Below are 115,343 nucleotides of genomic sequence, written 5' to 3'. Positions count from 1 at the left end.
TAATCATATGCCCCTGATCACGAGTGCGTGACTCGAGAAATTTCATAAACGGCTCACCCGAGATATAACTTTGTGGATCAGGGCTCTCCGGATTGAAGAATTGACTCTTGTACGCTTTGATTGCCGCCAGTTTCTGTTCCCAGTACGGAGTGATGTCAACCACAAAATCAGGAGTTAGGGAACGGTCCTGGATGAAGTAATAAACAAAATCGGGACGATGAGCTTCCTGTACCTCTCCTGTAAGTGGATCTATGGTCTGAATCTGACGTAGCCCACTGTAAAAACAGGCATCTGTCACCAGTTCGGCTGCACGGCCGTGATCGGGGTGTCGGTCTTCAACCGTGTTGGTTAGCACGATCGTCGGTTTATAATGCCGAATCCAGGCGATGAGCGTGCGTTGGTGCGCCTCATCGTTCTGGAAAAAGCCATCCCGGAATCCCATGTTCTGGCGGTCGGTCAACCGCATAATACGGGCGCCCTCAGCGGCTTCCTGCAACCTGATTTCCGGCGTTCCACGGGTACCCAGTTCACCCTGTGTCAGGTCAACCACGGCAACTGTTTTACCCTGATCAACCAACGATAACACAGTGCCGGCACTGGTCATTTCAACATCGTCCGGATGGGCCGCGATGCACAATACGTCAACTTGCATAGAAAAAGCAAGTTTCAAGTTTCAGGTTTCAGGTTTCAAGTGCGCTGCTTATCTGCCAACTCGTCAATAAGCAGCGCACTTGAAACCTGAAACCTGAAACTTGAAACCCATTTTATGGAAACTTAGGAAATTTGCTGAAATCGGGTTTGCGCTTTTCGAGGAAAGCATTCTTGCCTTCTTTAGCTTCATCCGACAGATAATAAAGCAGGGTGGCATCGCCGGCCAATTGCTGGATGCCTGCCTGTCCATCCAATTCGGCATTGAACGATGCTTTCAACATGCGCAGGGCAATCGGGCTCTTCTCCAGAATTTTTTTACACCAGGCTACGGTCGTTTCTTCCAGCTTGTCCAGTGGCACCACTTTATTGACCAGCCCCATATCCAGGGCCTCCTGCGCATCGTACTGATCGCAAAGGAACCAGATCTCACGGGCTTTTTTCTGACCCACTACCCGCGCCAGATAAGAGGCTCCGAAGCCACCATCGAACGAACCAACATTGGGACCGGTTTGCCCAAAGCGGGCATTCTCAGCGGCAATAGTCAGATCGCAAACTACGTGAAGCACGTGCCCACCACCAATAGCGTACCCGGCTACCATGGCCACAACCGGCTTCGAACTCCGGCGAATTTGCATTTGCAGATCGAGCACGTTCAGGCGCGGCACGGCATCTTCGCCAACATACCCCCCATGACCACGTACCGACTGATCGCCACCGCTGCAAAATGCGTCGGGGCCTTCACCCGTTAAAATGATAACACCAATGCTTTCTTCCTGACGGGCAATTTCCATCGCCTCCGACATTTCTTTCACGGTTAATGGCGTGAAGGCATTGCGTTTGTGGGGCCGGTTGATCGTTATCTTGGCGATTCCCTCAAAAAAATCAAACTTGATTTCGCGGTATTCGCGAATTGGTTGCCAGTTGTATGTGCTCATGTTATGAATGAGCGAATGCGCGAAAAAGAGACTAAGTGAATAAACTACAGTACTAATAGAATCGTAAGTATTGTAGTTTATCTATTCAGTCACTCAGCCACTCACTCGCTGTAGTGTACTTCGTGATAAGTAACGTCCCAGGTATGATCGGCGAGCATCCGAACGGTAGCCACGCAGCGTTCAAATGGAAACTTTCGGCCCCACTCATTGGGCGCGATCATAGAGAGAGCATCTGAACCGTTTTTGCGTAGGTAGAAGTAGTAGGTGTGGCCAATAACCGGCTCAAAACTCATCTGAGCGCTGTAAATTCGTTCCGACACTTCGACCCGGTTACGAATGGCGGTTGCCTGTTCGGCCAGCAATTGCATTTGCTTGTAGAGCTGCGCAATCTGCATATCGGTTTGCTCGCGCATGGCCGTAACAGCCCGGCCGGTGATTTTGCCTTTGTCTTCCGGACGAATGATGGCGCCGCCGGCCGTGTGGGCGTACTCAAGCAATCCGGGCCGATCCGTTACTTTATCGGGCGAGATCGGATTGACAATTTTGGCTTCTTCCATACTGTGTAGTAACTACCCGACTTTATGTATGTTTGGGACGATCGTCGAGGTAGTATTGCTGATAAAGTCAGACCGTTCAGATACGGTATTATGCCACAAAAGTACGTAGATTTGAGCTTCATACTGATGTCCAACTTATGGAAAATACACCCGACCTACCCCAGCCCAGCCCCATTACCCGTACCGATTTTATGCGCATAGTCGGCACCAGTATTGGCATGATTGCTTTCACCAACTGCATTGCAGCCTGTGGCAACGACGAAGCCGAAGTAGCCCCGGCAGCCACCGTCGATTTTACCATCAACTGGGCAAACAGCCCTTACAGCAATTTAAAGACCAAGGGTGGGTACGTAGTAGAACAGCGTGTAATTGTTGCACAGACGTTGACGGGTGATTTTATCGCGGTGTCGGCAGTTTGTAGTCATGATAACAATGCGCTAGTTTTTCAGGGAGCCAACAACCGGTTCTATTGCCCGGCTCATATGTCGATGTTCAGTACCGTTGGTGCCGTCATCAATGGCCCGGCGACAGCAGCACTGAAAACCTATGCGGTCACCGTGAACCAGTCGACCGGCGATATTCGGGTGAAAGGATAATTAATGAGTAGTGATTCATTCATAACTAACTGGCGTTCGGGTGTAGCCTCATTCACGTTGCATACGTCGGGATCAACCGGAACGCCTAAACCAATCCAGCTAACGCGGGCGCAGATGGAGGCATCGGCCCGGTTGACGGGACAAACCTTTGGATTGCAGCCTGGAGATAAAGCCCTGGTTTGCTTGAATACGAGGTACGTAGCCGGGGTTATGATGCTGGTCAGAGGTGAAGTACTTGGACTGGATCTAACCATCGTCGAACCCTCCGCCAATCCGTTGGGCACGTTCGATCCTGTCAGCACGCGCTTCGATTTTGCCGCTTTCGTCCCGCTGCAACTTCAAACCATGCTGGCTGATGTTGATTCCCTGGGCAAGCCTGTTTCGCTCCCGATCCTGAATGGTATGAAGGCCATTCTGGTAGGCGGCGCGGCAACAAGTCTGGCGCTGGAAACGGCCCTGCAAGTGATTCAGGCTCCGGTTTTCAGCACGTACGGAATGACCGAAACGGTATCGCATATTGCCATTCGGCAACTGAACGGACCGGAACGGACTGACTTGTTCCAGGTCTTACCGGGCGTTGAAGTGGGTACCGATGAGCGCAACTGTCTGCACATCACAGCCGCCGCCACAAATTTTGAGCGCATTCAAACCAACGACGTCGTAGACCTGATACGGCCTGATACGGCAAATGGTCAGGTACGTTTCCGACTACTCGGCCGGGCCGATTCGATCATCAACACCGGCGGCGTAAAAGTTCAGCCCGAGGGTATTGAGCGCATTATTGAAGCCCGCTTATCTCATTGGGGACTAACACCCCGGCTTTTCGTAGCGGGCATTCCCGACGAACGGCTCGGCCAACGGGTGGTCTTATTTCTGGAAAATACCGAACTGACCGCCTCGCAATGGGAAATCATTCAACAAGACATTCGCGCTCACGCAGGTACGTATGCAGTACCGAAAGCCTGGTACAACGTACCTGCCTTTCCAGAAACCGCCACCGGGAAAATTGACCGGAAGGGTGTGATTGGGGATTGGGTAGATAGGTGAATGCGATTACTGGTAATTAGTATCACTGGTTTGTTCCCGATGCAAGCAGACCTATAAGGTTTTCGAAACCTTATAGGTCTTGGTCTGGATTTCCTGCGATTAAATCCGTACTTTTGCGGGAAATTAAGGCACCGCAACATGGCTTCGTTTAATCCCGTCAAAATCTTTTCAGGCAGTCAATCCACGTACCTCGCGGAAAAAATTGCGCACTATTACGGAAAAGACCTGGGCGGGTACACCTGTCGTCGCTTTAGCGATGGCGAGATGTCGCCCAGCTTTGAAGAGTCCGTTCGGGGTTGCGATGTGTTCCTCATCCAGTCGACCCCACCGCCAGGCGACAATCTGATGGAACTGCTCCTGATGGTCGATGCCGCTCGTCGTGCTTCGGCTCACTACGTCACCGTGGTTATTCCCTACTTCGGCTACGCCCGTCAGGATCGGAAAGACAAACCCCGCGTAGCTATTGCTGCCAAACTGGTCGCGAACATGCTGGCCGCCGCCGGTGCCGACCGCCTGATGACCATCGATTTACACGCCGGTCAAATTCAGGGCTTCTTCGATTTCCCCGTCGATCATCTGGAAGGTACGTCGGTATTCGTACCTTACATTAAGAGCCTGGCCCTGGAAAACCTGATCATCGCCTCGCCCGACGTAGGTGGTGCCAACCGCGCCCGCACATTCGCCAAGCATTTCAATGCCGAAATCGTCTTGTGCGACAAGCACCGGAAACGCGCCAACGAAATTGCGTCGATGCAGGTAATCGGTGATGTTGAAGGTATGAACGTCGTGCTGGTCGATGACCTGATCGACACGGGCGGTACGCTGTGCAAAGCGGCACAGATTCTGCTCGACAAAGGCGCACAGTCGGTACGCGCCATTTGTACGCACCCGATTATGTCGGGCAAAGCGCACGAGAATATTGCCAATTCGGTGCTGGAAGAGTTAGTGATAGCGGATACGCTGCCACTGAGTCAGCCAAATCCAAAAATCAGGGTGCTGTCGGTAGCGGAGTTATTCGCTAAAGCCATCGGCCGCATCCGTGACCACGAATCTATTAGTTCACTTTTTATACGGTACTGATCAGAAACGGATCGGGCCACCCTAGGCTTTGGTCGGTATATGAATGTGTATCTATTTTCTTACCAGTAGCAAATACGGACTAAAGTCCGTGATACAAAATGAAAAAAATCGAGATTGTAGGGTATCAACGAGCGAATCTCGGCCGGACGGAATCACAAGCCATTCGTGCCGAGGGTAATGTACCCTGTGTGCTTTACGGAGGCGCCGAGCAGGTTCACTTCACCGTGCCTGCCATTCTATTCCGTCCGTTGGTGTTTACGCCCGATGTCTATGACGTCACGCTAAACATCGAAGGCACAGAGTACCGTGCCATTTTACAGGAAACTCAATTCCACCCGGTTAATGACTCGCTGATCCACGCCGACTTTTTGTTGGTGACTGATAAGCCAATCAAAGTAGCCATTCCCGTTCGTCTGAACGGTACGGCTCCAGGGGTACAGAAAGGGGGTAAACTGGTTACCCGTATGCGGAAACTCCGTGTTCGCGGACCAGTTGACAGCATTCCCGAATACATTGACGTCGACGTATCGAAACTGGATCTGGGCAAAGTTGTTCGGGTTGGTCAGATCGAATTGAACGGCATCGACATGCTGGAAGAAGCCGCCAACCCGGTAGCCAGCATCGAAATCCCACGTGCGCTGCGCGGCCAGGTTTCGGCGAAGTAAATAATCTGTTTGTGGTTTGTCGTTTGATGTTTGTGGTTGCTCCTAAGCAGCGCAACCACAAACATCAAACGACAAACCACAAACTGTTTTCCGCTAATAGATACACAAAAAGCCGATCCGTATGGGTCGGCTTTTTGTGTGTTTGGCCGTATGGATTTTTTATCGGTGGTTTGCGTAGCTAAACCTTTACTTCATCTATCATTCATACGCTATGCAAAACCTCGTTATTATTGGTCTGGGCAAAGTGGGCTCACTAGTTGGCCTGTTACTCCATAAGCAATTCACTGTCAGTGGTTTCGATCGTCAGGAACCCGCCCAAACGTTACCGTTCCCGGTGTATATCGGTAACGTCAGCGATACGGAGGCCCTACGCACTGCCCTTCAGAATGCCCACGGCGTGGTGTCCTGCCTCCCCTACAATTTGAACCTGCCCATTGCCCGTATGGCGCACGAATTGGGCATTCACTATTTCGACCTCACCGAAGACGTACCCACCACCGATGCAATTCGTGAGATGGCCATAACGGCAAAGGGCGTGATGGCACCACAGTGTGGCCTCGCCCCCGGCCTCATAGGCATCGTCGGCTCCGACCTGGCCAAACGATTCGACCGGCTACGCGATATTGAACTGCGTGTGGGCGCGTTACCCCGCTATCCGAATGGACTGTTGGGTTACTCATTCACCTGGTCGCCGGCGGGGGTAATCAACGAATACCTCAACGATTGCGAGGTGATTGCCAATGGGCAACGCAAAATGGTACCCGCGCTGGATGGCATTGAAGTGATCAACATCGAAGGGCAGGAATTTGAAGCCTTCAGCACCTCGGGCGGACTAGGTACGTTGTGTGAGACGTACGAAGGAAAAGTAGATACGTTGAATTACAAGACCATTCGCTACCCTGGCCACTGCAAGCTGATGCGGTTTCTGCTCTACGAATTGATTCTGAAAGATCAGCGCGAACTGACCGAGCAAATTCTGACCGAAGCCAAGCCTCCCGTTCAGGCCGATGTAGTTTACGTGTATGCCGTTGTGGAAGGCTGGCGCCACGGGCAACTGTCCCGTGAAGAATTTTACCGGGCTTACCACCCAAGAATCATCGACGGACAATCATGGCGGGCTATTTCCTGGACAACCGCCGGGTCAATTGCTGCCGTGGTAGAGCTAGTCGCTAATGGAGCATTACCACAGCAAGGTTTCCTGAAACAGGAAGATATTCCACTGGCAACGTACCTGGAAACCGTCAACGGAGCTTTTTTCAAAGAGTAATATAAGAAATTGCTACAGAGTTACGCGGAGGTAACACAGAGTAATTGTCTTAAATTCTAAACTCTGTGCATCTCCGTGTGACCTCCGCGTAACTCTGTGGCAATTTCTTATTCCAACTTATACGGCAGAAAAGCGTCTACCGATTGTCCGTAGCGGTGCAAATCCCGGATGATGCTTGAACTGATGGGTGCCAGGTGAGGCGACGTGATCAGAAATACGGTTTCAACTTCTTCGTAGACGTACCTGTTTACCTGCGAAATTCCGTTTTCGTACTCAAAATCGGTGGTGTTGCGCAAGCCACGAAGCAAAAAACGAGCGCCAAGCTGACGAGCCACGTTGGCCGTCAGATCATCGTAGCTTACCACGCGCACGGCGGGCTCGTCCCTGAACGTGCTTTCGATCCAGGCGGTCATTTGGTCCAGCGTAAAGTAACGCTGCTTATTGGCATTACGGCCAATACCGATAATGACTTCGTCGAAAATATGCAGGCCACGGCGTACAATGTCTTCGTGGCCTTTGGTGAACGGATCAAACGAGCCGGGGAATAACGCAATTCGGGACATATACAGGTATAACGTCTAACGAGTCAGGGGGCGAAGTCGGGCTGCCAAGGAGCACGCATGGTCAGGTTAGCCTGACTTTGGACGTTGAACCGTTAGACGTTGGACTTCTTTTACCCCAGCAAACATAAGCCCTGAAGGCCAAGATACCGATGTTCGGGTAGTTCTTCCAGTTCGGGGGAAGGGTTCAGGCCGGGTGGCAGTTGCCCGATACGGATGGTCGGAACAAAGCGCGACAGGGAGACGTAACTGTCGGCAAACGGCGTTATTTCTCCGTATACAAACGTGTTGACCGTCTCAGGATCAACACCCAGCTCGTCAAGTACATATAGCACATAATACGTCAGATCCTGTGCATTCTTATATCCAAACCGATTACAATAGCGGAGTTGTTTTTCGTCCCGAAAGAGCATACTCACATAGTCGTCTTCGAAATACAGAAATACGTTTTGCAACGTGGTGAGTTGCCGGTCAATGGCACGCGTGGCCTGAATGAGCGTTGTCAGCTGATGCACATAGGTGAAGGGCTGCATTGGGTACTGCTCACCCATAAACTCGGTCAGTTCCCGGTCGATGCCGAAAACCGATACGAACCCTTCTTTATGCTCGAAAGCATGGGCCAGTTCATTTGGAGGCTGCTGATGCCCCCTCATCAGGGTCAGGTAACTACTGGCATACTCTTTCCGATACAATGAAGCCGGAATAAGTGTAAAGGCGGGTGAAAGAACCGATACCCGTACATCCTGAAATTCATCGTATGTCAGCAGCGGATGTTCTTTAAACAGCGCCGGCAAATGGGTCAGTAACGATTGTTCGGTCAGCAACGACGGTTGGGCATATTCGTCGAGCCACACCATACGCCGCTGCGCATCGAGCAACGTAACCCGAAGCCGCTGCGGAGCCAGTTCAAGGCACAGGACAGAATTAGCAGCCTGCCCCGGCGTTAAGACCTCAGGCCGAATAGACAGCGTTGGCGCAAGTGTGGATACTGATACCATATCAAATTTGAGTTATATACCCAGTCAGAGCAAACACCTCATCGAGTGTTTCACAACGAGTGAATAAACCGTGAACATCTCCGGCTGGTAAGGATTTTATTTGCTCGAAGGTCATCATCTGAACATCGAGAATAAGCTGATCCTGCCCATTCATTTCCGGATCGGCTCCAACCTGTAACGCTCCTTCAGCCCGGTTAAGCTCAAAAAACAAGTCAACGGCATGAAGTGGACTATTTATAAATTCATAGACGAACAATAACCGTGTTACGTCAACTATCAGGCCGGTTTCTTCCAACATTTCGCGCTGGAGGGCCAACACGGCGGTCTCGCCAAAGTCGATACCACCACCCGGTGGAGCCCAGAACGTACCTGATTCGCCCAGTCCGCGATGCTTTACCATCAATAGCCGATCCCCTTCCCGGTATAACCCACAAACGCGAATTCGCAATCGGTGGCCATACAGTTCAGTTACCAGCGATTGCGAATTATGTGCTTGTTGAGACACGTGTAGCGTAGTTGGCTTAAAACAGGGGGGCAAATATACGCAAACCCGCTACACAAAGTCGACTAGTACGAGCTACCGGTAATATAACTCTCCAGTGAATTGATCCGGGCTTTCTGATCGTGAATAATGGTGTTCACCACGTCATTGATCGAGATAATTCCTACCAGTTTCTCACCGTCCATAACGGGCAAATGCCGGATGTGTTTATCAGCCATAATAACCATACACGATTCGAGCGACTGCTCGGGCGTGATCGTAATGACATTGGCCGTCATTACATCGCGAATCAGGGTATCTTTAGAGGCCCGGCCCTGCAGAATTCCTTTACGGGCATAGTCTCGTTCCGAGAAAATACCGACAAGATCGCCACCTTCCAGCACCAGTACGGCACCAATATTTTTGGCCGCCATCAGTTCCAGCGCGGCGTACACTGTTTCGGCCGGAGACACCGAATAAATGGTATTAATGGTTTTACCCTGAAGTACTTGCCGAATTGTCATAGAGTGAAGGAGTTTACGGAAAGGTGAATCTATGCATTTTTAGGCGACCACGCAATCACTTACTTTTTTTTCAGCAGCAGCGGCTTCATAACGTGTCTCCAGCCTTGGGTAAACTGAAAAATGAACGGCTGTTGGCCCCGCTCCTGCTCGCATATCGCTTACTTTCAGCTTCTCTTTTCAACCGAATTTTCGTATCTTAGACCTATGAACGAAACGCAGACGGCGACCCAGCTATTAGTAAAACGGTTTCCGTATAAGCCAACCGAAGGCCAACTTTCTTTCTTCGGAAAAATCGGCGAATTCATCACCCCCCAGGAGTTTGAGCACTACCGCGACTGCTTTTTACTACGCGGTTACGCCGGTACGGGGAAAACTACCCTTATCAGCACACTCATCAAGGTATTACCCCGTTTTGGCTTCAAATCGGTGTTGTTGGCCCCCACCGGCCGGGCTGCCAAGGTGATGTCGAATTACTCGAAAAAATCAGCCCAGACCATTCACCGCAAAATATACCGGCAGGTGGCCGAGCAGGGCTCAGCGACACTGGCTTTTCAGCGACAAAAAAATTACCACGAACAAACACTTTTTATCGTCGATGAGGCCTCTATGATTTCCGACGAAGCCGAGTTTGGTGGGAAAGGCCTACTCAGCGATTTGATTTCATTTGTTTTCGAAAACCCCGGCAACAAACTCATGCTCGTGGGCGACACCGCCCAGTTACCCCCCGTGGGTCGTGACGGTAGCCCGGCGCTGGATCGGGGGTTTCTGGCCCGTTCGTTCGATATGACGGTGTATGAGCAGGAACTGACCGAAGTAATGCGGCAGGATGTGGAGTCGGGAATTCTGTACAATGCAACCGAACTTCGCCAACTGCTGTCCGACGATATCCTGAATCCGTCGAACGAACCGGCTCCGGTTAATTTTGAGCGGTTAATGAGCGATTCGCAACCCACACCGGCGGCCACCCCGTCTATTCAAATTACCACGAAACCGTTTCAGGACCTGTTCAAAATGCCGCTGAACAAACTGGAAGACGGTATTCGGTATGCCTACAACAAGTATGGCCGCGAGAATACGGCTATTCTGTGTAGGTCTAATAAAATGGCGGTGCAGTATAATCAGTTTATCCGGCGAATGATCGACAATTGCGAGGAAGAGCTGGATGCAGGAGATATGCTGATGATTGCCCGCAACAACTACACAATTCTGGGTGATGATTCGCCCGCTGGTTTTTTGGCTAATGGCGAGTTTGCCGAGGTAATGAAGGTTCGTCGGCAGGAAGAAATGCACGGATTTCGCTTTGCAACGGTGACTCTCCATCTCATCGATTACGAAGATCATCCCGATTTCGAGGCCAAAATCATTCTGGATACGCTGCATACGTCTACGCCCTCACTCAGTCAGGAACAGAACAAGGTATTATACGAGAGCGTGTCGAAAGATTATCAGTACATCACTAACAAAAAAGAACGATCGGAGGCCATTCGTCGCGATCCGTATCTGAGCGCTTTGCAGGTAAAGTTTGCCTATGCGCTTACTACCCATAAAGCCCAGGGTGGGCAGTGGAATGCCGTGTTTATCGATCAGGGTTACTTGCCGGAAGGCCAAACCAACCAGGAATTCATTCGCTGGCTTTACACCGCCCTCACCCGCGCCACTGATGAAGCGTTTCTGATGAATTTCAACCCAGAATTCTTCGTATGACTGCCCGGGCTCGCACACCGTGAGAACGTACCTGACAACGAGCGCTACCTGGTCAATTATGGTTTAGACCAGAAGACGACTTGAAGTAAATACGCCTGCTTAATCTCATTTCAACTCCGTTTTACGTTACTATTCTAACAGGCCTCGGGAAGATCTAAGGCACGGTTTTTGAAATTTATCTTCTTTCTCCAGCGAGACTATCACCCATAATATACAACACTATGAAATACCTAATTGTCATTCTTTTCGCCGTGGCAGGCTTAGCCACTTCCTGCAAAAAAACAACAACCGTAGACATTGTAAACCCCAATGTTGATCGGCGCGACAGGATGGTAGGTACCTATGCCATTGGTTATAACGTCGTTATTCGGATCGGAGGCGGCGGTGCGGCAACTAATCCTGAATCGTATACAGGCACACTCGGGGTAACCAAATCAACGAATAACAATGAATTAATCCTTGATTTTGACGCGCCGGGGCTAAAAGAGAAATTAACCGCCTCGCTGGCAGATAGTACCTTCACCATTCTGGATAAGAAAACCGAACCGATCATTGTGAACGGTACTACGTTCGTTGGTCAGTTTACGGGAAGCGGGATGTTCGTGCGCGACGGTGGACAACAAAAAGTCACGTATTCAGGTGTTTCAGAAGATCCCACATTTAGAAAAATTACCATATTGACAGGGACGAAAAATTAATTGTCATCCCCTCACAATCCCGTATTTTTGACTCGTTGAGTAACGTACCTGAGCAGGTACGTCGATGAGTCAATTAACTACCTACATGAATTTAGTTGCAGGAAAAGTCGCCCTCATTACGGGTGCATCGCGTGGAATTGGACGAGCCATTGCCCTCCGTTTTGCGCAGGAAGGCGCTAATGTGGCCTTCACCTACCTATCGAGCATTGAAAAAGGGGAGGCACTCGAAGCCGAGCTGGCTCAATTCGGAATTGTGGCTAAAGGCTACCGTTCCGATGCCTCAGACCATAAAGCAGCCGATGAACTGGTGACGCAGGTAGTGGCCGACTTTGGTCGCCTCGATATTCTGATCAACAATGCCGGTATCACCCGCGACGGTTTACTGATGCGCATGACCGAGGAACAGTGGGATACGGTGATCAACATCAACCTGAAGTCGATCTTCAATCTCACCAAAGCAGCCATTAAACCCATGATGAAAGCCAAAGCAGGTTCAATCATCAACATGACGTCGGTAGTGGGTCTACGCGGCAATGCGGGTCAGGCAAACTATGCGGCCTCCAAAGCGGGTATCATTGGTTTTACTAAATCGGTGGCGCTTGAACTAGGCTCCCGCAATATCCGCTCGAATGCCATTGCGCCGGGCTTCATCGAAACAGAGATGACTGGTGAGCTTAACGCAAAATCGATTGACGAATGGAAACAGTCAATTCCGTTAAAACGGGGCGGTCAACCTGAAGAAGTAGCCGATGCCTGTCTGTTCCTCGCCTCCGATTTGTCGCGCTACATAACCGGTCAGGTGTTACAGGTTGATGGCGGGATGCTGACTTAAAGTCGAAAGTCGATAGTAAGCAGTCGATAGTCGCGCTGCAGTAGTATCATGTGCAAATGAAGCAGCGCGACTATCGACTGCTCACTATTGACTTCCGACTCTGATTTTATGTCTCTGATTTTCCAAAGTTCTCCCTGGTGGGTGGCCGTTTGTTTACTGGCCGGGGCCGTTTATGCGGTGGCTATGTATCAGCCCTTACCGGGAAACAGTATTCCGGGCGGCTGGGGAAAGCAATTAAACTGGGGACTAGCCCTGTTGCGTTTTGTGGTGGTGAGCCTGGTGGCATTTCTGCTGCTTAATCCACTGCTCAGAAGTTTCCAGACACGCACCGAAGCCCCCAAGGTTGTGGTGGCTATCGACAATTCGGAATCAGTAGCCGCGGCAGGCAGACCAGCCCTGAATCAGACATTAACATTCCTGAATACCCTGCGGCAGCAGTTAACGGATAAAGGCTATGAAGTTGCGGTTCGTACGCTTGCCGACACATCTGCCACAGATGATTTAACCCAGCTTTCGTTTCGGCAGCGCACCACCGATCTGGCATCCCTGCTCACGGGCATCCGCTCCGATTATGAAGGTCGCCATCTGACCGATGTAGTGCTGGTATCCGATGGCATTGCCAATCAGGGACTTTCGCCCACGTTTTCCTCGTTCCCTTTCGCCGTTCATACGGTTGGCCTTGGCGATACCATTCCTAAAAAAGATGTGTCGCTTAAAGGCGTTATTGCCAACCGGGTAGCGTACCTGAATAATGCGTTTCCTGTGCAGGCCGAAATTATCAGCAACGGCTTTCAGGGTCGCAGTGCTGTTGTGGTGCTTCGGCAGGGATCTCGCGAAGTGGGGCGACAAACGGTTCGCTTTGATCAGAAAAACACGTTTGCGCAGGTCAGTTTTCAGACATCGGCTACGCAGAAAGGTGTACAGCGCCTAACGGTGGAGGTACTACCTCAGGCGGGCGAATTCAGCACCGCCAATAATCGGCAGGATGTATATATCGAAGTCATTGACGGTCGTGAGAAAGTCCTTCTCCTGGGTTTGGCACCGCACCCGGATCTGAAAGCTATACGCGCTATTCTGGAAAAAAATCAGAACTACGAGGTCGATGTACGCATATTGACTGCCGCAGAGGGGTCGAGTATTCCGATCGATAAAACCTACGATTTGCTGATTCTTCATCAGCTTCCCGATCTTAGTAACATGGGCAATGCGGCCGTGGCCAGGCTGATGGCGCAGAATACGCCAACCCTTTTTGTGGTGGGTGCACAATCATCTACCGCGGCGCTCAACCCGATCAACCCTGTTATCAGTGTATTGGGCCCACCCAATCAGGTCGATAAAACGACAGCCTATTTCAATAGCAGTTTCAAGCAACTAAATTTTGACCCCGCCAAACTTGAACTCCTTGACAAACTGCCACCCCTAACAGCGCCCTACGGTGAATACAAGCTGCTACCCGGCAGCGAAACAGTACTCTGGCAACAGATTGGCACGGTGCGCACCACCAAGCCCATGCTGGCGCTAAACACAACTGGGACCCGGAAAGCAGCGGTTCTGCTCGGCGAAGGCATTTGGCAATGGAGGCTGGAGGAGTACGCCTTAACCGACAAACAGGAGGTTGTCGACGAGTTGATTCAGAAGGTGTTACAGCTCATCTCGGTAAAAGAAGACCGGCGCAAACTACGTGTTTATCCTATTCGGAATGAGTTCATCGCGGGCGAAACTGTTTCGTTTGAAACCGAACTCTATAACGACATCTACGAACGGCTATACGATACGCCCATTAAGCTAGAACTGATTGATGAGCGCGAAGTAACCCGCACCTTTACCTACACCCCCACAGAGGCCAACAGCCGTTTCGATGTCAGCCGCCTGCCCGATGGCGTATACCGTTACAAAGGCACGGCCACGCTCAACAACCGGGCAGAGCAATCGTCGGGGCAATTTATTGTTCGTGATGTGCAATTAGAAGCATTAAATACTACTGCTGACCATGGCTTATTACGTCAGTTAGCAACCCAAACCGGAGGTACGTTCCGCACAGGGTCCAGCACCGCCAGTTTGGTGAATGACCTGACCAAACAGGATAACCCGGCCCGACTGAGCAGTACAGAGACGCTGAACGAATTGATCAACTGGCGCTGGATTTTCTTCCTGATCCTCACCATCGCCAGCGTCGAGTGGGCACTGCGGAAGTATAATGGAGGGTACTAGAAACAGTTTGTGGTTTGTGGTTTGTGGTTTGTGGTTGCGCTGCTATATCACCATTCGGTAAATAGCAGCGCAACCACAAACCTCAAACCACAAACCGTTTCATTTCGGCTTTGCCTTCGACAGGGTTTGCTCAAAAAGAACCTCGATGGACGTACCTGAGGCGGTTGGATAACTCAGGTTCATGAAGGCGGCTTTTGTTTGCTTGGGCAAATACACAAACCCCCTTGCCGACTCACCGGGTTGTACGAGCATCCGTTTTAAAGCCAGTTCACGCCAACGGTATGCTTCAAACTGATAGCGCTGCATGCGATCGGCAAATACGCCATGATCGATTACCCGCTTGGCCTGGATTAGATTATAGGCCACGTTGTGGGTCGCTCTATTGCTAACCCAACTCCTGAAATCGCGGGTATTACGCGAGGTAGATGACGAAGCAATATCGCTCGCGACTACGGCTACCAACGCGATCGTATTGATAATTTTAGCTGTCTTTAACCGCTTTTCCTCCCGCTTAATCTTGTATTCGGAACGATTGAATTCATAGCCCGGATCGGCCGCTTGCCTCTTGTTCGTGGTGCCTGACAGTTGCAACGGCTGACGGTCGGCATCGAGCAATTCAATCTGAAAATCGGCAGGGTCAATGTCGATGGCGTGCGTCGTGTGGTTCTTTATCTCGATATCGAGAGCCATGTACTCCATGTCTTCCCGTTCATACGAAGCAACAATTTCTACGCTGTCAGCGCTTGCTTTTGTTACCAGCCGCCCGTCAACAGACGCCACCGGACCTGATATAGGCTGTAGTCGAATATATTGTTTCGGAGCACAACTACACAGCAACCCGGCTATAACGGGCACCAGGAATAACCGGCGAGAGATGTAAACGATTTGCTGCATAGACTAATAGTTGAAGGGTCAACGTCTACCGTTTAAAGTTGTGCTACCAAATTACTATATAGTTGATAGACAGTATAACGTTAGACGTTGAACTTTAAACTAATTTTTCTTAGTCTCTTTCGCCCAGGCATCTTTCAGCGTCACCGTGCGGTTGAACACCAGATGGCCGGGCGTAGAATCGGCGTCGACGCAAAAGTAGCCTTTGCGCATAAACTGAACGCGGCTCCCCACAGCCCGGTCAGCCAGATTAGGCTCAACCAGCGCCTTCATAACCACAAGCGAGGTTGGATTGAGCAACGACAAAAACGCATTGTCATCATCCGACTCCATTTCTTTCTCTTCAACCGCCGGGTTTTCAACGGCAAACAGTCGGTCGTATAAACGCACCTCGGCCGGCACGGCATGCGCCACAGACACCCAGTGAATGGTGCCTTTCACGTTGATTCCCGACGTATCCTGACCGCTTTTGCTTTCAGGAATGTAGGTGCAATGCAGCTCCGTTACCTCGCCCGACTCGTTTTTAATAACCTCATCGCAACGCACGATGTATGCTCCTTTCAAACGAACCAGTTGCCCCGGTGCCAGCCGGAAGTATTTTTTGGGTGGCACTTCCATGAAGTCGTCGCGCTCCACGTAGACTTCGCGGCCAAATGGCACCGCTCGCGTACCCGACGTTGTATCTTCCGGATTGTTCTCGATATGCAACGTTTCCTCCTGCCCTTCCGGGTAGTTGGTCAGCACCAGTTTAATCGGGTTGTTATCTACTACGGCCATCACGCGGTCGGTCGTGCGGTTCAATTCTTCCCGAATGCAGAATTCCAGCAAACCTACATCGATGAGGTTATCGCGTTTAGCTACACCGATGCGCTCGCAAAATTCGCGAAGGCTATCTGCTGTGTAGCCGCGCCGACGAATACCAGCCAGAGTCGGCATCCGCGGATCGTCCCAACCCGACACGAAACCACCTTCTACCAATTTTTTCAGCTTGCGCTTACTCATCACGGTATAGGTCAGGTTCAGCCGGGCAAACTCGTATTGCTTTGACGGGAAAATGCTCAACTTTTCGATGAACCAGTCGTAAAGCGGGCGGTGCGGAATGAACTCAAGCGTACAAACCGAATGCGTAACCTGCTCAATGGCATCAGACTGCCCATGCGCAAAATCATACATGGGGTAAATACACCAGGCATTTCCCGTGCGGTGGTGATGAGCGTGCTTGATGCGGTAGATAATGGGGTCGCGAAAATGCATATTCGGCGACGCCATGTCGATTTTGGCCCGCAGTACTTTAGCCCCATCCGGGAACGTACCTGCCCGCATTTCCCGAAACAAAGCAAGGTTTTCTTCCGCAGACCGGTCGCGGTACGGACTTGCTTGACCCGGCACGGTGGGCGAACCTTTCATAGCCGCAATTTCGGCCGCCGTCGATTCATCAACATAGGCCAGGCCTTGTGTAATCAACGCTTCCGCAAAGCCGTATAACTGCTCGAAATAATCAGAAGCATACCGTTCTTCGGCCCACTCGAACCCCAGCCAACGCACATCGGCCTTGATCGAGTCGACGTATTCGGTATCTTCGGTAACAGGATTGGTATCGTCGAAACGGAGATTTGTCTGTCCACCGTAGCGTTGAGCCAGACCAAAATTCAGGCAAATCGATTTGGCGTGCCCCAGGTGCAGGTAGCCATTAGGCTCGGGCGGAAAGCGCGTCAGTATACGGCCATCGTGCAGACCGGCCGAAATATCTTCTTCAATAATTTGCTCTATAAAGTTCAGCGACCTCTCTGTCGATGACTCATGGGCGGCTGGTGTCATAGTTAGTGCGCTCCGGTTGTATCCTCGTAAACTCTCAAAATTACAGTGATCAGGTGGGTTTGACAAGCAAAAACACCCTGTGATCTACAACGTACCTACTAGTCTGTCAGGTACGTTATGGTCTGGAGACGAGACACTAAAATGCCCCGTTCAGAAAAATGCTACCATCGAAACAGTAGAACCTTTTCCGTACGGGGCTGATTAGTAATTTATTAGAAGAGAACTCCTCAGACAATCAAACCTAGGTAAGTGCACTTACAAACGACGCAAATCACGCCGGAAACGTTGAATGAGTGCATGTTCCTTTTGCGACACATCGTCATGAGCGCTGGCAATGCGTTGCAGAATACCGACAAAATGTTTTTTAGTTGGCTCTGTGAGTTGGGCACGCTGATTAACAAAACGGCGCATGGCAAAGGCGTAGGCCTCTTCTACGGTTTCTTCATAATCTTCGCGAAGCATAAGTGCATACAGAGCCAGCGAACCATGCGGCTCATTCGCCAAAATTTCTTTGGCTGTTTGCATTTCCTCCAGTTGCATACGCCCATCGGCCTTAGCCATGGCGTAAATCATGCTACCGAGACCCAGGTAGAGATCAGGGCTATCCGATGTTTCAACGTCATTGTCAGTAGTGTTCATATGCTATCTTGTTTACCTGGACCAGAGCAGTCAGTTGACTGCCTGAACCAACTAATGTGCCACAAAGGTGCACTGACCACCTTAGGCCCCCATTAGCGCCCAATTAGAACGGCGTTAGAACTGCAATTGGACACTGAATATTGATCACTAGACGCTGAAGACTGGATTCAGACAACGGCTATGAGTCTCTGGCCCTGTCTTTTTGGTTTAAAGTCCAGCATCCAACATCTAAAAACCAGCGTCCATTATCCAATTCATTGCGGTAAGCTAAGCGTAAACAGGGTACCAAATCCTTCTTTCGATTCCACTTCGATCCGGCCTTTATGCAGCTGAACAATCCGGTGAGCGAGCGACAAACCCACGCCATGACCAGCAATTCCCTGTGCATTACTACCCCGCCAAAACGGGTCAAATAGCTGGGGTAACTCCTCGGTCCGGATCGGTTTGCCCTGATTGTGTACCCGGATAATAAACAAATTCAGGTGCTGACCCAGATGCACAACAACGCGATGGTCGGGCGAGAATTTTCCGCCATTCTCCAGTAAATTCAGCAATACAGTAGACAACAGTGATTCATTGCCAGTCAGTTGCCAGCTCAGCATTTTTCCAGGTACGTCGTCCAGCATCACCACCACCTGATGATCCGGGTGTAGCCGAAGTACTTCTGCCCTGACTTTCCAAAGTAATTCATCGAGCGCAAACGGGGCCATGCGCAGGGCCGAGGCATCAACGCCCACCTTGGCCAGCGACAGCAACCCATTGGTGAGCTTAGCCAGGCCCCGCACATCATCGAGTACAGACGTGATGGTTTCTTTCAGCTCTGCCGGGTCATCCTCAGTCATCAGCGACACTTCCAGTTGCCCGGAAATAGCCGTCAGCGGGGTACGTAATTCGTGCGAGGCGTGCGAGACAAAAGCTTGTTGCGTCTGAAACGCTTTCTGGAGCCGATCGAGCATTTGGTTGAACCGCGTCGATAGCTGGTCTATTTCATCTTCATCAGCACTGGTTGGCAGTCGCTGATCGAGGTTAGTAGCCGTGATGCCGTCGATCCGACCAATAACCCGGCGCAACGGGTAGAGGCTACGGCCGGCAAAAAACCAGCCCGCCGCCAGGGTGGCCAACGTGGCTACCAGCCAACCTATTTGCAAAATCCGTGTAAAGTTTCGCTGCTTGGTGAAGCCATATTTATCTACCCCCGACGAAAATACGACAAAGCGACTCTGCTGGTTGGCAAACAACGTACCTACAATTTCACGGTCGCCCTCGCGCCAGAATATTTCTTTTTCCCGTCTAACCCGGTCAAGCGTGGCCTTGTTAACGTCCAGATAATCGGTTCCGCTTTCGTACCGAATCTGGTCGGTATCGTCGTAAATAATTATCTCCTCGTCGTTGAGCACCGTCATGTGGTTCAGGTCAAGGAGTTTAAACAGTTCCAGGTTTATGGCCTGCCGTCCATAAAGCAGTTTCACCGATGTGAGCGCTTCTTCGCGAAGACGATCACGAAATTCGCGTTGTCTTAGCTCACCCGCCACCACATATAGCACCAGACAAAATACCAGTAACAGCACCGAAACAATACCCGTAAACCAAAGCGTCAGGCGAGAGCGTATAGTCATCAGAGTGAGTTATTTCTCTTTCAGGGTGTAGCCCATCCCAATTACCGTATGCAACAGTTTTGTTGGGTAGGGCTTATCAATCTTATTTCGTAAGTAATTGATATACACGTCTATTACGTTTGTCCCTGTGTCGAAATTAATATCCCAGACATGCTCAGCAATATCAATTCGGGAAAGCACCCGGCCGGCATTCCGCATGAGGTAATCGAGCAGGGCATATTCGCGGGCGGTCAGATCAATGGTTTGCCCCTGTCGGCGGGCCACTTTGGCTGATCGATCCAGTTCAAGATCGGCCAGCCGAAGCACCGGCTCAGCAATGTCGACCGTTGCCGACCGACGAAGCAGCGCCTTTACGCGGGCAAACAACTCCACAAATTCAAAAGGCTTGGCCAGATAATCGTCGGCACCAGCTTCAAAACCCAGTAGTTTGTCATTAGTAGAATCGAGGGCCGTCAGCATCAGAATTGGGATACGCTCGTGTTTGACGCGAGCATATTCGGCTAGGTCGAGCCCGCTCATCACCGGTAGGTTAACGTCCAGAATGAGCAAATCGTAGCGATTTTCACCAATTAGTCGTTTTCCCTCACGACCGTCGTGCGCGATGTCGACAAAATAACTTTGTGTCTCCAGGCCTCTTTTCAGGGCTGTAGCTACTTTAACCTCGTCTTCAACAACGAGCAGGTGGGGCTTATTTGGCATTTACTAAGTAGTTTCATGAAGGTATATTCCGATAACTCAATAGTCTGGTTATTGTTGGCTCCTGTTTCTATCGCCCGTCTGCCGGTATTTATTCGCCAGTAGAGTGGGTTCGTCGGAAAGCTATACCCAAAACCAGCAACAGCTTGTAGGTTTGTTTCCGGCATCACCCGGTAGACAGGGCAGTCGCATAACCTTCATTCAGTTCCATGACCCGCGAACAACTCCTACAACGAACAACCGGCACCAAACGTCTTCAACTGAGAGGACAAGACCTCAATCACTTCGATTTCAGCGGACTAGACCTCTCCAACGCCGATTTCAGGTTTGCCGACCTGCGCCGGGCTAATTTTGAAGGCACAACCCTGCGGGAGGCCGATCTCAGTTTCGCCAATCTACGCGGGGCCAACTTCGAGAATGCTGACCTCACCAACGCCAACCTTCGTTTTGGCGACGTCTCAAACGCAAACCTGAAGGGAGCTACCCTTACGGGAACGAAGCTAAATTTCATGGCCACCGACTGGACGGGCATACCGAGTGACTCAACAGAACCTGTCTCGCTGACTAAGCTACTTGCCAGGCCGTTTTGGGGACTGCTGATTGGTTCGGTGCTGAGTGCTCTGCTGTTCTACGGCGCAAGCGGCATCATATATTTTACGAACATCATTTTAACCACTAAAGACCCGCTCATTGCAGGGCTGAACCGGTTTATCGCCTGGCAAAACATAACGGAGGGCATAACCATTTTCATACTGGCCTGGCTGATGTCGGGGCGACTCGACAACTGGTTTCGGACCAATTGGATGAGGCACCTGGTTTTTAGTATCGCTACCATCCCTGTGTTTATGGTTGTAAGTCTGGGGAGTTACAGGCTGCTGGGAAGGCCCTTCGTTAAAGCCCTCGAGAAAGGCTCGGCTGACCCTCTCGACAACAGCACTGCCCCCTGGCAACTGTATATTTTAGCCAGTTTGGCCATTGGAAATCTGTTCCTGTATGCACTCAGGCAAGGCCGCAGCCTTACCCGAAAAATGACCGAGCAAGAGTATCAACTGCTTAATATGGAGAAGCTAAAGAATCGGGCTGAATTGGATGCGCTACAGGCAAAAATCAACCCGCACTTTCTGTACAATGCCCTCAACAGCATTGCCAGTCTGGTACACGAGGACCCCGACAAAGCCGAAACCATGACCTTACACCTGTCAAAACTGTTTCGCTATAGCACCGGCCGAGATGGATCGCACTTCAGCAGTCTGGCCGACGAAATCGACATGGTGAAGACGTACCTGCAGGTTGAAGCGGTTCGGTTTGGTGACCGGCTCACGTTCACCATTTCGCCCATCAGCGTTGCGATTAGTCAAACGCTGATTCCTCAGTTTTTACTACAGCCAATAGTGGAGAATGCCATTAAACACGGCATAGCCAAACGAGCCGACAATGGCCTTATCGACATACAAATAACCCTGGAAGATGGCTGGCTGACGCTTTGCGTACACGATAACGGCCCTGCTTTTCCGGAAACAATGGGGGGCGGTTATGGCCTTCGCAGTATTCAGGACAAGCTACGGCTACTTTACGGAGAGGCCGCAACCGTGACGCTACAGAATGAACCGCTGAAACAGGTGATCATTAAACTTAAAGCTGCATGAATTTTCCACTAAATACTATACTGATCGACGACGAACCATTAGCAATCAGCCGATTACGCCGACTTCTTAATACGCATACCGACACGTTTACTATCGTTGGTGAAGCCAGAAATGGCGCTGAGGGACTAGCCCTTGTGGAAGCCGAACGGCCCGATCTGATTTTTCTGGATATCGAAATGCCCCTGCTCAATGGTTTTGAGATGCTGGCCCGACTCACCTATATGCCGCTGGTCGTTTTCGCTACGGCATACGATCAGTACGCCATTCGTGCCTTTGAAGAAAACTCAGTTGATTACCTTTTGAAACCCGTTGAAACGGAGCGTCTCGAGCGTACCATCGCCAAAATCCGCCATCTGGCTGGCTCCCAATCCGTAGGCAGTCGGCCTGCGCTGGTTAACCCGTATGCCGACAATCTGATGAGGTTACTGGAGCAGATGAAACCCAAAAAAGAGTTGTACTCTATTTCGGTAAAAACCGGCGAAAAGATCATTCTGCTACCGCTATCAGACGTGGCTTATTTTGAAGCCGAAGAGAAGTACGTTTTCGTAGCCACCACCGACGGCCCAAAGTACCTCACCTCCTACACGCTTACCACCCTTTGCGAACGCCTGCCCGATACGTTTGTTAGGGTGAGTCGCTCGGCGGTGGTCAACAGTCACCGAATTCGGGAATGCCAGAAGCAGTTTGACGGAAAATTCGTGTTGACTTTGAACGACAAAAAAGCAACCCGACTCACAACGGGCAGCACCTACGCCGACGCTATCCGGCAATTGCTTAGTTTGTGAATAGCTCCTCTTCACTACTTGTTCCGGCGCATTTCGCTCTGTCGCATCGGCATAGAGTCAACGATTCGGAATAGTTCGGCGGCGGTAACGGGCTTTGAATAGCGCTGCTTCACCCCGCCATCTTTTCCGATCAGAAATGCCATGAACGCAACCGACGTACCCAGTTTTCGATCGCCAGCCCGCAGGTACGTCCGGTCGTCGGTTGAAAGGTTGGACTCCAGCACAACAAGTTCCGTAAAGTCACGCTCCGTAAGCCCGGCCTTGTTGTCGGCCAATAGCCGTTTCTGGGCTAGCAAATCGGCATTGTTTTCGTCGCGGGCATACACCAGAATCACCCGTTTTTTCCACAGGTTGGCTTTTACACGGCCCTCCAGAGACTCAGCGGGCTGCGCTCCAGCGTGGGTGAATGCAGTTAATAAACACATAGCAAAAGCGAGAGTACGAATCAACAGCATCCTAAAAATCAACTATTTTAACTATAATCCACTATACAACGTCCAACGTCTAAAAACCATTAATTAATCGAAAAGATCGTCTGACCGTTCGAGTAGCAAAATAGATGACTGAGGCACAATCACGTAGGCGATTCCTTCATAATCGAGCTCAATGGCATTCCGTTGCAGGTAAATGGCCAAATCGCCCTCCTGCGCCTGAAGCGGCATGTATTTAACCCGCTCCTCCGATTCTTTCCACGGCTCATCATCCGCCGAGTTCGGTATTGGGTAGCCCGGCCCAACCTTGACAACATACCCAGACTGCACTTGCTCTTTCTCCTGAACGGTAGGCGGCAGGTACAGACCAGTTGACGTACGGTCGCTGGGCGATTTAGGTTTAATCAATACTCGATCGCCTACAACAAGCAGGCGTGTAAGTTTATTGTCAGGTGTAATATTCAGCATACATGTTAGGGTTTGTGGTTTGTTGTGTGTGGTTTGTCGTTGCGCTGCTGAGTCACGAACTGGTGGCCTTGCAGCGCAACGACAAACCACACACAACAAACCACAAACAATTTTTAAGGTACCGGATCGTAGCCGTGGGTGCCCCAGGGGTGGCAACGGCCAATTCGTTTCAGGCCCAGCCAGCCGCCCCGCAGAGCACCGTATTTTTGCACAGCCTCTACCATGTATTGCGAACAGGTGGGCGTATGTCGGCAGGCGTTGGGCAAAAATGGCGAGATGGCTCCCTGGTAAAAACGAACCAGACCAATCAAAAGATATTTCATAATAGTGGTCAGTTCGACCAATTTGATAACACCCGTACGAAGCGTACCGCATCCGGGATTGAAATCTATCTATCTTTGTCGATAACAAAATAAAGCCCGTTAGATTCCTCACTTCTCGCACGAATGCTTTCTTATATCCTCTGGGATGCCGATCCAGTTCTTTTCGCTGTTGACGCGTTCACCCTTTTCGGTCTCAATTTCGGCCCGTTTGAAATACGCTGGTACGGTCTTCTTTTCGCCGCCGGTTTCCTGATCGGGATGCAGATCATGACCCACATCTTCCGTAAAGAGCGTAAGCCGCAGGAAGACCTCGACGCACTGCTGATTTTCATGGTTGTAGCCACCGTATTGGGTGCCCGCATTGGCCATTATCTGTTTTATGAGCCTGAAGTGCTGTTCCGCAATCCATTGGAGGTGATCCTGCCCCCCTACCGCGGATTGGCTAGTCATGGCGCCATCATCAGTATCATTACCGCGTTGTGGCTGTATTCTCGCCGAAAGTCAAGCGTGCTGACGGGGCAAACTTTTTTATGGACAGCCGACCGGATCGTTATTCTGGTCGCTTTGGCAGGGGCCTGTATTCGGTTTGGTAACCTGATGAACCACGAAATTGTGGGTTTACAGACCAACGTACCCTGGGCGTTTATCTTCAAATACAACAATGAATACCCGACCAACGTACCCCGCCACCCGGCACAACTGTACGAATCGATCTCTTGTCTGATTCTTTTCTTTGTATTATTCGGCATCTGGAATCGATACAAGGAAAAAACGCCACGCGGTCTGCTGATGGGCATTTTCATGATCACGGTATTTGGTTTACGGTTTTTCTACGAGTACCTCAAAGAAAATCAGGTAGCCTTTGAAAATACGCTACCCCTGAACATGGGGCAGATTCTGAGCATTCCGGCCGTACTGCTGGGTGTATTTCTGGTCATCAAAAGCCGTCGAAACTCGATTCCTTTGGTGTAAACAGGCAACACGAAATGTAACGATCTAAAAACGGGTCAGACCAAGTCTGGCCCGTTTTTTTGTGTGCCGTAACCAGTCGACATCGAAGAGAGGGTACGTTCCCTAAAACCTCTGACTAAAAATCAATCTGACAGTGTATATTGGCCAACTAACTGATTTACTGACTATCTAACTGAATCCATCGTGATTACACAGCGCATCACCACCCGTCTACCCCTTTTGGCAACACTTGCTTTTATGCTTTGCTGCACCGCTTGCGGTGGTAATGATGATGAAAAAACGAAGGACACAGACAATGATGAAGCCTCGGCATCGATCGAAGGCACCCTGAAAGCGGCGGAGGAGATGGCTAAACAAGTTGAGGAAAACCAAAAAAACGGCCCGGTAGAAACCGTCGACTTTCGCAAGCTTAAGGAACTCTTACCCGCCGAGGCCGACGGATTACCCCGCAAAAATGCTGAGGGTGAAAAGAACGGAATGGCTGGCTTTACCTTTTCAACAGCCACCGGCCGTTATGAAAACAGCGACGACACAGAAAACATAGACCTCTCTATCGTCGACACGGGCGGTTCGGGGGCCATGATGGGTATGGCCGCCTGGTCGATGGTGGATATGGATCGGGAAACCGAGGCGGGCTACGAAAAAACGACGACCATTGACGGGAATAAAGCTTACGAAAAATTCGATAACGCAGGTAAGTCGGGCGAGATAGCGATGCTGGTTAATAATCGATTCGTGATCAGCGCTAAGGGTCGCGGTGTGGATATGGCAAAGCTAAAGTCCGTACTCAACGATGTTGATCTGGATAAATTAAAAAGCTACTAGTTTCATTTCCAGGCCGGATGGGCAACCAGTGTCATCAATTGAGCGATCAGGGCAATTTTCGCGTTATTTTTGAAGCAACGTACCTGCTTCAGCACGTACTGCTGAGCCCACTATCGAATGCCTCATCCTCACGAATCCATTATTGCCGGCCGACTGTCTATTCCGGCCAAATCGGTTGCCAACACGCTCGACCTGCTCGGTGGCGGCGCAACGGTGCCCTTCATTGCCCGCTACCGGAAAGAAATGACAGGCGGCCTGGATGAAGTCCAGATTGCCAACATCCGCGATTTGGCCCAGAAACTGGCCGACCTCGACAAACGCCGGGAAGCCATCATCGGCTCCATTACCGAGCAGGGTAAGCTAACCCCCGAACTGCGTAAAAAGCTGGAAAACGCCGACTCTATCACCGAGTTGGAAGACCTGTACCTGCCCTACAAGCAGAAACGGAAAACGCGGGCCATGATGGCTATAGAACGCGGCCTGGAACCCCTGGCCGACCGGATCTTCAGCCTGCGAGACCCAAACCCGGAACAAACCGCCAGCCGCTACCTGTCTGATGCGGTGCCTACCATTGCCGATGCCCTGCAAGGTGCCCGCGATATCATTGCCGAACGCATCAGCGATGATGCCGATGCCCGTCAGCGCATTCGGATGCTGTTTGACCGGGAAGCCATTATCCGATCAACGGTAAAGAAGGGGAAAGACGTGGAAGGTGCGAAATACAAAGACTATTTCGACTTTGCCGAACCGCTGCGAAAAGTACCTTCACATCGGTTATTGGCCCTTAGAAGAGGCGAAACGGAGGGGTTTCTGAACGTCAGCATTGCCCCCGACGAAGAAACAGCCCTTGATCGCCTCGACCGGCAATTTGCGGGACGTACCTATGCCGGAAGCACCCGTGCCAGTCAGGAACAGATGGAACTGGCCATTAAAGACAGCTACAAGCGATTATTGCGCCCGGCCCTTGAAAACGAATTTGATAACCTCTCGAAAGAAAAAGCAGACCAGGAAGCCATTCGCATCTTCGCCGGTAATCTACGCCAGCTACTCCTCAGTCCACCGCTGGGGCAGAAACGCGTGATGGCGATCGATCCCGGCTACCGAACCGGTTGTAAAACCGTTTGCCTCGACGCACAGGGTAATCTTGTGGCCGACACCGTGCTGAATTTGTTTGCTTCCGACAATGAAAAGCAACGCGCCGCTCAAACTGTTCAGACGCTGATCGCCAAACACCAGATTGATGCCATTGCCATTGGTAACGGCACCGCCGGGCGAGAAACGGAGTCGTTTATACAATCGCTCGACCTTGGCAAACCAATTGTCATGGTCAGTGAACAGGGTGCGTCAATTTATTCCGCATCCGACGTGGCCCGGCAGGAGTTTCCGGACAAAGATGTCACTGTGCGGGGAGCGGTCAGCATCGGGCGGCGGTTGATGGATCCGCTGGCCGAACTGGTGAAAATTGATCCCAAATCCATCGGTGTCGGTCAGTACCAGCACGATGTAGATCCAAACGGGCTAAAAAAGAGTCTCGACGATGTGGTTGAAAGTTGCGTAAACTCAGTTGGCGTTTCGCTCAATACAGCCAGTGCCTACTTGCTTCAATACGTATCTGGCCTGGGGCCTCAACTGGCGCAGAATATTGTGGCCTACCGGGCGCAGAAGGGCGCTTTTCAATCACGCGACCAGTTGAAAAAAGTCGCCCGCCTTGGGCCAAAAGCGTTCGAACAGGCCGCCGGTTTTTTGCGCATTACCGACGCCACCGCTGACCCGAAAAAAAATCCGCTCGATAATTCAGCCGTTCACCCGGAACGCTACGAACTGGTTGGTCGCATGGCCGCTGATGTGGGTTGCACCGTGGCCGAACTGCTCAAAAAGCCCGATCTACGCAAACAGATAAACCCGGCCAGGTACGTATCGGCAAGCGTTGGCTTACCCACCCTGACCGATATTCTGGCTGAGCTCGATAAACCCGGCCGCGACCCGCGCGAAGCCCTGACGGTTTTTGCCTACGATGAGCGCGTTAAAACAATGACCGATCTGCACGAGGGAATGGTGCTGCCGGGGGTGGTTACCAACATTACCGCTTTTGGTGCTTTTGTCGATATCGGCGTGAAGCAGGACGGCCTTGTGCACGTTTCACAAATGGCCAACAAATACATCTCTGACCCCAACCAGATAGTGAAAGTCCATCAGCAAGTGACAGTGAGGGTGCTGGAAGTAGATACCACACGCAAACGAATTGCGTTATCCATGAAAATGGTATAGATTTAAGTTTCAGGTTTCAAGTTTCAGGTGCTTCGCTTGCTAACGGCAGGCTGATAAGCAACGCACCTGAAACCTGAAACTCCTCAACAGTCCTTTACATGACTCAGACGTTTTCACGACCTTCCGTTTCAACCCTCTGGGTATTGGCAGGCTTGCTGTTTGTTGCTTCCTCCTGCGCTTCTACTGGTCCGCTACTCTCCTCTTCATCGCGCCGCACAACAACGGCAAAACGGCCAACTACAACGCGCCCTGCAGCTTCCAAAGCGACCAAACCCGCGGTTGCGTTAAAAACGGTTGATTCAAAAACGTACGTGAGTCGCTATGCCCGGGAGGTAATTAGTCAGGCCCGCGCTTATACCGGAACCCCGTATCGATCGGGAGGCAACACACATGAAGGCATTGACTGTTCGGGGCTAATCTGCTCTGCTTTTTCGGCGGTTGGCCTTAAAATGCCCCGCATTTCATGGCAACAGTCAGAAGTAGGCCATGAAGTAGAAGTGGCTGAGATTAAACCGGGAGATCTGATCTTTTTTGTGCCTGACCACGGCAAATCCGGCTACGTCTCTCATGCCGCCATTGTGACTGAAGTTCGGGGTGAGAACGATATACGCTTCATTCATGCCTCCTCGTCGCGCGGCGTTCGCGAAGACAATCTGTACTCCAACTATTTCAAAGGTCGGTTTGTCAAGGCCCTAAGGCCATTTTAGGTAGTCTCTCTCGGTGAAACGGGCGTCGATTTTTATAGCGAGGCGTTAGAACAGTTCGTATTTTCTACTGAACTTCTTTCTACCTTAACTGCCTAAATTCCTGAACGATGAAACCCACTTTCACTTTGCTTATTGCCTGTCTGTGCTACTCAGTCAGTTGGGCGCAACCGGCTGTGCAAAAGCGCATTCAGACCCAGCTCATTACGGCCGATAATGGTAGCGTGATCAACCTAGACTCGGGTACGTTTACGTTCACGGGAAGCCTGTCGATGGAAGACAAAAAACGGATCGTTATCCGTGGGAAAGGTATCGACAAAACCGTTCTTAGTTTCAGAGGGCAGACTGATGGTGCCGAAGGGCTACGCGTATCGAATGCGGAAGAAATTGTCATTGAAGACATGACCATTCAGGATACGAAAGGCGATGCCATCAAGACGATGAACGTAAAGGGCATCACGTTCCGCAACGTCAAGGTGGAATGGACCGGGCCGCCTAGTCCGGAAAACGGTAGCTATGGCCTCTATCCGGTGCAGTGCGATAACGTGCTGATCGACAAGTGCATTGCCATTGAAGCGTCTGACGCGGGTATTTACGTGGGTCAATCACGGAAAATTGTGGTCAGGAACAGCATAGCCCACCATAATGTAGCCGGAATCGAAATCGAAAACTCGCGCGATGCCGATGTATTCGATAATGAAGCCTATGACAACACAGGCGGCGTGCTGGTATTCGACCTGCCCGATCTGGTGCAGAAACAGGGTGGTAACATACGGGTGTTCAACAACTACGTACACGATAATAACCTACCCAATTTTGCCCCGGCGGGAAATATCGTGGCGAGTGTGTCGGACGGAACGGGCTTGCTGATTCTGGCGACGAATAACGTAGAGGTGTTCAACAATCGCTTTATTCGCAACCAAACCATGGGTACGGGAATCATCAGCTATCTCATCACCGAGCGCCCCCTGACCGATAAAGGCTATTACCCGTTTCCGACCGCTATTTCCATTCACGACAATGTTTACGAGCGAAACCCCGGACCACCTAGCTCACGCGGGCGGTACAACAGCATTTTCAAGGCGGTGCTGAAAGAAGGTCAGGCGGTTCCGCATATTCTGTACGACGGCATTGTTGACCCAGGTACGTTAGACAAAGCAGGTAACCCCCTCCCTGACCGGCGAATCTGTATTCGTAATAACAAGAACCAGAGCGTAGTGAATCTCGATGCCGGACGTGGGTTCAAGAACGCCTCACTCAATGCGGTTCCCTTCGATTGCCAGTTAGCTCCCATCAAACCAACGGCTTCTAAATGACCGCCCATAGCGCTTACAAGTACCTGACTGTCGCCTCGTTGCTGGCCGCCATCTGGTTCGTGTCGGCCGGGTGGCGAACGGTAGCTATTTCTGAAAAGCTGAGCGACTATGGGTTTTTCGCCGGTAATCCTGCTAATCAGAAACCGGTGACCGGTGTAGTACCCTACGCGCTGAATACGCCGCTTTTTACCGATTACGCCGAGAAACTCCGATTTGTGAAACTGCCAGCCGGGAAGACGGTTACCTATAATGACTCGGCTGTACTGGCCTTTCCGGTGGGGACTACCCTGATTAAAACGTTTTATTACCCCGTCGATTTCCGAGATCCGGCTAAAGGTCGGCGACTGATCGAAACGCGGTTGCTGGTGCATCAGCCCGAGGGTTGGAAAGCGCTGGATTATGTCTGGAACGACGAGCAAACAGATGCTTTTCTGGAAGTAGCGGGCGACACAAAAATGGTGAGTTACATCGATAAAGCAGGCGCAAGTCGTCAGCATCCGTATGTCATTCCAAACCTGAACCAGTGTAAAGGATGCCATAACCGAAACGAAACCATGACGCCCATTGGCCCGTCGGTCCGACAATTGAACGGTAATCTGACCTATGCTTCCGGTCCCGAAAATCAGTTGACTCACTGGCAACAGCGTTCTATGCTGACGGAGATGCCTGCGCTGGAAAATTGCCCGAAAGCACCCATCTGGAATGATCCAACTACAGGTTCGCTCAATGACCGGGCCCGAATTTGGCTCGACATCAACTGCGCGCACTGCCACAATCCGAAGGGACCGGCCATGACCTCAGGGCTGAACCTCAGCATGTCGGAGAAAGACCCAACAGCTATCGGATTGATGAAAACGCCCGTAGCCGCCGGGCGCGGATCGGGGGGACGATCGTATGACATTGTTCCTGGCAAACCCGACGAATCAATCCTGATTTACCGCCTTCACTCAACCGACCCCGGTGTGATGATGCCCGAATTAGGCCGAAAAACAGTGCATACCGAAAGTCTTGCCCTACTGCGCGACTGGATCAGCACGTTGCCTTAACACGCTCCCCCCCCGGATACGGGACAAACGAACAGCATCCGGGGGATGTAAGCAACTAATCAGAAAATGAAATTGGTGCTCAGAAACACCGATTTATGGTCACCTACAATCTCGTTCAGGATTTCTTTATTCGTAGGCGTATCTTTTGTGGCCACCGCCGACCGGATCGAGAACGACCGAATTGCATCTTCGACCGACAGCGTACCCTCGGCTGAGTCTTTACGACCGGTGAAGGGGAACGTGTCCGGGCCACGCTGGCATTGGGCGTTGATATTTACACGACTCACCAGATTGACCAACGGATCGATGAGCGCCGCGATCGCCGACGTATCGGTGCCAAAAATGCTGGCCTGCATGCCATGATCATCGCTGATGAGGTACTCGATGAACTCGTTTACATCGTCATATGCCACCACAGGAACCACCGGTCCAAACTGCTCATCGCGGTATAATTTCATCCCTTCTTTAACCGGGTAAACTACCGCCGGCCGAAACAGCGACGCCTCGGTTTGTCCACCGCCTTCGTTCATCACTGAGGCTCCCTGCGCCTCTGCATCCTGAATATAGTCCGTCAGTTGCGCGGTTTTGGCTGCTTCGGGAAGAGGCGTGATCTGTGCTCCTTCCGCCCATGGCATACCGGGCTTTAGCGCACTCACTGCCGGACAGAATTTTTCCAGAAACTGATCGACAATACTACGGTGTGCCCAAATGATTTTGATGGCCGTGCAACGTTGCCCGTTAAAGGAAAGAGAGCCTAGCAAACATTCCTGAACAGCTACATCCAGGTCGGCATCGGGCAGAATAATGGCGGCGTTTTTAGCATCCAGGCTCATGACCGACCGCAAACGGTTCAGTTTCGGGTGTTGCCGCTGCAACTGATCGGCCACCCGACTCGACCCAATCAGCGTCAGTACATTCACCTTTCCCGACTGCATCACGGGCGGAATCACATCGGCTCCGCGTCCGTAAAGCGAATTCACCACCCCTTTGGGAAAACTGGTACGGAACGCTTCCAGCATCGGGTAATGCAGCAACGAACCGTGTTTAGGTGTTTTGAACAGGATGGTGTTCCCCATCAAAATGGCCGGAATCAGCGTAGTATACGTTTCGTTCAGCGGGTAGTTAAACGGCCCCATCGACAGCACCACGCCCAGCGGCGACCGGCGAATCTGGCCGATAATGCCTTCTTCGATCCGAAACCGCGATGAGTTACGATCCATCGTTTTCAACACATCAATGGTATCATAGATGTACTTCACCGTGCGGTCAAACTCTTTGGTCGAATCAGCGAGATTTTTACCGATTTCCCACATAATGAGGTTGATGACCAACGTGCGCTGCAACAGCATTTTCCCGATAAAGGCTTCCATGCAGGCAATACGGTCAGCTACGGCCATTTGGGGCCATTCACCCCGGCCGTTATCGTAGGCTGCTACAGCTGCCTCCAGTGCAGCCATCGCTTCGGCAGGCCCGGCAACGGGATATGAACCCAGCAGTTGCCGTTGCAACGTACCTGACTCGTCGGGCACACAAACAGGTGAATACACCTCAGAAACCGCACCTGTCCAGGGTTTCATGTCGCCATTGAGCAGGTATTCGCGCTGATGGATGGGCTCAATGCGGTACTGAGCCGGAATGTGAAGAGAATTTGGAGGAAAAAGAGCAGACAGATCAATGGTGGTCATCTTACGTTGACGTTTGTTCAGCCGCAAAATTGCCGATTATCCCGACATCAAAAGGGAATCATTAGTAAAGGGACAAAAAAACTTCATGGTACTATTCTTGCTATACAATATATGTTCATTTATAGGTACGTGCCAAACAGATTTAAATCTACTGAACGGTAGTTTGAGGCGTAAGAGCCGGGATTTTCGGCTAACCATTTAATATATAATGAAATGGATGACCTACCCCAACTGGCCAAATGTATTATTTTTACATAACCATCATATGATCATATAATTATTAATTTATTCTCAATCTGTACCTCAACGCTTGCTTGCCTGCTTACCAGTCTGTGAAAAAAAAAACGGTATCCAACCTGCCTGAAACTTCTTTAACCCTCGTTATCGTCAGCTCCTGCCCAGAAGTCTGGGGCGGCAGCGAAGAGCTTTGGGCACAGTCGGCAGTCAGGCTGTCCGGGGCAGGTCATCAGGTTCATGTTTATAAAACCAACGTCGATTCTTCCCATCCCCGTATTCAGGCCCTGCGGTTGGGCGGATGCACGGTTACCGACCTTCACCAGTTGCTCCCCTGGCCTGTTCGGCTTCGAAACAGACTGCTTCCCAACCGGTGGCGATATGCCGGGCACCGGGCCAGACAGGTACTACAACGGGCCCTATCAACGATTAGTCCCGACCTCACCATTGTGGCGCAGGGCAATAATTTCGACGGCACTGAATACGCCGACGCCTGTCGTCAGGGTGATTTTCCTTATGTACTAATCGCCCAGAAAGCCGTTCATTTTTTCTTTCCGCAAGATGTTGATCGGGCAAAAATTCAGGACGCGTATCGTGCGGCCCGTTACTGTTTTTTTGTTTCCCGCCACAATCAGGCGCTGACCCGACAGCAACTTTGCCTGCCACTGCTCAACTCGGCGGTGGTAAATAATCCGGTACATATATCGCTACAACAGGCAACATCACTTCCTCCGGCCCCTACTCACAACGGCGTGTTCAGGCTGGCTTGCGTGGCCCGGCTCGATGTGCTGGATAAGGGGCAGGATCTGCTACTCAACGTACTAAGCCTGCCTGCATGGCGGGCAAGGCCTATTCAAGTCACCTTTTTCGGAGACGGTCCTCATGCAGTGGCCTTGCAGGAACTGGTGGCGTTTCTGCATCTCGAAGATCAGGTACGTTTCGGTGGGCTAACGAATCCGGCGGCGATCTGGAAAACGCATCACGCCCTGGTTTTGGCCTCACGCAGTGAAGGATTGCCGCTTGCCATGGTAGAAGCCATGCTTTGTGGTCGACCGGTCATTGCCACCAACGCCGGGGGCATTGCTGAATTACTAACCGACAACATAACCGGTTTTCTAGCAGAAACACCTTCTGTAGCAGCCCTCAACGAAGCCCTCGAACGGGCCTGGAACCGGCGGGACGAGTGGGAAGACATGGGCGGTGCCGCTGCCCGGCACGTTCGGGAAGTGGTGCCCAAGGATGTCGTGGATTCATTTTGCCAGCAGCTTTTGCAAATAATTGAGCAACAACCAACTACTCAACGTTATGAACCAACCTCTAATTTCAATCATCATTCCAACCTATAACCGGGGGCATCTGATCGAGAAGGCTATACAAAGCGTGTTGGCCCAGACTTACCGCAACTGGCAACTAATCGTTTGCGACGACGGGTCTACCGACGATACGCACGCCCGGCTGGCAACCTATGATACGATCGAATATTATTACCAGTCAAACGGCGGTCAGGCATCGGCCCGGAATGGTGGTCTTCGGCATTGCCGGGGCGAGTACGTAGCATCACTGGATTCAGACGACGAATGGCATCCCAACTTCCTGACTGATGGGGTGGCCATGCTGGAAAAACATCAGCTCGATTTCGTGTTTATGAATTGGCAAACCAGTAAGGGAAGCGACGGATACTCCTCTTACTTTATGTTGCCTAAACAGCGGAAACGCTACTGTACGCTCGACGACGGTAAATGGTGGATTTTGAACGCGGCCCAAAACCGACGCCTGATGGTAGAGACCTGTCCATGCCCTTCTTCCTCGCTCATTATACGGCGGAGCTCCTTTCCGGTGGCCTGGAATGAGCAAATGCGCATTGCCGACGACTGGTGCATGGTGCTCGATATGGTGATCAACCGGGCCTGTCGGTCAGCTTTTTCGCCCAAGCCACACTGGACCAAGCATATTCACGATACCAACATCTGGGATTGCCAGGACCACACGGCTATTATTCCGGATTTGGGTTTTCATGACGAAAAAGTACTTGTCGACCGGTTTCAGCAGCAGCTCACTCCGGTTGAAAAGCGAGTATTCAGGCGGCGATTGGCCATGCATCACTTCAACTTCGCCTATTTTAGCTGGAAACAGTCGGTCAAATCGACCAGCATCGTACGCCATCTGGGCACTGCACTACGGTTAGCGCCCTTTGCCGTTGGCCTCACCCTGGCCATATGGGGGCAACAACACGTACGTAAACGGTTTTCGGTACCTCCATCCCCCGAAACATAAAATCGGTGATGGCCTAGCGCCCGGCCAGCTTCCTCACCATCAGCCTCACCACTGCTCCCAGGTCTCGCCAGGTTTGTGGACTGTGCGTACCAAACAGCAACAGATGAAGCAGCAGCAACACACCATCTGCCGGGTAGGTCAGTGTTTGGCCAATCAGAATCGAAAGAGGAAAAAGCAGGGTATAGTATTCGTTCAGGATAATTCGTTGGTTGGGGGCCAGTACCTCAGGCTTTAAACCCCACAAACGCCACCGACCAGCTTCAAGAAGTCCATAGAACAGGAGCGCCACTAGCGGAATGGGCTGATTCATCAAAAGAAGCAGCGCTGTGAACGTCAGGCCTTCGATCGGAAAAATAAGCAACCGACCTACTTGCCGGGCTTTTTGTTCGCCTAACCGGGTAACGTAGGTGTCGATACCAGCCTGCCGATCGGCGGCTACATCGCTGAGTTGATGCCAGAGAATATTACGCAGACCGCACGCTAGTGACCAGCCTCCTACGGCCAGCCACCACCCTACCGGAACCGTTTGCCGGGTGGCGTGGCTCAGAAAGGCAATAGTAAGCAGTTGCGGAAACAGATGTGCACCCGAAGCATCGGCAAGAACACCGGCAAAACCCCGGATTTTGAGTCGGGCAGGTGGAATAGAATAAAGTGAATAAGCCACCCATGCACCGAGATAACAAAAACTGATAACCGGATCAAGTGACCAGAAGTAATACCCAAACCCCAGGCCAATGCCTATACAGAGTGAGAGAGCAACCCCCACAAAACCAGCCGATTTGCCAGATAGCCGGTTCACTTTACCCGCTGCCCGATCAATGGCCCGATCAGTCCAGTCGTTCAGGATACTGACGTATACAGCGCCGATTGCCAATGCTAGTAGTAACAGCCCGAGGGTGGAAAGAAATGGCCACAGCGGCAAACGTGACAGACTAACTGTAGCGTAGGCCGTTGCCAGAATCGGTGACAGCTTATACCCCCACCACTCACCAGCCCGGCCCAGCGATTGTAGCCGATGACCAACCCTACGGATGGAAAAAGTAGATATCTGGTCGCTCATGGGTAGTCATTCAGTCGATAAAACATTCCGGTGTTGCGAAAAGACGGAAGAAATATAAAACTTGCAACATATGATGGAAACTATTTATAATGCTTCTTCACCGCTACAGACACCCCGCCGGTTTCTGACCGACATTCGAGCCGATCTGCGGGTTGTGCATCAGGTTGGCTGGCAGTTGTTCAGGCGCAATCTGAAAGTGCAGGTACGTCAGAATATGTTGGGCTATGCCTGGCTATTGCTTCCTTCGCTGGTAACGGGGTTAGTCTGGATCTATCTGGGCAAGACCAGGGTGTTGAACATGACCAGTTCGTCGGTGCCATACCCAGTATTTGTGTTATCGGGCCTGTTTTTCTGGCAAAGTTTTGTTGAAGCGCTAAACTGCCCGCTGCAACAGTTGCAAACGGCCCGGCACACCATTGCAAAAGTTCGGGTCCCGCACGAAGCGTTCATCGTGGCTGGCATTGGCACTATTCTGTTCAACAGCTTTATCCGCTTGCTTTTGCTTGGCGTTGTCTTGCTTTGGTTCGGCATATCATGGCATTTGCCCATGCTACTGGTACCGGTTGGGCTGGGTACGTTGATCGTATTTGGGCTGGGGCTGGGTTGCCTGCTGGCTCCAATCGGTATGCTTTACGCCGACATTTCGAGTGCCCTGCCTGTGGTACTCAACCTTTGGTTTCTGATTACACCGGTGGTATACACCCCGCCCGCTTCAGTGGCCCGCTTCATTAGCTGGAATCCGGTTGCACCACTGCTTACTACTACCCGAAACTGGCTATTAGCTGGCAATTGGCCATCAGCCCCGGCCTTTGGCCTCGTAGCAACTGGTGCCGTGATCCTGCTTATCGTTAGCTGGCTCATTTACCGACTCGCCAAGCCTCACCTGATTGTGAGGTTATAATCCTATAGTAAGTACCCAATCCACTCAACAAATACGTATGTCATCTATCTCTTCATTAACAAAAACAATTTTACGAACCTCCGCCCGGCGTGTTACCGGGCTGGTGCGGGCAATCAGACAACCCAGCGAACCGATTCTGTTTTTATACGGTGGCCGCACCAAACACTGGCCGGGAATGGGCCGGACATTGTATGAGCAGGAACCCGTTTTCAAGCAGACCGTGCAGACATGCTGCCAGTATTTTCTTGAATTTACGGGTGAGGATGTGCTTCCTAACTTTGAAGGGCCGCTTGATAATGACTTCTTTGCCGGTGGCAATCGAGTGGCCTTTAGCATTTTAACCATTCAGTTAGCCTTGACCGACCTCTGGGCAGCCAGGGGCATTCGTCCCGACGCTACGCTGGGAGTTAGTCTCGGCGAATTCGCGGCTGCCTATGCGTCGGGAGGCTTAACCCTGCGGGATGTTATCCGCATTTGTTCGGCTTGGAAAACGGCCAGCTATCTGGAAGACAAAGCCTATCTATCACTGTTTGTTGGCTGCCCGGCTGAACAGGCTACAACCCTGTGCCGAAACAGTCCGGTTAAACTATGGGTGGTTTACCAGACCAGCCAAGGCAGCGTCATTTTGCTTTGCCGGGAAGAAGACAAACTACAGGCTACTGCCTATCTGGACGCAAACGGGGTTGTGTGGCAACATCCATTTCCGGATACAACTCGTCCTTTTCATACGTCGCTGTTCAGAAATCATCACCAACTTGTTTGGAACCAGCTTAGTCAGATCGAGTTAAAGCCGCTACAACTCGATTTCTATTCCTCGACAAAAGGAAAAAAAATCCCCAGGCACACCGTCATCGACCCAACAATGTGGTACGAACTCCTTTGTTCGCCGGTGCTGTTTTATTCGGCTATAGATGACGCATTGAAAGACGGCTATACTGCCATGACCCACGTTGGGCCCCACCCTTTCGTTAGTGGGAGCGCCAGTAAAGCGGCCTTCAGTCTACCCGATCGAGTGAGACTACATGATTCGATGCGCAGCGGCACCGACGAACGTCAGCAGTTTCAGGCTACCTACCAACGGCTGAAAAGCCTGATTCCCATTAAGAGACGTTCCATGTTGGTCATTGGCCGCAACCGTGGGCACAAACCGGTTGATGTACTGGCTGACCTAAATTTACAGGCCCAGTCTACCATTGAAAATGCCCCGGCGGTGTACGACTATTTACAGGTGAACCATCGGGTCTGTTTTTTACCCTGGCATAAGGCATGGCTGGTGCTGCGACATGAAGATGTGAACTACGTGTTGCAGCAACCCAATCTCTTTTCGAATAGCCCGTATCGGGAAGTAGATCCTTTTTTACTTGGAGCTGATTTACCCGACCACACTACGATTCGTACGTTGTTGAAGCCCTTATTTTCACCATCGGCGCTGACCAGCTTGCGGGAGCATATCGCCAATGATGTTAATCACAGGCTCGACGCACTGGTAATTCGGACCGAGTTTGATGTGGTGGGCGAACTGACGATACCGCTGGTTCAGTCGGTAATGGCTCACTTTATGGGCCTTCGACCGATGGAAGCCGAATCACTGCACGGTTCGCTGACCGGCCACTTGTACGGCATGGGCTACCTCAGCGACCTCGAACGCTTCTTTACCTGCTACATGCAGCAATTGCCAACCCAGGGCGATCAAGCGATGGGTGCGTTGCTGATGCATCAGGTCAGAACGGAGCAACTCCCCCTGGCAGCCGCGGTCAGTCTGATGCGACTGATGTGGGCGGCAGGTACGTCTACAACCAGCATCCTGCTCACCGACCTGGTCAATACACTGGTGCGGCAACCGCAGTTAGCCAGCCAGTTACGAAACGATCGTTCCCTCATTCCTGCATTCGTAGAAGAAGTTATTCGTCTAAACCCTCCCGAGTCGGTCTTGTGGCGAGTGGTGACCCAACCAACCATACTGGCTGGTCAGTCGCTGGAAATGGGTAGCCGGGTCATGGTTAGTCTGCTGGCGGCCAATCGCGATCCGGCTGTTTTTACTGCCCCCGGCACGTGCAACCTTACGCGTCCGGCAAAGCGAATCCTGTCATTTGGGGGCGGAATGCACCATTGCCTCGGAGCCGGTATTGCACGGTTGCAGGCGCAGGTAATGGTCGAGGCTGTTCTAGACCGCATGCCTGGCATTCAGCTTGTTGAGGCGCCACCCGTTTATTATCCATCTACCAGCCTGCGCGGGTTGGCCCAACTGGTTATCAGGCCCTCCTAACCAATCTCCCCGTTTTTTTGCCTTATCCAATGAATACCAGCTCACCGATTCTGTCTGTCGATTCGCTTTCCAAAAAATTCAGCACGTCGTTCCGCCGTTCACTGCTATATGGCGTACAAGATATTGCGCGGGATATCAATCCGTTTCGGCATAGGCTGTCCGGTACAAGCGACCAATTGCGCAAAACCGAATTCTGGAGCCTGCAACATATTTCGTTCGATCTCCGACGGGGCGAATCGCTGGCTATTGTGGGTGCCAATGGAGCAGGTAAAAGCACGCTGCTTAAAATTCTGAATGGCCTGATTAAACCTGATGCTGGTCAGGTACGTATCCTGGGTCAGGTTGGGGCACTAATTGAGTTGGGAATTGGCCTCGACCCGGTGCTATCGGGCCGCGAGAATATCTTTCTGCGGGCCGCTTTGCTGGGTATGTCGCGGCGGCAGGTTTATCCGCTGATGGAGCAAATCATCGATTTCACGGGCCTGGGCGATGCCATAGAAAGGCCGGTTCAGTTTTACAGTTCGGGCATGACCTCACGACTTGCCTATGCTGTGGCCGCCCACCTGAACCCTGATATTCTGCTGGTTGACGAGGTGCTTGCCGTTGGTGACATCGACTTTCAGAGAAAATGCATCAATCACATGCAGAACTACCTGTCGGCAGGTGGGTCAATCATCCTTGTTTCGCACGCTCCCTATCACATTCAGGCCGTTTGCCAGCGGGGTATCCTGCTCGAAAAAGGGCAAATCACCTTTAGCGGGAGTGCCACGGAAACCCTTGACCGGCATTTTGAGCAGCAACTCAGGCGTACTTCTGTTGGTTCTGTATCCACACATCACGCGCTCAGTCAGGAGCGGCCCGTAGCCATCAGTGGGTTGGCGGTTCAGCCAACCGGAGCCATTCTCATTCAGCCTGGCAGCGAAGTACAGATTACCCTGACCTACGAATCGTTGCTAACAACGGACAACAGTTGCTGGGGGTTTTATATCTGGACAAGCGATGGCGCTACCTGCATCACCGGCGCTTTCTGCCTGGATGGCACCCCAATAAAAAAAGGCACGCATACACTAAGTTGCACGGTTCCGCAACTCAGCCTCACGGCCGGCGATTACCTTGTTAAAGCCGCCATTGTGGAGCGCGACAGTTTACAAGTCATCGCCCATATGGGGTGGGAGAACGCCCCTGTTCGATTACAGGTCCACGAAGTAGCCAGTTTGACCAAGAATTTTCAGTTTATGGTGCAGCAACTGGTCAATATCGACGTGGAATGGGCTTATTAATCTGGTAACAAATGACTTCCAAATTCACCCAACCTGGTCAACTCGCGGCCGTTGATCAGGCAATTGAGCGGGGCATCGGCTATTTGCATCAGCATCAATACCCTAATGGCGAATTTTGCTGTTATATGGCCCCCGACCGGCACATGCAGGAATGGTGTGTACCCGACAGCACAGTGTTTCCCACGGCGGTGATCGTCAACTCACTGCTCACTCTGGCCGACCACCCGGCCGTGGAAAAGATGCTTAACCGGGCTGTTCCTTTCTTTCAGTATCAGATGATGCACGGCGGGGTCTGGAATTACTACACCCGCTGGCACCCGCTTTTCAAGCTAAATCCCGCCGATGTAGATGACACCTCATATGTGGCCACTTTCCTGAAAGCCCAGCAGGTGGGTTATCCGAGCGACAGCACCCGGGCGCTGATGCTGGCCAACCGCAACAGACAGGGCGTTGTGTATACATGGTTTGTTTTGCGACCCCGGCTTACGATGAACCGAACGTACTGGCGAGTAGGGTTGCGCGAAATGAAGCGACCCATCCGTAACTTCCTGTTCTGGCAGCAACACGAATGCACTCGCGCCGACATTGACGGTGTGGTGAACGCTAATGTGCTGTATTATCTGGGCGAAAACGAAGCTACCCAAGGCATTATCAGGTATTTACTTGACGTAGTAACCAAGCAGCAGGAGAATCGATGCGACAATTGGTATCACAGTCCCATCAACTTTTATTACGCCCTTGGACGTACCTACCAGCTAGGCATTATCCAATTTGAGGCCGCACGCTCCCCCGTATTAACCCGACTAATGATGTTGGAAGCCCCCCACGCGCAGGGGCAGTTTGGCCAGAGCGTTATGGAAACGGCATTGGCACTAAGCGCCCTGATATTCTGGCAGGGAGACCGCACTGCCATAGACCGGGCCGTCCTGTTTCTGCTTCAGAAACAGGACGAATACGGCGAATGGCCCCGGGCTATCTTTTTCTACAGTGGCCGCAGCGAAACCGTTGGCTGGGGTTCAGAAGAGTTAACCACCGCATTTTGTTTGGAGGCGCTGGCGTTATACCGGAAGTACATCAACGACCATTGAGCTATTTATCGCCTGTTTTTAAGTTGGAAATTCAGGCAGGCAGATAGACACTGAACGTAGCTCCCTGCCCCGGCTGACCCAACGCCGTAATGGCTCCACCATGATTAACGGCTACCTTTTCGCAGATGGCTAGTCCAATACCTGTGCCCACATAATGACTCTTACCGTGCAATCGCTGAAAAACCTGAAAAATGCGATCCGTATACTTTTGCTCGAACCCAATACCATTATCCGATACGTCAATACGATAGTAAAGCCTGGCTTGTCGGGCGGGCTTTACTTCAGAAGGCAACTTACCGGCCTGGATTAATTCAGAACGAATCTGTACAACGGGTGGCACACCTTCTTTGCGAAACTTCAGCGCATTACTTAACAGATTTTGAAATAACTGTCCCAACTGCGTCATATCACCCACCAGCGTAGGCAACGGCTCAATCTCCATCCGTGCGCCCGTTTCCCGAATCATGATATCCAGGTCTGTACGCACCAGTGTAATCACTTCGGTTAGCGAAACCAGGGTATTTGTATCCTGCCGGGTAGAAATGCGCGAGAAAGTTAGCAGGTCCTGAATCAGCGTAGACATTCGGGAGGCTGCCGCCTGCATGCGCTGAAGATAGTCGGTTCCCTCGCCCAGCGACTCCGCATACTGTTCCTCGAGAAGTTGCCCAAATGCCTGAATTTTCCGTAGGGGCTCCTGAAGGTCGTGACTGGCTACGTAGGCAAATTGTTGCAGATTTTCGTTGGAACGAGTCAGCAATGTGTTGAATTCATTAAGCTGGTCATTTGTGGTTGTCACTTCATCGTAACTGGCCAGCAATTCTTCATTAGAGGCGCTCAGTTCTTCATTGATAGCGGCTATTTCTTCCGTACGTTGCTGTACTAATTCTTCTAATTGCGTCGACAATGTTCGGTACTGCCGTTCGCTTTCTTCTATTTGCTGACGGGCAATGACCTGTTCAGTGACATCGACAGCCATATCCATAATGCCGTAGATTTCACCTTTAGTATTACGCAGGGGTTCATAGGTAAAGTTGAAATAAAAGGTCTTCAACTCACCATTTATAACCAGATCACATTTATCAGCCGTTGCATTGTAGGGCACGCCCGTAGTATATATTTCGTCCAGAATTTCCAAGAACGGCTGATTCAGCAATTCAGGTAAAGCTTCAGCAAGAGGTTTCCCCAGTACCGCCTCCCCTTTTCCCCAAATATCAAGTATCCGTTTGTTAGCTACTTCGATGCGTAACTCACGCCCTACAAACAAGCAGGTAGCCACGGGAGCCTCCTCAATCAACGAACGGAAACGTGCTTCACTTTCTTCCGTTTTCTGCCGGGCAAATACCTGCTTACTTACATCTGAACAAACCATCAGGATGCCTGAAACCTGACCGTCGGTACCAATTTGGGGTTGATACGTCAAATCAACATAGATCGTTTCCAGCCGACCTTGCCTCATCACCTCAGCGGCTACTTCATAGGCAATGTATGGCTTTCGCGAGGTTATTACCTGGTTTAGCAGCAGGTCAAAACCCTGCCCCTGCAACTCCGGTAAAGCCTCGAGCAGTGATCTACCAATCAACTGATCGGGGTGTCGGCCCGCTAATTCGCCGTAGAATGCGTTAGCCATACGAAAAACCAAACCCTCGGTGTCGACAATAGCGATACCCACCGGCGATTCTTCGAACAGCGCCATCGTCTGTTGCTGACTTTCCAGCAACGCCTGCCGGGATAACACGGCGGCGGTAGTTTCGGAGCAGGTTACCAGAACACCATTCACCGTACCAGCTTCATTGATAACCGGGCTGAAACTGTAGGTCCAGTAAGCAAAATCCATACGACCATCCCGATACAGGGGTAATTTCTGGTCTTCAAACCAGACAGCCTCGCCACCGGCCATTATCCGGTAAATCATGGGACCAATAACAGGCCAGGATTCGGCCCAGCTTTCTTCGCCGCGCTGACCCAACGATGAAGGGTGCTTACCCTGATCACCCAGACTGGGGCGAAAAGCATCATTGTAGAATGTGATGAGCTCTGGCCCCCAGAACAATAGCATCGGGAAGCGGGAAGCCAGTAACATATTGACCAGCGTGCGTAAGCTTACAGGCCACTGATCGGGCGTATGGAGTGGCGTCTCCGACCAGTTGTAAGTTCGGATTAATTCCGCCATTTCGCCCTTAAATGCCGGAAACGAACGCATGACGTCTGTGGTAGATGTATCCAAGTTAATCGATCAGGTATATGACTTCTGCAAGTTAATAACCCAACTAACTAGGCTGTCAGCACAAGCAGCTATCCTTTTGAGCGGTCCAGGAACGATAACTTTTTAAGGCTTTTTTTGAAAGCCATGTATTAGCGGATTCGCTTTATAGCAAGTGGCATACACCGGTCGAGCGGGCACTCGCAGGCCTGAACCTCCACTGATTTTTCCGTAAAACAGTTGGTTGTGTTATATAACCTGATCCAATACGTACCCGGCTGTGTTAATGAACCAATGACGCCATCGACTGGCAACGGCGTTTTACCGGACGTCACAGGCGTCCCACCCTCAAACGAACTACCCTGAACCAATTCGTACTGTGATCCGGTGGCCGTTGTGCCCGCCCAATCTGTGAGGAGTATGGTATAAGCCCCCGGACCACTACAAAAGGTCGACAGTGCGCCAATGGTGGGCACCGGGTTAATTACTACCTCGGCAACGGCCGATGTAACACTGTTCCCAACAGTACAGGTGGCGGTATAGCTCAAGACTGTAGAGTTACCAGTACTGCCCAGACCAACCGTAGATACATTAACCAACGTACCTGACGTAGGTACGGCACCTGCCGACCAGCTGATGATACCCTGTTGGCAACCACTCGCCGTTAGCAGAGCCAATTCGCCCGCACAAACGGTGGTACTGTTAACGGCCAGCGTTGCGGCCACTGTGCAACTGAGCGGAGCCGTATACGACTGATTAACAGACTGTCCGGCATAATCTACAGTGATCGTATGTGAACCGGATCCAGATGCTAAACCAGCCAGTGAGAAGGGAACCGATCCGGCTCCGGCAGAGACAAGAAGGGTCGTCGACACAGCACCATCGGTTACCACGGCCACATCGTTAATCGAATTAGTTAGCGATAACAGCCCCGTTATGGTGTACTCATTAGTGAGCGTACTGCAGGCTCCCGGCGTTACCGTCAGTTCAACCGAAGGAACGCAACGAGTTTGGGGCATCAATGCCGATAGCACTGTAAAACAACAGGGACCGTTATAGACAATAACTGAATAGCTCTCGCCCGCCGAACTGACCGGATTAGGCAGGTTTGTGTAGCGTACCTGTCCATCCACGATGGGTTGACTATTTCCCGTAGACGTATAAGCGGGTGGCATTGTGGTAGTATACAAAAACGTTTTGTCTCCGTTCTGGATACCGCTCAACTCAATACGTCCATCATTCATCGTTACCGTACTATTGCCTGGGCAAGTTGGTGCCGTAACCAGCACACTGGCCACGGTGGTTGGCAGACAAAAGAAACCCGCGTCAAAGCTGTGATCTACTGACCCAAGATTAGTAGTGGTTACGTTCAGAACCGGTGCGTTTATGCCCGCCAGTGTAGACATGTCCGCGTCGGAGTCGTTTTGGTCATTGAGCGTGCCCCCTGTTGCATTTGCCGTTGTCAATTGGTAGCGTCCACCCGCTTCCGTCAGCACATTGTCGACAAACTGTCCGTTAGCACCAAACATGATCTGGTACGTTGTATTGGGCAATAGAGCCGTCGTTGAACCCGGCACTGTAGACGATACCGGCGTGTAGGTAAAGTAATACTCTCCTTCGGCGTTGGTGGTTGTGGTGGCAATTTGTGCCCCATCCTTGTAGAGAGCAACCCGTATGCCGGCTAATCCTTTTTCGCCGGGGTCCTGCTCGCCATCCCGGTCATCATCCTGCCAAACCCGGTTTCCGATTTGCAGGTAGTTAGGCAAATCACAGTTGAGACCAATACCGCCCAGGCCGGTTGCCTTACCAAAGGTAGAGCCGTCGCCTTCCAGCGTCCTGTACACCACATAAGCACTTGTGGCATTATCTCCCGTGGTATAAAAGCCGGTTGTATTGCTTAGAAAACGCAACCCACCCGACCAGGCCTGATCATTCAGCGGGTCCATAGCTGAGACAACCACTTCGCCCGAACCCGGTCGGATAGCCAGTGAACCGTTGGCATTTTCGGAATGAATCAGCGCCCCACCGAAATAGAAATCATCGTTATAAAATTCTCCGGCGCCTGGTCCCTGATTGTTAGTGCGGCTTGACCCAACATTTGGCCCGGCCACACCACCGTTCTCAAGCACATAGGTGCCGTTACTGAAGTAAGCCCTCAGTACATCGCCCCCACTAATGTTATTGTAAAGCATTCCGCTAGGCGGGTTGGGGTCAAAGTTTTCGTAGCCAAGTTGCAAGCCCGACCGATCGTTGAAGCCCAACACCATCGACCCATCGATATCGAACTGAATATCGGCCAGAATGGGTTGCGGATGAATAATAAAGCTGTTGCCTAACACCGTAAGCTTCGTAAAGTCATCTTCCCAGGGGAACCAGCCCCGTACGCTAAAATCGGTACGATCAGGCGCTCCTTTTGGGTACGTCAACGGAAAATCGAAGACGACTTTGAACGTTCCCCCACTGCCCAGGCTATTTCCTGTCCCAGGGGTATAGGCAAACACAATGGCCCGCAAATCACGCTTGTCTTTACTGCCCGAAGCGTCGCAAATGGCGCCTACATACACCTTACCCTGATAGGCCTTTACGCCCCACAGGCGGCGGTTACCACTGTTGCAGATGGCATCGGCAGGTAATGGGTGTGCCGCCCAATCGCCCGCTCCAGGGTTACCATTGGGCGGAATCCGCAAGGAATACAATTGCCCGTCGGCCAGGTTGGTAAACCACAGTACCGATCCATCTTCAGCAATGTCCATGTCGCCCATGCCTACTTTCCCAACCGCCGCAAAGGCCTGCGGGTCGTGGCTGGCCATGCCTGGTTGCAGCGGTAATCCCCGATCACTATTGGACGGAATTGCGCCCAGATTAATGCCCAGATCGGTCAGGTTTACGTACAAACTCGTATTGGCCGGACCGGGACTAGTCGTTGATAAGTCGGTCTTATAAATACCGCCCAAACCACCCGGCCCCAGCCCAACATGCCGACGCATAACAGCGCTGGAAAACAACTGCTTGCTAAACTTATTGTAGGCTGTACCCCATAAGGACCCCACCTGACTGGCGAGGGCTAGTGGCATCATGCGGCTTGCATTTTTATTGCCGCGAAGCGAATAAGGGAACGCCACCAGGGCATCCATCGGCCCCGATGAGGCACCCGTTGGCAATGGATCTCCATTAACGAAACAGGGCACAATAATCAAAGGGTCAGATTGGCAATGTTCCTGCGCGTTGAGCACACCCAGATCTACATCGCAGTCAGGAGCGTTGACGAATTGCACCGTTGTGCGACCGTCTGGCCCATTGGGCGTTCCGTTGCCTGCATACGTGGGTACGTTGGTAAACTCTACCCGAACCGGATACGCCACAGGAGGCACAGCCAGCGTGTATTTACCCATCGAATCAGTGGCGGTGGTGAATACATCGCCTCCCCGGGTGATCGCCCGAACCATCACATCGGGTAACCCAACCGTTTCACCCGACTGCTGCACACCGTCGGCATTAAAATCTTTGAAAACTGCTCCGCCCAGGCCGGCACAGGCGAGTGGGAAACAGGGCGCAGGGGCGGTCAGGTCGCCCGATATCCTACAGGCTGTTTCACCCGTACCATACGTAGCCGAAACACTGAGCAGATCGCTGTTTGCCTCAACTTCGAATGCCACTACCTGTGGACTCCGTACGTCGGCTTCGGTGGCGGTAGAGACTTCACGAATAACAATTGTTTTAGTTTGTGTACCCAGTTGAACGCGTATGGTCTCACCATCCGGGATGGATGTCCAGCTAATTTCGGCACTCACGGTTGCTTTACTGACCCCACTCACCGAATAACAACCAGATACTGTGGTAAGTAGCGCCAAACCACAGCCGTTGTCGTGTATTGGCACAGACTTTGTAGCAGTATTCGTATATCGGTTTCCCAGCTGAATGACCTGTTCGACCGACGCAGGCGTAGAGGGGCTAAAATGTAGTAAGCGAAGAATTATTAATTGACTAATGAAGACCGTGAGTAACCGTTGAATCATACTAGTTCAGATTAGTGTTGAGTAGTTCGTGAATGGATATTGTACTTATAGAAAAAAAACAACAGACGCGATTTGCTCAGTTGTGATACTCAACCGGAAATTTATCGTTGAGCGATTCGGCAAAATTTTTCAGATAAATAGCTAGATAAAAAATACGTCGTTAGACGGTAGGATGTGCGTCAACATTCATACCATCTCCTCTTTATGCTGGTTGAAGGGGTAAAACGGGCACAAAAACGACGATATTTAACTGGATTGGGTTATCGGAGACCTCGTATATTAAAGGTTCACATAGGTCACAAAAACTACACCAATCTATTCTCAGCCTGTCGAAAATCGCATATACCAGGCTTCAGGAACCATGTATATGGTATTCGATCATTCCAGCATCAAGAAGTCTCATACTCTGGATTGAGCCAGCCATATACGCAAACAGGCGCTGATCTACTGTTTGAGACCAACGCCTGTTACTATAAAACAGCGGCAATTATCGCGGCTCGTCGCCTAGCTTTTCGTTTCGGGCCGATGTATCGGGTTTTCCCGTCAGGGCACCTTTCGCCATCTCGAAAAGTGTCATCATCTTACCACCGGGCCGATCCCAGTATTCACCGGCATGGGCATTCACTTTGATCAAACAAATACGTGGATCATCCTTCCCGTTGGGAAACCAGGCCTTCAGAAAATCATCCCAGAGCTGATCAATCTTCGCTTTGTCTTTCACCACTTCCGCCCGACCAGTCAGCGAAACATAGGTTTCGGGGCCAGGATCGGAGAAGCCAAGCGCAATCCGGTTGTTTTCGTTGATTTCTCGCACCTTGTTTGAGTCGTCGTACGAAAAAAACCACATGGTACCGTCGGGATCTACTTCGTGCATCGACATGGGCCGGGTATGAAAATCACCGTCGGCCTCCTGCGTGGTCATCATAGTAATACGAATATCCTTGATTTTTTCGCGAAGTAAATCCAGTTCCTGGGTTTGCAGTTTCGGGGTTTGTTGGGTTGTCATCTTGTTGTTTGTGCGTTACACTACTAAAACAGTAGACATATAAACAGGGCTTCATTCATTTATTCAATGGCCAGTCTCACCCTACCTATCGGCTCTGCTCACTGCCCCCTACTCCTTTCGTGCTTATCTTGTCGGCATGATTTGGGTTCTCTGGATACTGGCTACGGCCTACGCATTGCTGACAATAAGACTTTGGTACGCCTGGAACAACCTTCCCGAAATAACCGGTAACAAGTACGATTCAGACCATCAGCCAACGATCACCGTCGTTATTCCTGTCCGGAACGAAGCGAGTGCCCTGCCCCGGCTTCTGGCCGATTTGAGCGCGCAAACCTTCACCAATTTCTCCGTCATTATTGCCGACGATGCCTCAACAGACGATACGGCTACCCTGGCCCAGGCCTATTCGTCGGTTGCCACTTTCCCCCTCACCGTTTTTACCCTGGCCGACGATCCGGCGGTAGCATCGCCTAAGAAGCGGGCCATAGCCCAAAGCATTGCCCGGTCTACGGGCGAATTGATTGTAACCACTGATGGTGATTGCCGGGTGCAGCCGCATTGGTTAGCATCGTTGGCCCAGTGCTACCGCGAAACCGGCGCCAAACTCATTAGCGGACCGGTTACGTTTACAACCCAGTCTTCTGTTTTTGGCTCCTTACAAGTGGTTGAGTTTGCTTCGCTTATCGGGGCGGGTGCCGCTACACTGGCGATGAAGCGGCCAACCATGTGTAATGGCGCGAATTTATGTTACCAACGGACTGTTTTCGAGGAAGTTAATGGATTTTCGGGTGTAGACCATGTAGCCTCGGGCGATGATGAACTGCTGATGCACAAGATCGCCGCGCGGTACCCACAGGGCATTCATTTCCTGAAAAACCGGAAGGCAATTGTCGAAACCGACCCCCACAGCTCATTAACAGCCTTCTTTCAGCAGCGAAAACGCTGGGCCGGAAAATGGCGAACCTACTCGTCTATCTTTCCGACCTTGCTGGCCGCTTTTGTCTTTTTAAGCAACATGACCCCCGTGGTTGCCGTTGGTTATTGGCTGGCAGGGAGTTTATCAGAAAGCAATACAATTGGCATTGTTGCCCTTAAACTGATTCCAGAGTTCGTTTATTTGCAGTCGGTACTTACCTTTTTGCGAAAACGGTCCGTTATTGGCTGGATTCCCCTGACCCAGCTTGTTTATCCGTTCTATGTACTCTTCGTTGGTCTGGCCGCGCAGCAACCCGGCATTGTCTGGAAAGGCCGCAAGTTGTCGTAATCCATTTACTTTTTTTCAGAAAGTCACTTGTCCTTTTTCCTCCATAAATCAAATTTCCTGTTTCGGACTGTTTATCCGGACTTTTTGTGGCGGCTTGATGAAGAGCCTTCCACCGCACCAACCATATACCTCACTTTCGATGACGGGCCTATTCCGAGGGTTACCGAATTTGTGCTTGATCTGCTGGATCAGTTTGAGGCCCAGGCTACTTTTTTTTGCATCGGCGATAACGTGAGCAAGCACCGCGACATGTTCTATAAAGTGGTGGAGGCCGGGCACGACATTGGCAATCACACTTTTAACCACCTTAACGGCTGGAAAACCCACGATGAAGTGTACTGGGCCAATATCCGTAAGTGTCAGCGTCAAATGAATATTGCCACCAGTCTGTTTCGACCACCCTACGGCCGGATCAAGAAAAGCCAGGCTGCAGGACTCTACACCGAATTTTCGGTAGTAATGTGGGATGTGTTGACCGGCGACTTCGATCAGACACTAGCTCCCGAAACGGTGCTTCAGAAAAGTATTCAGTATACAGAACCGGGGTCAATCGTAGTGTTTCACGATAGCCTGAAAGCCTGGCCAAACCTTCGGTATGTGCTTCCACGATACCTGGCCCATTTTGCGGAGCTAGGGTATCAGTTCAGGGCCGTGCCGCAACCGATTTATGCCTGAGCCGCCTTACGTATCAATACTGGTAGCTGTCCGCAATGAGGAAGCCAACATCGAAAACTGCCTGCGCGCACTGGTCGACCTGAAATACCCCATCCACCGCCTAGAGGTACTGATCGGTAATGATGGATCTACCGATGCCAGCGCCCGCATTGTGCAGGCGTTTATTGCCAGCAAACCCCACTTCCATTTATTTGATGCCGGGCCTGGCGAAGACGAAACCGTTATGAATGGAAAGGCAAATCTGCTCGCGCAATTGGCTAAACGGGCTTCGGGTGAATTTTTGCTCATCACCGACGCTGATGTTCGGGTGCCGCCCAGCTGGCTAACGGGTATGTTAGCCGAGTTTACCCCCGACACAGGCATTGTTACCGGCACAACTCTCACCGAAGGATCCAGCCTTTGGGCTCGCTTACAGGCCGTTGACTGGCTACTGGCCTTCGGGCTCATTCACCTCGGAACGTACCTGGGTTTACCCCTTACCGGGTCGGGAAATAACCTGGCCGTTCGTCGACGGGCCTACGATGACGTGGGTGGCTTTGCAGGTATTCCTTTTTCGGTGGTGGAAGACTATACTCTTTTTCAAACCATTGTGGCGAAAGGATACGGTTATGCCCACCGCCTCGATGCCGATGTACTGGCCCAAACCCTCCCTGCCCCCACCCTGACCACGTACCTGCAACAACGCAAACGCTGGATGCGCGGTGCTTTTTCATTACCCTTGCCGCTACTTGGCGGCGTGATTTTTCAGTATCTGCTAGTCCCTCTGTTACTGATCGTCAGCCTGTTTTCAGCTAAAACGGCCTTGTTTATTTACCTGACCAAGTGGCTGATTCAGAACGCGGTACTTCTCTGGACATTGCAACGCACCCGGCAAGTACGCCGCTGGTTCGACGCGCTGTTGTACGAACCGTATCAAGTCATTCTGGGCACTCTTTCGATGGTCTATTACCTGCTGCCCATTCCGATTCGCTGGAAAGGACGTACCTATAACTGACCCTAGAACGCCGTTTTACGCGTTTCTTTGCGGTATGTTAACTTTCATTGACACCCACGCACACATTTACGACGAAAAATACGAAGCCGACAGTTTCGTTGACGGCGAGCCCCACGGAACCCGCAACGATATGCTGCAGCGGGCTTTTTCGGAAGGCATTGCCGAAATCTGGATGCCCAACTGTGCGGCCGAAACCATTCCCGGCATGATGGCACTGGCCACGAACTATCCTGACCGCTGCCGCCCCATGATAGGCCTCCATCCTACCTACGTCAACGAGACTGTAGAATCCGAGTTGGCCACTGTTAAGCAGTACCTGAATGAGCATTCGTTCATGGCCATCGGCGAAATTGGCCTCGATTTCTACTGGGATATGACCCACGTACCCCAGCAGTTTACGGCCTTTGAGCAACAGCTTCGCTGGGCGTCGGAGCGGGGCCTATTTGTGTCGCTACACACGCGGTCGGGCCACGACCGGAACGCCATGATGGAAGCCGCCGACCTGATGGAGAAACTAGCCTTAACCAATCTGCGAGGTATCTTCCATTGTTTCGTGGGCACCCTCGACGAAGCAAAACGGGCCATCGACCTTGGTTTTTTGCTGGGCATTGGCGGCGTGGCAACCTACAAAAATGGTGGCCTTGATAAAGTCATTCCACATATCGGCCTCGATCACCTGGTGCTGGAAACCGACGCGCCTTATCTATCGCCGGTTCCGTTTCGCGGCAAACGCAACGAACCCGCTTACCTCCGCTATATAGCTGGTCGCCTCGCTGAATTTACAGGTACGTCGGTCGACGAAGTAGCCACAATCACGACGCGAAATGCTTTATCAATTAAGAGTTAAGAATGAAGAGTTGCGCTGCCCAATCAGCGGACGCCCCCTCAGCAGCGCAACTCTTAATTCTTAACTCTTAACTCTCCCCCCCCCCTATGCTTCATCTAAACATAACCCAAAACCCGGCGGGGTCGATCCTGGTCATTTACACCGGTGGTACACTCGGAATGGTCTACGATCGCTCAGCCGATCCGGCTAAAACGGGGCAGTTGATGCCCTTTAATTTTAGTCAGGTCATTGAGAAAGTGCCCGAAATAGGTCGCCTCGACTTTGATGTATCACTCATCACGCTCGACCCCATCATCGATTCGTCGGATGTAAAACCGGCGGTCTGGGTACGTCTCGCCCAAACCATCGAGGCTCACTACAGCGAGTTCGATAGCTTTGTAATTCTTCACGGGACCGATACAATGGCTTACACGGCGTCGGCCCTCAGCTTCATGCTTACAAACCTAGGGAAACCGGTTATTCTGACCGGCGCACAATTACCGATTGGGGTGGCCCGGACTGATGCCCGAGAAAATTTTCTGACGGCGCTCGAAATCGCAGCTGACCGTCAGGATGGCCGACCCGCCGTGCCTGAAGTTTGCATCTACTTCAATTCATCGCTGTTACGGGGAAACAGGGCCAAGAAACGGGAAAGCGTCCATTTCAACGCGTTTCATTCCGAAAACTACCCCCATCTGGCCATGGCAGGCGTGCGAATCGAATACAACCGCCCATTTATTGCCCGTCAGGACATGGCCTTGCCGTTTAGCATTAGTACGGCTGTAGATGACAACGTAACCATTCTGAAACTTTTTCCAGGCATCACCCCGGCGGTGGTCAATGCAGTACTGGCCATTCCTGGCCTGCGAGGCGTGGTACTCGAAACGTTCGGGGCGGGCAACGTACCCACCGATGCCTGGCTGGCCGATGCCCTCCGCACTGCCATTTCCCGTGGAATCGTCATTCTCAACGTCTCGCAGTGCGAAGGGGGGCGCGTCACTCAGGGTCAATACCAGACCAGTACACGCCTGCAACAGATTGGCGTGGTAAGTGGAGCCGACATGACCACCGAAGCAGCCATTACCAAATTAATGGTACTCCTGGGTCAACACACCGACGTACCCACCATTGAACACCAACTTGCCCAAGCCATGCGCGGCGAAATGAGTCAGTAAGCCCCTATATTTATACACGTTAACTCACCTCTTCTATGCGGATCACCTACCTGCTTGCTCTTTGCCTCACCACACTGACCTCGTCCCTGCTTGCCCAGCAATCGGCTCCGGAACTACCCCTCGGCTTTGAAGAGTACGACCCCGTTTCTACCCTAAAAGTACCCGAACACAAGCTGAAACGGGCCAAGTATCCGTTCATCGATGTACATAATCACCAATGGAGTCTCGACGACGGTAAACTGCAAACCCTGCTGACCCAAATGGATAGCCTGAACATGGGCATCATGGTCAATCTGAGCGGTCGGGGATGGGGCAAAGCGGCAGAGAGCGACCAGTTTTTTACCGGCTCACTGGCTACCATCAAAAAAGCGAACACGAGCCATGTGGTGCTGTTTACCAACATTCTGTTCGACGGAATCGGTAAACCCGGCTGGACAGAAGAGTCGGTAAAGCGCCTGGAGGCCGACGTAAAAGCCGGTGCCCACGGCCTGAAAATTTACAAGAGCCTGGGCATGGATACCAAAGATGACAAAGGCCAACGTGTAGCCGTCGACGATCCACGACTAGACCCGATCTGGGCCAAATGCGGGCAATTGGGGATTCCGGTCATTATTCACACGGCCGACCCCAAACCATTCTGGGACCCGATGGACCGTTACAACGAACGCTGGCTCGAACTCAAGCTGCACCCCGGCCGCAAACGCTCCGACAAAAATCCGGTTACCTGGCAGCAGTTACTGACCGAGCAGCACAACGTGTTTCGCAAAAACCCGAAAACGACCTTTATCAATGCCCACATGGGTTGGTATCCTAACAACCTCGCCAAGCTGGATAGTTTAATGAGCGCATACCCAAACATGGTGCTCGAAATCGGAGCCGTCATTGCTGAACTGGGAAGGCAACCCCGCGCGGCAAACCGGTTTTTCACCAAACATCAGGATCGAATCGTATTCGGTAAAGACAGTTGGGTGCCCAGTGAATATGCGACCTATTTCCGTGTGCTGGAAACCGACGACGAATATTTTCCCTACCACAAAAAGTACCACGCGTTCTGGCGGATGTACGGTATGGGCCTATCTGACAACGTGTTGAAAAAAGTATATTATAAAAACGCCCTACGCATCATTCCCGGTCTCGACAAAACCTTGTTTCCCGACTGAAACGAATAGCGCTGAGAATGCGTCGAAGAAATCCTTTCCGATTATTGATGTCACTATCAGCAACCGGAAAGGATTCATTGAAAATTGATGCTTGCTTCATTAAATTTCGAGTACAGGTGAACTTTATAGTTCAATTTAGATGTATATACATTAAATACACTAACAATAAAACGATTCGTTCATGGAAACGCAAACTACCAACGCAACTACCTGGGTTATTGACCCAACTCACTCGGAAGTTCAATTCAAAGTGAAACACTTGATGGTGTCGACTGTAACGGGTGCATTCAACACCTACGAAGGTCAGTTGACCATGGTCAATGATGACTTTGAGGATGCAGAGATCACGTTCTCAGCCGATATTGACAGCATCACTACAGGCAGCGAACAGCGGGACGGTCACTTGAAATCGGCGGACTTCTTCGATGCCGAACATTTTCCTCAGCTGACTTTCAAATCGACGGGCATGAAAAAAGCAACCGACGATTTTTATTACCTCACCGGCGACCTTACCATGCATGGTATTACGAAACCAGTATCGCTCAAAGCCGAGTATGGCGGACAGATGCAGGATTTCTACGGTCAGACAAAAGCCGGTTTCGAACTCACAGGCACGATTAAGCGCAAGGAATTTGGTCTGACCTGGGATGGCATTACCGAAGCAGGCGGCGTAGTAGTAAGCGACGACGTTCGGTTGGTGCTGAATATTCAGGTGACCAAGCAAGCGTAAGCAGCTGCACTTTTCATAAAAAGAGGCCAATTGGAATCATATCCAACTGGCCTCTTTTTGTTTACCGGAACGTACCTATAGAGCTAATCCACTGCGGCGTAGCATGGCTTGGGGCGATGGTTCACGACCCCGGAATTTTTTGTACAACTCCATGGGTTTCTCGCTACCTCCTTTTTCCAGCACGTGCTGACGGAATTTCTGAGCCACTTCTTTAGCCCCCAATCCGCCGTTCTCCTGGAAGTACTCGAAGGCATCGGCGTCCAGCACTTCGCTCCATTTGTAGCTATAGTACCCGGCTGAATAGCCTCCGGCGAAAATATGCGAGAAGGCGGTGCTGAAGGCGGTGCCTTTCACCCGTGGGAACAAGTTCACCAGCGAATCGGCATGGCTTTCCACATCTGAGATGGTTTCATCCGTAGGCTTCCTATCGTGATAGTACATATCCGTAATTCCAAAACGGAGCTGACGCAGGTTGGCAATTCCGGCCATGAAGTTCTGACTGGCACGAATTTTTTCAACCAGCGATTGGGGAATCACTTCACCGGTTTGGTAATGCTTCGCAAAGAGGTTCAAGGCTTCGGACGTGTAACACCAGTTTTCCATCACCTGCGACGGCAGTTCAACAAAGTCGCGGGGAACGCTTGTGCCGCTGAGGCTTTCGTATTGTCCGTTAGCCAGCATGCCGTGCAAGGCATGGCCAAACTCGTGGAAAAGCGTGGTCACTTCGTAAAACGTCAGCAACGACGGGCGGGTATCTGTCGGGCGCGTGAAGTTGCAAACGTTGACAATGTGCGGACGCAGATTGACGCCGTTGACCACTTTCTGGCCCTGCACATCGTTCATCCAGGCACCACTACGTTTACCGGCACGGGGAAAATAATCACCGTAGAACACGGCCAGAAACTTACCATTCTGATCAAATACTTCGTAAGCTTTCACTTCCGGATTATATACCTGAATGGCGCTGTTCTCTTTGAACGTAATGCCGTAGAGTTTGTTGGCCACGGTGAATACACCTTCCAGCACATTCTCTAGTTTGAAATAGGGCCGCAACATTTCGTCGTCGAGACTTAGTTGCTGCTTTTTCAGTTTCTCGGCGTAGTAGCTATAATCCCACTGCTCAATCTGATCGCCTTTAAAGCCATTGACCTGGGCAAAAGCTTTCAGCTCATTGAGTTGACGCTCGGCAGCGGGACGGGCATACTGTACCAGTTCATCCAGGAATGACTGCACTTTTTTGCTCGAACCAGCCATGCTTTCTTCCAGCACAAAATCGGCGTGTGTACTGTACCCCAACAGGTTAGCCCGGTCGTAGCGTAACTGCACCATGCGCTTGATGTTGGCCTGATTATCGTATTTATCGCCTTTAAATCCGCGACCATTGTAGGCCCGGTACAGCTTTTCGCGCAGCATCCGATTGTCGGCATATTGCATGAACGGCGCGTAGCTAGGCGCCTGAAGCGTGAACGCCCAACCCGTCAATTTTTTCTCCTGAGCCACTTTCCGGGCCGATTCTTTGGCAAAATCGGGCAGACCGCTCAGGTCTTTTTCGTCGGTTACTTCCATCACGTACTCGTTGGTTTCGTTGAGTACGTTTTCGCCAAACTGAATAGAGAGTTGCGATAGTTCTTTGTCGATGGCGCGCAGTTTATTTTTATCAGCATCGTTCAAATTGGCTCCGTTGCGGGCAAACCGCTTATACGTTTTTTCGAGCAGCATCTGGCTTTCTCCGTCGAGCTTCAGGCCGGCCCGTTGCTCATACACGGCCTTGATGCGGGCAAATAACTTATCGTTCAGTGTAATGTCGTTGCCATATTCAGTCAACATCGGCGAAACCTCTTTCACGATCTGCTGAATCTCTGGGCTGGTTTCGGCGGCGTTCAGGTTGAAGAGTACCGATGTGGCGCGGCTAAGCTGATCTCCTGTTTGTTCAAGGGCAACCACCGTATTGACAAACGTGGGCGCTGCCTTGCTGTTGGCAATCGCGTCAATTTCCTGACGGCCTGCGGCAATACCGGCCGTAATCGCGGGCAAGTAATGCTCATTTTTGATGAGCGGAAAGGGAGCCGTTTCATGAAGGGTCTGAAAGGGCTTAAGCAGTGGATTAGTGGTCATCATAGTTTTAGGCGTCGACCGGGTTTGGCGCGTCGACTGGGCGGCTACCGTTCCCGCACACAGCGAAGCTACGGCAAGCCCAATAAGTTGAAACGATACGTGCATTTTTGGAGAGAGTACAGATGAATTCGGCAACGATACTTGGCTTACTTAGCGTTGTATACCCGGTTGAAAGCAGCGAATATTGCTTCCTGAGCGGGATGATCCTTTAGAAAGATAGCCGCTGCATATACCCGACTTTGTTCGTATGAAAAGGGAAGGCGAGTATAACCTTCGCTATGTCGTTGATACCACTGGCCAAACAGAATACGACGATGCCGCTCCATTTCATTATCTAAACTACACACGTAGCTAATAATTAACTGAGGATTAGCCGCAAATGCTTGTTTCCGAGTATAAACCACCGTCAGTTCTATACGGGGATCATGAACCGGTGTTCTCATTCCTACAGAAATGATGGAGAATGAATAAAGGTACTCAGCGAATGAGTCGTCAGGGAAGTAAGATTGATCAGACCGAAACGCTAGCTGATACACAAAGCCATGATCAGTCGTGCAGGCAAACCCTTCATTGTTTTCCTGAAGTGGGTAAGGAGAACGGTTTGACGAACTTGATGTGGGCTGGCTTGGGGTGGGCATTAGGGTCTTGAAAATGCTGCTCAATCCTTTTTTTGTCCTCCAGCATCTGCTGAGCAATGCTTTTGGGACGAGCTACTAGCGTTGCCATATCCAATGTATGTAGTTAAAGTGAAAACAAAATCAGGCCACTACCGGTGGTAAAATGCAACTCTTGCTGAGTCTCAAATATACGTCTTCAGCTGTATAACGTCACTTCCCGGTTAAGAGTTTATCCGTGTCAGAGGCAGGTTAGCCCGATAGATGCTGGTCCTGCCAACTGCTCTAATGCCCTACTCACCGCCCAGAAACGTTTGAAACCACTGTCCAGATTGCTTAACAATCCGGTGTTGGGTGCGGTGATCTACGTGTACTAAACCGAAACGGGGTCGATACCCTTCGGCCCATTCGAAATTGTCGAGCAACGTCCAGACAAAATAGCCCGCCAGGTCGATTCCTTCGGTCTGCGCCTGACGTACCTGTTGCAGGCATTGTACATGGTAGGCCGTGCGGGCCGTATCAATCACCTGTCCCTGCTCCACCTGATCGTAAAAGGCAACGCCACTTTCGGCCACAATGAGTTTGTGGGAGCCCTCGTACAAACTGAACTGCCGCAGGATGTGCAGCATACTGGCCGGATGCACCTCCCAGCCCATTTCGGAAATGACCTCGACCTGACGGCGGTTGGGCGATACGTCGCGGCCCCACAGGTACGGTACCAGCATGGAATGTTCGACCACCACCCGAAAATAGTGCTGCAACCCGATGAGATCGAAATTGAACGCCAGCCTTTCGTGGTCGCCGGGTTTGGCAAATCGCTTGTCGATTGATTTTAGAAAAGAGAGTTCTCTGGTGGGGTAACCCAGCCCCAGAGCGGGTTCGATAAACAGACGATTTAGAAGTGCGTTGGCGCGTTGGGCCGCCTCTACATCGCGTTTCAGCGGACTGACTGCTTCTACTGGTGAGCAGGAAAACGTGGTGCCGATCACTGCGCCAGGTACGTGTTCGCGAATTAGCCGTCCGCCGTCGGCCTGGGCCAGCGCCGCATGATGAATGACGGCCGGGACGCTGGTAAACCGGCGACGGCCGGGCGCGTGCATACCCACCAGATAGCCCAGTATGGTAAACGCCGACGGTTCGTTGAGTACCAACCAGTGCTTCACTTTGTGGCCAAACGCTTTTACCACCAGCGTCACGTAGTCGGAGAACCAGGTCAGCACGTCGCGGTTGACCCAGCCGCCCCGGTCTTCGAGTGCCTGGGGCAAATCCCAGTGAAAGAGCGTGATCCAGGGGGTTTGTCCCTGCCGAATGCACTCGTCGATAACGCGATCGTAAAAAGCCAGACCCGCCTCGTTGACCGCCCCCGTGCCCATAGGCAGCACCCGCGACCAGGAGATCGAAAACCGAAAGGCGTTGAAACCCATCGCTTTGTTTAGCGCAATATCGGAAGCATACCGGTGGTAGAAATCACAGGCCATCAGGGCATTTTCACCCGTTTTTATCGCTCCGCGTTTCTGTGAGAACGTATCCCACACCGACGGTCCACGTCCGTCTGTAATGGTGGCCCCTTCAATCTGGAACGCCGCCGTGGCTGTTCCCCAAATAAAATCAGCACCGAAATCGGCGCGCTGTACGAATGAAGCCAACAGGAAATCAGGTCGATAATCGGCAAGTTCAGTACACCCGCCGGAAAACGAACGATCTGATCGATTAACAAACTGTTAAGATGGACGTTGGATGTTGGTTTTTGTCATTCCGACGACAGGAAGGATCTTCGCTAGTAGCTAACAATGCCTGCTATTAGCGAAGATCCCTCCTGTCGTCGGGATGACAAAAAACGTCCAAAATCCCGCATTCAGCCGTCTACCGTTTCGGCCCTTTCGGCGAGGCCGTTGCCTGATAGCTGATTTTGAAGAGCGTACCGTTCATATCGTCAGTTACGTACAGTGAACCGTCGGGGCCTTGCGCCAGTCCGCAGGGGCGGTGTTGCACGGGGCCGGTGGGCTTCACCAGATCGGTACCGGCAAAATTATCCGCGAAGATCTCCCAAGGACCCGATGGCTTACCATTTTTAAACGGCACGAACCCGATCAGATATCCTTTGTGCAACGATTGCGACTGCCCGTGAAAGGCAACGAACGCTCCGTTTCGGTACCGGGCCGGAAAGGCGCTTCCGGTGTAAAATAATAACGCGTTTGGACCCATGTGCGCCGGAAAAGCCGCCACCGGATCGATTGTTTTGGCCGTACCCAATTTTTTACCATCGCCGCCGTACTCAGGAGCCAGTATCTTTTTCTTCTGAATATGATCGTAATACACATACGGCCAGCCCGCATCGTCGCCCTGATGCACCTCATACATCGTTTCGGCGGGCAGTTCGGCGCTTTGTTGTGGCGTGTAGTATTGCGGATAAAAATCATCGAAACTACCCCGTCCATGTTGCATGACAAAGAGCGAATTGGTAGCCGCGTTCCAGTCGAGGCCCACCACATTTTTTAGACCAGTGGCAAAGCGCTCGCCATCGGCAAACGTCTGGTTGGGTACGTTACTTTTGAAGCGCCATATGCCGGCCGCCGAATCTAGTAACGGGCAGGGCATCATGCCTTTACCCGTACCTTCAACCCGACAACGGTCATTGTCGGAGGCGATGTTAACGTAGATATTACCCTGCTTGTCAAGCGCGATCGACTTCGATTTGTCCCGCTCTTTTTCGCGCAGGCCCGATACCAGTTTCTCCGGCAAATCGGGCGTGGTAACTTCCTGATTTTCGTTCAGTTTGTACCGAAATATGCTGTTGTTCGACGACGTGTAGAGGTAATCATTATGAAGAAAAATACCGGTTCCAGGATAATCACCGAACCCTACCCGCTCATCGATAACGCCATCTTTGTTGGTGTCGCGCAGGCGATAAATGCCTTTACCGTCTTTCAGTTTGGCGAGTTTTACATAAATATCGCCGGTTTTACTCACCACCACATGGCGGGGCGTACCCAGATCTTCGGCCACAACCGTTGCCTTGAAGCCAGCCGGTAACTTGACAACCGCCGGATCAATGGATCGGTTGGCGGGAGAAGCCGGTTTTTTGGGTGGCAGCGTACCCGCAATGGTGGTATGGTTGCCTATCAAGAGTGAGAAAATCAGACAACCAGACAGAAACGAAACGGTATTCATAGAGTAGGGAATTGGTATAAACAGGACAGTGCTTCTTTCCTACCAAAGACGCCGCCCCCGGCCCACATACCCGGCGGGTTCTCTGAACAGCGAGCGCATTAGCCCAGAAACCTCTACTTTTGGGCTCTCTCAACCGATCTGATATGCTCTCTGTTGCCAACGCCGACCAACTTCTTGCCGCTCATGGCCTGGTTCTCTCTACCGAAACGGTGCCTTTTGCCGAGGCGCGGGGACGGGTATTGGCTGAAACCATTCTGGCCGACCGCGATTTCCCACCCTTCGACCGGGTGGCTATGGATGGTATCGCCATTCAGTTCAATGCATTAGCCGACGGACAGACAACGTACCCAATTCTGGCCATTCAGCGGGCCGGAGAACCGTTACAGACGCTGCCCGACGTTACTGGCTGCATGGAGGTAATGACCGGTGCCATTCTGCCCACCGGAGCCGATACCGTTATTCGGTACGAAGATCTGTCGATCGTTGACGGGATGGCTACGCTGACTGTTCCCGATGAGATGCGCCGGGGACAAAACATCCACCGACAAGCCACTGACCGCCGCACCTTCGACGTGTTGCTGGCCGCCGGTACGGTACTTCGACCCGTTGAACTGGCTGTGATCGCTTCGGTAGGTCAGACGTCGGTGGCCGTGATGAAACGCCCGCGAGTGGCCGTCATCTCGACCGGTGATGAATTGGTGGATACGCATCAGACGCCCCTCCCCCATCAGATTCGCCAGTCGAACGCGTACCTGTTGCAGGCGGCCTTGCGCGATCTGAACATCGACGCTTCCGTGCATCATTTTCCCGACGATATGGCCGTCATTACGTCGGGCTTATCGGGTTTGCTGGCGCAGCACGACGTGCTGGTGATGACGGGCGGCGTTTCGGCCGGGAAAGCCGACTTCGTTCCTGACGTTCTGGGCGGTCTGGGCATTGGCCGGGTTTTTCATCAGATTGCGCAACGGCCGGGTAAACCGCTCTGGTTCGGAGGCAGTGCCGACGGGCAGCGCATTGTGTTTGCCTTACCGGGCAACCCAGTTTCTACGACCCTATGCTTTTACCGATACGTTCGTCCTTACCTGCAAACGGCGATGGGCATGGCGGCCGAGCCACCGCTACACGTTCAACTGGCTAATCCGGTGACGTTCAAACCTAACCTGACCCACTTTACCCCCGCCCGGCTGCAAACCACTGCCGATGGTCAATTGCTGGCTCACACCCTGCCTGGTAGTGGTTCGGGCGACTTCAGCAATTTGACGGCCGCCGATGCCTTTCTGGAACTTCCCGCCGACACCACTGAATTTCCCGCAGGTACGTTGGTCACCGCCTGGCCAATTGGGTAAGCAACGGCTAGATTGTCATTCTGTTAAGTAGTTGATCAGCCCATAGCCCAGCCGTGACGATGAGGTACATTTGCCCTGCAGTTTCTGCCTGAACCGCTCACAACTACGTCTGACTCATGAAAAATCTGTTACCCTTCCTGGGCCTATCCCTATTGCTTGTTACCCTGTTCGCGGGTTGTCAGCGCACCAGCAGTTCCAGCCAATCCGCGGAAGGTGCGGCCCTGTACAAACAACTGGCCGACAAACGAATCAATCTACCCAACGGCTGGTCTCTAACTCCGCCTGGTAGCAGCCTCGAGCTGGATGACCTGCCCCTGACGATGGTGGTCTCTTCCTCGAAGAAATACATGGCTATTACCAATAACGGGCAGAGTACCCAGAGCATCACGCTCATCGACGTGGCCACCAAACAGATTCTCGACACGGCCCGCGTGGCAAAAGCATATGTAGGACTGGCTTTCAGCGACGATGAATCGAAGCTGTACGCGTCGGGAGGGAATGACAATCAGATACTTACCTATCGAATCGAGAATGGGCAACTGATCAGCGATGCACCGATTGTGTTGGGGAAACCCTGGCCAACTAAAATCTCCCCTGCCGGACTAACCGTGAACAGCGCAACCGACCGCCTCTATGTGGTGACGAAAGAAGACAGTTCACTCTACGTGGTCGACACCAAATCGCGCCAGGTCATCCAGAAGCTGAACCTCGGCGCCGCGGCTTACACCTGCCTGCTGTCGCCCGACAAAAAAGAACTGTTTGTCTCCCTCTGGGGCGGAAGTAGTGTGGCCGTTGTGGCCCTCGACCCGTTGCGCGTTGTCACGAAAATTGCGACCAACAAAAACCCGAATGACCTGCTGCTTACCCGCGACGGCAAACACCTGTTTGTGGCCAACGGAAACGATAATACGGTAGCACTAATCGACGTAACCCGGCGGCAGGTGCTCGAAACCCTGACGGCCTCTCTGTTTCCCGATGCACCGGTGGGTTCTACGCCCAACGGGTTGGCCTTGAGCGACGATGAAAACACGCTGTACATTGCCAATGCCGATAATAACTGCCTGGCCGTTTTCGATGTGTCGCGGAAAGGTCACAGCCTGTCGAGCGGGTTTATTCCGACGGGCTGGTATCCAACAGCGGTGAAGGTGATCGGGTCAACCCTTTTTGTCACCAACGGAAAAGGCTTTTCGTCGAAAGCCAACCCAAAGGGCCCTAACCCCGTCAGAACACGCACACCACAACAAGTCGGACCTAATCCACAGGCCAACGTTGGTCCCGTTCAGTACATTGCTGGGCTCTTTAAAGGTACCTTATCGATGATCGACGTACCCAAGCCCGATATCCTTGCGGCCTATTCACGACTGGTGTACGCCAACACGCCCTACACAAAGCGCAAAGAAAGCCAGGCCGAAGGTGAAGAAGGTAACCCAATTCCAACGCGGGTTGGCAACAAGTCTCCCATCAAATACGTCTTTTATATCATCAAGGAAAACCGTACGTACGACCAGATTTTGGGGGATATGTCCGAAGGTAACGGCGACGCCTCGCTTTGCTTATTCCCGCAGAGAGTGACGCCCAATCAGCATGCACTGGCCAAAGAGTTCGTACTGCTCGATAACTTCTACGTCGATGCCGAGGTAAGTGCCGACGGTCATAACTGGTCATCAGCCGCTTATGCCAATGATTACGTCGAAAAAAACTGGGTAACCAGCTACGGAGGACGGGGTGGCACGTATGACTTTGAGGGACAGAAAGAAATTGCTCATCCCCGCGATGGATTCATCTGGGATCACTGCCAGCGCGCCGGCATATCCTACCGTAGCTACGGCTGGTTTGCCGACGACAAGGCCAACATTAAGGCACTGGAAGGCCGTTATTGCCCTACCTTCAAAGGCTATAACCTGGGATATATGGACGTAAAACGGGAAGAGGCCTGGGAAGCTGATTTCGACGCCCTGGTTGCCGCCGGTAACGTACCCAGACTCAGCACCGTCAGGTTCGGGAATGACCATACGTCGGGTGCCCGCATTGGCCTGCCTACACCCGATGCCGCGGTGGCTGACAACGACCTGGCCGTAGGTCGATTTGTGGAGCACCTCTCGAAGAGCCCCATCTGGAACGAATCGGTGGTGTTTATTCTGGAAGACGATGCCCAGAACGGTCCCGATCATGTGGATGCACATCGGTCTATTGCGTTCATGGCGGGTGGTTTCGTGAAACGTGGTTTCGTAGACCATACCATGTATTCCACATCTGGTATGTTGCGCACCATGGAGCTGATTCTGGGTCTGAAACCGATGAGCCAGTACGACGCGGCGGCCACGCCGATGTGGCGCTGTTTTTCGAAGACGCCAAACAAGGCTCCGTTTGTGGCCCGTACAGCAGGTGTAGACCTCAACCAGCGCAATGTAGCAGTGAACCGTAACTCCAAGCGTTCTTCACAGTTCGACCTAACCCGGCCCGACGAGATCGACGACCTGATCTTTAGCGAGATTGTTTGGCAAACCGTTCGCGGACAAAACAGCGTCATGCCCGCCCCACGGCGAGGTGCCTTCGTTAAGATTGGAAAGGCTTTAGATGAGGATGACGACTAAATACTCGTACGATTCTGTCATTTGGTGTGTAGCTTTAGCACGTGGCCCGGTCAACAACCGGGCTTTTTTTACGCAACCAACGGATAATCACGGCTCCCCTAATACTCAATTAGCCCAGGTCTCTTCAGTAGAGTTTGGATAACACCCCCGCCCTTTTTCGCGTTACACCTTATGGTAATCCCTTCATACATTAAACGCTATACGTGAAACGATTTTTGGTAACAACCGGTCTGGTCATTTTGGCGCTCGTGCTGGTAGTGGCTGGCTTTCTGACAGTCATTGCTACAACCACGTGGGGGCAAAAATTTGTCACACAGCAGGTTAACAGCTATTTAGGCAAGAAAATAAAAGCCCCGTTCCGAATCGGCCGAATAAGCTACCGCATTCCCGACTGGATCGAACTCAACGATGTTTTCTTTCAAACCCCGCAAGGCGACACCCTCCTGATCGGCGAACGTATGCGCGTTGATCTGGACATGATGGCGCTGATGCAAAGTAAAATTTCACTCAATCAGATCGAATTAGATAAGGTCAGCATACACATCACTCGCCTGGCAAACGACCGCAACGCCGGACCGCCCGACTTTAATTTTCAGTATATCCTCGACGCCTTCAATACGGCACAACCCGATACAGCCAGTTTAGCTAATAAGATTGACCCCGCTGCCGACACCACGTCAACCCCACTCGATATTAGCCTTTCGGGCGCTAACCTTCGGAAGATATTAATCCGGTACGAAGACGATGTGGCCGGAGCGAACGTCAACGCGTATGTCGACAGTCTGCATATCAACTTCAACGAAGTGAACGTGGCTCAGTCGCGGTACCTGATCAGCAACGTATCGGCCGATGGGCTAAGCGTGAAAAGCCGAATTTACGAAGGTATTCCGACGCCCACTACCCCCGAAGAAACTGGCGATTCGCTCACTATTGGGCTCGGAAGCTGGCAACTGACCCGGGCGCTGTGGGATGTTAGGCTGGAAACCGCTGATTTTGCCACTACTGGGAAAGTGGGAAAGCTGGCGATGGAAACCGACTATTTCCACCTGAACGGCGAAAAAGTAGGCATCAAATCGCTGGGGCTGGCCAACGCCGACATCACCACTACGCTGCTAAAACCGCAACGAGCGCAACAGGTAGCCCGCTCAGCAACGGCTGCTGAAGCGATTAAACAGGTTGATCCGGCTGTGAAAGCGACCGTAAAGGCACAGGAAGCCACCAAAGCGGCTCAGCCATCGGGGTGGGTAGCCCGCATCGGTTCGGTCAAATTCTCGAACAACCGAATCCGCTTTGATGACGAAACTCAACCTCGTCAACCCCGTGGACTCGATTACGGACACCTTGATCTGACCGGCCTGGGCATTGAGGGGCGAAACCTGCTTTATAGTCCAGAAACCATTTCAGGACAGATTCGGCAGGGGAAATTCAAGGATAAAAGCGGCTTCGTTCTACAACATTTCGACGTTGACCTGCTCTACGGTGAAAAGGCGACTCTGCTGACCAAACTGTTTATCCGTACGCCGAACACTATCCTGCGCGACCGGCTCGAACTACGATACGACTCGCTGGGGCAACTTTTGCGCGCTACTGAGGGTAAGAATCTGAACAGAGTCAGCGTGCTGCTAAATCTTCGCCAAAGCAAACTTGCTTTTGCCGACGTGCTGCAACTGGCTCCTTTCCTGGCCGATACGCCTCCGCTGGCCGGTAACCGCAACGAAGTAGTGCGCGCCGACGTGCAAATGCGCGGCACGCTGGCCGACCTCCGGATTCCCAAGGCGGAGTTTGCCATGTTTTCAGGGACTGTTCTCAAAGCCAATGGCCGTTTCACTAACGTGACCGATCCCGATCGGTTGGGCATGGACCTCACCCTAACCGACGCCCACACCAACCGCGCCGACATAAACAAACTCGCCCCGCCAGGTACGTTGCCCGATTCGCTGGCCCTGGCTCCTCAACTTAAGCTTACCGGAAAAATTCGGGGGTCTCTCAACAACCTGATTACCGACGCCCAATTGGCTACCAACTGGGGAACAGCCGCTTTCGACGGCACATTGCGTAACTTCTACGCGGGCAAAAATCAGGGCTACGCGGGTAAAGCCGTGCTGACCAATTTCGAAGCGGGCAAATGGCTGATGAATCCGGCGCAGTTTGGCACCATTACAGCCCAGGCCACCGTAAACGGGCGCGGTATTGACCCTGCCACCATGCAAACCAGTTTCCGCGCGGTGGTAGACGAAGCCGGGCTGAACGGTTATTCCTACAAAAATGCCGACGTAAATGGCTCACTAGTCAATGGTGAACTAACGCTGAAAGGGGGCATCAACGACCCTAACGTACGTCTGAACCTCGACACCAAAATGGGTTTAAAAGGAGCGTACCCAACCGTGGCCGGTGAAGTGTCTATTCAGGAATTGAACCTCGACAAGCTGAAACTATACGCTGACCCGTTATCCATCAAAGGCAATATCCGGCTAGCCATGACTTCAACCGATCCCGTTAGGCCCGAAGGGACTGTGTACGCCAGTGACGCCGTGGTCAGCCTGAAGGGAAAAAATTACCCTATCGATACACTTTATCTGAAAGCAGGAACCGCTGAGGCCAACCGCAAAAACCTGGTATTAGGCCTTCCGTTTGGGCAGGTAGCGCTAAACGGGCAGTTTGAGTATACGCAGTTATACGACATTGTGGCCGGCGAAATAAGCCGGTATTTTAAGATTCCCGATCTGGCCTTCAAACCCATTCAGCCGCCCTACGATTTTACCGTCAAAGGTCAGGTACGTCAGCATCCGCTCTTGCAGGCGTTTGTACCCGCCCTGCGCAAACTCGAACCCGTTTCGCTCGATGCCTACCTAGACAACACGCGCGACACCACGTTTGCCGCCACCATCAAAACCGGCCTGGTCGATTACGACACCATCGTGGTTCGGGGTTCGTCGCTGGCGTTGCGTGCCTATGATGACCAACTGAATGTATCGGGTCAGATAAACCGGCTGGAAACGCAGAGCCTGAAAATAGGACTGACCCAATTGCGCGGATCGGCGGCTAATAATCGGTTCTCATTTGCGGTGGTCAACAAAGATTCGGTCAACAAAGACCAGTACGGTCTATCGGGGCTTGTTTCGCTGGTCAACAATAATTACCGCCTCCAGGTGGGACAACGCGGCTTGTTGACCAATTACCGTACCTGGACATCCGATACGACGGGCTATCTGGAATATGGTCAGGCGGGGGTGCTGGCGCAGAATTTCCTGCTCAGGCAGGGCACGCAAACCATTAGCCTCAACAGCGTTGAACCGGTACCAAACGGCCCGTTACGCGTAGAAGCCCGCAACGTGAGCCTGAGCGATCTGTCGAGCTTAGCCAATCAGGACACCACGCTGGTGGCCGGTACGTTGAACAGCACGGTAGTAGTGCGCGATTACCTGTCAGCACCGGGGGGCACTCCCCTATCGTTCACCGGTGATTTGCGCGTCGATAGCTTGCGGGTGATGGAAAAACCGATTGGTAACCTGAATGGCAACTTCGCCAACGCCTCCAACGACCGGATCGAAGTAAGCGTAACGCTGCTGAGCCCAACCAACGACGCTAAAGTGTCGGGTTACTACGATCCAAACAACCCGACGGAATCACTCGATTTTTACCTGAAACTGAATAAGCTCGACGCTAAAACCATTGAGGCCTTTAGCTTCGGCGAACTCCGGCGGGCCAAAGGGCAATTGCGCGGCGAAACTGACATTCAGGGAACGGTCGACAATCCCCGCCTGAACGGTGGCATCTCGTTCGATTCTGTGGCCTTTAACATCAAGCAGTTGAATGCGACCTACCGCATCGACGAAGAGCGTATTCGGCTAGCGGGACAAACCATGACGTTCACGGATTTTAACCTCCGCGACACGCTGGGCCGCACCCTAACCACCGATGGTAAGGTCGTATTGAGCAACATTCCCGACGTTGCCTATGACCTTCGCGTACGGGCCAACAATTTCCTAGCCCTGAACGCCAGCCGCAAAGACAACGATTTCTTCTACGGAAAAGCCGCACTGTCGGCTAACCTGCACATCGAAGGCACAGGTACGTCGCCCGCTGTTACTGGCAGTCTGAAACTGGAAGAAGGCAGCCGGGTAACCACTGTGTTGCCCAGCGACGAAGCCAGTCTGAACGATGCCCGACAGGTGGTCACGTTCATCGATCATAAAGACACGCTGGCCCTGAGCCAATATTTGCGCCCCCGAAAAGACACCGCCCTGGCTCCGCTTCAGTTCGAGAAGCTAAACAACTCAAACATCAACGTAACGCTGGAAGCTGATGACCGGTCAGAAATTACCATCATCGTGGATGAGTTGAACGGCGACAACCTGAAAGCGCGCGGTAATGCTCAACTAGCGGTGAACGTGTCGCCTAGCGGGGCCATCTCGGTGTTGGGACGGTATGAAGTTACGGAAGGAAGCTATTCCCTGACGTATCAGGTGTTACAGCGCGAATTTCAGTTGCAGAAAGGCGGTTACATCAATTTCACGGGCGACCCGCTCAAGGCCGATCTGAACCTGACGGCGATTTACGAAACCCAGACAACCTCCGACGCGCTTATTTCCAGCGAAACAACCGGCTCGACTAATTCGCTGACCAAGGTGCGGCTTCCATATGAAGTGGCGCTGACCTTATCGGGCAATCTGGCGGCTCCTGCCATCAAGTTCGACATCATTGCCCCCCGCGAAACCATAACCCGTTTGGGTGCCTCATCGGATCTGGTGAACCAGAAATTAGCTTCGTTACGCGAAGACCCTAACCAGATGAACAAGCAGGTATTTGGTCTGCTGATTCTGGGGAACTTCATCGCCGAAACATCGTCATCGTCGGGCTCTGGTCAGTTGATCGATGCCGATAACCTGGCGCGCAGCAGCGTGAGCAAGATTATTAGCCAGCAGTTGCAACAGTTTGCGTCTGGTCTCATCAAAGGCGTTGATCTGGACGTGAATCTGAACTCGCGTAGTGGTACCGCCGAAACCGGGGGCACTGCCGGCACGAACCGAACCGATTTGAATATTGGCCTATCGAGAAGCTTTTTGCAGGGACGCCTTACAGTTTCTGTCGGGAAAAATTTTCTGGTCGACGGGTCGCAGGATGTGAAGGCAGCTCAAAACAACAACGCTGTATTCGACAATCTGAACCTGAATTATAACCTCACCCGCGACGGACGGTACGCGCTACGGGCCTATCGCCGCAGTAATACCGAGCGGACCATTCTGGAAGGTTTTGTTATTGAAACAGGTGTTGGTTTCGTTATTACCGTTGATTTCAACACCCTGGCCGACCTGGTTCGCCGCCGAAAAGAGGAAGACGTCGAATAGCGTTGTCTGCTTGATGTTGATGACGCGAGAAAATTGCTGACGCAAGTTGATTGCTGACGCGTGTAGAGACGCAAAATCTTGCGTCTCTACGGTAGCCGGATGGTACGCCAGCGTCAGCAACGTACCTGATTATTATTGAACCGATGAAACGACTTCAACTTTATATACCCCTACTCCTGCTAACCAGTATTTTCGTTCAAAGCTGCAACGTGGCGAAGAAGCTACCGGCGGGCGAGAAACTGTATGTGGGCGCCGATTTTGTGCTGAACACTGATTCAACTGTGAGTAGCGATGAGAAAGGGAGGCTGGAAGAACAGCTTACCGAACTGGTTCGGCCCCGGCCCAACAAGCAACTATTTGGGTTTCCGTATAAAGTGGCTATGTATTACTTCATTGGCGAACCCAAGAAGGAAAACGGATTCAGAGCCAGCCTAAGACGTCGCTTTGGTGAGGCGCCGGTGCTTGCCAGTGCTCGGGGACTGACCGCCAATAGCACGCTGATGGCCAATGTACTCGAGAATCAAGGCTATCTGCGCTCGCAGGTGGGGGGCGAATTTGTCGATGTAAACAGCTACAAGACCAAAGCCCGCTACACCGCTCAGGTACCGCAACGTTACCTGATCGACTCCGTATCGTTTATTGGCGATTCAACCCTGGTGGCGAGGGCCATGTTTAACACATCGCCCCGGTCGGCGCTTAAGCCAGGCGATCCATTTGTGATCGATGTAGTATCGGCTGAAAAACAGCGCATTGCCGATGCGCTGAAGCAGCGCGGTTTCTACTATTTCCTGCCCGATTACGTTGTGATGCTGACAGATACCGCCGTTGGTAATCATAAAGTTAGGTTCTACGTGGCCATAAAACCCGATATGCCGGAAGCCGCCAAGATTCCGTACTACATTCGCAACATCTATATTTTCCCCAACTATACCCTGGCCAATGCCAGTCAGGATACCAACCGGGCCGAAGCCTACCGCCCTCCGGTAACTAACCCGGCCGATACGGGACGGTCGTTACGTCGGTTTTTCATTGTCGATTCAGCCCGCCTGTACAAACCTCAGCTATTTAATGACGTGATAGGACTGCGGCCTGGTCGACGGTATAACAGCCGCGTTCAGGATCTGTCGCTGTCGCGGCTGGTGAATCTGGGTACGTTCAAATATGTCCGCAATCGGTTTGATCCGGTGGGTCGTTTCGGGCGTGACTCGGCGCTTTTCGACGTCAGTTATTTCCTTACGCCACAACCCCGACGATCGATACGGCTTGAACTATCGGGAAACTCACGGTCAAATAATCTGGCGGGTACGCTGTTTACGGTCAGTTGGATAGCCCGCAACTTTCTGGGCCGGGCCGAGCAGCTAGTCGTTAATGCCACGGCCGGTATTGATCTGCAGATTGGTGCTGCCGGGCGCGGGGTGACCAACTTTAGATATGGGGCTGATGCTACCCTGAGTTTTCCGCGCTTGGTGTCTCCCTTCACCATTCGGTATGACCGGCGGCAAGTGTTGCCCAAGACAAACGTATCTGTTGGTTACGAACTTCTCCAGCGCGACTCGTTGTATAATCTAAGCTCTTTCCGGGCTTCGTTCGGGTATGCCTTCCGCACCAGCAATCGAGTTGAGCATTCATTTAATCCGCTGAATATCAACTATGTACACAGTTTTAACTTTGGTCAAAAATTTTATGAGGCCCTAGGTGATACGTTGACTGCAGGCCCATTCTACCGACTTATCGAAGATCAGCTTATTCTCAGCAGTTTGTACTCATTGAACATAACGTCTCCGCCCACCGGTAACCGGAGGTACAGCAATCGATGGACATTAAACATTGAACCTGCCGGTAATCTGGCTGGTCTTTTCGTTAAGAAAAACGAACTCGATTACAAGAATATTATTGGCGTTCCTTTCGCGCAGTTTATTCGTCTCGACCTTGATACAAGGCATTATTTTCAGCTCAACAAATCACTGGTTTGGGCTAATCGCTTCTTTGGGGGTATAGGCGTTCCCTATGGCAATTCGGCTGAGCTTCCTTTTGTGAGACAATACTTTGTGGGTGGGGCTAACAGTGTGCGGGCATTCAGACCCAGAGCTGTTGGGCCGGGTACATTTGCTAATATTGGTAGCCGGGTTCTTTTTCAGGACGGTGGAGGAGATATCAAACTAGAAGCAAACACTGAACTACGGGCCAAATTGGGTTCATTTTTTCAGCTAGCTGCCTTTGTCGACGCCGGTAATGTCTGGTCCTATTCCGACGAATCAACCTATGGGCCAGGTTCGCAATTCAGTAATGACTTCATCAAGCAACTCGCTATTGGCGGGGGTCTAGGCCTTCGGATCGATCTATCTTATTTCTTGATCCGCGCCGATTTAGCGACACCGTTTCAAAAGCCCTATCTGCCCGAAGGAGAGCGTTGGGTGCTGAATCAGATCAATTTCCGCAGCCGCGATTGGCGTCGTGACAACCTGCTGCTCAATATTGCCGTTGGTTACCCCTTCTAATTTGTGGTTATACTTGCAGTTGCATTTTTAGGCAGGAATAATCGCCAATCATGAAAGTTACCGGATTTAGTTTTATACGGAACGCGGAGCAATACGGCTACCCTATTGTTGAAGCGATTCAATCCGTACTCCCCCTTTGCGATGAATTTGTGATCACTGTGGGCAATTCAACAGATAACACCGTTGAGTTAATCGAAGGCATTGGCTCGCCTAAAATTCGCATCATACACACCGTATGGAACGATGATTTGCGAGAAGGTGGTCGGGTACTGGCGCAAGAAACAGATAAAGCACTAGCGGCCGTTTCGGCAGATACAGACTGGGCTTTCTACATTCAGGGGGACGAAGTTCTGCACGAGCAATACCTCGATACGGTTCGACAAGCTATGCTCGACAACCTTAATAATCCCTCCATTGAAGGACTGCTTTTCAAATATTTACACTTCTACGGCTCTTACAGGTACGTTGGTGACTCTCGTAGGTGGTATCGTCGCGAAATCCGGGTAATTCGGCATACAGGAAATGTTGTGTCGTACCGCGATGCGCAGGGATTCAGGAAAAGAGACAATACAAAGCTCCGCGTGAAACTGATCGACGCCTACATTTATCACTACGGCTGGGTGAAACCGCTTGAACAACTTCGGGCTAAATACGGGTATTTTTATCGCTTCTGGCACGGTGAAGAAGGGATGAAGCACGTTACTCAGGTAGCGCAAACTTTCACGTACGAAAGCCATATCGATTCCCTTGCCGAGTTTACAGGTACCCATCCGACTGTTATGGCTAAGCGTGTGAACGCCGCCGATAACTCCTTCTCATTCGATACCAAGCAGCGCCGTTATTCCCCACGGGTACGTATACTGACATTTATTGAAAAGATTACGGGATGGCGTATTGGGGAATACAGAAACTATAAGCTGCTCGACTCGTAAACTATCTTCTGAAAACTTATCAGTAAACGGTTGGTTGGGTTTGTGCATGAGCATACATCCAACTACTTACCTTAAATCGTTACTATGGTTTTTAATCGCCTTAACGTTAGCTACTTACTACCATCGCTATCCCACTGGCGATGATGCGTGGATAGCCGAAGAAGCGTATTGGCTCAGCAAAGACGGCATTATCCGGTCCGAATTTTTCAAGGGCGTTCTGGGGTGGGACAAACAACTGTTTGTCTGTCATAAATTATTGGTGGTAGTCGACGCTTTTTTTATAAAACTGTTTGGCTTTCAACTACCTGCCGTTCAATTCGTCAGCTTTATTTTTTTCTGTATCCTGCTGATTGCGCTTGCCGTTTATATCAATAAACGAGAGGAAAAATCCTGTTCTCCGTACCTTCTGGCTGTTCTGGTTTTAATTTTTTCCAACCGTTATTTAATCAGAATAAGTTTTGAGAATAGACCGGAGGTAATGGTCACCGCCCTGGGATTCTGTTCGTTTCTGTGTTTAACAACTACCAGAAATAAGCTGATTTACGCTGGCTGTGCCGGTTTACTAGCCGGTATGGCGCTACTGGGTCACCTGAACGGAGTCATTTATTTGTTGGCAGGGGTTGGCTTATTGCTCTACCGCCGCGACGTGAAAGCGGCCGTCTTATTTGCGTTGATTGGTGGCTTCACGAGCCTGACTTATTTCATCGATGTGTTGATGGCGACCGACGGCCTGTCTACCTGGCTATATCAGTTCAGGAATGATCCGGCTACGCAAAACGCCTTCGGTTTACTGTCGAAACTGCTGGTTATGGCCACCTACCCAAGGCTATTTTTCTTCACCCCCGAGCATGCTGCTTTGTCTATTCTGTTGATGTATGTAGCCTGGCATCAACGCAAACTGATCAGAAACATACCCGTCGACCTGCGCACTTATTCCCTTCTTCTTTTCGTATCATTCTGGATTATCACGAAGACTCCGTCTGGCCTTTATCTGGCTTTGTTTACCCCTTTCATGCTGCTTCTCCTCTATGAATTATATAGGCAAAGCCCATTTAATACGATTGGTTTAAAACTGACAATGGCTGTATATTTCGTGATCGGCTTGTACGGAACAATCGAAATCATCTACACCAATAACAGCCGCGATTATCTGCCGGTAGCTTACGAAAAACTACGTCCCCAACTCCCTCAAGAAGCAAGAGGCCTGGTTCCGCTAACGTTCTTTTTTAATGAATACGAGCGATATACCCACCTGCTTTGTTACGAAAACTTTTCACTAACCTCCACAAGATCAGCGAACCCTGCTGTCGATATGGCAATTTGGGCCAATAACCGTGAGGTTGATTTTATGGTGATGGACTACGTACATCACCCTGAGCCGTATTATCCTCCGGCGGGTACTCCCCAATTGCCGTTTTATAAGCTCTCATTCTTCAACGGACGCTTCGCCATTTACAGGCATCAGTGAGGCTGTTTCATGGGTGCGTTTGGCTTCGCGCATGTGTGTATTGCTGACGCATATCCCTTCGACCGCAGCACACACTAGCTTCTTCAGCTATTACAACGCAAAAATCCCCGGCCGCATTGAAGACCGGGGATTTTTACCTTTGGTACAGATACCTGTTTTTCAGGTACGTTACCTGTTATTTTCCGTGATTCATAACTGGCACGTTTACGGCCATAGCATCCCACGAAATAGCGAGGCTGTTGTTTGTTGGCGTAATCGTCAGTTTCTCAACCGGGGTTTTGTTAGCCACAACGGGTACTTTCACTTCCAGTACGTTTTTAGCCACGTGCTTGTCGTAATCATACGCGCCCCACTGACCGAGTTGCGAGTTCAGGATTACCGACCACTCTTTCTCGTTTGGAATGGTGACCAGCGTATACGTACCTGCTTTCACCATTTTTCCACCGAACATCACGTCGTTCTTGAACGTAACTTCTGTAGCGGCATCGGCACCGGTACGCCAGGGTTTGCCATATTTTTCGAGCGACTGAGTGCCTTCGGCACCAAACGTTACCCGTCCGCGCTTCGATGGCTGACCATACACCACTTTAATGTTTTTGTCGGGGCTTTCAACGGTGAGGTGAGGACTTTTTGCATTTTGGGCAAATCCGATAGTTGCTGTCATGGCCAGCAAGAGGGCCATTAGTAAAGAAACGGTCTGTTTCATGGTTCGTAATGATTGGTTAATGGTTTACTACCAAAACGTAAACAACATCCATACCAATATGGTTTTTGCCCCCTTCCCCTAACGAATCCTACTTTTTCTTACTTTTACGAAATAGTATGCATGCATACGGTGCAAGGTTTGTTGTTCGTGGTTTGTTGTTTATGGTTGCGCTGCTTCATGGCGTTTCTCGCCTAAAAACCACACACATCAATTGCGTCACAGCCGTTCTTCTGCAGCGCAACTACAAACCTCAAACGACAAAATACAAACCAATACCCATGTATTCCTACTTCAGTAAACGCAACCTGCAGTTTCTGCTTCACGAGGTTTTTCAGGCCGATGACCTGACGAAATACCCTTATTTCTCGGCTCACGACCGGGGTACGTTCGACATGGCGATTGATTCGGCGGTGCAAATTGCCGATACGCTCATGTACCCGTATGTGCGGGAGGTAGACCGTAATCAGCCCGAACTGAAAAACGGGCAGGTGACGGTTCATCCGAAAATAAAAGAATTTATTAAGGCCATGGGCGACGCGGGCTTGATTGGCGCGGGTTTCTCATTCGAGAATGGTGGGCAGCAACTTCCTGAACTCATTAATTCTAGCATTGGCTTCATTCTCATGGCGGCCAACAACGGCATGATGTACACCGGTCTCACGGCGGGTTCAGCCAACCTGATTGCCTCGTTCGGAAACGACGAACTCGTCAGCAAATACGTACCCAACATGCTATCGGGCGAGTGGCAGGGCACCATGGCACTCACCGAACCACAGGCCGGTTCGTCGCTCTCCGATGTGATGACCTCGGCGACACCGCAAGCCGACGGTTCGTACAAAATCAAAGGCCAGAAGGTATTTATCTCGGCGGGTGACCACGACGCGGCCGACAACATCATTCACCTGATGCTGGCCCGCATCGACGGAGCGCCCAAAGGCACCAAAGGCATTTCGCTGTTTGTGGTGCCCAAATTCCGCGACGCTGCTGACGGGACCGGAAAAATAGACAATGACGTGACGTCGACGGGCGTGTACCACAAAATGGGGCAGCGCGGCGTACCGGCCATGCACCTGACCATGGGCGAGCGCGACGATTGTGTGGGTTACCTGGTAGGGCAACCACATCAGGGACTGCCCTATATGTTCCAGATGATGAACGAGGCCCGGATTGGCGTGGGCATGACGGCAGCAGGCATTGCCACAGCAGCCTATCACGCAGCCCTGCAATATGCCCGCGAACGGCCGCAAAGCCGCCGCCTGAATCAGAAAAATGCCCTTGACGCCCCCCAAACCGCCATTATTAATCACCCGGACGTGCGTCGGATGCTGTTGTTCCAGAAAGCCGTGACCGAAGGTTCGCTTGCCTTGCTACTCGAAGCAGCCCGACAGTTCGACATTGCCCACGCGGCAGAAGGTGAAGAGAAAGAGACCGCGCAACTGCTTGTTGAAATTCTGATGCCGATGGCTAAGACCTATCCGTCGGAGATGGGCGTGCAGTCGGTCAGTCAAAGCGTTCAAACGTTTGGTGGCTACGGCTTCACCGAAGATTTTCCGGTCGAACAACTTTACCGCGACATTCGGATTACGCCGATTTATGAAGGCACCACCGGTATTCAGGCGCAGGATCTGCTGGGTCGAAAAATGACGATGAAAGGCGGGAAAGCGGCGTTGCTGTTGATGCAGGAAATCGGCAAAACCATTGCCGACGCGCAGAGCCACGACGAATTGAAACCCTACGCCACGGCGTTAAAAGCGGAGTTGGGCCGTATTCAGGAGGTGATGCAGGCGCTGATGCCCCACGCCGGCAGCGGCGATATAGAACGCTACCTCAGCGACGCCACGCTATTTCTCGAGCAGATGGGTATTGTGGTGGTTGCCTGGCAGTGGCTGAAACAGGGCATTGTGGCCAAACAGGCAATCCTGACCCAAAATCCACAAGGCGATGCACTGACGTTCTACGAAGGAAAGCTACACACGATGAAGTTCTTCTTCCACTACGAGGTTCCCAAAACCCTTGGCCTTGCCGCCCGCCTCAGAGATACGGAAGTACTCACGATCGTCAGCGAGAAGGAGTTGGCTTTGTAAGTCTATTCGTCGATTTGTAGGGGCAGGCCATCGTGCCTGCCCGCTTTCGGGCGCGATAGCGACCGCACAAATTGGGCCGCATTTAGAACCGACAACGAAACATTCTAGGCACAGGCATTTTACACGGCAGACAAATCATTTAATCGGCATATTGCTGACGCGAGGCGGGCAACCACGATGGGTTGCCCCTACACATCGACCAACAGCAACCAATGACCTATTTCTGTACCACCGTCCCGGCGGTGCCAGCCAACGCGGCTCCTGTTTCGTCGGCGTGGCAGATAATGACGCGTTTTACTCCCGCGTTGAGGGCGGTAAACGCGTTGTCGAGTTTAGGAATCATGCCTTTGTAAATGCTGCCAGCGGCTTTATGTTCGGCATAGAGCGCGGGCGTCAGTTGAGAAATGACACTGTCGTCGTCCTCCGGATTCGACAAAACGCCTCTCTTTTCAAAGCAGTATACCAACGTTACTTCGTTATGACCAACCATGTCGACGGCCAATGCCTGGGCCATGGTGTCGGCGTTGGTGTTGAGCAACGTACCCAGTTCAGGATCGAAGGTGAGGGGGGCAAAAACGGGCACTAGCCCCTGACTTATAAAGGCTTGCAAACGTCCTGAATCAACTTCCCGAATGTCGCCTACAAAGCCATAATCGATGGCGGCAACAGGGCGTTTGGTGGCCTTTACCAGACCGGCATCGGCACCGGTCAGGCCAATGGCATTAACGCCAAGCGCCTGCAACTGAGCCACGATCTGTTTATTCACCAGGCCGCCATAGACCATCGTAACCACATCGAGCATGGGGCCGTCGGTGATTCGGCGACCCTCGACCATCGTGGTGACAATACCCAGTTTTTCGGCAATTTGCGTGGCAATTTTCCCTCCACCATGCACCAGCACTTTACTGCCCGACAAGCCTGCAAAAGCGGTCAGAAAGCGGGTTAGCGCGGCAGGGCTATCAATTACATTTCCGCCAATTTTGACTACGGTGATCTGATTCATAGAATCAGTTTAGGGTTTGACGTTTTGTGTTTGTCGTTGCTCTGCTTACTAAAAACAAGGTTAGTAGGTAGCGCAACGACAAACACAAAACGTCAAACCCTAAACTATTTTAAGGTTAACAGTATCTCTTTCAGCACCGCCTGCGCTGACCATTCGCGGTTGGCGGCTTGTTCGATCACCAGCGATTGTGGACTATCGAGCACGGCATCGGCGACTTTCAGGTTGCGGCGAACGGGCAGGCAGTGCATGAATTTACCGTTGTTGGTCAGGTTCATCTTATCCATGGTGACAGCCCACGAAGGGTCACTAGTCAGCATTTGTCCGTAGCTGGTGTACGATGACCAGTTTTTGCCGTAGATAAAATCGGCCCCGGCAAATGCCTCATCCTGATCGTAGATCACGCGGGCGTTACCCACGTACTCAGGAGCCAGTTCATAGCCTTTAGGATGAGTGACCACAAAATCGATCTGTCCGGCTTCGGCGCGGGGGTTCATCCACTCGCAGAACGAATTGGCCACTGCCTGTGGCAACGGTTTAATATGCGGCAACCACGTCAACACGACTTTCGGCCGGGCGGTTTGTTTGGCTTCTTCGATGGTGATGCAATCGGCCAGTGATTGCAGCGGGTGGCGGGTGGCCGATTCGAGGTTAACGATAGGCACCCCAGCGTATTTGGCGAACTGATTCATAACCAATTCTTTATAGTCGGCTTCGCGATCGGTTAATCCGGCAAAAGCACGAACGGCTAATATGTCGCAGTACCGGCCCATCACGGCGGCGGCTTCGCGGACGTGTTCGGCCTTATCGGCATTCATAAACACGCCATCTTCCATCTCCAGGCCCCAGCTATCGGCTCCTACATTGAGCGTCATCACGTTCATGCCGAGGTTACGGGCGGCCTTTTCAGTGCTCAACCGGGTACGTAGGCTGGAGTTAAAAAACAGCAACCCGATGGTTTTATGATGACCGAGTTGTTCGTCGGCAAATGGATTCGCTTTGGCAGCACGGCCAGACTGAATCAGTGCGTCAAGATCCGTGACGTCGGCGAGAGAGATGAAATGGTGCATTTTATACGTATACACACAGAGACACATGCTTACTGTGTGTCTCTGTGTTTAATTAGTTATTGACTAAAGCTTCGCGGTGAATTTCCTGGCTTAGTGCTTCCAGAAACTGATCGGCTTCATCGGTACCCAGAGCCAGCGACGGCAGCAACCGAATTGTGTTTTTACCGGCAACACCTGTAAACTGTTTGTGGCCAAAAAGCAGGTTATGGCGCAGTTGTTCAACCGGAAAATCATATTCAATACCGATCATCAGACCACGACCACGCAACTCTTTGTAGCCACCAATCTGCCGAATACCGTCCATCAGGTATGTGCCCAGTCGATCGGCGTTATCAAGTAGTTCTTCATCGCGCATAATGTCGAGCACAGCGATAGCAGCGGTACAGGCCAGATGGTTACCGCCAAAGGTGGTGCCCAGCAGGCCATAACTGGCTTTAAACTCGGGTGCGATTAGGATGCCGCCAATAGGAAAACCATTGCCCATGCCTTTAGCCATCGAGATAATATCGGCTTTTATTCCGCTAAACTGATGGGAGAAGAATTTTCCGGTGCGGCCGTATCCACACTGTACGCCATCTAGAATTAGCACAGTTCCGGTTTCATCACACCGTTTGCGCAGGGCTAGCAGGAATTCGTCGGTAGCCACCTGAATACCACCCACCCCCTGAATACCTTCCACAATCACCGCACAGGTTGCGGTGGTAATGCCGGCCTCAAGTCCTTCTACGCCGTTGAACGGCAGGAACGTGACGTGGTCGGTCGCATTCACAGGAGCTACAATAGCCGGATTATCTGTGGCGGCTACAGCACCGGCTGTTCGGCCATGAAATGATTTGGTGAAGGCTACAACACCTTTACGGCCGGTATGAAACGAAGCCAGTTTGAGCGCGTTTTCATTGGCTTCGGCCCCCGAATTGCAGAGAAACAACGAATAGTCGGCATGGCCCGACAGGTCACCCAGTTTATTGGCAAGCTCCTGCTGCTGCGGAATATGGACCGAATTTGAGTAGAACGAAATCTTGTGCAACTGATCGGTCAGTGCCTGCACGTAGCGAGGATGCGTATGACCAACAGAAATCACGGCATGGCCGCCATACAGATCCAGGTATTGCGTACCCTGTTCATCCCAGAGGTAACTGCCCTGTGCCCGAACAGGCTCGATATCGTAGAGTGGATAGACGTTGAATAGCTGCGACATACGGACTTTTTTAGTGATAAGTCGGCAAAAATACAGATTTTGAGGGGCTATGCACCTGAAGTATTTTTAGTTTTTGGTGTTGTACCGGTTAATAGCGCCAGGCTAAACAGCCGGAATTTTATCTAGAAAGGATTTCAGCACGTTTAATGAGTTCTCCGGCTCTTCAAGCATCCCCATATGACCTGACTGATCGAGTATTGCAAATTCTGCGTTGGGCACTTTTTTATGCAACTCTTCCGATCGCTCGAACGGAATCGCTTTATCGTAGCGCCCGGCGATAATCAGCACCGGAAAATCTGCACGCTGCAAGAATGCCGACCGGTCGGGCCGGGTCCGTATAGCTTCCAAACCAGCCAGCAGGGCATCGGTTGGCAAGGTGACATGGGCTTCTACGAGGGGATTCACGAGATCGCTTTCCGGATCAGAAAACATGGTGGGAATTGTCTTTTCGACAAACGCCTTACCGCCTTCTGTTTGAAGCAGTTTTTTAGCGTCCTGCCGTTTTTGTCGTTGTTGATCCGAATCCACGTCGGCGAAAGCAGTTGAGTTAAAAAGCACAACACCTTTCACACAATCCGGGTATTTTTCGGCCATCGCCAGGGCTATGTACCCTCCCATCGAGTGACCAATCAATATGTATGATCCCAAACCCGACAAACGGAGTTGCCCCTGCAATGTCTCAGCATAGCCGTCGATACTGGTATGGCTTGTACTGAGCGAATAGTTGGGCCGAACAACTTTGTAGTCGCTCGCCAGTGACGAATAAAGAGAATCCCAGATAACCGGACTTACACCGTGGCCGTGTAGAAAAACAAGAATTGGGTGGTTGTGAATGTTCATGTTTGAGTTGGTTTTAGCTGTGCATGACTATACAACAAAATCGGGCGGTTTCTGCTGGAAAATCCAATCAGAAAACCGCCCGATTAAGGACTTAAACACTTATAACTAGTTGGTTATCAATCGGCTCTCACCGAGGCTCAGATTAACTCTGATTAATAACGCCTAACAGGATAAGCACCAGACCGGCGATCAGACCGATCAGACCAATCGTGGCACCTACGCCATTACCAATCAACAGCAACAGCAGACCAACCAGACCAATAATAGCACCCAGACGAACATAACCGGTTAGGGCATTGGTTTCTTTAGGGGCCATGTGTTTTTTGATCTTCTTGTCAATGCTCTTCAGCATCGAACGCTCCAGAAAGCTGGCTTTCTTTGTTGACGTTACCGCTTGCGTGGCTGCTTTCTGATTTACTTCGGCCAACATTTTCTCTGTCCGCTCAATACGTTTCGTCATGCGGCGATCAGTTGCGTGCGTCGCTTTCAAACTAGCCAGCGCTTCAGACGCTGGTTGAGCAGGAATAACTACGGGCGTTGACACCGTTGCAACGGCAGTTTCTGACGGCGTTACTACAGATACGTTGGCCACAACAGGTGTTGCAGCAACAACTTCTTCATTCACTGCTACTGGCTCAGTGGTCTTCTGTTGCGAGTAGAACCGCTCAGGCTGAGATTTCTGGAACGTAGCTGTAGCAACAGGGCGGCTACAGGCAGAGAGCAGGGCAACACCAGCCAACGCGAGTGATGCAGATTTGATGAGCTGTTTCATGCGTATGTACGAACTTGGCAAAATGATTGATAAAGAAATTACAACTAAATAAGGCCCAAGATAACCAGAACAATACCAACTACCAGCGCAATGAGACCAATGGTAGCGGCAGTACCTGATGTTAACAAGAGAAGAAGAATACCGATCAAACCAATAACAAGACCAGCCGTTAGGGTGCTGCTACGCATCGGTTGCTCAGGCGCCAGGTGCTTCTGGATTTTCTTATCCAGGCTCTTCTGCATCATGCGCTGAACCAGCGTTGACTTCTGAGTTTTCTCAGTGCTTACTGCAGCTTTCTGTGGTGATGTAGCCAGTACTTCCCGAATTTTAGTAATCCGACGCTCCAGCTTGCGAGCATCAGCAGGGCGAGCGTTCGTAGAGGCGTAGGCTTCTGCTTTAGTCAGCGCTTCGTTGATGCTGGCTGTGGCAGCTACTGGTGCCGGAGCCGTTTCAGTAACGGTTTCAGGAGCTACCGGAGCAACGGCAACCGATTCGGTAACGGTGGCTTCCTCTACGGCAACTGGAGTAACCGCTTTCTGAGCTGAATAGAAACGCTCAGCTTTTGAAGGCTGGAATGTAGCAACCGGGCGGCTGCATGAACCCAGGAAAGAGGTAATGGCAAGGGCAAGAAAAACGTGTTTGGTCGACGTATTCATAACGTTCGTGTGTTAAGTGAGAGATAAGCTATCTGCTTCCTAACACAAACCTTGGTGGAATGTTATGAACAAATGACAGAATGGGATGAAGAACAGCCGAAGCAAAGATTTATTTGAAGAGTATGCTGCCTGATAGTCTTCTACCCGATTTGTGCTGGTCACTTTGCAACAAGTCAGGCCATTGCTTCGGCTATTATTTCTGGTTAGGCCGCATTCCGCAGTTCGTGGGCGGCAGTACGGCTAAACTTCTCGGACGCGTATTCGTGGGTGATCACCAGTTCCTTTTTTCCCGCCTGAGAGGGTAACTCGAACATGGCGTCGGTGATGATCGATTCACAGATGGAACGCAGACCTCGAGCCCCTAGGTTAAATGTAAGAGCCTGATCAACAATATAGTTGAGCGCTGATTCATCCCAGGTTACGGTTACATCGTCCATTGCAAACAATTTATCGTATTGTTTAGTAATGGCGTTTTTAGGCTCGGTCAGGATGCGATACAGGGCTCCCCGATCCAGTGCTTCGAGGTGAGTCAGCACGGGTAAACGACCTAATAATTCAGGGATCAGGCCAAACGATTTCAAATCCTGGGCCGACACATAGCGCATCAAATGACTCCGATCTGTGCTGGCGTGCAGGCGGCGTTCGTCAGAAAATCCGATGGGACGGGAGGTTATTCGCTTGGCAATGTGCCGTTCAATACCATCGAAAGCACCGCCGCAAATGAATAAAATATTTTCTGTATTCAGCGAAATCAACCGTTGGTCCGGGTGTTTACGACCACCATGAGGCGGCACATTCACCGATGATCCTTCCAACAGTTTAAGCAGTCCTTGCTGAACTCCTTCGCCGCTTACATCACGAGTGATCGACGGATTGTCTGATTTACGGGCAATTTTGTCAATTTCGTCAATGTAGACGATACCCATTTCGGCCTGATCGACCTTGTAATCGGCGGCCTGCAAGAGTCGGGTCAGCACCGTTTCTACATCTTCGCCCACGTACCCGGCTTCAGTGATGACGGTGGCGTCGGCGATGCAGAAGGGAACATCGAGCATTCTGGCAATAGTCCGCGCCAGGTACGTCTTACCCGTCCCGGTTTCGCCTACCATCAGAATATTCGATTTTTCAATCGTGATATCATCATCGGTTTTAGGTTGCATTAACCGCTTGTAGTGGTTGTACACCGCTACCGAGAGCACCTTTTTGGCTTCATCCTGACCAATTATATACTGGTCAAGAAACCGCTTCATCTCCTGCGGCTTCACCAGATTCAACGTGGGTGGCTCGGCACTTTGGCTTTTCTTGGGGCGCGTTTCCTCAACGACTACGTCAAAACCCTGTTCAATGCAGTGATTACAGATGTGGGCATCGATGCCCGAAAGGAGCAATTGAACTTCATTCTTACGGCGACCGCAAAATGAGCAACTTATTTGTGGCATATCGCGTGGAGGGCGTTACGAATGGTTGACTTTGTATGATAGTATACAACTGAAACGTGTTGTGCGGGCTGCTTGTTGAACCGTTCGTTAAAAACTTAATCCAACAACAGATTTGTTACGTCGGTCCAGTTCATCACCCGTTCAAAGGCGGTCTCGTCGCGGTTATGCAATGCATCGAACAGCAACCCCTTTCCCGCAAATGTGTGCAGGTTATACGGCATATCGTCGATGAGATAGTCGGCACCTAAGATACTTTTGTCGCCCAGGAAAATAATGTTCTTCCAGTGAATGGTTGGGAAATAGTGAGCCAGCCAGTCGTACTTCTCGCGAAATGAGTTCGGGAACTCCATGGCGGCTGTGGCCACAAACACATCGTACTTGTCCTGCAAAGCTACAATGGCCTCCTGCGCACCGGGCATCACATCGATATCGGCAAAAAAACCGGGCGCAAAAATCTGGTCATGAATTGATTTCCGTTCCTCGTCATCCAATAGTTCCTGAAACGATTTTTCATGAAGCTCGGCCAGTTCGTAACGGGGTGCGCCTGAATTCAGATAAAGCTGAACAAGTTTGGCGTGGGTGTTGGCCAGTACATCGTCCTGGTCAATGCAAATGCGTTTTTTCATAAGGAATTTTATGAGTACTCGGATTATGTGGGTACGCGGATTAAAGGGATTAAAAACGATTTTCGCGGATTTTTGGATTTAAGCGGATTCATAGCTTAGCGCAGAGCCAATCCATTTGCATCCAAAAATCCGCGAAAATCCCTTTTAATCCGCGAAATCAGCGTACCCATAAAATTTCGCGTACCATAGTTTTACAAATTAGGCTCATTCCAGCCTTCGAAATAATCGGCTACGCGACGGACGAATTGCCCACCAAGGGCACCGTCGACAACGCGGTGATCGTAGGAGTGACTCAGGAACATCAACTGCCGGATACCGAGTAAGTCACCCTGCGGCGTTTCAATTACAGCGGGTTTTTTCACGATGGCTCCAAACGCCATGATGGCAACCTGGGGCTGCACGATGATGGGCGTTCCCATCAGGTTGCCGAACGTACCTATGTTGGAAATCGTGTAGGTACCACCGGCCAGATCGTCGGCGGTGAGTTTGTTCTCGCGGGCACGGCGTGTTAAGTCGTTCACCTTTTTGGTCAGTCCGACCAGATTGTATTGCGCCGCATCGTGAATAACCGGAACAATCAGGTTACCCGACGGCAGCGCCACCGCCATACCAATATTGATGCTGCGTTTCACCAGGATCCGGTCGCCATCGACCGAGACATTGATCAGCGGAAAATCACGGATTGCCTTCACAATGGCATCGATCAGAATGGGCGTGTAGGTCAGGTTTTCGCCGGTCTGCTTTTTGAACACGTCCTTATTGGCCGTTCGCCACTGTACAATAGCGGTCATATCGGCCTCAACAAACGAGGTTACGTGTGGCGACGTCTGCTTCGACTCAATCATACGCTGCGCAATCATCTTCCGCATCCGGTCCATCTGAATAATGTCAGACGACCCATTGAGGCTGGGGGCCGGGGGCGTAGGGCTTGGGGCTTGGGGCATTGGGCGGCCGGCCGGGGGGGTATCCCTCTGCCCTACGCCCTCGGCCCCCGGCGCTTCAGCCCGTTGAAGCACGTAGGCCAGCATGTCTTTCTTCGTCACCCGGTTTTCAGCGCCACTACCAGGAATAGTGTCGAGTTCGGCGCGGGAGATACCTTCTTCACGGGCGATATTCAACACGAGCGGCGAATAAAACCGACCTTCAAACGCAGGACCGGTAGCCACTACGCCCGCTTTGCTACTCATAGAGCCAATACTGGCTTCCAGCGCAGCGGCTGACTGAACTGCTTCCGCTTCTTCTACATCATTGACCGCAGCGGCATCCACGCCCACCTGCTCCAACGAAGCAAGCGGTGCCGGATCAGCCGCCACAACCGATGTAGCTGCCTCCTGCTCGGTTTCGATACGGGCAATTACCTGCCCAATCGGCACCACATCGCCATCGTTGACAAGCCGTTCCTTAAGAATTCCGGTCGATGAAGCAGGCACTTCCGTATCTACCTTGTCGGTGGCTACTTCCAGCAACGAATCATCTACTTCTACCCGATCACCCACTTGTTTCAGCCAAGTGATGACGGTGCATTCCATTATACTTTCGCCCATTTTGGGCATGACCATGTCGATGAGAGCCATAGTTTGAGTATGTACGATGTACGAATTACGATGTACGATCTGCGTTGCTCTCTTAATCGTATGGTGGACTAGCAACGCAAATCGTACATCGTAATTCGTACATCGTACATCAAATTAGTTGTTCACGAAGAAGATTAAGCAGGTACGTTGTCGTTAGCGTGATGTTCTGCTCCCGATACTGGCCTAGTTTAAGGTGTTTGGTGACGGTTCCTTTATCCGTTGCCACGGCGATCCAGATGGTGCCGACCGGCTTTTCGGGTGTCCCACCGTCCGGGCCTGCAATACCGCTAGTGGCAATACCTACATCAGTGCCGAGCATGACACGCACCCCTTCGGCCATTTCGCTCACGGTTGGTTCGCTCACAGCCCCGAACGTACCCAGCGTTTCAGGATTGACCCCCAGCGCAATGATTTTAACCTCGTTGCTGTAACTCACCACCCCACCGGCAAACACCGCCGACACGCCTGGAACCTTAGTCAGTGTGGCCGCTACCTGCCCGCCCGTACAGCTTTCAGCAACGCCCAACATCAGTTCCTTCTGTTTCAGCAGACGGATAACCACGTTTTCGATCTCGTCGGCATCATAACCATACACGTGCTTTTCAATCAGCGGTAACACGTTGGCCACCTGCTCATTGAGTTCACGGGTAAGCTGCTCGCTATCGGTGCCGGTGGCCGTAAGCCGTAGCTTGACCTGACCAAAGCTCGGTAGGTAAGCCAACCGGATGTGGGGCGGCAGCGCATCTTCCCATGCCTCGATGCGTTCGGCCAGGAATGATTCGCCAATGCCGATCGTGCGAATCATTTTATGCTGAATGACCGGCATCTCAAACCGTTCTTTCAGCCGGGGCAACATCCGATAGGTCATCAGGCTTTTCATCTCGAACGGTACGCCCGGTAACGAGATAAAAACCGTATTGTCCTGATCGAACCACATACCGGGGGCTGTTCCCCAGTCGTTCTGAATATAGACGGCATTTTCGGGTAAATCGGCCTGCATACGGTTCATGTCCGTCATTTCGCGACCGCGCTTTTCAAAGAAACTGGTTACCAGATCTAGGGCTGTCTGGTTACGAACCAAGCCCACATCAAAGAACTGGCAGAGCGTTTTTTTGGTGATATCGTCTTTGGTTGGCCCTAATCCACCGGTGATAATGACCACATCGACGCGGGCAGCGGCTTCAGTCAAAGCAGCCAGAATAACGTCGGCTTCGTCACCGACCGACGTTTTGCGAACGGTACGTATGCCAATGTTGGTTAGTTCTGTACTGATCCACTGGGTATTGGTATCGATAATCTGGCCGAATAAAATTTCGTCGCCAATAGTAATCACTTCGGCCCGGATAGTAGTTGGCATAAAGAATGTGTTAATCAACTATGAATGGTGGGCTCAGAATGCGGCACAGTGAACTGACTGGCTGCCTGAGTTAAACTGAAAATATTATTTTTACCGCTTTACTTTACTCGTTTCCTATTGTCAAAAGTACGTAAAACAACCTATTGAGATGAAACCAATTCGTGCATGGGCCCTGGGCCTTTCGCTCTTACTCGCCGGGACCATTCAGGCTCAGGACACTACGAGCAAACCCGCTCAACCCCGTTCAAACAGCCCGTTTGGTAAATTGGGCGGTTTTCTGGAAAAGGTTGTTCAGCCGTCTGCCACTGGCAACTCGCTTTCTTCGAATGAGATTGCCAACGGACTGAAAGAAGCCCTTCGGGTCGGTATCGACAAAGGAGCCACACAGGCATCGGCCCTCGACGGATACAATAAAAACACGCTGATCCGGATTCTGTTCCCCCCCGAGGCGCAACGAGTCGAATCGAGATTGCGGCAAATTGGTTTAGGCAAGCAGGTAGACCAGTTTGTGCTGGCCCTCAACCGTTCGGCCGAAGATGCAGCGAAGAAGGCAAAGCCGGTATTTTTCAAGGCCATTACCCAAATGTCTATTCAGGATGCGCTTGGTATTCTGCGGGGCGGTCAGGATGCGGCTACTCAATACCTGCGCCGCACAACGGGTCAGCAACTGGTAACTGAGTTCACGCCGATTATTGACAGCACACTGAAGAAGAACAACGCCACCCGCTACTACACATCGTTGGCGTCGACCTACAACCGGTTGCCGCTCGTGAAACCGGTCAACGCCGACCTGACTCAGTACGCCACCAACAAAGCCGTTGATGGTCTGTTTATTCTGGTTGCTCAGGAAGAAAAACGCATTCGCGAAGATCCCGTCGCCCGGGTAACTGATATTTTGAAGCGCGTGTTCGGCAGCTGATTACCACGCCGCTCGACTAGCAAAAAGGGAGTACGAAGGCTAACAGGTTTATTTCCTGTTGCTTTTGTACCCCCTTTTTTTATACTATCTTCTTACAAATTAATGAACATAAATTAATTTTTTGATTTGAGTCTAAATAAAAGAATTTCTTCGGATCTAATTCATGTAAATAGCCATTTTTTAGAAGCGAAAGCTTCAGGATTTCTTTGATAAAATGAACGCGGCCTGATCGCCTTGACCCATTTTATTCAGTTGCTTTGCTTTTCGATTGTTTATGAACCGTTCCTTTTTCTTCTCAAAATAACTTCTTGATCCTGGTTGCACTTCATACATGGAGTAACCTGCTTTGTATTTTTCGCTGACAGAAAACTGAAAATCTTCTGAGTCATCAACTATATCTTCTAACACCAGATTAGCCTCTTCCGCTAGCAAACGAATACTCTCCCGAGAGTGAATAAATAAATGACGGGGGGCATCTAACTGAACCCAATGTTCTTTATAATGCTGCCATGCAAACGAGCTCACGGTCGGAATTCTGATTACGCAATGCCCTGTTGGTTTCAGTAGCTTTTCAATGGCTTTTAGATTGTCGAGTGGATCAGGAACATGCTCAAAAGCATGATTGTAGATGATTAGGTCCCATTGTCCACGAACCTCGTCAATATACTTTTTCTCAACGCGGTAACCATTCGGGTATGTTATTGGGTCGACAAATGGATCAACGCCCATAACCTGTTTCATACCGAAACTATATAACGGGTACAAATATCGGCCAAAGCCACAGCCCACATCTAAAATAGACGAATCTATAGTCAAATTAAATCGGGACAGATGTTCATATTTTGAGGCTGGAACGACGGCAGCAATCATGCGATTGAATAGTGATTTATCAATCGTAACCGATTTATAGCGAGCCTTTTTAAAAAAACCGCCGATTCCTTTGTAAAGGCCATCATTAGGTGGAATGTATCCGCTATATCCCTCGGGATAATAGTTACTTAAATCTGCCGGAACAGTAGCTATTTGAAGACATTTGCACTTTGCGCATTGAAAGTAGTCGAATTCTTCCCGCGTCCCGTACATCATTTCTTTGAAACGATAGAGTGAATTCTCCTGCGAGTTACCGCATATCCGGCAGGTCATATTGTTCATGCAGGCAAATCTACAGCATGCCGGGGATTTCAGCCATCCCATTTTCTGGCACCAACTAAATTTCCATGGGTTACTCTTCGCTGCCCAGCTCTAAATCAAGGTTTAGACGACTAAAAAGCTGACCAAAATCAGTAGTGTACCTAATTCAGCTACTTTTGCTTTGCGCTTTGCCCTGCGTTTTTGCAGTTACTTATGACAACTCTTCAATCTATCTTTACCAACGCTGCCACCGACGCTGAACGGCAGTGGCTCGACGCTAAACTGACATTGCCAACCCCGGCTAAACTCGCGGCCTTTGTTGCGGTCCCCCGTTTTGTGAGCCGCCGTAATGTGCCTGACAAACCCGAATGGAGCATGGATCAGCTGGCGCGGGTGCTGCTGCTCACCTCCCTCCCGCCCGAACCGGAAACGGCCTTCGTCAACGCCATTCAAACACTCTTCGATACAGCTGAACTACATGAGTTTGTGGCGCTTTACTCAGCCCTACCCTACCTGATGTACCCCGAACGCTGGCTGTTTCAGGCCACTGAAGCAGTACGCTCAAACATGGGTCCTGTATTCGATGCCATTGCATTTGGTAATACCTACCCCGCCGAATATTTCTCTGAAGCGGCCTGGAATCAGTTGGTGCTCAAGTGCATTTTCAACGACAAACCCATCACCCGCATCACGGGCCTACAGCAGCGAGCCAACCAAACACTGGCCAACGATCTGTCGAACTTCGCCCACGAACGCTGGGCCGCCGGACGAACCGTCCCCGCCGAAGTATGGCAGTTAATTCCTCAGTTCATGAACGAAACGCTGCTTGCCGACGTAAAAAAATTACTGCATTCTCCCGATGAGCGCGACCGCAACGCCGCCAAACAGGTATGCCAGCAAACAGACTACGAACCAGCAAAACAATTGACAGATAACAATTATCAGTAAACAGTTATCAGTTGCTTCGCTAAGGAACATTCCAGGGCAACGTTGATAACTGGTCACCGACAACTGTTTACCGATAACTGTTAACTGATAACTGACATATGAACCCATCACACGCAGAAGACGAAGAGGTTTCGTCGACGCCAAATCCGGTAGCCGAAACACCCTTCGATTACCCGGCTTATATTCAGGGAATGCGTTTTTTCGATCCGCATATCCACATGACCTCACGCACAACCGACGATTATCAGGCTATGGCCGATGCGGGTATCGTGGCGTTGATTGAACCGGCTTTCTGGCTGGGTCAACCCCGCACCGGATTGGCTACGTTCAAAGATTATTACAGTAGTCTCATTGGTTGGGAGCGTTTCCGATCGTCGCAGTTTGGTATCAAACACTATTGCACTATCGGCCTCAACTCGCGGGAAGCTAACAACGTACCTCTGGCCGAGGAGGTGATGGAATTGCTACCCCTTTTTGTGTTTAAAGAAGGAGTGGTTGGCATCGGCGAAATTGGATTCGATGATCAGACACCGGCCGAAGATCGTTTTTACCGGGCGCAACTGGAATTGGCGAAAGAAAGCGGACTGCCGGTGCAGATTCATACGCCCCACCGCAACAAAAAAGAAGGCACCGAGCGAAGCATGGCTATTGCCCTCGAACACGGCCTTGACCCAGGCATGATCATCGTTGACCACAACAATGAAGAAACCGTGAAATCGGTGCTCGATAAAGGTTTTTGGGCAGCGTTTACCATTTATCCGTTCACCAAAATGGGTAACGAACGCATGGTCGAGGTAGTGCGTCAGTACGGACCCGAACGCATTATGGTCAATTCAGCCGCCGATTGGGGCATCAGCGACCCATTAGCTGTGCCCAAAACGGCGGCACTCATGGTTATGCGTGGTATTCCGCTCGAGCACATCCGGCAGGTGACCTATCAAAACGCCATCGATGCCTTTGCCCAAAGCGGTCAGCTTAATACCGCCGATTTTGCCGACGGACTGGCCATTGATCAAAGTCAGAAATTCAATGGAAACACCATTCTGCGTGGCGGCCAACAACCAAGACCCGACAAAAACTCGGTGCTCATTAACTAGAGGGGTGCGTCTTTTTTTATGTTAAAATCCTTCTTACAGTTAATGCGGCCGGCTAATCTTGTGACGGCCGTGGCCGATGTGCTGGCTGGTTTGTCACTGGCAGCTCTGGCGGGAGGAATCTCCCCCCTATCGACTGGCCAACCGGTCTGGCTGCTGCTGGTATCAACCATCGGACTCTACGGCGGCGGGGTGGTACTTAATGATGTGTTCGACGCCGACCTCGACGCTGTTGAACGGCCCGAGCGAGCCATTCCGAGTGGCCGCGTTACGCTGGGGCAAGCCTCTGCTTTAGGCGTTGGGCTGCTGGCATTGGGTATTGGGCTCGCTTTTTTATATAGCCCCGCCTCAGGCGCACTAGCCGCGCTTATTGCTGGCCTGGCCGTTTTTTACGATCGGTTTGGCAAACATATGTCGTGGTTTGGCCCCATCAACATGGGGTTGTGCCGGGGTGCAAATCTACTTTTGGGCGTTGGTGCCGCCGGAACGCTGGCCGTTCATTCGCTATGGTGGCTGGCAGTAGTACCTGTTGTTTATATCGCCGCTATCACCATGATTAGTCGCGACGAAGTACACGGAGGCAAACGAACAACGCTCTATGCCGCCGCCGCGTTGTATCTAATGGTCAGTATGGTTCAATTAGTGATGGCTAACCAGGCTAATACCTTGCTGCTTACCGGTAGCTTTGTGGTATTGCACCTCTTCCTTATTGGTCGGCCACTCATGAAAGCCATGCAAGATCCGATCGGCCCCAATATCGGCGGCGCGGTAAAAGCGGGCGTTTTATCCCTGATCGTGATGGATGCGGCCTGGGTCAGCGTATCAGGCAACTGGCCATTAGCCCTGGGTACGTTGCTACTGTTGCCCCTATCTATCTGGCTGGCCAAAGCCTTCGCAGTGACGTGAAAATGTCGCGCTGTAGGCCCTTCTACTCCAACTTACCCCACCTTCACCTGTTTGCGCTCCACTTTCCGATTGCGTTGGCGCTCCACGATCTTGGCGCGCTTATCGGCCGGCATAGCGTCGAGTTTGGCCTGACGCTTAGCACGGTGAGCTGTTTTAAATGCCTTGCGCTCGGCGGGCGTCATTTTCTCGAATTTCGCTTTTCGCTCCGCTTTCATCGTTGCCCGCTGCTCGGTTGTCAGGGTGCGGTGAGTGCCTTTATGGGTGATTGTAGCTCTAGCGGCCGGCTTTGTTTGGGCGTAAGCACCAGCCGAAAGTAGCAGGGCAACAGCCAGTAATTTCATCGTTTTCATGGTCGTGCGTTGGTTTAACGTAATCGACGGTTGGACAGTAAGTCGCCGAAAAGGTTTAGTTGATGGCAAATCGACGCGAAAACATGGGTAATCGTGGGTAAATTTGTCTTTTAGTTTATCTGACTACCTGTGAAATGACATCGCTTCAGCAATCGTTCAACGTTCCATTCACGTACACTGTCTCGTTTACGAATAGACTTTTCAGCGCGACAAACCCCCTTTTCCGCCAGTTCCTTCAGCAACAGGTCACCAACGGCACAGTCAAAAAAATACTGGTTGTTGTTGATGAAGGCGTCTTGACGGCTCATCCAACGCTGGCTATTGACATTCAAACGTACCTGAGTGAGGAAACGGCTGTTCAATTGATACCCAACCTGCTCACGGTTCCGGGAGGAGAAGCAGCCAAGAATGACCCCGAGTTGGTCGACCGGATTGTTGACGCTGTGAATGAGTACGGCATCGACCGGCATTCCTACGTGGTGGGTATTGGCGGCGGCGCGGTGCTTGACTTGGTTGGATACGCGGCGGCTATATCGCATCGGGGCGTGCGGCATATTCGCATCCCCACCACCGTGCTTTCGCAGAACGATTCGGGAGTGGGCGTGAAAAATGGTGTGAACTACCGGGGGAAGAAAAACTTCATTGGCACGTTTGCCCCGCCGGTTGCCGTGTTCAACGACGCCCATTTTCTGACCACACTCGACGATCGTGACTGGCGGGCAGGCATTGCCGAAGCTGTTAAAGTAGCCCTGATCAAAGACCTGACTTTTTTTGAGTGGCTGGAAGCAAACACAACCGCGCTCTCACAACGCAATGCAGAGGCCATGAACTACCTGATTTACCGGTGCGCCGATTTGCACATGCAACATATTTCGGGCGGCGACCCGTTTGAAATGGGCTCGGCCCGCCCACTCGACTTTGGGCACTGGGCAGCGCACAAACTCGAATACCTTACCGATTTCTCGATCCGCCACGGCGAAGCAGTAGCCATTGGCCTGGCCCTCGACGTAGTGTATTCACAATTGGCTGGCCGAATTCAGGAAGCAGATGCCGACCGTATTCTGCACGTATTACAGGGCGTAGGGTTTGACCTATTCCACCCCGCCCTTGCCGAAAACGACAGTGAACACCTCGTTCGCGGACTCGCCGAATTTCAGGAACACCTCGGCGGTCAATTAACCATAACCCTGCTCGACGCCCTGGGCAAAGGAGTTGAAGTTCACGACATGGACGTCGTCCTCATCCGGCAGGCAGTAACTCAATTATCAATGAACAATTATCAGTTATCAGTTAACAGTTAACAATGAACAGTTATCAGCGTTGCTCAGGTACGTTATGTACCACAAGTCAGCGTTTCCTAGCGGAACCACTGATAACTGCTCACTGATAACTGTTAACTGAACTCTTCCATGCACATCGGATATTGCACCAATATTCATCCCGGCGAAACGTGGGATGACCATTTTCGGCACCTTCGCGATCAGGTCCCGGCCGTGAAAGCGGCGGTTTCGCCCAATGCCCCGCTACCGCTGGGTCTACGGCTGGCCAATCAGGCGAGCATTGACCTGGCGAGGCCCGAAAAGACCGCTGAATTTCAGGCATGGCTGGCCGAAACAGGTTGTTACGTGTTCACCATGAACGGATTTCCGTACGGTGGATTCCACAACGAACGCGTAAAGGATCAGGTGCATGCTCCCGACTGGACCACTACCGAGCGCCTCGACTATACCATCCGGCTCTTTCATTTATTAGCTAAACTGATGCCCGAGGGCGAGACTGATGGGGGCATTTCTACCTCACCCCTCTCATACCGCCTGTGGTGGAACACAGCCGAAGTCCGTCACGAAGCGACCCAAACGGCCACGCAACACATATTGCGCGTGCTCGACGAGCTGATTCAGTTACGGCTAAGCACCGGAAAAACCCTCCACCTCGACATCGAACCCGAACCCGACGGACTGCTCGACAACGTGGCCGACTTCATTGCCTGGTACACGCAGGAACTCCGTCCGGCGGCCCGAACGTACCTGGCGCATCATCATGACATGAGTAGTTCGGAGGCTGACACAGTGCTGCAAAACCATATTCAACTCTGCTACGACGTCTGTCATGTAGCGGTGGCGTATGAAGAAACGGAGACTGTACTGACGGCGCTGGAAACGGCAGCGATCAAGGTCGGTAAAGTGCAGGTTAGTTCGGCCCTGCGGCTAAGTTTCGAGAAAGATGCCCAGGCAACCTACACAGCCATTTCCGCTTTCGATGAACCAACGTACCTGCACCAGGTGGTGGCCCGACTGGCCGATGGCACTTTCAAACATTACGACGACCTGCCCAATGCGCTGGCCGATTTCGACGCCAAAACACATCGCGAGTGGCGGGTTCATTTTCACGTTCCGCTTTTCCTCGAACGCTACGGGCTATTGCATTCGACCCAAAACAGCGTAATCGAGGTGCTGAACCGGCAACGTACACAGCCATTTACCACGCAACTCGAAATTGAAACCTACACCTGGGGCGTTCTCCCCGCCGATGTACAGGTTCCAATCAGCGAATCAATCAGCCGGGAACTGGCGTGGGTGAATAGGCTAGTTTGTGGTTTGTAGTCTGTGGTTTGTAGTTGCGTTGCTGGAAGACGGATGGTAGACTAGCAACGCAACTACAAACCACAGACTACAAACCACAAACTAGTAAAAACCTCTCAACATGAACAAAACCGTAGTTATCGACATTGTTGGCCTCAGCGCCAGCCTGATTGGCGAGCATACGCCGTTTTTAACGCAGTACATCGCCAAACGACGCCTGACTTACATTAAACCGGTGTTGCCCGCAGTGACCACTACGGCGCAAAGTTGTTATGTGACGGGTAAATGGCCATCGGAACACGGGATTGTCGGCAACGGTTGGTATGATCGGGAAGATGCCGAAATAAAATTCTGGAAACAGTCGAACAAACTCGTGGGGGCTGAAAAGATCTGGGAACGCGCCAAACGGGAAGACGCTGCCTTTACCTGTTCGAAGATGTTTTGGTGGTACAACATGTACGCTTCGGTCGATTACTCGGTGACCCCCCGCCCCCAATATCACTCCGACGGTCTAAAGATGCCCGACTGTTATAGTCAACCCGCCGAACTACGCGACGAGTTGACCGAAAAATTGGGTACGTTCCCCTTGTTCAACTTCTGGGGCCCAAATGCCAACATCGTTTGCTCGAAATGGATTGCCGACGCTTCCATGTATGTCGACGACAAACACGACCCAACGCTCACGCTCATTTACCTGCCCCACCTGGATTACGGACTCCAGAAATTCGGCGTCGATTTCGATAAGATTGCCGGCGACCTTCGGGAAATTGATCAGCTGGTGGCTGAGCTCGTCGGTTTTTACGAAAAGAAGAATACCCGCGTCATCCTGCTGTCTGAATACGGTATCAACTCGGTGAATCGACCGATTTACATTAACCGCGCTCTCCGCGAGGCTGGTTTAATCGCCGTTCGTGTTGAAGCAGGTCGCGAATTGCTCGATGCGGGTGCGAGCGCCGCCTTTGCCGCGCCCGACCATCAGATTGCTCACGTGTACGTCAATGATCCGGCTCAGCTTGCGCACGTTAAAACGTTACTGGAAGCCCTGCCGGGCGTGGCCGAAGTGCTGGATGAAGCGGGCAAAAAGGCGCATCACCTCGACCACGAGCGGTCGGGCGATCTGGTTGCCATTGCTAAACCCGATAGCTGGTTCGCCTATTACTACTGGCTCGACGATGCCAAAAAACCAGATTATGCCCAGGCGGTAGACATTCACCGTAAACCCGGCTATGACCCCGCCGAGTTATTCATGGATCAAACCAATCCGCTGATTAAAGCAAAGGCGGGCTACAAACTGGCCCGTAAACTACTGGGATTCCGTTACCTGATGGACGTCATTTCGCTGGATGCTACCCTGGTGAAAGGATCGCACGGAGGGGTCGACATTGGCCGGGAATATTACCCTGTTCTGATCACCGATCAGCCAATAGAACAGCCCGAAGTAGAAGCGACTGCCGTGTACGATCTGATCTGGGAAACCCTAAATGCACCAATTTTAGCGCCCGGACGTTCCGAAAATGCTTAATTTTGATCAAAAAAAACACCTGTTTTGAGTTCTCTGTCTTCCGTCTTCTGTCCTCTGTTGCGCTGCTCAGGTATGTATCGTTCTAATTAGCAGCGCAACAGAGGACAGAAGATAGAAGACAGAGGACTTAAATTAACAGTCCTCCTCCAACATGCGCAAATCTGAAATTAACTTCACCGTTGAACTAGACAACGATAACGTACCTGAGAAAATCTATTGGGACGCTACTGAAAACCCAAATGAAGGCCTTAACGATACCAAAGGTGTCTCTATCGCGGTTTGGGATAATTACCACCACAACACCCTGAAGATTGACCTCTGGACCAAAGACATGGAAGTGGGCGATATGAAACGGTTCATGATTGAAATCATGGGTGGTATTGCCAGTACGGTACGCACCGCCACCAATGACGTCTCTATGGCTGACGAGATCGACAACCTCTGCCGCACGCTCAGTAAGCGGGTTGAAGCCGAGTTCCGGGCCGAGAATCAGGCAGGAAAATAAGTAACAATGCCTTTGAACGCGTATTTTAACCTCACCGAACTACCTATGGATCGTATCTTTTGGCTCCGAAAGGGGTATACAACCCTGTTGATCTGTTTACTCTGCTCTATTCAGGTCATGGCACAGAAAGGCGTTGCCTTCCAGCAAACGCCCATCAGTACGGTCTTTAAAACGGCGCAAAAGGCGGGCAAACTTGTTTTCGTTGAAGTGTATTCTCCCGACTGTCATGTCTGTCAGAGCTTTGTACCAACCCTGGCCGACAGTCGCGTGGGAAAATCGTACAATGCAAAATTCATCAGTACTAAAGCCGATATAAACCAGCCTGCCACGCGGGAATGGCTCAAATCGAAGAAATACTACGTTCCCTCGCTGCCCCTGTTTCTTTATTTCACGCCCAATGGCGAACTGGTTCATTTTGCCATGAGTCAGAACTCTACCGACGAACTGATTCGGCATGCCAATAATGCGGTGGCCCCGACTACCCGTAGTCAGACTTGGAAAAAACGGTTTGCAGCTGGTGAAAAGGCACCCAATTTCCTGATCGACCTGGCCATGTATAGCCGCGTTGTTTGCGATACAGCCACCAACATCGCTGCCATGGAAGCCTACGCTAATCAGCAGCCCGCCAACACCCACGCCAATAACAGCAACTGGCTGGCGACCCAAAAACTAGTGATCGACATGGACAATCCGCTGGCCCGCAGTTTGGTCAGTAACATTGCCGTATATAAGAAACAGTATGGGCAAGCCGCCGTCGATGTAGCTGAGAACATTCTAATGTCGTCGTTGTACAGTAGCCGGGGCGGTCGCTACTCGCCCGCCCAGATCAAGCAGGTTTACGACGGACTAACCCGCATTGGTATCGACCCTAAACTGGCCTCATCGCGGACACTACTTCCTGAAGTGACCGCCTATTTCCGGCTGAAACAAGGTAATATGGCTGCCGACCGTATGAATAACCACATTGCTACGCATACCCTTTCAGTACCCGAATATGTGTATGTGGCCCGACTCTTCAACCGCAATAGTCCCGATTCAGCTTACGTACCGTCGCTGGTGAAATGGACAGGGAAAGGCCTGGCTATGAAAACTACCCCCGGCGAACAGGCCGACCTATACTACGAACTGGCAGAAGCCTACCGGCGGGCCGGTCGAGTGGCCGATGCTAAACAAGCGGCGACAAAATCAATGGAGATAGCCAAAGCCGGGCGAATAGATACCAAACGGAATACAGATCTGATTAATAAACTCAAATGAGTTTCAAATGCGCGACAGCGCATTTGAAACTTTTTCTCTTATGCGCACAAACTGGACCCGCGACGAGGTCGCTGACATTTACAATAGCCCCGTTCTGGAATTGATTTACCGGGCGGCAACGGTTCATCGGCAATACCATGACTCTCAGGAAGTGCAGGTCTGTACACTACTGTCGGTAAAAACCGGGGGGTGTCCCGAAGACTGTTCCTACTGCCCGCAGGCGGCCCGGTATCACACACACGTAAAAGTGCATAAGCTACTGGAAGTCAACGAAGTGCTGGAAGCTGCCAGTCAGGCTAAAGCATCGGGTAGCAGCCGGTTTTGCATGGGTGCAGCCTGGCGTGAGGTACGCGACAACCGCGATTTCGATAATGTGCTCGACATGGTTCGGGGCGTTAACGCGATGGGTATGGAAGTTTGTTGCACTCTGGGTATGCTGACCGACGGACAGGCACAAAAACTGAAAGATGCCGGTTTGTACGCCTACAACCATAATCTGGATACCAGCGAGGAATATTATGGCGATATCATCAGTACACGTACCTACGACGATCGCCTCGACACGCTGGGGCACGTGCGCGAAGCGGGCATATCGGTTTGTTCTGGCGGTATAATCGGCATGGGCGAATCGCACAACGACCGGATTGGTATGTTACTAACCCTGGCCACCTTACCCCAGCATCCTGAATCGGTACCCGTTAATGCACTGGTTCCGGTCGAAGGCACTCCACTTGAAGATCAGGAACGCGTATCAGTTTGGGAAATGGTGCGCATGATTGCCACCGCCCGCATCATCATGCCCAATGCCATGGTTCGTTTGTCGGCCGGCCGGGTACGTATGACTACGGAAGAACAGGCCTTATGCTTTCTGGCTGGTGCTAACTCCATCTTTGCCGGTGACAAGCTACTGACCACTCCCAACCCGGATACCGATGCCGATCAGCAACTGTTCCAGACATTGAACATCCGGCCACGGGCCGCGTTCAAAAATGAGCAAGGTCAGGCCCCGATCAAATTTGAGCAAATTCCAGCCTAATACTGGTGGGTTCATCTCGTGTTTTACACAAAAAAGCCAGACAACAAGTCTGGCTTTTTTGTGTAAAACACCATATAGAGATAGACAAGTAGGTGCCGTTTCCTTACTAAGTAGCGCTACACATTCATCTATTCAACTTACATAGGACCATTGGCTCATAGTTTTTATTAACTAATCACGAACAACCGGGTCTGTTACGTTGATTAACATAAGCAGCCTTACCTAAAAACCCAACTGCCTATCGACCAGGAATGAATCCGTTAGTTACCGTTGTAGTTCCAACTTGTCTGCGTCCGGCAATGCTTCGGGACTGTTTGTTGGCTCTTTCCAATCAGAAGCTATCGCGCAGTCAGTTTGAAGTCATTGTCGTTGACCGCGCCAATGACCGGGCCACGGCGTTGCTGACACGAGAAATAGCTACGCAAACAGGCTTATCAATTCGTTACGTAAGCCAACGTAGCAATCGCAACACTGCAGGAGCCTTTAACAGAGGGTGGCGTTTGGCCTCGAGCATGTTTATAGCTTTTACGCAGGACGACTGCCTGCCACAGCCACTTTGGCTAACCACTGCCTTACCACTTTTTCACGGGGGAGCACAAGTCATTGTTGGCCGGGTAACATATCCATTACCAAGGCAACCTATTAATGCATCGGCAGGTGCTAATTTGTTTTGTCGGCGAAGCTTACTGGAGCAACTCGGTGGTTTCGACGAATGGCTTGACCGAAAGAAAAACCCGGCTGTTCATTGGCTCGACAAATTAGTGAAGGCGGGAGTGCCTATTACAACCTGCTCTGAAGCCGTTGTTGTTTGTCCACCCCACAAACTATCCTGGTTTTCTGTGCTTCGGTTAGCCATTACCAAATTTTTATTAACGTTAGTGATCAGCTTCTCCTCAGATTTAAACTCAACTTATGAGCGTTGTAAAACCAGCCATCAAACACCCTGCCTTAATCGCATATCTGGCAGGCGCCAACAATTACACATGGTTGCATTTTCGGAACGGCGAGAAAAAAATGCTGGCCAAGCCCATCAGCTATCTCGAAACGCAACTTACCGACTTTGTCAGAGTTCATAAAACAGCCTTAGTAAACCCTATCTGCGTTGAAAATCTGAATCAGCCACCTCGTCAGCGCATGGCAGGTACTGTAGAACTGGAGGGAGGTATTTTGTTGCCCGTAAGCCGGCGGCGCTGGAACGAAGTGGCTGCTGCCCTTAGACCCTACCTATCACCCGATAAATCCAGCCAACCCATTGCTACTGAGACCACCCATGCAGTTGCCGATTTACCAAAAGGTAAAGCAGAACAATCAACAGTTGCCCGGCCGGTCATTCTGGTAACAGAAGAGGCGAACACCCAGTCAATCAAATGGGGAATTGAGTCGAGGTGGTCTGAATACACACTGCATAATTCACACCAAAGCAGCCACCTACCCCGGGTCTTGAGCTTGTTGTCGACCGACGAGTTGCCAGCGCTGGTTATCCTGGATGCGCGCACCTCTACCCTTGAGCGACTCAACACGCTACAGCAGTTGAAGGAGCACGACCATTTCGGACAAATTCCAATCGTAATGATTGTGCCTCCTGCCGACGATACCATTTCGGTCAGCTACCAACGGCGGGCAAACTCGGTGATCTCGCTTCCTGACGCACAGACGCCGCTGGCACCCACTATAGACCGGATTTGCCAGTTCTGGTTACGAACTGCCGTATTGCCACAACCGGCATAAACAGGCAAATCAGACGGCCACACGCATTGGAGGGAGCGTAACGGTCTCCCACCAATACGTCCGCACTTGCTTAAAATAATTGAGCCATTCGGCAAACGCCGTCGGCTTGACCAGGTAAGAGGAACTACCCCGACGATAAGCCTCAGTAATATCGTCCTGCGTGTCTGAACTACTTAGTATCACCACCGGCACCTGATTACAGGGAGTCATCAGATTTCGGATCTCATCCAACACCTGCCAGCCGTGCTCGCGATTGGGAAGATACAGATCCAGCAAAACTAGCTTGGGCATGTCCCACTCATCGCGCGACCAGGCGGTCAGCAGTTCGTGTGCTTCCTCTTTACTCGCAGCCCGTACGGGCATCACCTCTGGTAATACCTGAAACATTGCCCGCTGTATGAGCACCCAATAATCATCATTGTCTTCAACCACTAATATGCGGGCCCGTTTAAAGTTGGCCCGGACGGTTTCGTTGTCCTGTATGTATGTCATAATCGTGTGGGTTGACCTAATGTATACTAAAAATAACCTTTCCTATAGGGTATGTTCTTATTGTAACCCTAAATCAGGATATCAGTTCGGGCTTTTTTTAATAAACACGAGAGGAAACGTACCCAACCACACATATTGGATAACCTTAAGCCACCGTACTGCCCTTACTAAATCGGGCCTTAAATCGATTCCAGGCGATCAGGTAGGCATCTTTATCGAAAAGGCGTGAATCGAGACGGGCTTGCCGAAGCAAGTATAAGCCGATTGGAAACAAAACCATATTGGCCATCCAGGCACCCAGCGGCACAGGCCAGGCCCCATCTTTGGCAAACTTATCGCCCAGCAGTGTCAGCACATACAGTACAATAAAAAATACGATAGACACCAGCACAGGCAATCCGAAGCCGCCTTTTCGAATGATCGCTCCCAGCGGCGCGCCGATCAAAAACATGATAAATACCGAAACCGCCTGCGTGAATTTATGATGACTTTCCAACTCATATGCGTAGGAACTCTTCGCTTTTTCGGCCAGGTATATAATATTGGATTGGGCATACGATAGCATATTCTGCGCCTGAGAAAGCGCCATTTGTTCCACCTCGATTGGGTTTGAAAAACGAGCAGGTCGCGCCAGCAATGAATCGATCCACTTACCTTCTTTCACCGCTTTAGCCTTTGTAACGGCCTCTGCTTTAAACTGGTAAGTATAATAGTTTCGCGATGAGCCGGCTACGCTCAGGCTCGCCCTTGTCGACTCTTTCTCGAGCGAGTCGGCGATCGTGGTTAGCTCCGTCAACGTTTTCATATACGGGTGATATTCGAACTGCTGCTCGTCGGTACGGTGCAGACCAAACGACTCCAGACTAATTACCAGTTTATAATCTTTGAAGCCATTCCGCATAAACTGCGTTGCTTTGGCTGGACCACCACTCGTGTACGTCACCGATGACCGGTCATCTTTATATTCCTGATAATCGTTACCGTCATGCAACTCAAAAACCAGGTACGACCGGCTGGGATCAGTATACATCCGCCCCGACTTAGCCAGAATAATTTCGCGATTACCCGACTCCATACCCGACGTACTGTGCTTGTAGATCACCAGATTGGTGAGCGAGTCGCCCAGCTTTTTGTCTACCTTAATGCTGTACCCTGGCAGGTCATTGTAGAATATGCCTTCTTTCAGGTTCAGAGCAGCCTTAGCCGTTTTTATGTCATACAGCAAACTATAGGCTTTCAAATTAGCCCATGGAGTAACCTTGTTGTTGAACCAGAACGAGAACCCCATGAAGAATATGGCCAGCACCAGTAACGGCCTCAGGGCGCGAGTCAGCGAGATACCCGCGCTTTTCATGGCGGTGAGTTCGAAAAACTCCCCCAGATTACCGAATGTCATAAGGGCAGACAGCAACACGGCAAGTGGCAATGCAGTTGGTACCGTCAGAACGGCGAAGAAGTAGAGCAGTCGGCCAAACGTACCCAGTGTAATATCTTTCGAGATGAACTCTTCGATATACAGCATGAGCAACCGCATCAGGAAGATGAAGATGACAACCGCTAACGTCAGGAAGAAGGGGCCGAAGAATGACTTCAGCACAAGTTTATCGATTTTTTTCACGTACCAGAAACAGACAAACAGAGGTTAATAGAGCCGTGGAGCCTGCTTATGGTAACGTTGGCTACACGGCTCATTGTTCACGATCCATTCCTGGTTATACTTTTTTAACGGCAACTCAGGCGTTCTTAATAAGCTTATGACCCAACAATTTCTTTGAGTTTATCCAGCATACCGTCCCACATATCCTGTAGTTCTTCTTCATCCGTATTGGTTGAATAGTCGGTTATGCGCAGGTACGTTGTTTGGGTGAGTTCGCTCACATCGACCCTAAAATCGACGTAGTTGCTTTCCTGCCCGTTTTCACTGGTGTTCAAGAACTCGAAGCGAACGCTCTTATTTTGCCGAAGTGAGGTTTGCCGGGCCACATGACTTTCATCGTCCCAGATAAAATCATACCGATGTTCGGGCAGCGTGTTTACTTTGGCGGCGAACCACTGCGACAAACCTGACGCGCTGCTGATATAGGGAAAGAGCACTTTTGGAGAGGCCCGAAGTTCATATTCGGTCACAAACTTAAATTTCTCCATGAGGGTGTCAGACTTAAAATGTGATACTAACTTTTTTTCGATCCACTTATGATCAGCCGGTTAGGAGCTACACCTATCCAAATTATCGAGCTGATCATCAAGCTTATGGCAAGGTAACGTAAAAAAGATACCAAAAACAAGTACCGACAAGTTGTCTCAAAAAAGATTTTGCTTACTTTTGCAGAACAATTCGGCGGGGTAGCTCAGATGGTTAGAGCACAGGATTCATAACCCTGAGGTCAGCAGTTCGATCCTGCTTCCCGCTACGATAAGTAACTCCTTTCACCGATTAGCCAGCCCGCCCACAAAGCGGGTTTTGGCGTTGTATAGGTTATTATTATCCGATAACATTCTGTCGAACCAGTACACGATACAGTGCTGCCCATGATATGGTTCTTTCATGAGTTCTGTTGGCAGAGTGGCAAAGCCTAAATGCAAAAACCCTGAAAACGAGTAGTTTCCAGGGTTTTTAATCGGGGTGGAGAATATCGGAGTCGAACCGATGACCTCTTCCATGCCATGGAAGCGCTCTAGCCAGCTGAGCTAATCCCCCATTGCGAGTGCAAAACTAGGGTTTTTCAGCTATGCTGTCAAGGGTGCACGGCTATTTTTTTTAAGATGATCGCCCGTTACGACTCAATCATCTCAGCATCAGCGATAATATAATTCAGCTCGTAAATATTATCGGCGTTCAATTTTAACGTACCCCGAAACGTACGACGCTCGTCGGTCTTGAACTTACGGCCCGGCTTCTTGAATTTCAACGACACCACCGACTCAGGACCGGCTCCACCGCAGAAAAAACAGGCAGAATACGGAAACGCCGACAATACATATACGTTCGATTCCAGATCTACCGGTAACACATAGCCTGTCAGTTCAACTGGCTTGCCGCTCATCTTCTGAATGGCAGGACCGAACGTAGGGTATAACATGTAAACCGATTCTTCGGCATACCACTTCTTCTTGAACGTAACGTCCCGAAGTGTTTCCCAAGAAATTTTAACAGGGTCGGCCACTGTTGGCGTTGTTGATACCGGAGCCACGGCGGGCGTAGTAGCAGGGCGAAAACCCACTAACCCAATGCATAGAAACAGGCCAATAGCGATGAAGCGTCTCATACTTAAGTAAGTTAATTGAGGAACTGAAAGGTAAATCTACAAAGTTTATTAGTTTTACTCCTAACAACGCGTCCAGCTACAAGCAAGTGCCCGTTTTACTCAACGACCATACCAATTCATCGTCAGTTAGCCCTTCACAGGCAGAACCTGTTCGGCTTACGCGACTGTATACAGCTACATTGCTGGGTTTAGCCCTGTTGCTTACCATAGCTGAAGTGATTACACAGTGGCAAATTGATAAGTTCCAGGACGAACTATGGGTGATTCGGCATACCGCCACCCAACGACACCAAAGTCAGCAAATTGCTAAAAAGGCGCTTCAATTGGCCGACGCCGGTGATTCACTTACGTTTCTGGCTATTCAGCGCGAACTGAAATACTATCTGGTCAGCATTGAACAGGCCCACTTGAACAGCCGCAAAGGATTAGTGACCGATTCGACCGGATTACGGCCGCCCAGAATCGTTGACAACAGCCCTGAGGTGCAACAAGGCTATGAAGTCGTTCGTCCCCATTTTGAAGCGCTGCAAACCAGCACCAGCCAATTGTTGCGGCTGAAAGGTCCCCAACAGATGCGCAGCCTGACCGCCAAAGCTAATCTGGCGCTTTTACTGGCCAACGAAACGCCTTTTCTGGAGAAAATCGATCTTGTTGTTCGTCAGTATACCCTCGAGCTTCGGCAAAAACTAACCCGGATTCAACGCGTTGAGCTCTGGTTACACCTGCTGACGCTCTGCACCCTGGCGGCCATTGCCTATTTTATTTTTCGACCCGCTGCCCTTCGATTGCGCCATACCATTAACCGACTGGTAGTTGCCGAAAAACGAACCGCAGAGGTAAATCGTAAACTCACCAACGCCAATAAATCGCTAAAAAAAGCCCGGCAGCAATTGTTCGATGCCACTAAGCTTCAGTTTCAGCAGCAGATCAATGAACAAAAATCCCGGACAGCTTATTTAATGGCCGGGCAGGAAGAAGAACGAAAGCGTCTTTCGCGCGAATTGCACGACGGGTTGGGGCAAATGCTAACGGCGATCAAGCTGCAGGTTGAAGGCCTTGAGACGCGCTTGACGAACGAAGGAGTAGCCAATTCAAACTTATTGCCACTCAAAACGTTGATTACACAAACTATTCAGGAAACGCGATCAATTTCGAATAACCTGATGCCCAGTGTCTTAAGCGATTTTGGTCTAGTACCTGGGCTTCGTATGCTAATGGATAACCACAATCGTCCCGAAAACGATAACGGTCAAAAGCTACGAGTGACGTTGCAAACCGATGACTGGCTGGCCGACCGGACAAACAGGCTGGACAAAAACGTTGAAATTACCCTGTATCGAGTTTCGCAGGAAGCCGTTACCAATGCCATTCGGCACGGGAAAGCGACTAAAATAGACATTCAGTTGTTTGAAAAAGACCAATACCTTCACTTAACCGTTACAGATAATGGAGCGGGCTTTAAAACCCAACGGTTACTAAAAGAACCACAGGGACAGGGGGTACACAATATCCATGAGCGAATTAAACTGCTCAATGGTATCTTTAAATTAACCTCAACGCCAGGAAAAGGCACCAAACTAAAAGTAAGTATCCCCTATCATTCTCAAATGATATCATCTCACGATTATGATCAAACTAATGCTGGTTGACGATCACGCGATTGTGCGCGACGGCGTCCGATTACTGCTCGAACAAAACGAAGGACTTTCCATTGTCGACGAAGCCAATGATGGCGAAGAAGCCCTTGAAAAATTAAAAGCGCATCAGGCCGCCAATACCTTGCCCGATGTCATTCTGCTCGATATTTCGCTGCCCGGTATGTCAGGAATTCAGGCTGCCCAGCAGGTCACGCGACTGAATAAAAACATTCGGGTGCTGATGCTGTCGATGCACAACAACGAAGATTACATTCTGCGGGCGGTTGAAGCCGGTGCCATTGGCTACATCCTGAAAGACTCTTCAAGTGATGAAATGATCAAAGCTATCAAGACCGTAGCTACCGGAGAAAAATACTTCAGCTCGCCAGTAGCTACTATCATTCTGAACGGGTACATGCAGCAGATGCGTAAAGACCCGGGCAGTACGGTGGCTGGTGCCGGAAAAGCGCGGCGTTCTAAACTCTCCAAAAAAGAAAAAGAAATTCTGAGCCACCTGATTGAAGGACTCAGTAGCCGACTTATTGCCGAAAAACTGCAGTTAAGTGTCCGGACCGTCGATAACCACCGGGCCAACATGATGCGTCGGCTTCAGGTACGTAACGCCGCCGAACTGGTGCGGATGGCGGTTGAAGAGAAATTAGTCTAATTGTTTCTGTCATAAAGTGAAGCCCTATTGGTTGGCCGTGTTGGTGTTTGCACCGAACATTTCCGAACTTTAGGGCTTCATCTGTTTACAACACTGCTATGCGCGTCGCCCTGTTTCTGACCACTGTAACAACTACTGCCTGTCTTTCCCTGTTTGCAATAACCTGTTTTGGCCAATATGGTGGCGGACAGTATGGCGGTCAATATGGCGGTGGTGGCGGTATGGGTATGGGACGGCAGATGAGTGGCATGAATGCCGGTAATAATTTCAAGCCCAGTATGCCCAATATCGCAGGCGAACTGGCTGGCAAAGAAACCAAGTGGCTGAAAGAAAAAGTTAACTTGACCAAAGACCAATTAAAAGCCGTCAAAACGCTGAATAATGAGTACGCCAAGGTTCAGCAGGAAGCCCTGAAAGAAATTTTAGGCTCCGATGGGGGGAAATCGAACCCGCAGGCCGGGCAGCAAATGCGGGATGCGATGATGATGTATAACGAGGAAAAAGAAGACAAGTTGAAAGTTATTCTGACTCCCGAACAGTGGGTTTCGTACCAAACCCAGAAACCGGAGATGCAACGCGTAGTAGGCGGAATCCGGCCGCCGGCCCCCAAAGGCATAATCAAAGACTCCACTTCGACCACAACTGCCGACTCGACCAGGCAATAACGTAGCTGTAGCTTTTTGCCAGTATAGCCCGCAACGTACCTGAGCAGGAGTACCGGAACCCTTTGCGCTGATCTTACTGTTCACTAACTATACAAGACGAACCGGCTAAGCGCCGGTTTTTCAGTTTAACTATTACTCTATTTAGTCAATCGAATAACAACACTAATCTTTCCAGACTATGTCACTCCGATTAGGCGATATCGCCCCTGATTTTACAGCCAACACTACTGAGGGTCCTATTCATTTTCATGAATGGTTGGGTACGTCCTGGGGCATGATTTTCTCACATCCGGCTGATTTTACGCCTGTTTGCACCACTGAGTTGGGCCGTACTGCCCAACTTAGCGACGAGTTTGCCCGTCGGGGTGTGAAAGTAATTGCTGTCAGCGTTGATCCCCTCGATCAGCACCACGAATGGGTGAAAGACATCAATGAGGTGAATAATACCACGGTTAACTTCCCGCTTATTGCCGACGAAAACCGGGAAGTAGCCACCCTCTATGATATGATTCATCCTAACGCGAGCGAAAAGGCAACGGTACGCTCAGTATTTATAATCGGACCGGATAAGAAAATAAAACTGACCCTGACGTACCCGGCTTCTACAGGCCGGAACTTCTTCGAAATTCTGCGCGTGATCGATTCGCTTCAGCTCACGGCCAACTACTCGGTGGCTACTCCCGCCGATTGGCAGGAAGGTGACGATGTGATTGTTACCCCCGCCGTAACTAATGATCAGCTGGAAGAGAAATTCCCCAAAGGTGTGACATTCGTGAAGCCTTATTTGCGGAAAACGCCACAACCGAACAAGTAACGATTCAGGCAGCGGGTTAACCCGCTGCCTCTCTTTTTTAAAAACCTTTGGCGGCATGGTTCGTTAGTGAGATGTATTTCAAAACTTAAACAACTCAACGTCATGCCAAAGAATCTGAATCCGCAACACGATGAAGGCCCGGTAGCAGAAGCTATTGAAGAACAAACCGCCAAACTTCCCTCTGATCTATTTCTCTGGGGAGGCATGGGCGCACTGGCTACGGCTGCCGCCTTTTTTGCTACTGGTAAAAAACATGAAGCTCTGCTGGTTGGTCAGTGGGCCGCTCCCATCCTCATCCTCGGCCTGTATAACAAGCTGGTGAAATTGGAAGGGTCGAACTAAAGAGTTTGTGGTTTGTAGTTTGAGGTTGTGCTGCTGAGGGACCGAGTTTGTACAGCAGTAGCGCGACCACAAACCTCAAACTACAAACCACAAACCAGAAAAATGGCAGCAGTGGCGTCTTCGGGCGTTGCCGCTGCCATTTTTGTATGTTTGCACTCCCATTTACCCGCCATTTATGAAAGCACTGGTGCTGATCCGGTTCATTTACCACCAATACAAACGATTGATCTGGCTTGGAGTCGGCTTGCTGTTGGCTGGCTTCCTAATCTGGAAAATGACCCGGCCCGCCGATGAGATGCAATGGCGTTTTGTGGACGGCTACGGCATCAAGTTTCCAACGCGCTTCAGTGTACATGGGCTCGACGTGTCGCGGCATAATAACCGAATCAACTGGGACCGGGTGGCGGCCATGAACGACGGTGAAGTTCGGATGCAGTTTGTGTTTATGAAGGCCACCGAAGGCGCCACCCTCGGCGATCCAACCTTTACCCGGAACTGGAAAGAAGCTAAACGTGTGGGCCTGCGCCGGGGAGCCTATCACTTCTACCACCCCACCCGAGACCCGATTAAACAAGCCAATAACTTCATTAAACGGGTGACACTGAAAAAGGGCGATCTGCATCCGGTGCTCGATTTTGAAGTGACCAATGGCGTTGCCGATGAAAAAATCATCGACGATCTCCAGATTTTTCTGGATGCGCTGGAAGCCGAATACAATGTCCGCCCAATCATTTATACAAACCCAAGTCTGTATAAGCGGTTTATCAAGGACAACTTCGATGTATATCCCCTCTGGATTGCTGATTATTCCAAAGCCAACCTAAGCCGTTACGACGCGGATAAATTGTATATCTGGCAGCATAATAAAAGCGGTTGGGTGAAAGGAATTCGCGGTTACGTGGACCTGAACACCTTTGTGATGGAGCCCGACCGGATCAATGAGCTCTGCATCGATTAACCAATTCTTACTATGCAGATCAACTCTTTTTTTGCAGGCAACCTACAACTGGGCGAAGGCATTTATGTGGATCAACGACACAATCACGTTTGGTGGGTCGATATTTTAGAACGGCGTGTCTACCGAACCAACCTTGACGGAGAAGACCTTCAAGTTTGGCAAACCCCAGAACTGGTTGGCTTTGTGTTGCCACACCCCGATGGAGAGCGCTATTGGCTAGGCCTTAAATCGGGGCCTCATGCCGCCTACATCCACGATCAGAAACCGCTTGACTGCGAACGATTAGCCACTGTTGATGAGAACATGCCCACGGTACGCGTCAACGATGGCAGCTTGTCGGCCGATGGCCAATCGCTGTATGTGACCACGATGGACATGGATGTGAAACAGCCACTGGGCCACCTATTTTGCTTTGATAAGCACGGTGAAGCCACCCAACTGTCGACCAATTTCATTATCAGCAACGGCCCGGCGGTATCACCCGACGAACCTGTTGTGTATGTGGCCGAATCGGAAGGGCACACCGGACGGCCCAAAGGTGTGTACCGGATCGCTATGCACGACACCGCTCCCATAGAAACTCGCCTGATCGAGTGGCCTTATGAAGGATCACCGGATGGCGTTTCGCTGGGTACGTCAGGTACGTTGTGGGTCGGTGAATACGGTAGTAATAGCATCCGTCAGTTTACCACACAGGGCGAGTTGCTACGCACTATTGAGCTACCGGCCATAAACGTAACTAAAGTAGCTTCGGTAGGCAACCGGCTCTACGTTACATCAGCCGCCACCGGTGTTTCTGACGAGCAACGGCGGCAATATCCGCTTACCGGTCACGTACTGGTTGTTGATGACGTAGAATAAACGTCGATATTCGCACTGCTTTTTTTAATTGACTACAACCATGTTGACCAACCACTCTTTTCTGGCGCTTCCCGCCTACGCCCAGTTAAAAGCCCATTTCGAGGCTACTGAATCGGTTCATTTGCGTGACCTGTTTGCCCAAAACCCGAATCGATTCAACCAGTTTTCGCTTCGTTTCGAGGATATGCTGGTCGACTTTTCGAAAAACCGCGTGACCACCGAGACCATGGAGCTGCTTCGTCAACTGGCCGAACAGGCTGGGCTTACGGATGCCATTGGTAAAATGTTTGCCGGTGATAAAATCAATGGTACAGAAGGCCGCTCGGTATTACACGTAGCGCTCCGTAATCGGTCTAACACGCCTATTCTGGTCGACGGCGACGACGTAATGCCCGGCATCAATGCGGTGCTCGACCATATGCGTGACTTCTCTGAACAGTTAGGTTCAGGTACGTGGAAAGGCCATACCGGCGAGGCCATTACCGACATTGTAAACATTGGTATTGGCGGCTCCGATCTGGGACCCGTGATGGTGACCGAAGCCCTGAAGCCCTACGCACGGCCCAACCTGAGAGTACATTTCGTGTCGAACGTAGATGGTGTTCATATCTACGAAGCGCTGCAACAGGTACGTCCCGAAACAACCCTGTTCATGATTGCCTCGAAAACGTTTACCACCCAGGAAACCATGACCAATGCCAACTCGGCCCGGCAATGGTTTCTCGACAACGGAGGCACAACCGAGGGTATTGCCCGGCACTTCGTGGCCATCTCGACCAACGAAAAAGCGGTTACGGCGTTTGGGATCGATGCCGCCAATATGTTCGGTTTTTGGGATTGGGTAGGTGGCCGATACTCCCTCTGGTCAGCCATTGGTTTATCCATTGCCTGCTATATCGGATACGACAATTTTGCCGACCTGCTGGCGGGTGGTCACGCCATGGATGAACACTTCCGGGATGCGCCACTCTCCGAAAACATTCCCGTCACGCTGGCTTTGCTCGGTATTTGGTACAACAATTTCTACGGAGCACAGTCGCAGGCCATATTGCCATATGATCAGTACATGCACCGATTTGCGGCCTATTTTCAGCAGGGCGATATGGAAAGCAACGGCAAGTCGGTGGATAGAAACGGCCAACCAACTGATTACCAAACCGGACCTATCATCTGGGGCGAACCTGGCACAAATGGGCAGCACGCCTTTTATCAGCTTATTCATCAGGGCACCAAGCTTATTCCCTGCGATTTCATCGCCCCGGCCGTCAGTCAGCACCCGATGGGAAATCATCATATGTTGCTGTTGTCTAACTTTTTTGCCCAGACAGAGGCCCTGATGAATGGCAAAACAGAGGCCGAAGCAGCAGCCGAGTTGGAGAAAGCCGGGAAGTCATCGGAAGAAATTGCTCAAATAGCGCCGTTTAAAGCGTTCTCGGGCAACCGCCCCACGAACTCGTTTCTGCTTAAACTACTAACGCCAAGGGCATTGGGAAGCCTGATAGCCATGTATGAACACAAGATATTTACGCAGGGCGTTATTTGGAATATCTTCAGTTTCGACCAGTGGGGCGTAGAATTGGGCAAACAACTCGCCAGTAAGATTCTGCCTGAGTTAGAGGCAGATACCCCGGTTGATAGCCATGATAGCTCAACGAATGGGCTCATCAACGCATACAAGCAAATGAGGTAGCTAAAAAACAATCTAATATCTCTGTAGGTTAAGTAAGGTGTGGTGCGAATCACACCTTTTTTAGTGTCCATTAAAAAAACGTTATGAAAATGAACAAGGTACTTTTAGCTGTCGGCCTCCTGTCGGCAGGTGTGGCTGTGGGCCAGACAACAACGACGAATCCGTCGTCTACAACGACCAGTACGTCGAATTACAATACGTCGAATACGAGTAATGAGAACAGCCGGAACGCTACGTTGCAAACCAACAGCAGCACGAACCGCCCGACCTCAACCACAGGTAGCTCGTATAACAGCACCAGCTCAAACACTGGGAACAACATGGGTACGTCGGGTATGTCGACCGGATCATACAGTAATTCATCAGCTGTGGGTTCAGGGAATTACAACAACAACATGGGTACTGGCACCAACAGCATGGGTACTAGCACAAACAGCATGGGTACTGGCACCAATAACATGGGCACAGGTACAACTTCGGG

99 protein-coding genes and 2 tRNA genes (2 of these 101 only partly in view) are annotated in these 115,343 nt (G+C 51.2%); 59 read left to right on the top strand and 42 right to left on the bottom strand.

The window, feature by feature from the left end; translation table 11 throughout:
- From bshB1 to ACAW87_RS05595, 3 genes are all read right to left on the bottom strand, one after another.
- Positions 1-652 carry the 5' portion of a bacillithiol biosynthesis deacetylase BshB1 gene (gene bshB1 / locus ACAW87_RS05605; protein ID WP_370722175.1) on the bottom strand. It extends 71 nt beyond the left edge of the window, so only the first 652 of its 723 coding nucleotides appear in the window; its start codon is at positions 650-652; the stop codon falls past the left edge of the window.
- Between the two features lie 112 nt (positions 653-764).
- The gene (menB, locus tag ACAW87_RS05600) at positions 765-1,586 is read right to left on the bottom strand and encodes a 1,4-dihydroxy-2-naphthoyl-CoA synthase (protein WP_370722174.1); all 822 of its coding nucleotides are present in this window, start codon (positions 1,584-1,586) and stop codon (positions 765-767) included.
- Between the two features lie 101 nt (positions 1,587-1,687).
- On the bottom strand, positions 1,688-2,143 hold the full coding sequence (locus tag ACAW87_RS05595; RefSeq protein ID WP_370722173.1) for a DUF2452 domain-containing protein: 456 nt from the start codon (positions 2,141-2,143) through the stop codon (positions 1,688-1,690).
- Between the two features lie 137 nt (positions 2,144-2,280).
- Between ACAW87_RS05595 and ACAW87_RS05590 the strand changes: the two genes are divergently transcribed.
- The 5 genes from ACAW87_RS05590 (at position 2,281) to ACAW87_RS05570 (ending at position 6,798) form a co-directional block, all read left to right on the top strand.
- Entirely contained in the window at positions 2,281-2,739 is a 459-nt protein-coding gene (locus ACAW87_RS05590) for a QcrA and Rieske domain-containing protein (protein ID WP_370722172.1), read from the top strand.
- 3 nt (positions 2,740-2,742) lie between these two features.
- A complete protein-coding gene (locus ACAW87_RS05585) occupies positions 2,743-3,786 on the top strand; it encodes an AMP-binding protein (RefSeq protein ID WP_370722171.1) in 1,044 nt (347 codons plus the stop codon).
- A gap of 138 nt (positions 3,787-3,924) precedes the next feature.
- Positions 3,925-4,866: a ribose-phosphate pyrophosphokinase gene (locus tag ACAW87_RS05580; protein WP_085413880.1), complete on the top strand. Its 942-nt coding sequence runs from the start codon at positions 3,925-3,927 to the stop codon at positions 4,864-4,866.
- 98 nt (positions 4,867-4,964) lie between these two features.
- Positions 4,965-5,531 carry a 50S ribosomal protein L25/general stress protein Ctc gene (locus tag ACAW87_RS05575; protein ID WP_370722170.1) on the top strand — a complete coding sequence of 189 codons (567 nt, stop codon included), beginning with the start codon at positions 4,965-4,967 and terminating at the stop codon, positions 5,529-5,531.
- 211 nt (positions 5,532-5,742) lie between these two features.
- Complete coding sequence (locus tag ACAW87_RS05570; protein ID WP_370722169.1) at positions 5,743-6,798, top strand: saccharopine dehydrogenase family protein; 1,056 nt, start codon at positions 5,743-5,745, stop codon at positions 6,796-6,798.
- 107 nt (positions 6,799-6,905) lie between these two features.
- Here the strand turns inward: ACAW87_RS05570 and coaD are convergent, their stop codons facing one another.
- From coaD to ACAW87_RS05550, 4 genes are all read right to left on the bottom strand, one after another.
- The gene (gene coaD / locus ACAW87_RS05565; protein WP_370722168.1) at positions 6,906-7,361 is read right to left on the bottom strand and encodes a pantetheine-phosphate adenylyltransferase; all 456 of its coding nucleotides are present in this window, start codon (positions 7,359-7,361) and stop codon (positions 6,906-6,908) included.
- Positions 7,362-7,471: 110 nt separating this feature from the next.
- The gene (locus tag ACAW87_RS05560; protein WP_370722167.1) at positions 7,472-8,356 is read right to left on the bottom strand and encodes a DUF3822 family protein; all 885 of its coding nucleotides are present in this window, start codon (positions 8,354-8,356) and stop codon (positions 7,472-7,474) included.
- Between the two features lies 1 nt (position 8,357).
- Positions 8,358-8,861, bottom strand: coding sequence for an NUDIX domain-containing protein (locus ACAW87_RS05555; RefSeq protein WP_370722166.1), 504 nt, complete (start codon positions 8,859-8,861; stop codon positions 8,358-8,360).
- 62 nt (positions 8,862-8,923) lie between these two features.
- Positions 8,924-9,361 carry a CBS domain-containing protein gene (locus ACAW87_RS05550; RefSeq protein WP_370722165.1) on the bottom strand — a complete coding sequence of 146 codons (438 nt, stop codon included), beginning with the start codon at positions 9,359-9,361 and terminating at the stop codon, positions 8,924-8,926.
- Positions 9,362-9,565: 204 nt separating this feature from the next.
- On the opposite strand from ACAW87_RS05550, the gene ACAW87_RS05545 reads away from it, so the two are divergent.
- From ACAW87_RS05545 to ACAW87_RS05530, 4 genes are all read left to right on the top strand, one after another.
- A complete protein-coding gene (locus ACAW87_RS05545) occupies positions 9,566-11,065 on the top strand; it encodes an ATP-dependent DNA helicase (protein ID WP_370722164.1) in 1,500 nt (499 codons plus the stop codon).
- Positions 11,066-11,286: 221 nt separating this feature from the next.
- The gene (locus ACAW87_RS05540; RefSeq protein ID WP_370722163.1) at positions 11,287-11,763 is read left to right on the top strand and encodes a hypothetical protein; all 477 of its coding nucleotides are present in this window, start codon (positions 11,287-11,289) and stop codon (positions 11,761-11,763) included.
- A gap of 85 nt (positions 11,764-11,848) precedes the next feature.
- Positions 11,849-12,595: a 3-oxoacyl-[acyl-carrier-protein] reductase gene (fabG, locus tag ACAW87_RS05535; protein ID WP_370722162.1), complete on the top strand. Its 747-nt coding sequence runs from the start codon at positions 11,849-11,851 to the stop codon at positions 12,593-12,595.
- A gap of 108 nt (positions 12,596-12,703) precedes the next feature.
- Positions 12,704-14,806, top strand: a complete 2,103-nt coding sequence (locus ACAW87_RS05530) for a VWA domain-containing protein (RefSeq protein WP_370722161.1) — start codon at positions 12,704-12,706, stop codon at positions 14,804-14,806.
- Between the two features lie 99 nt (positions 14,807-14,905).
- Here the strand turns inward: ACAW87_RS05530 and ACAW87_RS05525 are convergent, their stop codons facing one another.
- From ACAW87_RS05525 to ACAW87_RS05505, 5 genes are all read right to left on the bottom strand, one after another.
- A complete protein-coding gene (locus ACAW87_RS05525; protein WP_370722160.1) occupies positions 14,906-15,700 on the bottom strand; it encodes a hypothetical protein in 795 nt (264 codons plus the stop codon).
- A 99-nt stretch (positions 15,701-15,799) separates the two neighbouring features.
- Positions 15,800-17,515: a glutamine--tRNA ligase/YqeY domain fusion protein gene (locus ACAW87_RS05520; protein ID WP_370722159.1), complete on the bottom strand. Its 1,716-nt coding sequence runs from the start codon at positions 17,513-17,515 to the stop codon at positions 15,800-15,802.
- A gap of 255 nt (positions 17,516-17,770) precedes the next feature.
- Positions 17,771-18,154 carry a tellurite resistance TerB family protein gene (locus tag ACAW87_RS05515; RefSeq protein WP_370722158.1) on the bottom strand — a complete coding sequence of 128 codons (384 nt, stop codon included), beginning with the start codon at positions 18,152-18,154 and terminating at the stop codon, positions 17,771-17,773.
- 254 nt (positions 18,155-18,408) lie between these two features.
- Positions 18,409-19,770, bottom strand: coding sequence for a HAMP domain-containing sensor histidine kinase (locus ACAW87_RS05510; RefSeq protein ID WP_370722157.1), 1,362 nt, complete (start codon positions 19,768-19,770; stop codon positions 18,409-18,411).
- A gap of 9 nt (positions 19,771-19,779) precedes the next feature.
- Positions 19,780-20,469, bottom strand: a complete 690-nt coding sequence (locus tag ACAW87_RS05505; protein ID WP_370722156.1) for a response regulator — start codon at positions 20,467-20,469, stop codon at positions 19,780-19,782.
- Between the two features lie 206 nt (positions 20,470-20,675).
- On the opposite strand from ACAW87_RS05505, the gene ACAW87_RS05500 reads away from it, so the two are divergent.
- Together ACAW87_RS05500 and ACAW87_RS05495 are read left to right on the top strand one after the other, a co-directional pair.
- Positions 20,676-22,112 (top strand): histidine kinase, encoded by a 1,437-nt coding sequence (locus tag ACAW87_RS05500; protein ID WP_370722155.1) that lies wholly within the window; start codon positions 20,676-20,678, stop codon positions 22,110-22,112.
- Positions 22,109-22,897, top strand: coding sequence for a LytR/AlgR family response regulator transcription factor (locus ACAW87_RS05495; protein WP_370722154.1), 789 nt, complete (start codon positions 22,109-22,111; stop codon positions 22,895-22,897). Before ACAW87_RS05500 ends, ACAW87_RS05495 begins: the two co-directional genes overlap by 4 nt.
- A gap of 14 nt (positions 22,898-22,911) precedes the next feature.
- Here ACAW87_RS05495 and ACAW87_RS05490 read toward each other — a convergent pair whose 3' ends face one another.
- The 3 genes from ACAW87_RS05490 to yidD form a co-directional block, all read right to left on the bottom strand.
- Positions 22,912-23,322 (bottom strand): DUF4174 domain-containing protein, encoded by a 411-nt coding sequence (locus ACAW87_RS05490; RefSeq protein WP_370722153.1) that lies wholly within the window; start codon positions 23,320-23,322, stop codon positions 22,912-22,914.
- A 93-nt stretch (positions 23,323-23,415) separates the two neighbouring features.
- Positions 23,416-23,796: a co-chaperone GroES gene (locus tag ACAW87_RS05485; protein WP_370722152.1), complete on the bottom strand. Its 381-nt coding sequence runs from the start codon at positions 23,794-23,796 to the stop codon at positions 23,416-23,418.
- Positions 23,797-23,909: 113 nt separating this feature from the next.
- Complete coding sequence (yidD, locus tag ACAW87_RS05480) at positions 23,910-24,119, bottom strand: membrane protein insertion efficiency factor YidD (protein WP_370722151.1); 210 nt, start codon at positions 24,117-24,119, stop codon at positions 23,910-23,912.
- A 123-nt stretch (positions 24,120-24,242) separates the two neighbouring features.
- Here yidD and lgt point away from each other — a divergent pair, with 123 nt between their 5' ends.
- The 6 genes from lgt to ACAW87_RS05450 all read left to right on the top strand — a co-directional run bounded on the left by lgt (position 24,243) and on the right by ACAW87_RS05450 (position 31,250).
- Entirely contained in the window at positions 24,243-25,091 is an 849-nt protein-coding gene (gene lgt / locus ACAW87_RS05475; protein WP_370722150.1) for a prolipoprotein diacylglyceryl transferase, read from the top strand.
- Between the two features lie 219 nt (positions 25,092-25,310).
- A complete protein-coding gene (locus tag ACAW87_RS05470) occupies positions 25,311-25,916 on the top strand; it encodes a transposase (RefSeq protein ID WP_370722149.1) in 606 nt (201 codons plus the stop codon).
- 117 nt (positions 25,917-26,033) lie between these two features.
- Positions 26,034-28,184, top strand: a complete 2,151-nt coding sequence (locus tag ACAW87_RS05465; RefSeq protein ID WP_370722148.1) for a Tex family protein — start codon at positions 26,034-26,036, stop codon at positions 28,182-28,184.
- Between the two features lie 98 nt (positions 28,185-28,282).
- Positions 28,283-28,891, top strand: coding sequence for a C40 family peptidase (locus ACAW87_RS05460; protein ID WP_370722147.1), 609 nt, complete (start codon positions 28,283-28,285; stop codon positions 28,889-28,891).
- Between the two features lie 107 nt (positions 28,892-28,998).
- The gene (locus tag ACAW87_RS05455; protein WP_370722146.1) at positions 28,999-30,204 is read left to right on the top strand and encodes a parallel beta-helix domain-containing protein; all 1,206 of its coding nucleotides are present in this window, start codon (positions 28,999-29,001) and stop codon (positions 30,202-30,204) included.
- Positions 30,201-31,250 carry an SO2930 family diheme c-type cytochrome gene (locus ACAW87_RS05450; RefSeq protein WP_370722145.1) on the top strand — a complete coding sequence of 350 codons (1,050 nt, stop codon included), beginning with the start codon at positions 30,201-30,203 and terminating at the stop codon, positions 31,248-31,250. Before ACAW87_RS05455 ends, ACAW87_RS05450 begins: the two co-directional genes overlap by 4 nt.
- Before the next feature lie 59 nt (positions 31,251-31,309).
- Here the strand turns inward: ACAW87_RS05450 and ACAW87_RS05445 are convergent, their stop codons facing one another.
- Entirely contained in the window at positions 31,310-32,935 is a 1,626-nt protein-coding gene (locus tag ACAW87_RS05445; protein ID WP_370722144.1) for an aldehyde dehydrogenase family protein, read from the bottom strand.
- A 332-nt stretch (positions 32,936-33,267) separates the two neighbouring features.
- On the opposite strand from ACAW87_RS05445, the gene ACAW87_RS05440 reads away from it, so the two are divergent.
- Both ACAW87_RS05440 and ACAW87_RS05435 read left to right on the top strand, forming a co-directional pair.
- Complete coding sequence (locus ACAW87_RS05440) at positions 33,268-34,515, top strand: glycosyltransferase family 4 protein (RefSeq protein WP_370722143.1); 1,248 nt, start codon at positions 33,268-33,270, stop codon at positions 34,513-34,515.
- The gene (locus tag ACAW87_RS05435) at positions 34,475-35,443 is read left to right on the top strand and encodes a glycosyltransferase family 2 protein (RefSeq protein ID WP_370722142.1); all 969 of its coding nucleotides are present in this window, start codon (positions 34,475-34,477) and stop codon (positions 35,441-35,443) included. The genes ACAW87_RS05440 and ACAW87_RS05435 overlap by 41 nt, the downstream gene beginning before the upstream one ends.
- Positions 35,444-35,456: 13 nt before the next feature.
- Here the strand turns inward: ACAW87_RS05435 and ACAW87_RS05430 are convergent, their stop codons facing one another.
- Positions 35,457-36,503, bottom strand: coding sequence for a UbiA family prenyltransferase (locus ACAW87_RS05430; RefSeq protein ID WP_370722141.1), 1,047 nt, complete (start codon positions 36,501-36,503; stop codon positions 35,457-35,459).
- A gap of 70 nt (positions 36,504-36,573) precedes the next feature.
- On the opposite strand from ACAW87_RS05430, the gene ACAW87_RS05425 reads away from it, so the two are divergent.
- From ACAW87_RS05425 to ACAW87_RS05410, 4 genes are read left to right on the top strand one after another with little or no spacing between them, the layout of a single operon-like run.
- Positions 36,574-37,404: an ABC transporter permease gene (locus ACAW87_RS05425; protein ID WP_370722140.1), complete on the top strand. Its 831-nt coding sequence runs from the start codon at positions 36,574-36,576 to the stop codon at positions 37,402-37,404.
- 37 nt (positions 37,405-37,441) lie between these two features.
- On the top strand, positions 37,442-39,670 hold the full coding sequence (locus ACAW87_RS05420) for a cytochrome P450 (RefSeq protein ID WP_370722139.1): 2,229 nt from the start codon (positions 37,442-37,444) through the stop codon (positions 39,668-39,670).
- A gap of 29 nt (positions 39,671-39,699) precedes the next feature.
- Positions 39,700-40,950, top strand: a complete 1,251-nt coding sequence (locus ACAW87_RS05415) for an ABC transporter ATP-binding protein (protein ID WP_370722138.1) — start codon at positions 39,700-39,702, stop codon at positions 40,948-40,950.
- An 11-nt stretch (positions 40,951-40,961) separates the two neighbouring features.
- Positions 40,962-42,038 (top strand): prenyltransferase/squalene oxidase repeat-containing protein, encoded by a 1,077-nt coding sequence (locus tag ACAW87_RS05410; RefSeq protein WP_370722137.1) that lies wholly within the window; start codon positions 40,962-40,964, stop codon positions 42,036-42,038.
- Between the two features lie 31 nt (positions 42,039-42,069).
- On the opposite strand, the gene ACAW87_RS05405 is transcribed toward ACAW87_RS05410, so the two are convergent.
- The 3 genes from ACAW87_RS05405 to ACAW87_RS05395 all read right to left on the bottom strand — a co-directional run bounded on the left by ACAW87_RS05405 (position 42,070) and on the right by ACAW87_RS05395 (position 49,260).
- Positions 42,070-44,238 carry a PAS domain-containing sensor histidine kinase gene (locus tag ACAW87_RS05405; protein ID WP_441656225.1) on the bottom strand — a complete coding sequence of 723 codons (2,169 nt, stop codon included), beginning with the start codon at positions 44,236-44,238 and terminating at the stop codon, positions 42,070-42,072.
- Between the two features lie 152 nt (positions 44,239-44,390).
- Positions 44,391-48,116: an SdrD B-like domain-containing protein gene (locus ACAW87_RS05400; protein ID WP_370722135.1), complete on the bottom strand. Its 3,726-nt coding sequence runs from the start codon at positions 48,114-48,116 to the stop codon at positions 44,391-44,393.
- Positions 48,117-48,741: 625 nt separating this feature from the next.
- Positions 48,742-49,260 carry a pyridoxamine 5'-phosphate oxidase family protein gene (locus ACAW87_RS05395; protein ID WP_370722134.1) on the bottom strand — a complete coding sequence of 173 codons (519 nt, stop codon included), beginning with the start codon at positions 49,258-49,260 and terminating at the stop codon, positions 48,742-48,744.
- Between the two features lie 136 nt (positions 49,261-49,396).
- On the opposite strand from ACAW87_RS05395, the gene ACAW87_RS05390 reads away from it, so the two are divergent.
- From ACAW87_RS05390 to ACAW87_RS05360, 7 genes are all read left to right on the top strand, one after another.
- Entirely contained in the window at positions 49,397-50,524 is a 1,128-nt protein-coding gene (locus tag ACAW87_RS05390; protein ID WP_370722133.1) for a glycosyltransferase, read from the top strand.
- A 27-nt stretch (positions 50,525-50,551) separates the two neighbouring features.
- Entirely contained in the window at positions 50,552-51,199 is a 648-nt protein-coding gene (locus ACAW87_RS05385) for a polysaccharide deacetylase family protein (RefSeq protein WP_370722132.1), read from the top strand.
- Positions 51,192-52,193 (top strand): glycosyltransferase, encoded by a 1,002-nt coding sequence (locus ACAW87_RS05380; RefSeq protein ID WP_370722131.1) that lies wholly within the window; start codon positions 51,192-51,194, stop codon positions 52,191-52,193. The genes ACAW87_RS05385 and ACAW87_RS05380 overlap by 8 nt, the downstream gene beginning before the upstream one ends.
- Positions 52,194-52,227: 34 nt before the next feature.
- Complete coding sequence (locus ACAW87_RS05375; RefSeq protein ID WP_370722130.1) at positions 52,228-53,040, top strand: TatD family hydrolase; 813 nt, start codon at positions 52,228-52,230, stop codon at positions 53,038-53,040.
- A gap of 86 nt (positions 53,041-53,126) precedes the next feature.
- Positions 53,127-54,194 (top strand): asparaginase, encoded by a 1,068-nt coding sequence (locus ACAW87_RS05370; RefSeq protein WP_370722129.1) that lies wholly within the window; start codon positions 53,127-53,129, stop codon positions 54,192-54,194.
- 35 nt (positions 54,195-54,229) lie between these two features.
- Entirely contained in the window at positions 54,230-55,354 is a 1,125-nt protein-coding gene (locus tag ACAW87_RS05365; RefSeq protein ID WP_370722128.1) for an amidohydrolase family protein, read from the top strand.
- 181 nt (positions 55,355-55,535) lie between these two features.
- On the top strand, positions 55,536-56,084 hold the full coding sequence (locus tag ACAW87_RS05360) for a YceI family protein (RefSeq protein ID WP_370722127.1): 549 nt from the start codon (positions 55,536-55,538) through the stop codon (positions 56,082-56,084).
- Positions 56,085-56,159: 75 nt separating this feature from the next.
- Here ACAW87_RS05360 and ACAW87_RS05355 read toward each other — a convergent pair whose 3' ends face one another.
- From ACAW87_RS05355 to ACAW87_RS05340, 4 genes are all read right to left on the bottom strand, one after another.
- Positions 56,160-58,199: a M3 family metallopeptidase gene (locus ACAW87_RS05355; RefSeq protein WP_370722820.1), complete on the bottom strand. Its 2,040-nt coding sequence runs from the start codon at positions 58,197-58,199 to the stop codon at positions 56,160-56,162.
- 146 nt (positions 58,200-58,345) lie between these two features.
- On the bottom strand, positions 58,346-58,837 hold the full coding sequence (locus ACAW87_RS05350) for a hypothetical protein (protein ID WP_370722126.1): 492 nt from the start codon (positions 58,835-58,837) through the stop codon (positions 58,346-58,348).
- A 269-nt stretch (positions 58,838-59,106) separates the two neighbouring features.
- A complete protein-coding gene (locus tag ACAW87_RS05345; protein WP_370722125.1) occupies positions 59,107-60,459 on the bottom strand; it encodes a GH1 family beta-glucosidase in 1,353 nt (450 codons plus the stop codon).
- A 217-nt stretch (positions 60,460-60,676) separates the two neighbouring features.
- A complete protein-coding gene (locus ACAW87_RS05340) occupies positions 60,677-61,984 on the bottom strand; it encodes a PQQ-dependent sugar dehydrogenase (RefSeq protein ID WP_370722124.1) in 1,308 nt (435 codons plus the stop codon).
- 143 nt (positions 61,985-62,127) lie between these two features.
- Here ACAW87_RS05340 and ACAW87_RS05335 point away from each other — a divergent pair, with 143 nt between their 5' ends.
- The 6 genes from ACAW87_RS05335 (at position 62,128) to ACAW87_RS05310 (ending at position 76,170) form a co-directional block, all read left to right on the top strand.
- Positions 62,128-63,330: a molybdopterin molybdotransferase MoeA gene (locus tag ACAW87_RS05335; protein ID WP_370722123.1), complete on the top strand. Its 1,203-nt coding sequence runs from the start codon at positions 62,128-62,130 to the stop codon at positions 63,328-63,330.
- A 116-nt stretch (positions 63,331-63,446) separates the two neighbouring features.
- Entirely contained in the window at positions 63,447-65,924 is a 2,478-nt protein-coding gene (locus tag ACAW87_RS05330) for an alkaline phosphatase family protein (protein ID WP_370722122.1), read from the top strand.
- Between the two features lie 203 nt (positions 65,925-66,127).
- Entirely contained in the window at positions 66,128-71,272 is a 5,145-nt protein-coding gene (locus ACAW87_RS05325) for a translocation/assembly module TamB domain-containing protein (protein WP_370722121.1), read from the top strand.
- Between the two features lie 143 nt (positions 71,273-71,415).
- A complete protein-coding gene (tamL, locus tag ACAW87_RS05320; RefSeq protein ID WP_370722120.1) occupies positions 71,416-73,770 on the top strand; it encodes a translocation and assembly module lipoprotein TamL in 2,355 nt (784 codons plus the stop codon).
- Positions 73,771-73,820: 50 nt separating this feature from the next.
- Complete coding sequence (locus ACAW87_RS05315; RefSeq protein ID WP_370722119.1) at positions 73,821-74,702, top strand: glycosyltransferase family protein; 882 nt, start codon at positions 73,821-73,823, stop codon at positions 74,700-74,702.
- 478 nt (positions 74,703-75,180) lie between these two features.
- A complete protein-coding gene (locus ACAW87_RS05310; RefSeq protein WP_370722118.1) occupies positions 75,181-76,170 on the top strand; it encodes a hypothetical protein in 990 nt (329 codons plus the stop codon).
- Positions 76,171-76,345: 175 nt separating this feature from the next.
- Here ACAW87_RS05310 and ACAW87_RS05305 read toward each other — a convergent pair whose 3' ends face one another.
- A complete protein-coding gene (locus tag ACAW87_RS05305; protein ID WP_370722117.1) occupies positions 76,346-76,876 on the bottom strand; it encodes a DUF2911 domain-containing protein in 531 nt (176 codons plus the stop codon).
- 278 nt (positions 76,877-77,154) lie between these two features.
- On the opposite strand from ACAW87_RS05305, the gene ACAW87_RS05300 reads away from it, so the two are divergent.
- A complete protein-coding gene (locus ACAW87_RS05300; RefSeq protein ID WP_370722116.1) occupies positions 77,155-78,960 on the top strand; it encodes an acyl-CoA dehydrogenase in 1,806 nt (601 codons plus the stop codon).
- A gap of 217 nt (positions 78,961-79,177) precedes the next feature.
- Here the strand turns inward: ACAW87_RS05300 and argB are convergent, their stop codons facing one another.
- The 10 genes from argB to ACAW87_RS05250 all read right to left on the bottom strand — a co-directional run bounded on the left by argB (position 79,178) and on the right by ACAW87_RS05250 (position 89,492).
- Entirely contained in the window at positions 79,178-79,963 is a 786-nt protein-coding gene (gene argB, locus ACAW87_RS05295; RefSeq protein WP_370722115.1) for an acetylglutamate kinase, read from the bottom strand.
- 104 nt (positions 79,964-80,067) lie between these two features.
- Complete coding sequence (locus tag ACAW87_RS05290) at positions 80,068-81,030, bottom strand: N-acetylornithine carbamoyltransferase (protein WP_370722114.1); 963 nt, start codon at positions 81,028-81,030, stop codon at positions 80,068-80,070.
- A 52-nt stretch (positions 81,031-81,082) separates the two neighbouring features.
- On the bottom strand, positions 81,083-82,228 hold the full coding sequence (locus ACAW87_RS05285; protein WP_370722113.1) for an aspartate aminotransferase family protein: 1,146 nt from the start codon (positions 82,226-82,228) through the stop codon (positions 81,083-81,085).
- Between the two features lie 102 nt (positions 82,229-82,330).
- Positions 82,331-83,068, bottom strand: a complete 738-nt coding sequence (locus ACAW87_RS05280) for an alpha/beta fold hydrolase (RefSeq protein WP_370722112.1) — start codon at positions 83,066-83,068, stop codon at positions 82,331-82,333.
- Positions 83,069-83,210: 142 nt separating this feature from the next.
- Positions 83,211-83,840 (bottom strand): hypothetical protein, encoded by a 630-nt coding sequence (locus ACAW87_RS05275; RefSeq protein ID WP_370722111.1) that lies wholly within the window; start codon positions 83,838-83,840, stop codon positions 83,211-83,213.
- Positions 83,841-83,884: 44 nt separating this feature from the next.
- Positions 83,885-84,496, bottom strand: a complete 612-nt coding sequence (locus ACAW87_RS05270; RefSeq protein ID WP_370722110.1) for a hypothetical protein — start codon at positions 84,494-84,496, stop codon at positions 83,885-83,887.
- 203 nt (positions 84,497-84,699) lie between these two features.
- Entirely contained in the window at positions 84,700-85,935 is a 1,236-nt protein-coding gene (clpX, locus tag ACAW87_RS05265; RefSeq protein ID WP_370722109.1) for an ATP-dependent Clp protease ATP-binding subunit ClpX, read from the bottom strand.
- A 95-nt stretch (positions 85,936-86,030) separates the two neighbouring features.
- A complete protein-coding gene (locus ACAW87_RS05260; protein ID WP_370722108.1) occupies positions 86,031-86,561 on the bottom strand; it encodes a 5' nucleotidase, NT5C type in 531 nt (176 codons plus the stop codon).
- A gap of 191 nt (positions 86,562-86,752) precedes the next feature.
- On the bottom strand, positions 86,753-88,135 hold the full coding sequence (locus tag ACAW87_RS05255; protein ID WP_370722107.1) for a dihydrolipoamide acetyltransferase family protein: 1,383 nt from the start codon (positions 88,133-88,135) through the stop codon (positions 86,753-86,755).
- Between the two features lie 109 nt (positions 88,136-88,244).
- Complete coding sequence (locus ACAW87_RS05250; protein ID WP_370722106.1) at positions 88,245-89,492, bottom strand: competence/damage-inducible protein A; 1,248 nt, start codon at positions 89,490-89,492, stop codon at positions 88,245-88,247.
- 148 nt (positions 89,493-89,640) lie between these two features.
- Between ACAW87_RS05250 and ACAW87_RS05245 the strand changes: the two genes are divergently transcribed.
- Positions 89,641-90,411: a DUF4197 domain-containing protein gene (locus tag ACAW87_RS05245; protein WP_370722105.1), complete on the top strand. Its 771-nt coding sequence runs from the start codon at positions 89,641-89,643 to the stop codon at positions 90,409-90,411.
- Between the two features lie 195 nt (positions 90,412-90,606).
- Here ACAW87_RS05245 and ACAW87_RS05240 read toward each other — a convergent pair whose 3' ends face one another.
- Positions 90,607-91,563 (bottom strand): class I SAM-dependent methyltransferase, encoded by a 957-nt coding sequence (locus ACAW87_RS05240; RefSeq protein WP_370722104.1) that lies wholly within the window; start codon positions 91,561-91,563, stop codon positions 90,607-90,609.
- A 192-nt stretch (positions 91,564-91,755) separates the two neighbouring features.
- Here ACAW87_RS05240 and ACAW87_RS05235 point away from each other — a divergent pair, with 192 nt between their 5' ends.
- The 3 genes from ACAW87_RS05235 to eboC all read left to right on the top strand — a co-directional run bounded on the left by ACAW87_RS05235 (position 91,756) and on the right by eboC (position 94,490).
- Complete coding sequence (locus tag ACAW87_RS05235; RefSeq protein WP_370722103.1) at positions 91,756-92,490, top strand: EboA domain-containing protein; 735 nt, start codon at positions 91,756-91,758, stop codon at positions 92,488-92,490.
- A 98-nt stretch (positions 92,491-92,588) separates the two neighbouring features.
- Positions 92,589-93,587 (top strand): TatD family hydrolase, encoded by a 999-nt coding sequence (locus ACAW87_RS05230; RefSeq protein WP_370722102.1) that lies wholly within the window; start codon positions 92,589-92,591, stop codon positions 93,585-93,587.
- An 18-nt stretch (positions 93,588-93,605) separates the two neighbouring features.
- Entirely contained in the window at positions 93,606-94,490 is an 885-nt protein-coding gene (gene eboC, locus ACAW87_RS05225) for a UbiA-like protein EboC (RefSeq protein WP_370722101.1), read from the top strand.
- A gap of 32 nt (positions 94,491-94,522) precedes the next feature.
- Here eboC and ACAW87_RS05220 read toward each other — a convergent pair whose 3' ends face one another.
- Positions 94,523-94,840, bottom strand: coding sequence for a hypothetical protein (locus tag ACAW87_RS05220; RefSeq protein ID WP_370722100.1), 318 nt, complete (start codon positions 94,838-94,840; stop codon positions 94,523-94,525).
- Positions 94,841-94,974: 134 nt separating this feature from the next.
- On the opposite strand from ACAW87_RS05220, the gene ACAW87_RS05215 reads away from it, so the two are divergent.
- The 8 genes from ACAW87_RS05215 (at position 94,975) to ACAW87_RS05180 (ending at position 103,470) form a co-directional block, all read left to right on the top strand.
- A complete protein-coding gene (locus tag ACAW87_RS05215) occupies positions 94,975-96,141 on the top strand; it encodes a 3-dehydroquinate synthase (protein ID WP_370722099.1) in 1,167 nt (388 codons plus the stop codon).
- A gap of 108 nt (positions 96,142-96,249) precedes the next feature.
- Positions 96,250-97,443 carry a metabolite traffic protein EboE gene (gene eboE / locus ACAW87_RS05210; protein WP_370722098.1) on the top strand — a complete coding sequence of 398 codons (1,194 nt, stop codon included), beginning with the start codon at positions 96,250-96,252 and terminating at the stop codon, positions 97,441-97,443.
- Between the two features lie 100 nt (positions 97,444-97,543).
- Complete coding sequence (locus tag ACAW87_RS05205) at positions 97,544-98,944, top strand: alkaline phosphatase family protein (RefSeq protein WP_370722097.1); 1,401 nt, start codon at positions 97,544-97,546, stop codon at positions 98,942-98,944.
- 151 nt (positions 98,945-99,095) lie between these two features.
- On the top strand, positions 99,096-99,449 hold the full coding sequence (gene gldC, locus ACAW87_RS05200) for a gliding motility protein GldC (protein WP_370722096.1): 354 nt from the start codon (positions 99,096-99,098) through the stop codon (positions 99,447-99,449).
- Between the two features lie 45 nt (positions 99,450-99,494).
- Positions 99,495-100,706 carry a thioredoxin family protein gene (locus ACAW87_RS05195; RefSeq protein ID WP_370722095.1) on the top strand — a complete coding sequence of 404 codons (1,212 nt, stop codon included), beginning with the start codon at positions 99,495-99,497 and terminating at the stop codon, positions 100,704-100,706.
- 40 nt (positions 100,707-100,746) lie between these two features.
- Positions 100,747-101,742 carry a biotin synthase BioB gene (gene bioB, locus ACAW87_RS05190; RefSeq protein WP_370722094.1) on the top strand — a complete coding sequence of 332 codons (996 nt, stop codon included), beginning with the start codon at positions 100,747-100,749 and terminating at the stop codon, positions 101,740-101,742.
- 251 nt (positions 101,743-101,993) lie between these two features.
- Positions 101,994-102,818 carry a glycosyltransferase family 2 protein gene (locus ACAW87_RS05185; protein ID WP_370722093.1) on the top strand — a complete coding sequence of 275 codons (825 nt, stop codon included), beginning with the start codon at positions 101,994-101,996 and terminating at the stop codon, positions 102,816-102,818.
- The gene (locus ACAW87_RS05180) at positions 102,703-103,470 is read left to right on the top strand and encodes a LytTR family transcriptional regulator DNA-binding domain-containing protein (RefSeq protein WP_370722819.1); all 768 of its coding nucleotides are present in this window, start codon (positions 102,703-102,705) and stop codon (positions 103,468-103,470) included. The genes ACAW87_RS05185 and ACAW87_RS05180 overlap by 116 nt, the downstream gene beginning before the upstream one ends.
- Before the next feature lie 9 nt (positions 103,471-103,479).
- Here ACAW87_RS05180 and ACAW87_RS05175 read toward each other — a convergent pair whose 3' ends face one another.
- From ACAW87_RS05175 to ACAW87_RS05165, 3 genes are all read right to left on the bottom strand, one after another.
- Positions 103,480-103,962 (bottom strand): response regulator, encoded by a 483-nt coding sequence (locus ACAW87_RS05175; RefSeq protein ID WP_370722092.1) that lies wholly within the window; start codon positions 103,960-103,962, stop codon positions 103,480-103,482.
- Positions 103,963-104,107: 145 nt separating this feature from the next.
- Positions 104,108-105,580 (bottom strand): LptF/LptG family permease, encoded by a 1,473-nt coding sequence (locus ACAW87_RS05170; protein ID WP_370722091.1) that lies wholly within the window; start codon positions 105,578-105,580, stop codon positions 104,108-104,110.
- Between the two features lie 134 nt (positions 105,581-105,714).
- Positions 105,715-106,107, bottom strand: a complete 393-nt coding sequence (locus ACAW87_RS05165) for an START-like domain-containing protein (protein WP_370722090.1) — start codon at positions 106,105-106,107, stop codon at positions 105,715-105,717.
- Positions 106,108-106,299: 192 nt separating this feature from the next.
- On the opposite strand from ACAW87_RS05165, the gene ACAW87_RS05160 reads away from it, so the two are divergent.
- Positions 106,300-106,373 (top strand) — tRNA-Met (locus ACAW87_RS05160).
- A 213-nt stretch (positions 106,374-106,586) separates the two neighbouring features.
- Here the strand turns inward: ACAW87_RS05160 and ACAW87_RS05155 are convergent.
- Both ACAW87_RS05155 and ACAW87_RS05150 read right to left on the bottom strand, forming a co-directional pair.
- Positions 106,587-106,660, bottom strand: a tRNA-Ala gene (locus ACAW87_RS05155).
- A gap of 76 nt (positions 106,661-106,736) precedes the next feature.
- Positions 106,737-107,228 carry a DUF3299 domain-containing protein gene (locus ACAW87_RS05150; RefSeq protein ID WP_370722089.1) on the bottom strand — a complete coding sequence of 164 codons (492 nt, stop codon included), beginning with the start codon at positions 107,226-107,228 and terminating at the stop codon, positions 106,737-106,739.
- 86 nt (positions 107,229-107,314) lie between these two features.
- On the opposite strand from ACAW87_RS05150, the gene ACAW87_RS05145 reads away from it, so the two are divergent.
- From ACAW87_RS05145 to ACAW87_RS05105, 9 genes are all read left to right on the top strand, one after another.
- A complete protein-coding gene (locus ACAW87_RS05145; protein ID WP_370722088.1) occupies positions 107,315-108,877 on the top strand; it encodes a sensor histidine kinase in 1,563 nt (520 codons plus the stop codon).
- Complete coding sequence (locus tag ACAW87_RS05140) at positions 108,855-109,532, top strand: response regulator transcription factor (protein ID WP_502918384.1); 678 nt, start codon at positions 108,855-108,857, stop codon at positions 109,530-109,532. The genes ACAW87_RS05145 and ACAW87_RS05140 overlap by 23 nt, the downstream gene beginning before the upstream one ends.
- A gap of 98 nt (positions 109,533-109,630) precedes the next feature.
- Positions 109,631-110,197: a DUF4890 domain-containing protein gene (locus ACAW87_RS05135; protein ID WP_370722087.1), complete on the top strand. Its 567-nt coding sequence runs from the start codon at positions 109,631-109,633 to the stop codon at positions 110,195-110,197.
- 178 nt (positions 110,198-110,375) lie between these two features.
- Positions 110,376-111,011 (top strand): peroxiredoxin, encoded by a 636-nt coding sequence (locus ACAW87_RS05130; RefSeq protein ID WP_370722086.1) that lies wholly within the window; start codon positions 110,376-110,378, stop codon positions 111,009-111,011.
- A 102-nt stretch (positions 111,012-111,113) separates the two neighbouring features.
- On the top strand, positions 111,114-111,353 hold the full coding sequence (locus ACAW87_RS05125) for a hypothetical protein (protein ID WP_370722085.1): 240 nt from the start codon (positions 111,114-111,116) through the stop codon (positions 111,351-111,353).
- Positions 111,354-111,528: 175 nt separating this feature from the next.
- Complete coding sequence (locus tag ACAW87_RS05120; RefSeq protein ID WP_370722084.1) at positions 111,529-112,311, top strand: glycoside hydrolase family 25 protein; 783 nt, start codon at positions 111,529-111,531, stop codon at positions 112,309-112,311.
- Between the two features lie 12 nt (positions 112,312-112,323).
- On the top strand, positions 112,324-113,172 hold the full coding sequence (locus ACAW87_RS05115; protein ID WP_370722083.1) for an SMP-30/gluconolactonase/LRE family protein: 849 nt from the start codon (positions 112,324-112,326) through the stop codon (positions 113,170-113,172).
- A gap of 40 nt (positions 113,173-113,212) precedes the next feature.
- Positions 113,213-114,862, top strand: coding sequence for a glucose-6-phosphate isomerase (gene pgi, locus ACAW87_RS05110; RefSeq protein WP_370722082.1), 1,650 nt, complete (start codon positions 113,213-113,215; stop codon positions 114,860-114,862).
- 83 nt (positions 114,863-114,945) lie between these two features.
- Positions 114,946-115,343, top strand: the 5' portion of a protein-coding gene (locus tag ACAW87_RS05105; RefSeq protein ID WP_441656224.1) for a porin family protein. The gene runs 679 nt beyond the window's last position; 398 of the gene's 1,077 nt are visible here — the first part of the coding sequence; its start codon is at positions 114,946-114,948; the stop codon falls past the right edge of the window.

The organism is Fibrella aquatica (assembly GCF_041321135.1).
Classification (GTDB): domain Bacteria; phylum Bacteroidota; class Bacteroidia; order Cytophagales; family Spirosomataceae; genus Fibrella; species Fibrella aquatica.
The sequence above is the reverse complement of the archived record's forward strand: the minus strand, read 5'-3'. Positions and strand labels throughout refer to the sequence as shown.

Bases quoted from the DNA above. Each gene is read 5' to 3' on its own strand.
- menB (WP_370722174.1), bottom strand. From the start codon at position 1,586: ATGAGCACATACAACTGGCAACCAATTCGCGAATACCGCGAAATCAAG.
- ACAW87_RS05595 (WP_370722173.1), bottom strand. From the start codon at position 2,143: ATGGAAGAAGCCAAAATTGTCAATCCGATCTCGCCCGATAAAGTAACG.
- ACAW87_RS05590 (WP_370722172.1), top strand. From the start codon at position 2,281: ATGGAAAATACACCCGACCTACCCCAGCCCAGCCCCATTACCCGTACC.
- ACAW87_RS05585 (WP_370722171.1), top strand. From the start codon at position 2,743: ATGAGTAGTGATTCATTCATAACTAACTGGCGTTCGGGTGTAGCCTCA.
- ACAW87_RS05580 (WP_085413880.1), top strand. From the start codon at position 3,925: ATGGCTTCGTTTAATCCCGTCAAAATCTTTTCAGGCAGTCAATCCACG.
- ACAW87_RS05575 (WP_370722170.1), top strand. From the start codon at position 4,965: ATGAAAAAAATCGAGATTGTAGGGTATCAACGAGCGAATCTCGGCCGG.
- ACAW87_RS05570 (WP_370722169.1), top strand. From the start codon at position 5,743: ATGCAAAACCTCGTTATTATTGGTCTGGGCAAAGTGGGCTCACTAGTT.
- coaD (WP_370722168.1), bottom strand. From the start codon at position 7,361: ATGTCCCGAATTGCGTTATTCCCCGGCTCGTTTGATCCGTTCACCAAA.
- ACAW87_RS05560 (WP_370722167.1), bottom strand. From the start codon at position 8,356: ATGGTATCAGTATCCACACTTGCGCCAACGCTGTCTATTCGGCCTGAG.
- ACAW87_RS05550 (WP_370722165.1), bottom strand. From the start codon at position 9,361: ATGACAATTCGGCAAGTACTTCAGGGTAAAACCATTAATACCATTTAT.
- ACAW87_RS05545 (WP_370722164.1), top strand. From the start codon at position 9,566: ATGAACGAAACGCAGACGGCGACCCAGCTATTAGTAAAACGGTTTCCG.
- ACAW87_RS05540 (WP_370722163.1), top strand. From the start codon at position 11,287: ATGAAATACCTAATTGTCATTCTTTTCGCCGTGGCAGGCTTAGCCACT.
- fabG (WP_370722162.1), top strand. From the start codon at position 11,849: ATGAATTTAGTTGCAGGAAAAGTCGCCCTCATTACGGGTGCATCGCGT.
- ACAW87_RS05530 (WP_370722161.1), top strand. From the start codon at position 12,704: ATGTCTCTGATTTTCCAAAGTTCTCCCTGGTGGGTGGCCGTTTGTTTA.
- ACAW87_RS05525 (WP_370722160.1), bottom strand. From the start codon at position 15,700: ATGCAGCAAATCGTTTACATCTCTCGCCGGTTATTCCTGGTGCCCGTT.
- ACAW87_RS05520 (WP_370722159.1), bottom strand. From the start codon at position 17,515: ATGACACCAGCCGCCCATGAGTCATCGACAGAGAGGTCGCTGAACTTT.
- ACAW87_RS05515 (WP_370722158.1), bottom strand. From the start codon at position 18,154: ATGAACACTACTGACAATGACGTTGAAACATCGGATAGCCCTGATCTC.
- ACAW87_RS05510 (WP_370722157.1), bottom strand. From the start codon at position 19,770: ATGACTATACGCTCTCGCCTGACGCTTTGGTTTACGGGTATTGTTTCG.
- ACAW87_RS05505 (WP_370722156.1), bottom strand. From the start codon at position 20,469: ATGCCAAATAAGCCCCACCTGCTCGTTGTTGAAGACGAGGTTAAAGTA.
- ACAW87_RS05500 (WP_370722155.1), top strand. From the start codon at position 20,676: ATGACCCGCGAACAACTCCTACAACGAACAACCGGCACCAAACGTCTT.
- ACAW87_RS05495 (WP_370722154.1), top strand. From the start codon at position 22,109: ATGAATTTTCCACTAAATACTATACTGATCGACGACGAACCATTAGCA.
- ACAW87_RS05490 (WP_370722153.1), bottom strand. From the start codon at position 23,322: ATGTGTTTATTAACTGCATTCACCCACGCTGGAGCGCAGCCCGCTGAG.
- ACAW87_RS05485 (WP_370722152.1), bottom strand. From the start codon at position 23,796: ATGCTGAATATTACACCTGACAATAAACTTACACGCCTGCTTGTTGTA.
- yidD (WP_370722151.1), bottom strand. From the start codon at position 24,119: ATGAAATATCTTTTGATTGGTCTGGTTCGTTTTTACCAGGGAGCCATC.
- lgt (WP_370722150.1), top strand. From the start codon at position 24,243: ATGCTTTCTTATATCCTCTGGGATGCCGATCCAGTTCTTTTCGCTGTT.
- ACAW87_RS05465 (WP_370722148.1), top strand. From the start codon at position 26,034: ATGCCTCATCCTCACGAATCCATTATTGCCGGCCGACTGTCTATTCCG.
- ACAW87_RS05460 (WP_370722147.1), top strand. From the start codon at position 28,283: ATGACTCAGACGTTTTCACGACCTTCCGTTTCAACCCTCTGGGTATTG.
- ACAW87_RS05455 (WP_370722146.1), top strand. From the start codon at position 28,999: ATGAAACCCACTTTCACTTTGCTTATTGCCTGTCTGTGCTACTCAGTC.
- ACAW87_RS05450 (WP_370722145.1), top strand. From the start codon at position 30,201: ATGACCGCCCATAGCGCTTACAAGTACCTGACTGTCGCCTCGTTGCTG.
- ACAW87_RS05445 (WP_370722144.1), bottom strand. From the start codon at position 32,935: ATGACCACCATTGATCTGTCTGCTCTTTTTCCTCCAAATTCTCTTCAC.
- ACAW87_RS05435 (WP_370722142.1), top strand. From the start codon at position 34,475: ATGAACCAACCTCTAATTTCAATCATCATTCCAACCTATAACCGGGGG.
- ACAW87_RS05430 (WP_370722141.1), bottom strand. From the start codon at position 36,503: ATGAGCGACCAGATATCTACTTTTTCCATCCGTAGGGTTGGTCATCGG.
- ACAW87_RS05425 (WP_370722140.1), top strand. From the start codon at position 36,574: ATGATGGAAACTATTTATAATGCTTCTTCACCGCTACAGACACCCCGC.
- ACAW87_RS05420 (WP_370722139.1), top strand. From the start codon at position 37,442: ATGTCATCTATCTCTTCATTAACAAAAACAATTTTACGAACCTCCGCC.
- ACAW87_RS05415 (WP_370722138.1), top strand. From the start codon at position 39,700: ATGAATACCAGCTCACCGATTCTGTCTGTCGATTCGCTTTCCAAAAAA.
- ACAW87_RS05410 (WP_370722137.1), top strand. From the start codon at position 40,962: ATGACTTCCAAATTCACCCAACCTGGTCAACTCGCGGCCGTTGATCAG.
- ACAW87_RS05405 (WP_441656225.1), bottom strand. From the start codon at position 44,238: ATGCGTTCGTTTCCGGCATTTAAGGGCGAAATGGCGGAATTAATCCGA.
- ACAW87_RS05395 (WP_370722134.1), bottom strand. From the start codon at position 49,260: ATGACAACCCAACAAACCCCGAAACTGCAAACCCAGGAACTGGATTTA.
- ACAW87_RS05390 (WP_370722133.1), top strand. From the start codon at position 49,397: ATGATTTGGGTTCTCTGGATACTGGCTACGGCCTACGCATTGCTGACA.
- ACAW87_RS05380 (WP_370722131.1), top strand. From the start codon at position 51,192: ATGCCTGAGCCGCCTTACGTATCAATACTGGTAGCTGTCCGCAATGAG.
- ACAW87_RS05375 (WP_370722130.1), top strand. From the start codon at position 52,228: ATGTTAACTTTCATTGACACCCACGCACACATTTACGACGAAAAATAC.
- ACAW87_RS05370 (WP_370722129.1), top strand. From the start codon at position 53,127: ATGCTTCATCTAAACATAACCCAAAACCCGGCGGGGTCGATCCTGGTC.
- ACAW87_RS05365 (WP_370722128.1), top strand. From the start codon at position 54,230: ATGCGGATCACCTACCTGCTTGCTCTTTGCCTCACCACACTGACCTCG.
- ACAW87_RS05360 (WP_370722127.1), top strand. From the start codon at position 55,536: ATGGAAACGCAAACTACCAACGCAACTACCTGGGTTATTGACCCAACT.
- ACAW87_RS05355 (WP_370722820.1), bottom strand. From the start codon at position 58,199: ATGACCACTAATCCACTGCTTAAGCCCTTTCAGACCCTTCATGAAACG.
- ACAW87_RS05350 (WP_370722126.1), bottom strand. From the start codon at position 58,837: ATGCCCACCCCAAGCCAGCCCACATCAAGTTCGTCAAACCGTTCTCCT.
- ACAW87_RS05340 (WP_370722124.1), bottom strand. From the start codon at position 61,984: ATGAATACCGTTTCGTTTCTGTCTGGTTGTCTGATTTTCTCACTCTTG.
- ACAW87_RS05335 (WP_370722123.1), top strand. From the start codon at position 62,128: ATGCTCTCTGTTGCCAACGCCGACCAACTTCTTGCCGCTCATGGCCTG.
- ACAW87_RS05330 (WP_370722122.1), top strand. From the start codon at position 63,447: ATGAAAAATCTGTTACCCTTCCTGGGCCTATCCCTATTGCTTGTTACC.
- tamL (WP_370722120.1), top strand. From the start codon at position 71,416: ATGAAACGACTTCAACTTTATATACCCCTACTCCTGCTAACCAGTATT.
- ACAW87_RS05315 (WP_370722119.1), top strand. From the start codon at position 73,821: ATGAAAGTTACCGGATTTAGTTTTATACGGAACGCGGAGCAATACGGC.
- ACAW87_RS05310 (WP_370722118.1), top strand. From the start codon at position 75,181: ATGGTCACCGCCCTGGGATTCTGTTCGTTTCTGTGTTTAACAACTACC.
- ACAW87_RS05305 (WP_370722117.1), bottom strand. From the start codon at position 76,876: ATGAAACAGACCGTTTCTTTACTAATGGCCCTCTTGCTGGCCATGACA.
- ACAW87_RS05300 (WP_370722116.1), top strand. From the start codon at position 77,155: ATGTATTCCTACTTCAGTAAACGCAACCTGCAGTTTCTGCTTCACGAG.
- argB (WP_370722115.1), bottom strand. From the start codon at position 79,963: ATGAATCAGATCACCGTAGTCAAAATTGGCGGAAATGTAATTGATAGC.
- ACAW87_RS05290 (WP_370722114.1), bottom strand. From the start codon at position 81,030: ATGCACCATTTCATCTCTCTCGCCGACGTCACGGATCTTGACGCACTG.
- ACAW87_RS05285 (WP_370722113.1), bottom strand. From the start codon at position 82,228: ATGTCGCAGCTATTCAACGTCTATCCACTCTACGATATCGAGCCTGTT.
- ACAW87_RS05280 (WP_370722112.1), bottom strand. From the start codon at position 83,068: ATGAACATTCACAACCACCCAATTCTTGTTTTTCTACACGGCCACGGT.
- ACAW87_RS05275 (WP_370722111.1), bottom strand. From the start codon at position 83,840: ATGAAACAGCTCATCAAATCTGCATCACTCGCGTTGGCTGGTGTTGCC.
- ACAW87_RS05270 (WP_370722110.1), bottom strand. From the start codon at position 84,496: ATGAATACGTCGACCAAACACGTTTTTCTTGCCCTTGCCATTACCTCT.
- clpX (WP_370722109.1), bottom strand. From the start codon at position 85,935: ATGCCACAAATAAGTTGCTCATTTTGCGGTCGCCGTAAGAATGAAGTT.
- ACAW87_RS05260 (WP_370722108.1), bottom strand. From the start codon at position 86,561: ATGAAAAAACGCATTTGCATTGACCAGGACGATGTACTGGCCAACACC.
- ACAW87_RS05255 (WP_370722107.1), bottom strand. From the start codon at position 88,135: ATGGCTCTCATCGACATGGTCATGCCCAAAATGGGCGAAAGTATAATG.
- ACAW87_RS05250 (WP_370722106.1), bottom strand. From the start codon at position 89,492: ATGCCAACTACTATCCGGGCCGAAGTGATTACTATTGGCGACGAAATT.
- ACAW87_RS05245 (WP_370722105.1), top strand. From the start codon at position 89,641: ATGAAACCAATTCGTGCATGGGCCCTGGGCCTTTCGCTCTTACTCGCC.
- ACAW87_RS05240 (WP_370722104.1), bottom strand. From the start codon at position 91,563: ATGAACAATATGACCTGCCGGATATGCGGTAACTCGCAGGAGAATTCA.
- ACAW87_RS05235 (WP_370722103.1), top strand. From the start codon at position 91,756: ATGACAACTCTTCAATCTATCTTTACCAACGCTGCCACCGACGCTGAA.
- ACAW87_RS05230 (WP_370722102.1), top strand. From the start codon at position 92,589: ATGAACCCATCACACGCAGAAGACGAAGAGGTTTCGTCGACGCCAAAT.
- eboC (WP_370722101.1), top strand. From the start codon at position 93,606: ATGTTAAAATCCTTCTTACAGTTAATGCGGCCGGCTAATCTTGTGACG.
- ACAW87_RS05220 (WP_370722100.1), bottom strand. From the start codon at position 94,840: ATGAAAACGATGAAATTACTGGCTGTTGCCCTGCTACTTTCGGCTGGT.
- ACAW87_RS05215 (WP_370722099.1), top strand. From the start codon at position 94,975: ATGACATCGCTTCAGCAATCGTTCAACGTTCCATTCACGTACACTGTC.
- eboE (WP_370722098.1), top strand. From the start codon at position 96,250: ATGCACATCGGATATTGCACCAATATTCATCCCGGCGAAACGTGGGAT.
- ACAW87_RS05205 (WP_370722097.1), top strand. From the start codon at position 97,544: ATGAACAAAACCGTAGTTATCGACATTGTTGGCCTCAGCGCCAGCCTG.
- gldC (WP_370722096.1), top strand. From the start codon at position 99,096: ATGCGCAAATCTGAAATTAACTTCACCGTTGAACTAGACAACGATAAC.
- ACAW87_RS05195 (WP_370722095.1), top strand. From the start codon at position 99,495: ATGGATCGTATCTTTTGGCTCCGAAAGGGGTATACAACCCTGTTGATC.
- bioB (WP_370722094.1), top strand. From the start codon at position 100,747: ATGCGCACAAACTGGACCCGCGACGAGGTCGCTGACATTTACAATAGC.
- ACAW87_RS05185 (WP_370722093.1), top strand. From the start codon at position 101,994: ATGAATCCGTTAGTTACCGTTGTAGTTCCAACTTGTCTGCGTCCGGCA.
- ACAW87_RS05175 (WP_370722092.1), bottom strand. From the start codon at position 103,962: ATGACATACATACAGGACAACGAAACCGTCCGGGCCAACTTTAAACGG.
- ACAW87_RS05165 (WP_370722090.1), bottom strand. From the start codon at position 106,107: ATGGAGAAATTTAAGTTTGTGACCGAATATGAACTTCGGGCCTCTCCA.
- ACAW87_RS05150 (WP_370722089.1), bottom strand. From the start codon at position 107,228: ATGAGACGCTTCATCGCTATTGGCCTGTTTCTATGCATTGGGTTAGTG.
- ACAW87_RS05140 (WP_502918384.1), top strand. From the start codon at position 108,855: ATGATCAAACTAATGCTGGTTGACGATCACGCGATTGTGCGCGACGGC.
- ACAW87_RS05135 (WP_370722087.1), top strand. From the start codon at position 109,631: ATGCGCGTCGCCCTGTTTCTGACCACTGTAACAACTACTGCCTGTCTT.
- ACAW87_RS05130 (WP_370722086.1), top strand. From the start codon at position 110,376: ATGTCACTCCGATTAGGCGATATCGCCCCTGATTTTACAGCCAACACT.
- ACAW87_RS05125 (WP_370722085.1), top strand. From the start codon at position 111,114: ATGCCAAAGAATCTGAATCCGCAACACGATGAAGGCCCGGTAGCAGAA.
- ACAW87_RS05120 (WP_370722084.1), top strand. From the start codon at position 111,529: ATGAAAGCACTGGTGCTGATCCGGTTCATTTACCACCAATACAAACGA.
- ACAW87_RS05115 (WP_370722083.1), top strand. From the start codon at position 112,324: ATGCAGATCAACTCTTTTTTTGCAGGCAACCTACAACTGGGCGAAGGC.
- pgi (WP_370722082.1), top strand. From the start codon at position 113,213: ATGTTGACCAACCACTCTTTTCTGGCGCTTCCCGCCTACGCCCAGTTA.